118 protein-coding genes and 1 pseudogene (2 of these 119 cut by a window edge) are annotated in these 113,471 nt (G+C 48.9%); 68 read left to right on the top strand and 51 right to left on the bottom strand.

The window, feature by feature from the left end; genetic code table 11:
• Positions 1 to 35, bottom strand: partial view of a LysR family transcriptional regulator gene (locus tag XMG59_RS01655; RefSeq protein ID WP_173481522.1) — the start only. Its footprint begins 898 nt before the window's first position; the window shows 35 of its 933 coding nt (coding positions 1-35); the start codon lies at positions 33 to 35; its stop codon lies off the left edge, out of view.
• A 264-nt stretch (positions 36 to 299) separates the two neighbouring features.
• On the opposite strand from XMG59_RS01655, the gene XMG59_RS01650 reads away from it, so the two are divergent.
• The 11 genes from XMG59_RS01650 (at position 300) to fba (ending at position 12,401) form a co-directional block, all read left to right on the top strand.
• Positions 300 to 1,718, top strand: a complete 1,419-nt coding sequence (locus XMG59_RS01650) for a form I ribulose bisphosphate carboxylase large subunit (protein WP_173481521.1) — start codon at positions 300 to 302, stop codon at positions 1,716 to 1,718.
• Between the two features lie 69 nt (positions 1,719 to 1,787).
• Positions 1,788 to 2,144, top strand: coding sequence for a ribulose bisphosphate carboxylase small subunit (locus XMG59_RS01645; RefSeq protein ID WP_173481520.1), 357 nt, complete (start codon positions 1,788 to 1,790; stop codon positions 2,142 to 2,144).
• Positions 2,145 to 2,184: 40 nt separating this feature from the next.
• A complete protein-coding gene (locus XMG59_RS01640; protein WP_254442905.1) occupies positions 2,185 to 3,018 on the top strand; it encodes a CbbQ/NirQ/NorQ/GpvN family protein in 834 nt (277 codons plus the stop codon).
• 14 nt (positions 3,019 to 3,032) lie between these two features.
• Entirely contained in the window at positions 3,033 to 5,375 is a 2,343-nt protein-coding gene (locus XMG59_RS01635) for a nitric oxide reductase activation protein NorD (protein ID WP_173484260.1), read from the top strand.
• An 8-nt stretch (positions 5,376 to 5,383) separates the two neighbouring features.
• Complete coding sequence (locus XMG59_RS01630) at positions 5,384 to 5,692, top strand: hypothetical protein (RefSeq protein WP_173481517.1); 309 nt, start codon at positions 5,384 to 5,386, stop codon at positions 5,690 to 5,692.
• 169 nt (positions 5,693 to 5,861) lie between these two features.
• Positions 5,862 to 6,569, top strand: coding sequence for an HAD-IA family hydrolase (locus tag XMG59_RS01625; RefSeq protein ID WP_173484259.1), 708 nt, complete (start codon positions 5,862 to 5,864; stop codon positions 6,567 to 6,569).
• Between the two features lie 37 nt (positions 6,570 to 6,606).
• Complete coding sequence (locus tag XMG59_RS01620) at positions 6,607 to 7,698, top strand: class 1 fructose-bisphosphatase (RefSeq protein ID WP_173484258.1); 1,092 nt, start codon at positions 6,607 to 6,609, stop codon at positions 7,696 to 7,698.
• 23 nt (positions 7,699 to 7,721) lie between these two features.
• Positions 7,722 to 8,606 (top strand): phosphoribulokinase, encoded by an 885-nt coding sequence (locus XMG59_RS01615; protein ID WP_173481514.1) that lies wholly within the window; start codon positions 7,722 to 7,724, stop codon positions 8,604 to 8,606.
• Between the two features lie 25 nt (positions 8,607 to 8,631).
• Positions 8,632 to 10,650 (top strand): transketolase, encoded by a 2,019-nt coding sequence (tkt, locus tag XMG59_RS01610; RefSeq protein WP_173484257.1) that lies wholly within the window; start codon positions 8,632 to 8,634, stop codon positions 10,648 to 10,650.
• A gap of 11 nt (positions 10,651 to 10,661) precedes the next feature.
• Positions 10,662 to 11,324, top strand: a complete 663-nt coding sequence (gph, locus tag XMG59_RS01605; protein WP_173481512.1) for a phosphoglycolate phosphatase — start codon at positions 10,662 to 10,664, stop codon at positions 11,322 to 11,324.
• A gap of 42 nt (positions 11,325 to 11,366) precedes the next feature.
• A complete protein-coding gene (gene fba / locus XMG59_RS01600; protein ID WP_173481511.1) occupies positions 11,367 to 12,401 on the top strand; it encodes a class II fructose-bisphosphate aldolase in 1,035 nt (344 codons plus the stop codon).
• Between the two features lie 277 nt (positions 12,402 to 12,678).
• Here fba and XMG59_RS01595 read toward each other — a convergent pair whose 3' ends face one another.
• On the bottom strand, positions 12,679 to 13,134 hold the full coding sequence (locus tag XMG59_RS01595; RefSeq protein WP_173498100.1) for a PaaI family thioesterase: 456 nt from the start codon (positions 13,132 to 13,134) through the stop codon (positions 12,679 to 12,681).
• Positions 13,135 to 13,248: 114 nt separating this feature from the next.
• Here XMG59_RS01595 and grxB point away from each other — a divergent pair, with 114 nt between their 5' ends.
• The 10 genes from grxB to htpG all read left to right on the top strand — a co-directional run bounded on the left by grxB (position 13,249) and on the right by htpG (position 23,677).
• Positions 13,249 to 13,899, top strand: coding sequence for a glutaredoxin 2 (gene grxB / locus XMG59_RS01590; protein WP_173498099.1), 651 nt, complete (start codon positions 13,249 to 13,251; stop codon positions 13,897 to 13,899).
• 128 nt (positions 13,900 to 14,027) lie between these two features.
• Positions 14,028 to 15,413, top strand: a complete 1,386-nt coding sequence (locus tag XMG59_RS01585; protein ID WP_173498098.1) for an MFS transporter — start codon at positions 14,028 to 14,030, stop codon at positions 15,411 to 15,413.
• A gap of 379 nt (positions 15,414 to 15,792) precedes the next feature.
• Positions 15,793 to 17,136 carry a DEAD/DEAH box helicase gene (locus XMG59_RS01580; RefSeq protein ID WP_173498097.1) on the top strand — a complete coding sequence of 448 codons (1,344 nt, stop codon included), beginning with the start codon at positions 15,793 to 15,795 and terminating at the stop codon, positions 17,134 to 17,136.
• 61 nt (positions 17,137 to 17,197) lie between these two features.
• Positions 17,198 to 17,533 (top strand): thiol-disulfide oxidoreductase DCC family protein, encoded by a 336-nt coding sequence (locus XMG59_RS01575; protein WP_173481506.1) that lies wholly within the window; start codon positions 17,198 to 17,200, stop codon positions 17,531 to 17,533.
• A gap of 49 nt (positions 17,534 to 17,582) precedes the next feature.
• The gene (locus tag XMG59_RS01570) at positions 17,583 to 17,906 is read left to right on the top strand and encodes a DUF3301 domain-containing protein (protein ID WP_173481505.1); all 324 of its coding nucleotides are present in this window, start codon (positions 17,583 to 17,585) and stop codon (positions 17,904 to 17,906) included.
• A 2-nt stretch (positions 17,907 to 17,908) separates the two neighbouring features.
• On the top strand, positions 17,909 to 19,351 hold the full coding sequence (locus tag XMG59_RS01565) for a YdiU family protein (RefSeq protein ID WP_173498096.1): 1,443 nt from the start codon (positions 17,909 to 17,911) through the stop codon (positions 19,349 to 19,351).
• A gap of 44 nt (positions 19,352 to 19,395) precedes the next feature.
• On the top strand, positions 19,396 to 20,484 hold the full coding sequence (locus XMG59_RS01560; RefSeq protein WP_173481503.1) for a DUF2235 domain-containing protein: 1,089 nt from the start codon (positions 19,396 to 19,398) through the stop codon (positions 20,482 to 20,484).
• Positions 20,485 to 20,500: 16 nt separating this feature from the next.
• Complete coding sequence (locus tag XMG59_RS01555; protein WP_173481653.1) at positions 20,501 to 20,974, top strand: YaiI/YqxD family protein; 474 nt, start codon at positions 20,501 to 20,503, stop codon at positions 20,972 to 20,974.
• Positions 20,971 to 21,696, top strand: a complete 726-nt coding sequence (locus tag XMG59_RS01550) for a DUF599 domain-containing protein (protein ID WP_173481502.1) — start codon at positions 20,971 to 20,973, stop codon at positions 21,694 to 21,696. Before XMG59_RS01555 ends, XMG59_RS01550 begins: the two co-directional genes overlap by 4 nt.
• A 67-nt stretch (positions 21,697 to 21,763) precedes the next feature.
• On the top strand, positions 21,764 to 23,677 hold the full coding sequence (gene htpG, locus XMG59_RS01545) for a molecular chaperone HtpG (protein ID WP_173481501.1): 1,914 nt from the start codon (positions 21,764 to 21,766) through the stop codon (positions 23,675 to 23,677).
• Positions 23,678 to 23,987: 310 nt separating this feature from the next.
• Here the strand turns inward: htpG and rarD are convergent, their stop codons facing one another.
• The 3 genes from rarD to XMG59_RS01530 form a co-directional block, all read right to left on the bottom strand.
• Positions 23,988 to 24,890, bottom strand: a complete 903-nt coding sequence (rarD, locus tag XMG59_RS01540) for an EamA family transporter RarD (protein ID WP_173481500.1) — start codon at positions 24,888 to 24,890, stop codon at positions 23,988 to 23,990.
• Positions 24,887 to 25,963: a histidinol-phosphate transaminase gene (gene hisC / locus XMG59_RS01535; RefSeq protein WP_173495426.1), complete on the bottom strand. Its 1,077-nt coding sequence runs from the start codon at positions 25,961 to 25,963 to the stop codon at positions 24,887 to 24,889. Before hisC ends, rarD begins: the two co-directional genes overlap by 4 nt.
• Before the next feature lie 219 nt (positions 25,964 to 26,182).
• A complete protein-coding gene (locus XMG59_RS01530) occupies positions 26,183 to 26,371 on the bottom strand; it encodes a PA3496 family putative envelope integrity protein (protein ID WP_173482303.1) in 189 nt (62 codons plus the stop codon).
• Between the two features lie 212 nt (positions 26,372 to 26,583).
• Here XMG59_RS01530 and XMG59_RS01525 point away from each other — a divergent pair, with 212 nt between their 5' ends.
• Positions 26,584 to 27,258, top strand: a complete 675-nt coding sequence (locus XMG59_RS01525) for an AzlC family ABC transporter permease (RefSeq protein WP_173484244.1) — start codon at positions 26,584 to 26,586, stop codon at positions 27,256 to 27,258.
• Positions 27,237 to 27,548: a branched-chain amino acid transporter permease gene (locus XMG59_RS01520; protein WP_173482305.1), complete on the top strand. Its 312-nt coding sequence runs from the start codon at positions 27,237 to 27,239 to the stop codon at positions 27,546 to 27,548. Before XMG59_RS01525 ends, XMG59_RS01520 begins: the two co-directional genes overlap by 22 nt.
• Here XMG59_RS01520 and XMG59_RS01515 read toward each other — a convergent pair.
• Positions 27,545 to 27,868 carry a metalloregulator ArsR/SmtB family transcription factor gene (locus tag XMG59_RS01515; protein WP_254442871.1) on the bottom strand — a complete coding sequence of 108 codons (324 nt, stop codon included), beginning with the start codon at positions 27,866 to 27,868 and terminating at the stop codon, positions 27,545 to 27,547. The two genes, XMG59_RS01520 and XMG59_RS01515, sit on opposite strands and share 4 nt — an antisense overlap.
• 204 nt (positions 27,869 to 28,072) lie before the next feature.
• Here XMG59_RS01515 and XMG59_RS01510 point away from each other — a divergent pair, with 204 nt between their 5' ends.
• The gene (locus XMG59_RS01510; RefSeq protein WP_173498095.1) at positions 28,073 to 28,975 is read left to right on the top strand and encodes a universal stress protein; all 903 of its coding nucleotides are present in this window, start codon (positions 28,073 to 28,075) and stop codon (positions 28,973 to 28,975) included.
• Between the two features lie 5 nt (positions 28,976 to 28,980).
• Here XMG59_RS01510 and xthA read toward each other — a convergent pair whose 3' ends face one another.
• On the bottom strand, positions 28,981 to 29,796 hold the full coding sequence (gene xthA, locus XMG59_RS01505; protein ID WP_173498094.1) for an exodeoxyribonuclease III: 816 nt from the start codon (positions 29,794 to 29,796) through the stop codon (positions 28,981 to 28,983).
• A gap of 310 nt (positions 29,797 to 30,106) precedes the next feature.
• Between xthA and gorA the strand changes: the two genes are divergently transcribed.
• On the top strand, positions 30,107 to 31,465 hold the full coding sequence (gorA, locus tag XMG59_RS01500) for a glutathione-disulfide reductase (RefSeq protein ID WP_173484240.1): 1,359 nt from the start codon (positions 30,107 to 30,109) through the stop codon (positions 31,463 to 31,465).
• A gap of 54 nt (positions 31,466 to 31,519) precedes the next feature.
• On the opposite strand, the gene XMG59_RS01495 is transcribed toward gorA, so the two are convergent.
• Positions 31,520 to 32,686, bottom strand: a complete 1,167-nt coding sequence (locus tag XMG59_RS01495) for a cation diffusion facilitator family transporter (RefSeq protein WP_173498093.1) — start codon at positions 32,684 to 32,686, stop codon at positions 31,520 to 31,522.
• Between the two features lie 119 nt (positions 32,687 to 32,805).
• On the opposite strand from XMG59_RS01495, the gene XMG59_RS01490 reads away from it, so the two are divergent.
• Positions 32,806 to 34,341, top strand: coding sequence for a chloride channel protein (locus XMG59_RS01490; protein WP_173498092.1), 1,536 nt, complete (start codon positions 32,806 to 32,808; stop codon positions 34,339 to 34,341).
• 294 nt (positions 34,342 to 34,635) lie between these two features.
• Here XMG59_RS01490 and queE read toward each other — a convergent pair whose 3' ends face one another.
• The 17 genes from queE to ccoN all read right to left on the bottom strand — a co-directional run bounded on the left by queE (position 34,636) and on the right by ccoN (position 49,177).
• Positions 34,636 to 35,286 carry a 7-carboxy-7-deazaguanine synthase gene (queE, locus tag XMG59_RS01485; RefSeq protein WP_173494524.1) on the bottom strand — a complete coding sequence of 217 codons (651 nt, stop codon included), beginning with the start codon at positions 35,284 to 35,286 and terminating at the stop codon, positions 34,636 to 34,638.
• A complete protein-coding gene (locus XMG59_RS01480; RefSeq protein ID WP_173482390.1) occupies positions 35,286 to 36,203 on the bottom strand; it encodes a recombination-associated protein RdgC in 918 nt (305 codons plus the stop codon). Before XMG59_RS01480 ends, queE begins: the two co-directional genes overlap by 1 nt.
• Positions 36,204 to 36,302: 99 nt before the next feature.
• Positions 36,303 to 36,707: a thioredoxin fold domain-containing protein gene (locus XMG59_RS01475; protein ID WP_173482391.1), complete on the bottom strand. Its 405-nt coding sequence runs from the start codon at positions 36,705 to 36,707 to the stop codon at positions 36,303 to 36,305.
• A gap of 25 nt (positions 36,708 to 36,732) precedes the next feature.
• Complete coding sequence (locus XMG59_RS01470) at positions 36,733 to 37,611, bottom strand: alpha/beta hydrolase (RefSeq protein ID WP_173498091.1); 879 nt, start codon at positions 37,609 to 37,611, stop codon at positions 36,733 to 36,735.
• A gap of 76 nt (positions 37,612 to 37,687) precedes the next feature.
• Complete coding sequence (locus XMG59_RS01465) at positions 37,688 to 38,230, bottom strand: adenine phosphoribosyltransferase (RefSeq protein ID WP_173480777.1); 543 nt, start codon at positions 38,228 to 38,230, stop codon at positions 37,688 to 37,690.
• A 13-nt stretch (positions 38,231 to 38,243) separates the two neighbouring features.
• Positions 38,244 to 38,843: a fumarate/nitrate reduction transcriptional regulator Fnr gene (gene fnr, locus XMG59_RS01460; RefSeq protein WP_371743718.1), complete on the bottom strand. Its 600-nt coding sequence runs from the start codon at positions 38,841 to 38,843 to the stop codon at positions 38,244 to 38,246.
• 31 nt (positions 38,844 to 38,874) lie between these two features.
• Positions 38,875 to 39,003, bottom strand: a complete 129-nt coding sequence (locus tag XMG59_RS12255) for a hypothetical protein (protein WP_371743709.1) — start codon at positions 39,001 to 39,003, stop codon at positions 38,875 to 38,877.
• A gap of 121 nt (positions 39,004 to 39,124) precedes the next feature.
• Entirely contained in the window at positions 39,125 to 40,510 is a 1,386-nt protein-coding gene (gene hemN / locus XMG59_RS01455) for an oxygen-independent coproporphyrinogen III oxidase (RefSeq protein ID WP_173480779.1), read from the bottom strand.
• Positions 40,511 to 40,585: 75 nt separating this feature from the next.
• Positions 40,586 to 41,239 (bottom strand): sulfite exporter TauE/SafE family protein, encoded by a 654-nt coding sequence (locus XMG59_RS01450; RefSeq protein WP_173480780.1) that lies wholly within the window; start codon positions 41,237 to 41,239, stop codon positions 40,586 to 40,588.
• Positions 41,240 to 41,241: 2 nt separating this feature from the next.
• Positions 41,242 to 41,454, bottom strand: a complete 213-nt coding sequence (gene ccoS, locus XMG59_RS01445) for a cbb3-type cytochrome oxidase assembly protein CcoS (RefSeq protein ID WP_173480781.1) — start codon at positions 41,452 to 41,454, stop codon at positions 41,242 to 41,244.
• Between the two features lie 6 nt (positions 41,455 to 41,460).
• Positions 41,461 to 43,866: a heavy metal translocating P-type ATPase gene (locus tag XMG59_RS01440; protein ID WP_173498090.1), complete on the bottom strand. Its 2,406-nt coding sequence runs from the start codon at positions 43,864 to 43,866 to the stop codon at positions 41,461 to 41,463.
• 9 nt (positions 43,867 to 43,875) lie between these two features.
• Positions 43,876 to 44,385: a FixH family protein gene (locus tag XMG59_RS01435; RefSeq protein WP_173482395.1), complete on the bottom strand. Its 510-nt coding sequence runs from the start codon at positions 44,383 to 44,385 to the stop codon at positions 43,876 to 43,878.
• Between the two features lie 90 nt (positions 44,386 to 44,475).
• Positions 44,476 to 45,897 carry a cytochrome c oxidase accessory protein CcoG gene (gene ccoG, locus XMG59_RS01430; protein ID WP_173484472.1) on the bottom strand — a complete coding sequence of 474 codons (1,422 nt, stop codon included), beginning with the start codon at positions 45,895 to 45,897 and terminating at the stop codon, positions 44,476 to 44,478.
• 108 nt (positions 45,898 to 46,005) lie between these two features.
• Complete coding sequence (gene ccoP, locus XMG59_RS01425) at positions 46,006 to 46,899, bottom strand: cytochrome-c oxidase, cbb3-type subunit III (RefSeq protein ID WP_173480785.1); 894 nt, start codon at positions 46,897 to 46,899, stop codon at positions 46,006 to 46,008.
• Between the two features lie 11 nt (positions 46,900 to 46,910).
• Positions 46,911 to 47,090: a cbb3-type cytochrome c oxidase subunit 3 gene (locus tag XMG59_RS01420; protein WP_173480786.1), complete on the bottom strand. Its 180-nt coding sequence runs from the start codon at positions 47,088 to 47,090 to the stop codon at positions 46,911 to 46,913.
• 6 nt (positions 47,091 to 47,096) lie between these two features.
• Positions 47,097 to 47,717 carry a cytochrome-c oxidase, cbb3-type subunit II gene (gene ccoO / locus XMG59_RS01415; protein ID WP_173480787.1) on the bottom strand — a complete coding sequence of 207 codons (621 nt, stop codon included), beginning with the start codon at positions 47,715 to 47,717 and terminating at the stop codon, positions 47,097 to 47,099.
• Between the two features lie 20 nt (positions 47,718 to 47,737).
• Entirely contained in the window at positions 47,738 to 49,177 is a 1,440-nt protein-coding gene (gene ccoN / locus XMG59_RS01410) for a cytochrome-c oxidase, cbb3-type subunit I (RefSeq protein ID WP_173480788.1), read from the bottom strand.
• A gap of 392 nt (positions 49,178 to 49,569) precedes the next feature.
• On the opposite strand from ccoN, the gene rlmM reads away from it, so the two are divergent.
• A complete protein-coding gene (gene rlmM, locus XMG59_RS01405; RefSeq protein ID WP_173480789.1) occupies positions 49,570 to 50,634 on the top strand; it encodes a 23S rRNA (cytidine(2498)-2'-O)-methyltransferase RlmM in 1,065 nt (354 codons plus the stop codon).
• Here the strand turns inward: rlmM and XMG59_RS01400 are convergent, their stop codons facing one another.
• A complete protein-coding gene (locus tag XMG59_RS01400; protein WP_173480790.1) occupies positions 50,635 to 50,916 on the bottom strand; it encodes an antibiotic biosynthesis monooxygenase in 282 nt (93 codons plus the stop codon).
• 139 nt (positions 50,917 to 51,055) lie between these two features.
• Between XMG59_RS01400 and tusA the strand changes: the two genes are divergently transcribed.
• From tusA to trxC, 3 genes are all read left to right on the top strand, one after another.
• On the top strand, positions 51,056 to 51,295 hold the full coding sequence (tusA, locus tag XMG59_RS01395) for a sulfurtransferase TusA (RefSeq protein WP_173488938.1): 240 nt from the start codon (positions 51,056 to 51,058) through the stop codon (positions 51,293 to 51,295).
• Positions 51,292 to 51,852, top strand: a complete 561-nt coding sequence (locus XMG59_RS01390) for a ProQ/FINO family protein (RefSeq protein WP_173482398.1) — start codon at positions 51,292 to 51,294, stop codon at positions 51,850 to 51,852. The genes tusA and XMG59_RS01390 overlap by 4 nt, the downstream gene beginning before the upstream one ends.
• A gap of 100 nt (positions 51,853 to 51,952) precedes the next feature.
• Positions 51,953 to 52,378: a thioredoxin TrxC gene (trxC, locus tag XMG59_RS01385; protein WP_173482399.1), complete on the top strand. Its 426-nt coding sequence runs from the start codon at positions 51,953 to 51,955 to the stop codon at positions 52,376 to 52,378.
• A gap of 1 nt (position 52,379) precedes the next feature.
• Here the strand turns inward: trxC and XMG59_RS01380 are convergent, their stop codons facing one another.
• The 4 genes from XMG59_RS01380 to XMG59_RS01365 all read right to left on the bottom strand — a co-directional run bounded on the left by XMG59_RS01380 (position 52,380) and on the right by XMG59_RS01365 (position 56,990).
• The gene (locus XMG59_RS01380; protein ID WP_173498089.1) at positions 52,380 to 53,435 is read right to left on the bottom strand and encodes a DUF3080 family protein; all 1,056 of its coding nucleotides are present in this window, start codon (positions 53,433 to 53,435) and stop codon (positions 52,380 to 52,382) included.
• Complete coding sequence (locus XMG59_RS01375; protein ID WP_173498088.1) at positions 53,401 to 54,768, bottom strand: MATE family efflux transporter; 1,368 nt, start codon at positions 54,766 to 54,768, stop codon at positions 53,401 to 53,403. Before XMG59_RS01375 ends, XMG59_RS01380 begins: the two co-directional genes overlap by 35 nt.
• A 23-nt stretch (positions 54,769 to 54,791) precedes the next feature.
• Positions 54,792 to 55,169, bottom strand: coding sequence for a carboxymuconolactone decarboxylase family protein (locus XMG59_RS01370; RefSeq protein ID WP_173480796.1), 378 nt, complete (start codon positions 55,167 to 55,169; stop codon positions 54,792 to 54,794).
• A gap of 78 nt (positions 55,170 to 55,247) precedes the next feature.
• The gene (locus tag XMG59_RS01365; protein ID WP_173498087.1) at positions 55,248 to 56,990 is read right to left on the bottom strand and encodes an alpha/beta hydrolase; all 1,743 of its coding nucleotides are present in this window, start codon (positions 56,988 to 56,990) and stop codon (positions 55,248 to 55,250) included.
• 142 nt (positions 56,991 to 57,132) lie between these two features.
• On the opposite strand from XMG59_RS01365, the gene XMG59_RS01360 reads away from it, so the two are divergent.
• Positions 57,133 to 57,384 (top strand): glutaredoxin family protein, encoded by a 252-nt coding sequence (locus XMG59_RS01360; protein ID WP_371743708.1) that lies wholly within the window; start codon positions 57,133 to 57,135, stop codon positions 57,382 to 57,384.
• On the opposite strand, the gene XMG59_RS12250 is transcribed toward XMG59_RS01360, so the two are convergent.
• Positions 57,367 to 59,226: a transglycosylase SLT domain-containing protein gene (locus XMG59_RS12250; protein ID WP_173498086.1), complete on the bottom strand. Its 1,860-nt coding sequence runs from the start codon at positions 59,224 to 59,226 to the stop codon at positions 57,367 to 57,369. The two genes, XMG59_RS01360 and XMG59_RS12250, sit on opposite strands and share 18 nt — an antisense overlap.
• Before the next feature lie 201 nt (positions 59,227 to 59,427).
• Between XMG59_RS12250 and XMG59_RS01350 the strand changes: the two genes are divergently transcribed.
• Complete coding sequence (locus tag XMG59_RS01350) at positions 59,428 to 61,317, top strand: ATP-binding cassette domain-containing protein (RefSeq protein WP_173498085.1); 1,890 nt, start codon at positions 59,428 to 59,430, stop codon at positions 61,315 to 61,317.
• Here the strand turns inward: XMG59_RS01350 and XMG59_RS01345 are convergent.
• Positions 61,314 to 61,748 (bottom strand): universal stress protein, encoded by a 435-nt coding sequence (locus XMG59_RS01345; protein ID WP_173480801.1) that lies wholly within the window; start codon positions 61,746 to 61,748, stop codon positions 61,314 to 61,316. The genes XMG59_RS01350 and XMG59_RS01345 overlap by 4 nt on opposite strands.
• A gap of 60 nt (positions 61,749 to 61,808) precedes the next feature.
• Between XMG59_RS01345 and XMG59_RS01340 the strand changes: the two genes are divergently transcribed.
• The 4 genes from XMG59_RS01340 (at position 61,809) to XMG59_RS01325 (ending at position 65,836) form a co-directional block, all read left to right on the top strand.
• On the top strand, positions 61,809 to 62,315 hold the full coding sequence (locus tag XMG59_RS01340) for a hypothetical protein (protein WP_173480802.1): 507 nt from the start codon (positions 61,809 to 61,811) through the stop codon (positions 62,313 to 62,315).
• Entirely contained in the window at positions 62,315 to 62,530 is a 216-nt protein-coding gene (locus XMG59_RS01335; protein ID WP_173480803.1) for a DUF1653 domain-containing protein, read from the top strand. The genes XMG59_RS01340 and XMG59_RS01335 overlap by 1 nt, the downstream gene beginning before the upstream one ends.
• A gap of 157 nt (positions 62,531 to 62,687) precedes the next feature.
• Positions 62,688 to 65,327 (top strand): type I DNA topoisomerase, encoded by a 2,640-nt coding sequence (gene topA / locus XMG59_RS01330; protein ID WP_173498084.1) that lies wholly within the window; start codon positions 62,688 to 62,690, stop codon positions 65,325 to 65,327.
• Positions 65,327 to 65,836: a DUF6586 family protein gene (locus tag XMG59_RS01325; protein ID WP_173494401.1), complete on the top strand. Its 510-nt coding sequence runs from the start codon at positions 65,327 to 65,329 to the stop codon at positions 65,834 to 65,836. Before topA ends, XMG59_RS01325 begins: the two co-directional genes overlap by 1 nt.
• Before the next feature lie 2 nt (positions 65,837 to 65,838).
• Here the strand turns inward: XMG59_RS01325 and XMG59_RS01320 are convergent, their stop codons facing one another.
• The 3 genes from XMG59_RS01320 to lexA form a co-directional block, all read right to left on the bottom strand.
• On the bottom strand, positions 65,839 to 66,306 hold the full coding sequence (locus XMG59_RS01320) for a thioesterase family protein (RefSeq protein ID WP_173495447.1): 468 nt from the start codon (positions 66,304 to 66,306) through the stop codon (positions 65,839 to 65,841).
• A 129-nt stretch (positions 66,307 to 66,435) separates the two neighbouring features.
• Positions 66,436 to 66,840: a SulA-like leucine-rich domain-containing protein gene (locus tag XMG59_RS01315; RefSeq protein ID WP_173498083.1), complete on the bottom strand. Its 405-nt coding sequence runs from the start codon at positions 66,838 to 66,840 to the stop codon at positions 66,436 to 66,438.
• An 11-nt stretch (positions 66,841 to 66,851) separates the two neighbouring features.
• Complete coding sequence (gene lexA / locus XMG59_RS01310) at positions 66,852 to 67,463, bottom strand: transcriptional repressor LexA (RefSeq protein ID WP_173480808.1); 612 nt, start codon at positions 67,461 to 67,463, stop codon at positions 66,852 to 66,854.
• 151 nt (positions 67,464 to 67,614) lie between these two features.
• On the opposite strand from lexA, the gene dinG reads away from it, so the two are divergent.
• The 7 genes and pseudogenes from dinG (at position 67,615) to XMG59_RS01275 (ending at position 74,775) form a co-directional block, all read left to right on the top strand.
• On the top strand, positions 67,615 to 69,732 hold the full coding sequence (gene dinG, locus XMG59_RS01305; RefSeq protein ID WP_173482410.1) for an ATP-dependent DNA helicase DinG: 2,118 nt from the start codon (positions 67,615 to 67,617) through the stop codon (positions 69,730 to 69,732).
• A 24-nt stretch (positions 69,733 to 69,756) separates the two neighbouring features.
• Positions 69,757 to 71,070: pseudogene (locus XMG59_RS01300) on the top strand (DEAD/DEAH box helicase); the annotation flags it as partial.
• 269 nt (positions 71,071 to 71,339) lie between these two features.
• Positions 71,340 to 71,549 (top strand): hypothetical protein, encoded by a 210-nt coding sequence (locus tag XMG59_RS01295; RefSeq protein WP_173480811.1) that lies wholly within the window; start codon positions 71,340 to 71,342, stop codon positions 71,547 to 71,549.
• 19 nt (positions 71,550 to 71,568) lie between these two features.
• A complete protein-coding gene (locus XMG59_RS01290) occupies positions 71,569 to 72,591 on the top strand; it encodes an NAD(P)H-dependent glycerol-3-phosphate dehydrogenase (protein ID WP_173480812.1) in 1,023 nt (340 codons plus the stop codon).
• Between the two features lie 2 nt (positions 72,592 to 72,593).
• On the top strand, positions 72,594 to 73,049 hold the full coding sequence (locus XMG59_RS01285) for a histidine phosphatase family protein (RefSeq protein WP_173480813.1): 456 nt from the start codon (positions 72,594 to 72,596) through the stop codon (positions 73,047 to 73,049).
• Between the two features lie 30 nt (positions 73,050 to 73,079).
• The gene (locus XMG59_RS01280) at positions 73,080 to 73,928 is read left to right on the top strand and encodes an alpha/beta fold hydrolase (RefSeq protein WP_173480814.1); all 849 of its coding nucleotides are present in this window, start codon (positions 73,080 to 73,082) and stop codon (positions 73,926 to 73,928) included.
• Positions 73,929 to 73,953: 25 nt separating this feature from the next.
• Positions 73,954 to 74,775: a DUF4892 domain-containing protein gene (locus XMG59_RS01275; protein ID WP_173498082.1), complete on the top strand. Its 822-nt coding sequence runs from the start codon at positions 73,954 to 73,956 to the stop codon at positions 74,773 to 74,775.
• A gap of 52 nt (positions 74,776 to 74,827) precedes the next feature.
• On the opposite strand, the gene folE is transcribed toward XMG59_RS01275, so the two are convergent.
• Complete coding sequence (folE, locus tag XMG59_RS01270) at positions 74,828 to 75,367, bottom strand: GTP cyclohydrolase I FolE (protein WP_173480816.1); 540 nt, start codon at positions 75,365 to 75,367, stop codon at positions 74,828 to 74,830.
• A gap of 84 nt (positions 75,368 to 75,451) precedes the next feature.
• The gene (locus XMG59_RS01265; RefSeq protein WP_173498081.1) at positions 75,452 to 76,027 is read right to left on the bottom strand and encodes a Smr/MutS family protein; all 576 of its coding nucleotides are present in this window, start codon (positions 76,025 to 76,027) and stop codon (positions 75,452 to 75,454) included.
• 54 nt (positions 76,028 to 76,081) lie between these two features.
• Here XMG59_RS01265 and prmB point away from each other — a divergent pair, with 54 nt between their 5' ends.
• The 8 genes from prmB (at position 76,082) to phaR (ending at position 83,159) form a co-directional block, all read left to right on the top strand.
• On the top strand, positions 76,082 to 76,996 hold the full coding sequence (prmB, locus tag XMG59_RS01260; protein WP_173482416.1) for a 50S ribosomal protein L3 N(5)-glutamine methyltransferase: 915 nt from the start codon (positions 76,082 to 76,084) through the stop codon (positions 76,994 to 76,996).
• A 36-nt stretch (positions 76,997 to 77,032) separates the two neighbouring features.
• Positions 77,033 to 78,130 carry a chorismate synthase gene (aroC, locus tag XMG59_RS01255; protein ID WP_173484480.1) on the top strand — a complete coding sequence of 366 codons (1,098 nt, stop codon included), beginning with the start codon at positions 77,033 to 77,035 and terminating at the stop codon, positions 78,128 to 78,130.
• Position 78,131: 1 nt separating this feature from the next.
• Positions 78,132 to 79,229: a carboxynorspermidine decarboxylase gene (locus XMG59_RS01250; RefSeq protein ID WP_173498080.1), complete on the top strand. Its 1,098-nt coding sequence runs from the start codon at positions 78,132 to 78,134 to the stop codon at positions 79,227 to 79,229.
• Between the two features lie 34 nt (positions 79,230 to 79,263).
• On the top strand, positions 79,264 to 80,505 hold the full coding sequence (locus tag XMG59_RS01245) for a saccharopine dehydrogenase family protein (RefSeq protein ID WP_173482419.1): 1,242 nt from the start codon (positions 79,264 to 79,266) through the stop codon (positions 80,503 to 80,505).
• A 66-nt stretch (positions 80,506 to 80,571) separates the two neighbouring features.
• Positions 80,572 to 81,201, top strand: coding sequence for a LysE family translocator (locus tag XMG59_RS01240; RefSeq protein WP_173482420.1), 630 nt, complete (start codon positions 80,572 to 80,574; stop codon positions 81,199 to 81,201).
• 2 nt (positions 81,202 to 81,203) lie between these two features.
• Positions 81,204 to 82,358, top strand: coding sequence for an MFS transporter (locus XMG59_RS01235; protein WP_173498079.1), 1,155 nt, complete (start codon positions 81,204 to 81,206; stop codon positions 82,356 to 82,358).
• Between the two features lie 80 nt (positions 82,359 to 82,438).
• Complete coding sequence (locus XMG59_RS01230) at positions 82,439 to 82,690, top strand: DUF6489 family protein (RefSeq protein ID WP_173480824.1); 252 nt, start codon at positions 82,439 to 82,441, stop codon at positions 82,688 to 82,690.
• A gap of 16 nt (positions 82,691 to 82,706) precedes the next feature.
• Positions 82,707 to 83,159 carry a polyhydroxyalkanoate synthesis repressor PhaR gene (phaR, locus tag XMG59_RS01225; protein ID WP_173480825.1) on the top strand — a complete coding sequence of 151 codons (453 nt, stop codon included), beginning with the start codon at positions 82,707 to 82,709 and terminating at the stop codon, positions 83,157 to 83,159.
• Between the two features lie 69 nt (positions 83,160 to 83,228).
• Here phaR and XMG59_RS01220 read toward each other — a convergent pair whose 3' ends face one another.
• The 4 genes from XMG59_RS01220 to XMG59_RS01205 form a co-directional block, all read right to left on the bottom strand.
• Positions 83,229 to 84,272: an alpha/beta fold hydrolase gene (locus XMG59_RS01220; protein ID WP_173484483.1), complete on the bottom strand. Its 1,044-nt coding sequence runs from the start codon at positions 84,270 to 84,272 to the stop codon at positions 83,229 to 83,231.
• Positions 84,265 to 85,098: a hypothetical protein gene (locus XMG59_RS01215; protein ID WP_173498078.1), complete on the bottom strand. Its 834-nt coding sequence runs from the start codon at positions 85,096 to 85,098 to the stop codon at positions 84,265 to 84,267. The genes XMG59_RS01220 and XMG59_RS01215 overlap by 8 nt, the downstream gene beginning before the upstream one ends.
• Before the next feature lie 49 nt (positions 85,099 to 85,147).
• Positions 85,148 to 86,029 carry a LysR family transcriptional regulator gene (locus XMG59_RS01210; RefSeq protein WP_173498077.1) on the bottom strand — a complete coding sequence of 294 codons (882 nt, stop codon included), beginning with the start codon at positions 86,027 to 86,029 and terminating at the stop codon, positions 85,148 to 85,150.
• An 80-nt stretch (positions 86,030 to 86,109) separates the two neighbouring features.
• A complete protein-coding gene (locus XMG59_RS01205; protein WP_173480830.1) occupies positions 86,110 to 86,271 on the bottom strand; it encodes a carbon storage regulator in 162 nt (53 codons plus the stop codon).
• Between the two features lie 229 nt (positions 86,272 to 86,500).
• Here XMG59_RS01205 and leuC point away from each other — a divergent pair, with 229 nt between their 5' ends.
• The 17 genes from leuC (at position 86,501) to XMG59_RS01120 (ending at position 105,473) form a co-directional block, all read left to right on the top strand.
• Positions 86,501 to 87,925, top strand: a complete 1,425-nt coding sequence (gene leuC / locus XMG59_RS01200; RefSeq protein WP_173482427.1) for a 3-isopropylmalate dehydratase large subunit — start codon at positions 86,501 to 86,503, stop codon at positions 87,923 to 87,925.
• Between the two features lie 20 nt (positions 87,926 to 87,945).
• Positions 87,946 to 88,593 (top strand): 3-isopropylmalate dehydratase small subunit, encoded by a 648-nt coding sequence (gene leuD / locus XMG59_RS01195; protein ID WP_173482428.1) that lies wholly within the window; start codon positions 87,946 to 87,948, stop codon positions 88,591 to 88,593.
• Positions 88,594 to 88,728: 135 nt separating this feature from the next.
• Positions 88,729 to 89,814: a 3-isopropylmalate dehydrogenase gene (gene leuB / locus XMG59_RS01190; protein ID WP_173480833.1), complete on the top strand. Its 1,086-nt coding sequence runs from the start codon at positions 88,729 to 88,731 to the stop codon at positions 89,812 to 89,814.
• Positions 89,815 to 89,898: 84 nt separating this feature from the next.
• Positions 89,899 to 91,011, top strand: coding sequence for an aspartate-semialdehyde dehydrogenase (asd, locus tag XMG59_RS01185; protein WP_173482429.1), 1,113 nt, complete (start codon positions 89,899 to 89,901; stop codon positions 91,009 to 91,011).
• A 57-nt stretch (positions 91,012 to 91,068) separates the two neighbouring features.
• Positions 91,069 to 92,034, top strand: a complete 966-nt coding sequence (locus tag XMG59_RS01180; protein WP_173494410.1) for an Asd/ArgC dimerization domain-containing protein — start codon at positions 91,069 to 91,071, stop codon at positions 92,032 to 92,034.
• 108 nt (positions 92,035 to 92,142) lie between these two features.
• Positions 92,143 to 94,791 carry a FimV/HubP family polar landmark protein gene (locus XMG59_RS01175; protein ID WP_173498076.1) on the top strand — a complete coding sequence of 883 codons (2,649 nt, stop codon included), beginning with the start codon at positions 92,143 to 92,145 and terminating at the stop codon, positions 94,789 to 94,791.
• Between the two features lie 3 nt (positions 94,792 to 94,794).
• Positions 94,795 to 95,631: a tRNA pseudouridine(38-40) synthase TruA gene (gene truA, locus XMG59_RS01170; protein WP_173480837.1), complete on the top strand. Its 837-nt coding sequence runs from the start codon at positions 94,795 to 94,797 to the stop codon at positions 95,629 to 95,631.
• Between the two features lie 94 nt (positions 95,632 to 95,725).
• Positions 95,726 to 96,352, top strand: a complete 627-nt coding sequence (locus tag XMG59_RS01165) for a phosphoribosylanthranilate isomerase (protein WP_371731704.1) — start codon at positions 95,726 to 95,728, stop codon at positions 96,350 to 96,352.
• On the top strand, positions 96,336 to 97,550 hold the full coding sequence (gene trpB / locus XMG59_RS01160; RefSeq protein ID WP_173494411.1) for a tryptophan synthase subunit beta: 1,215 nt from the start codon (positions 96,336 to 96,338) through the stop codon (positions 97,548 to 97,550). The genes XMG59_RS01165 and trpB overlap by 17 nt, the downstream gene beginning before the upstream one ends.
• A gap of 12 nt (positions 97,551 to 97,562) precedes the next feature.
• A complete protein-coding gene (gene trpA, locus XMG59_RS01155; protein ID WP_173484486.1) occupies positions 97,563 to 98,366 on the top strand; it encodes a tryptophan synthase subunit alpha in 804 nt (267 codons plus the stop codon).
• Between the two features lie 21 nt (positions 98,367 to 98,387).
• On the top strand, positions 98,388 to 99,263 hold the full coding sequence (gene accD, locus XMG59_RS01150; RefSeq protein ID WP_173498075.1) for an acetyl-CoA carboxylase, carboxyltransferase subunit beta: 876 nt from the start codon (positions 98,388 to 98,390) through the stop codon (positions 99,261 to 99,263).
• 22 nt (positions 99,264 to 99,285) lie between these two features.
• A complete protein-coding gene (gene folC, locus XMG59_RS01145) occupies positions 99,286 to 100,557 on the top strand; it encodes a bifunctional tetrahydrofolate synthase/dihydrofolate synthase (protein ID WP_173480841.1) in 1,272 nt (423 codons plus the stop codon).
• Positions 100,539 to 101,129 carry an SPOR domain-containing protein gene (locus XMG59_RS01140; protein WP_217362025.1) on the top strand — a complete coding sequence of 197 codons (591 nt, stop codon included), beginning with the start codon at positions 100,539 to 100,541 and terminating at the stop codon, positions 101,127 to 101,129. The genes folC and XMG59_RS01140 overlap by 19 nt, the downstream gene beginning before the upstream one ends.
• Positions 101,130 to 101,213: 84 nt before the next feature.
• Positions 101,214 to 101,735, top strand: coding sequence for a CvpA family protein (locus XMG59_RS01135; RefSeq protein ID WP_173480842.1), 522 nt, complete (start codon positions 101,214 to 101,216; stop codon positions 101,733 to 101,735).
• Positions 101,736 to 101,754: 19 nt separating this feature from the next.
• Positions 101,755 to 103,275, top strand: a complete 1,521-nt coding sequence (gene purF / locus XMG59_RS01130) for an amidophosphoribosyltransferase (RefSeq protein WP_173480843.1) — start codon at positions 101,755 to 101,757, stop codon at positions 103,273 to 103,275.
• 9 nt (positions 103,276 to 103,284) lie between these two features.
• On the top strand, positions 103,285 to 104,514 hold the full coding sequence (locus XMG59_RS01125) for an O-succinylhomoserine sulfhydrylase (RefSeq protein ID WP_173498074.1): 1,230 nt from the start codon (positions 103,285 to 103,287) through the stop codon (positions 104,512 to 104,514).
• Positions 104,515 to 104,525: 11 nt separating this feature from the next.
• Positions 104,526 to 105,473: a tRNA-dihydrouridine synthase gene (locus XMG59_RS01120; RefSeq protein WP_173482435.1), complete on the top strand. Its 948-nt coding sequence runs from the start codon at positions 104,526 to 104,528 to the stop codon at positions 105,471 to 105,473.
• A gap of 205 nt (positions 105,474 to 105,678) precedes the next feature.
• Here XMG59_RS01120 and XMG59_RS01115 read toward each other — a convergent pair whose 3' ends face one another.
• From XMG59_RS01115 to cysN, 10 genes are all read right to left on the bottom strand, one after another.
• Complete coding sequence (locus XMG59_RS01115; RefSeq protein ID WP_173480846.1) at positions 105,679 to 106,092, bottom strand: Hsp20 family protein; 414 nt, start codon at positions 106,090 to 106,092, stop codon at positions 105,679 to 105,681.
• A 196-nt stretch (positions 106,093 to 106,288) separates the two neighbouring features.
• Positions 106,289 to 106,699: a DUF2185 domain-containing protein gene (locus tag XMG59_RS01110; protein ID WP_173480847.1), complete on the bottom strand. Its 411-nt coding sequence runs from the start codon at positions 106,697 to 106,699 to the stop codon at positions 106,289 to 106,291.
• A gap of 8 nt (positions 106,700 to 106,707) precedes the next feature.
• Positions 106,708 to 107,343 carry an endonuclease III gene (gene nth, locus XMG59_RS01105; protein ID WP_173480848.1) on the bottom strand — a complete coding sequence of 212 codons (636 nt, stop codon included), beginning with the start codon at positions 107,341 to 107,343 and terminating at the stop codon, positions 106,708 to 106,710.
• Positions 107,344 to 107,346: 3 nt separating this feature from the next.
• On the bottom strand, positions 107,347 to 108,057 hold the full coding sequence (locus XMG59_RS01100) for an electron transport complex subunit E (RefSeq protein WP_173480849.1): 711 nt from the start codon (positions 108,055 to 108,057) through the stop codon (positions 107,347 to 107,349).
• The gene (gene rsxG, locus XMG59_RS01095; protein ID WP_173480850.1) at positions 108,047 to 108,703 is read right to left on the bottom strand and encodes an electron transport complex subunit RsxG; all 657 of its coding nucleotides are present in this window, start codon (positions 108,701 to 108,703) and stop codon (positions 108,047 to 108,049) included. Before rsxG ends, XMG59_RS01100 begins: the two co-directional genes overlap by 11 nt.
• Positions 108,704 to 108,705: 2 nt before the next feature.
• Positions 108,706 to 109,758: an RnfABCDGE type electron transport complex subunit D gene (locus XMG59_RS01090; RefSeq protein WP_173482436.1), complete on the bottom strand. Its 1,053-nt coding sequence runs from the start codon at positions 109,756 to 109,758 to the stop codon at positions 108,706 to 108,708.
• A 9-nt stretch (positions 109,759 to 109,767) separates the two neighbouring features.
• On the bottom strand, positions 109,768 to 111,840 hold the full coding sequence (rsxC, locus tag XMG59_RS01085) for an electron transport complex subunit RsxC (protein ID WP_371743707.1): 2,073 nt from the start codon (positions 111,838 to 111,840) through the stop codon (positions 109,768 to 109,770).
• Complete coding sequence (rsxB, locus tag XMG59_RS01080) at positions 111,837 to 112,430, bottom strand: electron transport complex subunit RsxB (RefSeq protein ID WP_173498073.1); 594 nt, start codon at positions 112,428 to 112,430, stop codon at positions 111,837 to 111,839. Before rsxB ends, rsxC begins: the two co-directional genes overlap by 4 nt.
• A gap of 9 nt (positions 112,431 to 112,439) precedes the next feature.
• Positions 112,440 to 113,021 (bottom strand): electron transport complex subunit RsxA, encoded by a 582-nt coding sequence (gene rsxA / locus XMG59_RS01075; RefSeq protein ID WP_173480853.1) that lies wholly within the window; start codon positions 113,019 to 113,021, stop codon positions 112,440 to 112,442.
• A 116-nt stretch (positions 113,022 to 113,137) separates the two neighbouring features.
• Positions 113,138 to 113,471, bottom strand: the 3' end of a protein-coding gene (cysN, locus tag XMG59_RS01070) for a sulfate adenylyltransferase subunit CysN (protein WP_173480854.1). Its footprint extends 1,322 nt past the window's final position; only the last 334 of its 1,656 coding nucleotides appear in the window; its start codon lies off the right edge, out of view; the stop codon is at positions 113,138 to 113,140.

Raw genomic sequence — 113,471 nt, 5'->3', positions numbered from 1 at the left:
AAGACTCTGAGCTGACGAAAGGTTGTATTACGCACTGGCTCCTCCGATTAATGCTTTGAGTTATTTATTGTGGTTTATTCAAAATAGTTAAGTTTAACCTTAATGTAAACAGTATCTATTTAATTCCTGATTGAATATTAATGTTAAGTAATCACTTATCATTTTGATAAGAAAGTTTGTGTTGTTCTTAACATTACTTTCCCATAACGTCTCTCCTATGCGATTGCTAAGTTGATTTCAGCCTGGCACTCAAACAGCACAACAATAATCAAGGTTTAATCCAACAGGAGAAATTGACCATGGCAAAAAGCTATCAAGCAGGTGTAAAGGAGTACCGTGAGACGTATTGGATGCCCGATTACACACCAAAAGATACGGACTTTCTGGCGTGTTTTAAGGTAATTGCACAAGATGGAGTGCCACGTGAAGAGGCGGCAGCAGCGGTTGCGGCAGAGTCTTCTACCGGTACTTGGACGACCGTGTGGACAGATCTGCTCACTGATCTTGAGTACTATAAAGGCCGCGCCTACGCTATCGAGGATGTTCCTGGTAATGACGAGGCGTTCTACGCATTCATTGCCTACCCAATTGACCTGTTCGAAGAGGGCTCTGTTGTCAATGTATTGACCTCTCTTGTTGGTAACGTATTTGGCTTTAAGGCAGTGCGTTCTTTGCGATTGGAAGATGTTCGTATTCCAGTCGCCTATGTAATGACCTGTGGTGGACCACCGCACGGCATTCAGGTAGAGCGCGACATTATGAACAAATACGGTCGTCCAATGTTGGGGTGCACCATCAAGCCTAAGCTGGGTTTGTCAGCCAAAAACTACGGACGAGCAGTTTATGAGTGTCTTCGCGGTGGTCTCGATTTTACCAAGGATGATGAGAACGTTAACTCTCAACCGTTCATGCGCTGGAGACAACGATTTGATTTTGTCATGGAAGCCATTGAAAAAGCCGAAGCTGAAACGGGTGAGCGTAAAGGTCACTACCTGAACGTGACAGCTCCAACTCCGGAAGAGATGTATAAGCGTGCCGAATACGCAAAAGAGATCGGCGCCCCGATCATTATGCACGATTATCTGACCGGTGGTTTTACCGCTAACACAGGTCTAGCAAATTGGTGTCGTGAAAATGGCATGTTGTTGCACATTCACCGTGCCATGCACGCTGTTCTAGACCGCAACCCTAATCACGGTATCCATTTCCGAGTGCTGACTAAGATGCTTCGTCTTTCCGGTGGTGACCATCTTCACTCTGGCACGGTGGTTGGTAAGTTGGAAGGTGACCGTGAGGCGACCTTGGGCTGGATCGATCTAATGCGTGACTCTTTTACAAAAGAGGATCGCAGTCGCGGCATTATGTTTGATCAAGACTGGGGATCTATGCCGGGTGTTATTCCGGTTGCCTCGGGCGGTATCCATGTTTGGCACATGCCTGCATTGGTTAACATTTTTGGTGATGACTCAGTTCTACAGTTTGGTGGTGGTACTTTGGGTCACCCGTGGGGTAATGCCGCAGGTGCAGCTGCGAACCGTGTGGCTCTTGAAGCCTGTGTTGAAGCGCGTAATCACGGTGCTGAACTTGAGAAAGATGGTAAACAAATCCTTCTCTCTGCAGCCGAGCACAGCCCTGAGCTAAAAGTTGCCATGGAAACCTGGAAAGAGATCAAGTTTGAATTCGATACGGTCGATAAGTTAGACGTCTCTCATAAATAAAGTAATGGGAGGGTTCCTTAGAGACCCTCCTTAATAAATTGAGCTCTTATTAGAGTTGAGGAATAGATGATGAGTGAAATGCAAGATTACGCATCAAGCCTGAGTGATGTGAATAGCCGTAAATTCGAGACATTCTCTTACCTGCCTGAGATGAATGCTGAACAAATTCGAAAGCAAGTTGAGTACATCGTGTCTAAAGGATGGAACCCGGCGATAGAGCATACAGAGCCAGAGAATGCGTTCGATCACTACTGGTACATGTGGAAGTTGCCACTGTTCGGTGAGACCGACGTTGATCGAGTTCTGAATGAGGCTGAAGCTTGCCACCAAGCCCACCCTAATAACCACGTTAGGTTGGTCGGTTATGACAACTATGCTCAGTCAAAAGGTGCTGAGATGGTGGTTTACCGAGGCAACCCAGTATAACGCTATAGATACCCCCTCTAATGAGGGGGTTTTGCTCTCAATGGATACAAAAGGTAAGAGTATGAGTGCAGTGAATACGGATCAATACATTATCAAGGACGAACCCTTTTATAAGGCGGTAGGCAATGAGGTCGATATGTATCAAGCCGCCTATGCAAGACGTATGCCGGTGATGCTCAAAGGGCCAACGGGATGCGGCAAATCAAGATTTGTGGAGTATATGGCCTGGAAACTGAAGCGTCCTCTGATTACGGTTGCCTGTAACGAAGATATGACGGCCTCAGATCTGGTTGGACGTTTTTTGCTCGATAAGGACGGTACCCATTGGCAGGATGGTCCATTAGCGACAGCTGCCAGAATAGGGGCAATTTGTTACTTGGATGAGGTCGTTGAAGCAAGACAAGATACCACCGTTGTGATTCACCCCTTAACTGACCATCGCAGAACACTGCCTTTGGATAAAAAAGGGGAACTGATCGAGGCGCACCCTGATTTTCAATTGGTTATCTCTTATAACCCCGGTTATCAAAGCCTGATGAAAGATCTTAAACAATCCACTAAACAGCGATTTGGTGCGATGAACTTTGACTATCCGAAAGATTATGATGAAGCTGAAATTGTAGATAAAGAGACAGGTGTGGGTCTTGATATCGCCAATAAATTGGTTCAAATAGCCCACCGTGCGAGGAATTTGAAAGGGCACGGCCTTGATGAAGGAATATCAACTCGTTTGCTTGTCTATGCTGGGCAGATGATCGCTGAAGGTGTAGATCCGTTGTCTGCGTGCAAAATGACGTTAGTAACACCGTTGACCGATGATCCAGATATGCGAGAAACCCTAGATGCTGCAGTCAACACATTTTTTGTGAGCTAACAGGGGCAGCACCGATGAGTATCGACATGGACCAGTATCGCCAATCTCTTGAGAGCATCGCTCCAGAAATGAACGATGTTTTAGAGAGTCACTTTCATGAAGCCGCACGAGTGATGTCATCGCCTGCCTTACAAGACTATCTTGAGGGTGCACAGAGTTTGGCGAATCTAGGTCGTGGTAAAGAGCTCGTGATCGCGTTTATTGAATGCATGCCACAGGTCGTGAAAGAGTGTGGTGAGGATGTCATGAGTGACTGTATTCATGCAGCCATGAAACTCGCTTCGATGACCTCTGGTGAAGTCATTACTCTGTTATTGCAATCCCTGCCGATTGCTGCAAATCGTCTTGGTGATCCTGAATTGCTGAGAGGGTACCTTACTCTCATACATCAATTGTCTGCTAAGGCAGCTCGCGGCCTTAGGCCGATGCTGAATCATATGGATGAGCTGCTATCAAAGCTGACGCTTTCAGGACTTCGACGTTGGGCTAACTTTGGGGCGGATGCTTATCGAAGAGATTTTGTTAATCTAGTCAGTTATTTCGAGCTCAAGACCGCTGATAGTCAAAAAATGCTGCAACAAGAGCGCAAGGGTACGCTGTTTATTGATGCGCAACGCAAATTAAATTTTTACTTAAGGGCTTTATGGGGAAGAGATTTTTTTCTTCGTCCCACCTCGGCAGATTACGAAGACTTTAAACCTTACATTGAACATCATGTTATGCATTTGCCAGATGCGGTTGATGATCTCAACCAGGTGGATGGCGTCTCGTTATATCGTGCTCAAGTGGCACACGCTGCTGCTCATATGAGTTATACGACTGACCGAATGGATGCTAGCGGCCTTAGTCAGGCGCAGATGTTCTTTATCGCATTGATCGAAGATGCCAGGGTTGAGTATTGTGCGATGCAAGACTTTCCTGGACTGCGTTCCACTTGGCAAGCGTTACTGTCAATTGAGCCGGAGGGCCGTGAGGAACACCCAACCTTACAGCGGTTGGGTCAGTTTGCATTGATGCTGATGGATGAAACAGTAAGATCAGACGACCCAGAGTTGAATGAATTATCGGCTAAGTTTCATCATGAAATTTCTGCTAAAAAAGACTCTTCTGAAATCAGCTTTCAGTTAGGACTGGCGCTTTTTGCTCTGTTTGATGACCGTAAAGAGGTGCCCAGTCTACGTATTCTGCAGTCCATGCGCACACCTTATCGTGATGATAATCGTTTTGTTTGGGAGTTTGAGCCTTTCAATCTAGCTGAGCATGGTCTGGAGTATATTCCCGCTTCGCAACGACAGGTAAGAAAGTATGTCAGTGCCGTCGAAATGGCGAATGAGGTGGACTGTGAGCTAGCGGGCGATGATGCCCAAGAAGTTTGGGTATGCGCGACAGAGTTCATGCCTTATGAGGATGCAGGTGAAGCGACCGAGTCTTTTAATGACCGCTGGGGTAAAGAGCCTATTTCAGATCCATACCACTATCAGGAGTGGGATTATCAGGTGCAGTTATACCGACCCGATTGGGCAACGGTGTACGAAAAAAGAGCTCAAAAAGGGGATCCAGAAACGATTGATCGGATCTTTCAAGAACATAAGCCGATAGTGCAGAAAATTAAACAGGTTGTTGATCTTCTCTCACCGGATGGCGTTCAAAGAGAGCGAAATATGGAAGATGGTGATGAGATTGATCTGAATGCGGCCATCGATGCGATGATTGCCATCAGAATGGGTGAACAACCCAACCCCAGAATCACAATGCGTAATGTTGTCAAAAATCGCGATCTTGCAGTGACTGTATTGTTGGACCTATCTGAGTCGACGAATGAGACCATGGAGGGATCTGATAAAAGTGTGCTTGAGTTGACGCGTGAAGCAGCGACGCTGGTTTCAAGCGCGATCAATGGCATCGGTGATCCTTTTTCGATACATGGATTCGCTTCTGATGGTCGACACGATGTTCAATACTTTAAATTTAAAGATTTTAATCAGAGCTTTAATGACGAAGCAAAAAGTCGTCTTGCAGGAATGACGGGAGGGCTGTCAACTCGTATGGGAGCAGCCATGCGACATGCTGGAAGTCTTTTGATGAAACAACCTGAACGCCGCAAGCTGCTCCTGTTGGTCACAGATGGGGAACCAGCTGATATCGATGAGCGTGATCCCCAACACCTTAGGCACGATACCAAGAAAGCTGTCGAAGAGCTGTACAGCCAAGGTGTTTTAACCTATTGCTTAACCTTAGACCCCAATGCTGATAGTTATGTTAAACGAATTTTTGGGGCCAATAACTATACGGTGGTCGATAACGTTGATCGTCTGCCAGAAAAGCTACCCAGCTTATTTGCCAGCCTGACCTGTTAGGAGTCGTTATGCAAAAATCAAAAACATACGTCGGCATTCACAATGACCTTTACGGAGGGATGACCGATACCGGAAAAATCATCAGGGATGCTTGGGCTTTTGGTTTGATTCCGGAAACGGAAAGTTGTGAGGGTTGGTTAGTGCAGGGGCTGGAGACACTCTGGCGTCAGGTCAATGATGAGTGGGAGAATTATGGATTTTCTGTCAGTCAGTTGCCAGATGAGATCCGAGTGCGTTACCTACATATTCAAGAACAAGCCATTGTTCATGCAAAATCAAAGGGGTGGGACGCGGATAGAGATTTGATGGCAGATTAACTTTTATTTAGTAAGCCTCGATGTAAAAGCATCGGGGCTTTTTTACGTCGGTTGTTAGTTAAGTGATTTCTTAATCCTAATATAACCTCATTTTAATTGCGCTTACTTAGCACACTGAATACTCTTAGTTAATAGAAAATAAACATAAGAATATAACTGAAGGTATTAAATGGCACTTAAAGCGTTAATTTTTGATGTCGACGGTACATTGGCAGACACCGAAATGGCGCATATGGCTGCTTTCAACTATGCCTTTGAAACAGCGGGCCTCACTTGGTTATGGGATTTAGAGACCTATACAGAGCTGCTTGAAGTCTCGGGCGGCAAAGAGCGAATTCGTCACTACTGGAACCAACGGCCTGATCGAGGTGTTCAAGTCAGCGAAGAACGCATCGACTCAATCATTCCAGAGCTGCATGCCACTAAAACTGCTCGTTATGAAGAGATGGTTGCTTGCGGAGAGGTTGCGATGCGCCCTGGTGTTTTAGAGCTAATTAAAGCCGCGAAGTCTGCTGGTTTAAAGCTAGCCATCGCCACAACGACCACTCCTGCCAATATCGAAGCACTGCTCTCTCACGCCATGGGCGATGACTGGCAGGAGACGTTCACCGTTGTCGAAAACGCAGAAACTGCTCCGAATAAAAAACCGGACCCCAGTGTCTACCTTCAAGCATTGGAGCGTCTTGGTGTCTCATCGGCAGAGGCAATAGCCATTGAAGATACCAACAATGGGTTAAGAGCCGCTAAAGGCGCCGAATTGGCTACTGTAATAACCCCTAATGAGTTTTCCAAGCACCATGATTTCACAGGGGCTGACTTAATTGTTCCCTCATTAAGCGATGTGAATTTAGAGCAGTTGTCTCGACTGATCGCTTAACAATACCGATTTTCAAAAATAATAAGAGGCAACTGATATGCCATTTAGAACCAATAGAACGACCTTAACTCAATACCTAATTGAAGAGCGTCGTCGTTACCCAAGTGCCAGCGGTGATTTTAACGCCTTGATTTTGGATGTGGCGATGGCCTGTAAGCAGATCGCTAAAGCCGTAGCCTATGGTGAATTAGCGGGCCTACACGGTGAGCATAATGAAGATGCAGGCGGCAGTATCAATGTCCAGGGTGAGGCTCAGAAAAAACTGGATGTGCTCAGTAATGACATTTTCATCAAGACGACAGAGTGGGGCGGGCATCTTCTAGGTATGGCCTCAGAAGAGATGGATGAGGCACTGGATATCCCAGAGGGTCACCCGAAAGGTCGCTACCTGATTGTTTTTGATCCACTCGACGGTTCATCGAATATTGATGTGAATGTCTCGGTGGGCAGTATTTTTTCGATTCTTCGTGCACCGGATGATGCAACCACTCCTATTCAGGAGGAGGTGTTTTTACAGCCCGGATCACAGCAGGTGGCGGCTGGATACGCGCTTTATGGTCCATCAACCATGCTGATTCTTACGGTGGGTAACGGAGTAGTTGGTTTCACTCTTGATCCTGCCTTGGGCGAGTTTATGTTGACGCACCCCAGCATCACCATTCCTGAAGATACTCAAGAGTTTGCGATTAACACCTCTAATAGCCGTTTCTGGGAAGCGCCCGTTAAACGTTATGTAGATGAGTGTCTAGCGGGATCGACCGGTCCGCGCGGTAAAGACTTCAACATGCGTTGGATCGCTTCGATGGTAGCGGAGGCGCATCGTATCCTAATGCGTGGCGGTGTATTCATGTACCCACGTGACACTAAAGATCCTAGCAAAGCCGGTAAGTTAAGACTGCTTTATGAGGCGAACCCTGTCGGAATGATTATCGAGCAAGCCGGTGGCCGTGCCAGTACAGGCAGCTACCCAATGCTGGATGTGAAACCGACCGAGCTTCACCAACGCATAGGGTTGGTGTTTGGTTCTAAAAACGAGGTCGAGCGCATCGAGCGTTACCACAACGAACCGATTGAAGAGAAAGGCGAAGATATGCCGCTCTTTGCTGAACGCAGTCTATTCCGCGATTAAGTTACTGGACCTGGAGAAACATTATGTCAGAACGTCACCCAATTATTGCGATTACCGGCTCATCAGGTGCAGGTACTTCAACCGTTACTCGGACATTCTCTAATATCTTTCGCCGTGAAAATGTTAAAGCCGCGATTGTCGAAGGCGATAGTTTCCACCGTTACGATCGTACTGAGATGAAGAAGCAGTTGGCGCAAGCCGATGCAGCGGGCAATAAACATCTCAGCCACTTTGGTCCAGAGAACAACCTATTTGATGAGCTCGAAGGTCTGTTTAAAAGCTACTCTGAAACGGGTACCGGTAAAAAACGCCTCTACCTGCACAACCAAGATGAGGCTGAGCCTTACGGACAAGAGCCAGGCACCTTTACCCCTTGGGAAGAGATCGATAAAGATACCGATATACTTTTCTATGAAGGCCTGCACGGCGCGGTGAAAACTGAACAGAACGATATAGCCCAGTACCCAGATCTACGTATCGGTGTGGTTCCCGTCATCAACCTTGAGTGGACTCAGAAGCTTTGGCGCGATAAGAATCAGCGTGGTTACAGTGCTGAAGCGGTAACGGATACGATTCTGCGTCGCATGCCTGATTACATTAACTACATCTGCCCTCAATTTGAACATACGCATGTGAACTTCCAACGCGTACCGATGGTAGACACTTCTAACCCTTTCATCGCTAGGGACATCCCTTCTGCCGATGAGAGCATGGTGATCATCCGCTTTGCTAATCCTAAGGGGATCGACTTTCAGTATCTCTTGAACATGATTGGCAATAGCTTCATGTCACGTGCCAATACCATTGTTGTCCCTGGTGGCAAGATGGAGCTTGCAATGCAGTTGATCTTCACACCGTTTGTATGGCGCATGATGGAACGTCGTAATCGTGCCTTGGGTCGTGGTTAAGGCCGTCGCTAACTAGGAGCAACAGATGAACAGAACAGCACCGAATGCCGCTATGGCAAATGAGATGGCCAATGCGATTCGCTTTCTAGCGATCGATGCCGTAGAAGCCGCAAAATCGGGTCACCCTGGTGCACCGATGGGAATGGCAGAAATTGCAGAGGTTCTTTGGAACCGTCACTTGAAACACAGTCCTGCCAATCCACATTGGCCAGACCGTGACCGTTTTGTACTCTCCAATGGTCACGGTTCAATGTTGATCTATGCTCTGCTGCATTTAACGGGCTACGATCTTCCTATCGATGAACTTAAACAGTTCCGTAAACTGCACTCTAAGACACCAGGACACCCTGAGGTGGGCATTACAGCGGGTGTGGAGACTACGACGGGTCCATTAGGTCAGGGTATCTCGAATGCTGTCGGTTTGGCACTTGCCGAGAAGATGTTGGCGGCAGAGTTTAATGAATCAGGGCACGCCATAGTGGACCATTTCACCTACTGTTTCTTGGGTGATGGTTGCATGATGGAGGGGATCAGTCACGAGGTCTGCTCTCTGGCTGGGACTCTGAGAACGTCTAAGCTCATCGCGATCTACGACGATAACGGTATCTCGATTGATGGCCACGTAGAAGGCTGGTTTGCTGATGATACGCCGGCACGTTTTGAAGCTTATGGTTGGAATGTGATCCGTGATGTAAACGGTCACGATGCGTCAGCTGTCGATGCAGCGATTCGTGCAGCCAAAGCTCAAGCGGTATTAGCTGATGGCAAACCGACATTGATCTGTACTAAAACCGAAATCGGTAAAGGGTCGCCCAATAAGGTCGGTACACACGACGTTCATGGTGCCGCACTGGGGGCCGACGAGGTCGCTGCGACACGCGCTGCACTGAATTGGAATCATGCGCCATTTGAGATTCCTAGTGACGTGAAGAGCGCTTGGGACTGCACTGATTCAGGCAGAGCCGCTGAAGCGGAATGGGATCACCGATTCGCTGAGTATGCTAAGGCATTCCCTGAAAAAGCGGCGGAATTCAAACGTCGTATGACCGGTGAGTTGAGCGACGAGTATCAATCTAATATTGCCGATGTCATGGCTCAGATTGCTGCAGCAGAAGGGGACGTAGCGACCCGTAAAGCGAGTCAAAATGCGCTAGATGCTATCGCACCTCTTGTTCCAGAGTTTTTTGGCGGCAGTGCTGATTTGACCGGTTCGAACCTGACAAACTTCAAAACAGCCACCTATGCGGGTCGGGATACCTGGGGTAACCACCTCTCATACGGTGTTCGTGAGTTTGGTATGGCTGCGATTATGAACGGTATGGCACTGCATGGTGGCTACCTACCCTATGGGGGCACCTTCCTGACCTTTAGTGATTACTCTCGTAATGCGATTCGAATGGCTGCACTGATGAAACAGCGTGTGGTTCATGTCTTTACTCATGACTCGATTGGCCTTGGCGAAGATGGCCCAACACACCAGAGTATCGAGCACGTTCCAAGCTTGCGCATCATTCCAGGCCTTGATGTCTGGCGTCCTTGTGATGCCCTTGAAACAGCCACGGCATGGGCGCACTCGGTTGAGCGACAGGATGGTCCCTCTGCTCTAGCGCTGTCACGACAGGGGATGCCTAAATTACTGAAGGCGGCCTCTGATGCAGACAAAGTTCGTAAAGGTGGCTACATCCTCTCTGATATGGCCAGTCCACAAGCGGTGATCATGGCAACCGGTTCTGAAGTGCAATTGGCGTTGCAAGCTCAAGAGACTTTAGCGGCTGAGGGTATCTCAACCCGCGTTGTCTCAATGCCTTGTACCAATCTGTTTGATCGCCAATCTGAAGATTACCAAGAGCAGACGATTCCATCGGACCTTCCTGCGGTTGCAGTGGAAGCAGCGCATACCGATTTCTGGCGCAAATATGTGGGCAGAAAAGGTGGTGTTGTAGGCATCGACAGCTTTGGTGATTCAGCACCGGCTCCTGTTCTCTATGAGTACTTCGGCATTACTGCTAACGCAGTTGCTGATGCTGTTCGCCAGCGAGTTTAGGGGTAACAGAAATGTATAAAGCGATGTTATTTGATCTTGACGGTACCTTAGTCGAGACGGCGCCGGAGATCTATGATGCCACCAATGCCACTTTAGAAGAGTGTGGTTATGCAAGGGTGACTCAAGAACAGGTCAACTCGTGGATAGGGCACGGCACACGTGCGCTGTTGATTAAAGCCCTGGCTTACATCCACAACCAATCCATTGAAGAGATTGAGTCTGGACCTATTTTGGCAGGCGCACTACCTGTCTTTGATAAGCACTATCAACGCTGCTGCGGTACCACCAGTTACCTCTATCCACATGTTTTAGAGGTGGTTAAAAAGCTTGGGTCTGAAGGGGTCAAGTTGGCAGTGGTTACCAATAAAGAGAGCCGATACACCGATCGTGTGTTAGCGGCTCACGGTTTAACGGAACTCTTCGATATTGTAGTCAGCGGCGACAGTTTTCCAGTGAAGAAGCCTGACCCAACGTCAATTTTAGACTGCCTTGAGCAGTGGCAAATCTCAGCAGAGGATGCACTGTTTGTGGGTGACTCCTCGATCGATGCGGCCACGGCGCGTAATGCAGGCATTGATGTTTGGTTACTTCCTTACGGTTACAACATGGGTGAACCGATTGAGTCGGCTAACCCCGATCGCGTCATTCAAGACTTTTCAGAGTTGGTGGATTAACCCATCAATTCAATAACTTAATCGACTCTTCGGAGGTAAATAATGGCACTTGTATCCCTACGTCAGGTACTTGATCACGCCGCAGAGAATAGCTACGGTGTTCCTGCGTTTAACGTTAACAACCTTGAGCAGGTGCAAGCGATCATGCAAGCAGCGCAGGCAACAGACAGTCCTGTGATTCTGCAGACATCTGCTGGCGCTCGCACCTACGCCGGTGAGGCTTATCTTCGCCATCTCATTTTGGCGGCTATCGAGACACACCCGGATCTTCCGGTTGTCCTGCATCAGGATCACGGTGCATCACCTGCAGTCTGTATGCAGTCGATCCGCTCTGGTTTCTCCAGTGTCATGATGGATGGTTCGTTGATGAGCGATGGTAAAACGCCATCCACCTACGAATACAACGTCGATGTCACTCGACAAGTCTGTGAAATGGCGCATGTAGTCGGTGTATCGGTTGAAGGTGAACTGGGCTGTCTTGGTTCGCTAGAGACAGGCGAAGCCGGTGAAGAGGATGGTCAGGGTGCTGAGGGTATTTTGAGCCATGATCAAATGCTGACCGACCCTGATGAAGCTAAAGACTTTGTTGAGAAAACTGGCGTCGATGCCCTAGCAATTGCGATTGGTACCAGCCACGGTGCGTACAAATTTACACGCCCACCGACGGGCGATATTCTCGCAATTGATCGTGTCGCGGCGATTCATAAAGCAATCCCGAACACCCATCTGGTGATGCACGGTAGTTCCAGCGTGCCACAGGAGTGGTTAGCGATCATTCGTGAGTTTGGTGGCGAGTTGAAACCGACCTACGGTGTCCCTGTAGAGGAGATCGTTAAAGGGATTCAAAACGGTGTTCGTAAGGTCAACATTGATACCGACATTCGCTTGGCAATGACCGGTGCTATGCGCCGTATGATGGCCGAGAAGAAGAGCGAGTTTGACCCACGTAAATTCCTAGCCGCAGCCCGCGATGCAGCCTCAGGTATCGTCAAAGATCGTTTCGAAGCCTTCGGCTGTGCCGGACAGGGCAGTAAGATCAAACCGATCTCTATGGATGATATGGCGGGTCGGTACTAATCGACCTAAGATCCATTCAAAACGTTGGAGCGGTCTTGAAAAGGCCGCGATCTCTCTTAAGATCAAGAGCATTTCTATCCGACTGGCGTCGGCTAGCCTTCTTCTGTCTTCAGCAATGGTGCCGGTGACAGGCTCTCAGCCTGTCATCCGCCGTGAGAATTTAATGCCTATCTGGAAAACACCGAAAAAGCAGATGACAGGCTGAAGCCAGTCACTGTTGCTTTCAGATAAACTCTAATGAATACCAATCGCGGCCTTTACAAGACCGCTCCAACAATCACTCAACGCCAAACGCAACCATCTCAGCCTCTGCACAGAGCGTTTCATTGGCGGATAAGGTCAACTTAACTCGCACTTTACGCCCCTCGATGGATAGCAGCTCGCCATGCAGCTGCAACTCTACGCCCATTGGAGTGGGGGTAAGGTATTTGATGTTCAACTGCCCCGTAACGTGGCGTTGAATCTTTGCATCTTTTTCGAGTGTTTCATGCTTCTGCAGGTAGCTTAAAGCGGCCGCTGATGCAGTGCCATGACAGTCGAGTAGGGAGGCGACCGCGCCGCCGTAGAGGTGTCCAGGAACGCCGCCACTGTATTTGTTCTCTGGCGTGAAGCGAGCTAGGGTTGTGTCACCTGTTACATAACTTTTCAGGTGCCATCCATCCGCGTTTGATCGACCACAGCCGAAACAGTGGCTATGGCTCTCTGGATAGAGATCTTGAATGGCTTGGTTCATTGAGACTCCTTCTCACATCTTTGAATAGAGAATAGCAATTATCTTATCTAGGTTGATACATACTGATGGATAAGTTGTGCTCTAATAAGCCATCCCCGATGTAAGAGAGTTATTATGAAGCTTTTCCAATATGATCATTGTCCATTCTGCGTCCGTGCTGACATGGTCGCTAAATACAAACAGGTTAATTTTGAGTCGGTCTATTTGCTGAATGACGATGCCGACAGTTGTATTGAGCGTGTTGGCAAAAAAATGGTGCCGATTTTACAGATTGATGGCCAATCTATGGGCGAAAGTCTGGATATCGCTCATAAGTTGGATGAGTTAGGCAAGGCTGATCAGGTAATAGTCGAAGGTGGTGATTCTGATCGTTTCACACAACCACTGATGTCAGTAAATCGCGCGATCTTCTCTCTGCTTTTTCCTCGCAATGTACAGATCGGTTTGCCTGAGTTTGAAACTCAATCGGCAATTGATTTTTATCGTGTGAACAAGGAAGCGATGATTGAGTGTAGTTTTGAGCAAGCTCTGGACAATACAGCTGAACACCAAGCCCTTGTAGAGCAGGTCTTAAATGATTTGCCTAAGCTGATTAAGCCTTCGGATAGAGGTGGGCAGCTTAGCTGGGATGACGTTATGATTTTTCCAATGTTACGCAACTTAACCGTGATCAAAGATCTTCAGATGCCCACGCAGGTTGTAGATTACATCAATGAAGTAGCACAACTGACCAATGTTGAGCTCTACACAGACAGGGCCATCTAAGGGAAGAAAAAAGAAAGAGAGGGGAAAGGGCTTCACCCTCTCAAAGGGGTGTTTACAACAGCTGGGTTCATAATAGTGTGCAAAGCTGACATTTAGCTGATGGCTAAAATTTTTCACAAGGACGTTAGATGACACAGTTTGCGCGTTACTATCAGCGTTATTCACAAGCTCGACTAAAAGCACTGATTATCCTCAGTCTAGCGATTCTGCAGTTTCCTTTAGCCGTGTCGGCATCTCTGGTCGCACTACCTGCCATTGCTCAAGACCTTCAAGTCAATGCGGTATTGATCAGTTGGATACCGGCCATCTTCCTTCTGGTGAGTTTGATCTCCCAACTGCCAGGCGGTCGTCTATCGGATCTCATTGGTCTTAAAAAGGCTTTTCTCATCAGTTGTGGTCTTTTTGCGTTGGGTGGCGCCATGGCGGCTTTTGCGCCCAATATTGAAATACTGTTAGCAGGGCGTGTGGTACAGGGGGCTGCCGGGGCTATCCTAGCCAGCGCGGGTATGGCCATGATCTCCCGTATCTACGCAGCAGGTGGACGAGGGGCCGCTTTGGGTTGGATGACATCAGCCGTCTATCTCGGCATGACTGCAGGCCCGCTAATAGGTGGCTGGTTGGTCGATCTGTTTGGCTGGCGATCTGTGTTTATGTTGCCGGTACCGATATTGCTAGGGGTCATTTTATCGATTCGACTGTTTATTCCGGGTGAATGGAAAAGCAGTGAAAAGCATAAGATCGACTGGGTCGGTACAGCCATTTTCTCAGCCGCCATTGCAGCTCTCTATTTTGGCAGTACTCGCCTGATTGAACTCAACGGTTGGTTGCTTGCACTCTTAGGAGTAGGTCTGGGTTATCTCTTCATCAAATGGTCTGGCAAACAGGCATTTCCACTGGTGAGAATCGACTTGATGATGAAGAATAAAACCTTCATCAACTCTGCAACCGCGGCCATGTTTATGTATGCCAGCCAGTACGGCATCGTACTGATTTTGTCACTCTACCTGCAATACAACCGACAGCTGTCGCCCACGGATACTGGGCAGCTGATGATGCTTCAAGCGTTGATGATGACGATCATCGCGCCGCTGGCGGGACGCGTCTCTGATCGAATAGGACACCGTCTACTGGCGACGGGAGGAAGTATTTCCATAGCCCTTGGGTTACTGGCATTAACTTTGATGAATCACGAGACACCACTTTGGGTGATCGGGCTCTGTATTATGGTGATCGGCACCGGCCATGGGATGTTCTCTACCCCAAACAACTCCGCGGCACTGGCAACACTCCCTGCAGAGAGAATGGGAATAGGTTCAGCAATCCTCAGCCTATCAAGACAGAGTGGCCAGTTGATTGGAATGGCGGTGATTACCCTGTTACTGGGACTCTACTTTGCTGGCGCCGCAATAGGGGAGTCTGATCCACAGCTTCTCGAAAGTGTCACAACCAATGCCCTGACAGTATCGCTGTTAACCGCACTGCTAGCGGCTTGGTTCTCGTGGAGAAAGGTTTAAATTGAAGCAGGTGACAGGCTAAAGCCAGTCACTGGAGCGCTGATCTTCCTACGAACTATGGTGACTGGCTTTCAGCCTGTCACCCGCTGTTGAAATCGATCGGGGTTTCAGCAGAGCTGAATTCCCTCCTACAATAGGACTTCGCGATAAGCCCGCAACGGAGTCCTACTGGAGCTAGCCCTAAGGTCGAAGCGAAATGTCAAAAACATCGCTTCGCGTATTCAGGTTGACTCGTTCTCAGTCGGACGGGGAACGGGGTGCCAGATTCAAATCTCGTGCCAGTAGTCCCCGTCCGACTGAGAACGAGCACAATGGTTTTTCACGTGTGCCTAGCCACGCTTTATGTTACTGTGCGCGCCTTAACATTTTGAGTGTCCTCATGTCTTTCGAATCTCTTGGCCTTTCGGCTCCTCTTACTCGTGCAATAGCTGAAAAAGGCTATTCAGAAGCGACTCCTATTCAACGTGAAGGCATTCCTGCCGTGATGTCCGGTAAGGACGTTATGGCGGCTGCGCAAACGGGAACGGGTAAAACTGCTAGCTTTATTCTGCCTCTGCTCGAGAGATTGCAATCTGGCCCTAGGGTGAAAAGCAATAATGTTCGTTCATTAGTGCTGACACCAACACGCGAACTGGCGGCTCAGATCCAAGACAATGCTGAGTTCTATGGCAAATACACCGACCTCAAAAGCAATGTGGTTTTTGGTGGGGTTAAGATCAACCCACAGATGCAAAAGCTTCGCTCGGGTACGGATATATTGATAGCGACACCGGGTCGCCTTTTGGACCTCTACTCGCAGAATGCAGTTCGTTTTGATCAGCTTGAAGTGCTGGTATTAGATGAAGCGGATCGCATGCTCGATATGGGCTTTATTCGTGACATTCACAAGATCCTTAACCTGCTGCCTAAACAGCGTCAAAACCTAATGTTCTCTGCGACCTTCTCCCCAGAGATCAAAGAGCTTGCCCACGACATCGTCAACAACCCTGTAGAGGTCTCGGTTTCACCTGAAAATGCGACCGCTCACACCGTTGAGCAGTGGGTCATTGGGGTTGATAAGAAGAGCAAGACAGCGGCTCTCATCGATTTGATCAAGACCAATAACTGGTTTCAGGTGTTGGTCTTCAGCCGAACTAAACATGGTGCAAATCGTCTGGTCGTTCAGCTGGATAAGGCGGGTATTACGGCAGCGGCTATCCATGGCAATAAGAGCCAGGGCGCTCGCACGCGTGCCTTACAAGCTTTTAAACAGGGCGATATTCAGATCCTTGTGGCTACCGACATAGCAGCACGTGGTATCGATATTAAAGAGCTGCCTCATGTGATTAACTTTGATCTTCCCAACGTGGCAGAAGATTATGTACACCGTATCGGCCGCACCGGTCGTGCCGGCAGTGTGGGTCAGGCGGTATCCTTGGTCTCTATTGATGAGTTCGATCAGCTTCGAGCGGTTGAACGTTTGACGCAAAAGCTTCTCGAACGTCGCGACTTGAAGGGGTTTGCTCCAAACAATCCACTGCCAGAGTCTAAGCTACAACCGCCGTTGAAACCGAAAAAACCGAAAAAACCTAAGAAACCAAAGCAGAAAGCGGAGGGTGCATCTGCACAACCAGCACCGCGTCAAAATCAACCAAGACGCAATAGACCGGCTGATGGAACACCCAAACGTAAACCTCGCCGTTTTGGTGGTAATCGCAAAAAGCCAGTTAACCGCGATCTGTAATCTGTTTTAATCGACAGATTATCCGGTCATCCGCTTTGAGAAGTGTTTCGTATCTTCTTACATGAAAGAGACACTCTACTACGATGGAAAATGTTCGCTCTGTGTTGCCGAGATGGATAAGTTGGCAGTCATTAAGGGAGAACAGTTAGAACTCCAAGATATCCATGAGGTATCGGATCAACTGACAGAAGAAGAACGCATTAACATGCTCAAGGTTCTTCATCTGCAGCGTGGTGAACAGTGGGTAACTGGAATCGACGCGAACATAGCCGCTTGGCAACATACCCGCTGGGGCTGGATTTGGCGCATCCTTGGTTGGCCAATCATCAAGCCCATAGCCAATCTGGCTTATAAGCGCTGGGCACGTTGGCGATACGATCGACTCTATACTAAATAAAGATGCTTGATTAGACTGTCGACATTCTCACACTTTATAGGCCATCAGCGTGTTTATTGAACTTACCGATCTCTTTCTCCTGACTCTAGTCGCAGGTGTTATCTATGTTTGGTACAAAGGCCTAGCCGTTAGAGAGCGCGCACTGAATGCAGTTGAGAGTTACTGCAACAAGTTGGATCTGCAGTTGTTGGACCAAAACGTCTCACTGCGTGCACTTTGGCTAAAACGAGATGATAGAGGCCGCTTGGCACCTTGGCGTCGATATCAGTTTGAGTTCACCACGACCGGCGATCAACGCTACCGTGGCCAAGTTGTTTTGCTTGGCAATCGTCTAGAGAGCATTACCTCAGAGGCTCATAAGTTTGAGGATTAGCCATGTCTAAGCTCAATTTCGATAACAGCTATGCCCGTTTACCTTCTCACTGGTATCAGTCGGTCTCTGTCACTCCGTTAAAGAACACTCATCTAATCAGCTTCAATGCACCTCTGGCTCAAACATTAGGGCTAAATCCCTGTGAATGGGCGCCCAGTCAGTTGGTGGATACCTTCACCACTGAGCAGGGCCCTGAGGGTGCTGAACCCTTGGCCATGAAATACACAGGTCACCAGTTCGGTGTCTATAACCCAGATCTCGGTGATGGGCGTGGTATCTTGCTCGGCGAGCATCTAGACCCTGCTGGCAATCGATGGGATTTCCACCTTAAAGGGGCAGGTAAAACCGCCTATTCGCGCTTTGCTGATGGTAAAGCGGTACTTCGCTCCAGCATTCGTGAGTACCTTGTTAGTGAAGCGATGTTTGGTCTGGGTATTCCCACCACACGTGCGTTGGCTATTTTTGGCAGTGAGGAGTTTACCCTACGAAATGGGGCAGAGCCCTGTGCTCAAGTGCTTAGGGTGACACCTTGTCACATACGTTTTGGTCACTTTGAGTACTTCTACTATTCAGGCCAGCATGAGGACCTGAAACAGCTTGCCGATTACGTGATCGATCGTTACTACCCTGACGCGAAACAGGCTGAAAATCCCTATCTGTTCATGTATCAACAGGTGGTTGAGCGAAGTGCCTACCTGGTTGCACAGTGGCAGAGTTACGGGTTTGTTCATGCCGTGATGAACACCGACAATATGTCGATCATAGGAGAGACCTTTGACTATGGTCCGTTTACCTTTATGGATCGATATGAGCCGGACCACATCGCAAATAAGAACGATGACAGAGGTCGATACGCGTTCAGTAATCAACCGAGCATCATGCAGTGGAATCTTGCGGCCTTAGCTCAGGCGTTAATCCCTCTGATTGATAAATCCGACTTGGAGGCTCAACTCGAGAGATTCTCAACGCTCTATTTTGACGCCTACTACACTAAGTTCTCTCAGCGATTGGCACTACCGAATCCAGGGGTTACTCATAAAGCGCTGATAGATGAGATGCTCGCGTTGTTAGAAAAACAGCAGGGTGATCTCAATCGTTTTATTCTAGCTTTAACGGATCTAGAGAAGGGCGACGCTTTGGGGGCTGAAGTAGAGAGCCCCGAATCCTATTCAGAGTGGTTAAGCCGTTTTTATGCGGAACGTCATACAGAAGAGGAGACAATAAAATCACGTCTGGATTACGCAAAAACCTTAAACCCTGTCTATATTTTACGTAACTACATGTGTGAAGAGGCGATTCGCGACGCTCACGAAGGTGACTATCAACGCGTGAATCATCTGCTTGCCATGGTTCGTGAACCCACTAAGTACTATGTGCCACTGGCAGACTATGCAGATGCTCCACCGAAGTGGGCAGAGGGAATCTTCTTAACCTGCTCGTCATAGCAACCTAAAGCGCACAGTACTTTTAAAAACGATAGGAGAGTCTGGTGCGCAATTTACTGCTGGCCTTTGATGGTACTTGGCAAAAAACCGATTCGGATTTGAGTGATGGCGATCAAAACAGCCATGTTGTGCGCTTAGTTGAGGCTCTTCACAATTCAGACACAGATATTCCACAACAGGTTCATTATCTCCCTGGAGTAGGCACTTCAGCCTGGCAACAGATTAGAGGAGGCATCTTTGGTTGGGGGCTCTCTGACAAGATAGCCGAAGCCTATCTATGGTTGATGGAGCACTACCAAACGGGCGATCGGGTCTACCTGGTCGGCTACAGTCGAGGGGCATTTGCGGCGAGAAGCCTGTCGGGTCTTATTGATCGATTGGGTCTGCTTAAATTTGAGCATCTAGAGCAATTCGATTCCTGCTACCAGCTCTACAGACGCGGCACCCGTCGTGAACAAAATCGATTCAAAGCCCAGTTTGCCACCCCGATACAGATTGAGGCGATTGCCGTTTGGGATACCGTCGGGTCGTTGGGCATTCCATTGGGTAGCTTTAAACAGTTAAACCACTATTTGTGGGGCTTTCATGACACACGCTTAGCTTCCAATGTGAAGCGGGGCTTTCAAGCACTAGCCATTGATGAGCATCGTGCAGATTTCATACCGACACTCTGGTCACCCAAGCTTGAAGAGAATCAGATCGTTGAGCAAAGATGGTTTGCCGGATCGCATGGGGATGTTGGCGGAGGGACAGACTCAACGCTCTCAACCCACTCTTGCCAATGGATATGCGAGTCACTGATTCACTCGGGTCTGAAGCTGGATGCTGAGTCTGTGAAGACTCAAACCTCTAACTTTGAACTGCCTCACGACTCCTATGATCTGTTTTTGGGTGGGCTGTATGACTGGTTTAGCGATCGCCATTGGCGTCCAATAGGTACTTGTCAGAATCGCTTTGAGACGATCGATTCGAGTGTGTTTGAGTTAATGAACAACACCAGTTACCGTCCCAAAAATCGAGTAGGGCCCCATCTGACTTCCCCTATCTCTCACCAATTGTGTGAAATTGATCATCTATATCAGTTTCAGGCTTGTTTTCTCGACGGGGAAGAGGGGATACTGAACGCTTCTTAGATTTCAAGGAATGAGTGTGAAAGTTTGGGTTGATGCGGATGCGTGTCCTGTGGTGATTAGAGATATTCTCATCAAGGCAGCACTCAATCGAAAAGTAGAGATGGAGTTCGTTGCAAACCACTTCTATCAGTTACCTAATTCCCCCTATTTAAACTGGCGTCGAGTCCCTCAGGGTGCCGATCAGGCTGATCAAGAGATCGTTGATCGAGTGACCGCTGGTGATCTTGTCATCGCTACAGATCTGCCGTTGGCTAATGATCTGATCGATAAAGGGGCTCGCGTACTTACCCATCGTGGCGAGGCCTTAACGAAAGAGAACATCAAAGCGCGCCTCAATCTGCGTGACTTCTACGAAACCATGCGCGCTAGCGGTATTCAGTCTGGTGGCCAATCGGGTATGAGTCAGGCAGATCGTCGTGAGTTTGCCAACGCGTTGGATCGCGCCTTAACGGCAGCACAGCGTCAAGTGAAGCAAGGAGGCAATGCATGAACTCATTGTTAGAGATGCTGATCTCACTCAATCTGGACCTGGTCGCATTGATCTGGTTTTTGTTCTGTTTTAACGGCTATTTCATCTACGCTAAGCGAGCCAGTTATCGTGTTACCTGTCTGGCTAGCCTAATGCACCTCTATCGTAAGGAGTGGATGCGCGCGGCGCTGGATCGTGAGGTGAGGGTGGCTGATACCACAACGATCACCAATCTTGAGCGCGGTGTCACCTTCTTTGCCAGCACCACCATGCTGATTTTGGCCGGCCTTCTGACCCTGCTCTCTCGCTCTGATATGGCGATCGACCTTCTGTCTGAACTGCCGTTCACAGAGCCGATGACTCGACTGCAATGGGACCTGCGCATCATCGTGCTGATGGTGATGTTTGTATACGCCTTCTTTAAGTTCACCTGGTCTATTCGCCAGTATGGATTTGTCTCGGTCATGATTGGTGGCGGCCCCAACCCCAAAGAGAATGCCGATCCACGGACTCTCGATATGCACGCAGAACGCTCGGCTCGCATGGCCAGTATGGCGGCAAATAACTTTAATGCCGGCCTACGAACCTACTACTTTGCCATCGCAGTGCTAGGGTGGATGGTCAATACCTGGCTCTTTATGTTCTTGTGTGCAGTGGTTGTCTGGATTCTCTATCGTCGTGAATTCAGCTCTTCGACGCTAAGAACCTTAATGATGAGTACTGATATCAACGCCAAGGGTTGAAATTAGATCGGCATCCCCCATATCTGATGGAGTGTTAATCAGTAACTTGGGAATTCAGGTCTAAGCTATGACAACCGAAACGAAACAAGAAACTCTTGGCTTTCAAACCGAAGTGAAACAGCTGCTGCAGCTGATGATTCACTCTCTATACTCTAATAAAGAGATCTTCCTACGTGAATTGATCTCCAACGCTTCAGATGCGGCTGAAAAGCTACGCTTTGAAGCCTTGTCTAACGCCGACCTCTACGAAAACGATGGTGAACTGCGTATTCGCGTCTCTGCTGATGAAGAGAACAATACCATTACCATCGAAGATAACGGCATCGGTATGTCGCGCGATGAGGTCATTGAGCACCTAGGTACCATCGCTAAATCAGGTACCGCTAGCTTCCTGCAAAATCTGACCGGCGATGCTGCAAAAGATTCACAACTGATCGGTCAGTTTGGTGTCGGTTTCTACTCGGCCTTTATTGTGGCTGATCAGGTTGATCTATACACCCGTCGTGCTGGTCTAGACGCGGCAGAGGGTGTTCACTGGTCCTCTAAGGGTGAAGGCGAGTTCGATATCGCAACCATCGACAAGCCCGAGCGTGGCACGCGTATCGTCATGACTCTGAAAGAGGATGCGAAAGAGTTTGCCAGCGATTGGCGCCTTCGCTCTCTAGTCACCAAATACTCAGATCACATCGCGATGCCTGTGCAGATGGAGAAACAGCCCATGCCGGCAGAGGGTGATGAGGAGTCATCAAAGGATGCGCCTGAGATCGAAACGGTTAACAGCGCAACGGCATTGTGGACTAAGAACAAGTCAGAGGTGACCGAGGAGGAGTACAAAAACTTCTACCAGCACGTCTCTCATGATTTCCAGGAGCCAATTAGCTGGGCCCACAACCGCGTTGAGGGTAACTTAGAGTACACCAGTCTTCTCTACCTACCGTCCAAAGCACCGTATGATCTTTGGAACCGTGAAGCACCTAAAGGGCTTAAGCTCTACATTCAGCGTGTCTTTATCATGGATCAAGCGGATCAGTTCTTGCCGCTCTACCTGCGCTTCATTAAAGGTGTCGTTGATTCGAAAAACCTATCACTAAACGTCTCTCGTGAGATTCTTCAGAAAGATCCAAACGTTGATAAGCTGAAGTCCGCTCTGACTAAGCGAAGCCTCGATATGATCGAGAAGTTCGCTAAGAAGGATGCCGAGAAGTACCTAGAGTTCTGGAAAGAGTTTGGTCAGGTCTTGAAAGAGGGCCCTGCGGAAGATCATGCGAATCGTGAGCGCATTCTTAAGCTAATGCGTTTTGCATCGACCGAGAACAGCAACGGCGATCAGAACGTCAGCCTAGACAGCTACATAGAGCGTATGGGCGAAGATCAAGAGAAGATCTACTACCTAGTCGCCGATAACTACAACGCGGCTAAAGCGAGCCCACATCTAGAGATCTTCCGTAAGAAGGGCATTGAAGTGCTGCTTCTGACTGATCGCATTGATGAGTGGATGATGAGCCACTTGATGGACTACTCAGGCAAGTCGTTCCAAGACGTCACCAAAGGCGAGTTGAAACTGGATGGTGAAGAGTCTGAAGAGAGCAAAAAAGCTCAAGAGGAGCAGAACGAGCAGTACGCATCACTGATTGAACGTCTTGGCGGTGTATTTACCGACCGTGTCGACTCTGTCCGTGTCTCACAGCGTCTAACCGACTCTCCAGCCTGTCTGGTGCTTGGGGATTACGATATGGGTCTACAGATGCGTCGTATCATGGAAGCGGCTGGCCAAGCAGTTCCAGAGACTAAACCCGTCTTTGAGTTCAACGCAGAGCACCCACTGATCGGTAAGCTTGATCAAGAGTCCGATGAAGATCGTTTTGCTGATCTGGCAATGATTCTATTGGATCAAGCTCAACTAGCGACCGGCGGTCAGCTAGAGGATCCAGCAGCTTACACAGCTCGTCTGAACAAACTGCTGTTAGAGTTGAGTGCTTAAACACTCCACTTGAAGCAAAAAGGCCTGACACTGTCAGGCCTTTTTTGTTCGCGGCCTTTCCAAGACCGCTCCAACAAAATTAGGCACAGTTGGAGCGGTCTTGAAAAGGCCGCGATTACTATTTCAGGTGACTGGCCTTCAGCCTGTCATCCGCTGTCAACTTTACTGTTTATCTGGAAAACGCTTAAAGAGTGGATGTCAGGCTAAAGCCAGACACCGGTGCTGAGAGTTGGGTCAGACCAAAGGTCAGACCCGCAGCTGCGTAGCCAGTTTAACACTCTGGTGTCTGACCTAAGGTCTGACACCGCTGTTAACCGTTAGCCTTAGCCTTACGAAATAGATCGACACTGAACACAATCAGCCCCACCCAAATAAAAGCAAAGCTGATAAAACGATCGATGCCGAAGGCTTCGTTCAAAATGAACACAGCGCTAAGAAACTGCATGATCGGGGCGATGTAGTTTAGGAAGCCTACGGTACCTAACGGAAGCTTTCTGGCGGCAGAGGCAAACAGCATCAGTGGAACAGCGGTCATGACGCCGGCACCGATTAACTCCCAAGTGAATGCTCCGAAATGATCAACACCCTGGGTGGCTAGCAAGCTTAGGTAGATCAGAGCGATCGGCAACATGATTAGGGTCTCAATCAACAATCCGCTGACTGAATCGACCGCTATCTGCTTACGCACGACGCCGTAAAAGCCGAACAGCAGCGAGAGGCTAACAGCGATCCATGGGAACTCGCCAATGGCGACTATCTGCCATAAGACCCCGACAGAGGCGAAGAAGACCGATGTTTTTTGTAACCTGTTGAGTTGCTCTTTAAAAAAGATAAGACCCAACAACACCGCAACCAAAGGCGACAGAAAATAACCCAGACTGGCCGCGATCACTTGGCCACTGCCTACCGCCCAGATATAGATCCACCAGTTACCACTAATGAGCAGTGATGAAATGCTTAACCAGAACAGCGTCTTCTTGGACGTTAACATCGTCCAGGTGGAACGGATTTTTTTCTGTAGAAGAATTAGCAAGCCAACAAAGAGCACACACCAGACAATACGGTGTGCTAACACCTCGTCGGCGGGTACCTCGGCGAGTAGGGTAAAGTAGAGTCCAAAGCAGCCCCAGATTAGATAAGCTAGGGTGCCTTGGAAGAGTCCTTGTCGATACTCTTTGTGTGAGTCCTGTTGTGACGCTATTGATTGGTTCAAGCGTCTAGCTCGACCATATCAGGGTGCGATTTGAGTGCGTCGATCAATGCATCCATCTCAGCATCGGTACCAATGGTGATGCGAAGGAAGTTCGCGATCTCAGGGCGACTGAAGTGGCGAACTAACACCCCTTTAGTACGTAAATAGCCCATCAACTCACCCCCCTCAATAAACCGGTGCTCGGCAAAGAGGAAGTTGGTTGCTGATGGAAGTATGTTGAAACCTAGCTTTTCAAGGCGATCACGAGTGGTCTCGCGCGTTGCGATGATTTTGTCACACATCTCCTTGAAGTAGGCGCTGTCTTTCAATGAGGCAACGCCAGCTGCGATCGCGAGCATATCCATAGGGTAGCTGTTGAATGAGTTTTTAACTCGATTCAAGCCGTCGATCAGATGGGGTTGTGCGACTGCATAACCGATGCGCAAACCAGCAAGTGAGCGCGACTTAGAGAAGGTCTGTGTCACCACAAGGTTAGGGTATTGATTCACTAGCTCAATGGCCGATTCGCCACCGAAATCGACGTACGCTTCATCCACCAATACCACCGTTTCAGTGTTGCGATCGAGTAGGTTTTTGATCTGCTTTAACGGCAGAGCTAACCCAGTAGGAGCATTCGGGTTGGCAAAAATGATACCGCCATTATCCAGTGGGTAATCCTCTAAAGAGATTGAGAAATCATCATTAAGTTTTTGATTCTTAATCTCAATTCCATATAGATCAGCATAAACATCGTAGAAGCTGTAAGTGATGTCTGGTTTAACCAGTGGCTTCTCTTGACGGAAGAAAGCCATAAACGCATGAGCCAACACTTCGTCTGAGCCATTACCGACAAATAGATTTTCGTTAGGCACACCCAGAGTGGTTGAAAGCTCATTGATGAGCGCAGAAGACTCAGGGTCTGGATAGAGGCGTAAACGATCGGTCTCAAACGCGGTTAACACTTCCTGAACCCCATGAGCAGGGGGGTAAGGATTCTCATTGGTGTTGAGTTTAACTAAGTTGGCAACCTTAGGTTGTTCACCGGGTGTATAAGGAACGAGATCATGGATCTGCGGGCTCCAAAACTTACTCATAACGAAACCTTACAAATGGATAAATTTGAGCTGAGATAGTATCAGAAGCGAAGTAGGGAAAGAAGAAGAGGTCGACCGGTGTCAGCTATTGATACTGCCACCGGTCGGGTGTGCCGAACTTGCCCTCAATAATTAAGGTCAACTTCAGTCAACTCCATATAAACAAAGTTAAACTTTGACCACAACCTTTTTTATTAAGACTTAGGTGGTACGGGGAGCCTAGTAAAGTTCGTCGTAAGCGTCACGTAACTGACTGGCGAGAACGCGATCCTCCATAATATCTTCGATCTGACGTCTGCGCTTAGCATTGTATCTGGATCGGTTACGTTGGCTCTCTTGCTCTTCGAATTGATCATTCCAATCGTCGAGGTCTTCGATCTTTTCATCGACACGGACTTTGCTGCCCATCTCTTAATCTCACTCTATAAAATTGATCGCTCAGTTCTGACGCTAGTCACGGTCGAGGGTTACCGTTAATGCGGAATATAGTTCATGCTTAGAATTTTGAGAAAATTAATTTTTTCAATCTGATTTCAATAAAAATCGATATTTTAACTATCTATAAAGTTGACCTGATCAAGAGCCTGAGCGAGGATCGCTTTTTTACGAGAAGTGAATGCATGCATCTTTTTAGACTCTCATTGCCGGTTCTATTTGGCTACCTTCCACTTGGGATGGCCTTCGGCGTGCTGTTTGTCACCGAGTTGGGATTGGATTGGTATTGGGCCGTTGCATTCAGCGTCATTGTGTTTGCCGGCTCTGCCCAGTTTTTATCGGTGGGTTTGATTGCCAATCATGCAGGGCTGTTAGAAGTGTTTGTGGCTGTTTTCCTCCTGAACAGTCGGCACATCTTCTATGGCCTGACACTGCTATCTTCGCTAAAGCTTACTGGGTGGCGTAAGGCCTACATGGTCTTTGCATTGACCGATGAGACCTTCTCACTGATAACCGGGCTGCCAAAAGAGAGCGGCCTGCAGCAGCAAGATTATTGGCGCTTGGCAGGCATCAATCAGAGCTACTGGGTTTTCGGTACATTGATTGGTGCTCTATTGGGCGCTCAGTTGACACTGCCCGATTTAGGTTTGGAGATAGTGCTGCCGGCACTGTTCGTGGTACTGGCCGTTGAGCAGTATCGAACGCATAGAGCGGCGGGTTTGATGTTGATAGCCTGTTTGATTGGGCTGATTGCCATTTGGCTTTGGCAAGATCAGATGCTGTTGCTATCGATCACTACCGCACTGGTTCTAATGTTAATTAACTACTTGAGGCAGCGATGGACCAGTCACTCTATCTGATCAGCTTTATAGCGTTAGCAGCGTTGGCAACAGTGGCTACACGTGCGCTACCGTTTCTCTTTTTATCGCGTCACAGTCAGCACCCACTACTGGAGTATCTGGGTCGATATCTGCCGCCCGTTTTAATGGTTCTGTTGGTGGTGTATGCGGTCTCTGATCTGCCGATGGCCAATCAACAGTGGGCAGTAAGTCTGGGAAGTTTAATGCTGGTAGCCGTGACTCAGTGGTTGAGCAAAAATGCGCTGCTCAGCATTGCGCTGGGCAGCCTGTTGTACATGCTATTGATTTAAATGCCGCAGTACATGCCGTGCAGAGTGCTGATAATTCGTTGTGCACGATCGCCTTCAAGTGAGTAGTAGATCGTTTGCGAATCGCGACGAGTTTTAACTAGGCCATCACGACGCAGCACTGCTAGGTGTTGTGACAGGGCGGACTGGCTTAGATCCAGATGCTCGTTTAGCTCGGTGACAGAGAGCTCTTTACCTTCCAAGTAGCAAAGAATCATTAATCGACTACCGTTTGCGAGTGCCTTCATCAAACGCGCGGCCTCTTTTGAGTTTTCACGCATTAGCTCTAATGTGTCTGCGGGTAGGCGTTGTGTATCTGTCATAGTTGAACTCGGTAATGATCGGTCCCCAAAGGGATGTGAATTTGCTTAATTAGCAGTTTTGAATATAACGACTTGATGGGGGTTTGTAAATTTTTATTATCCTATCGAATCTATTAATCGCCCTTAATTGCGCTGAGTCAGGCTCATTTCGACAGTTAACGCTATACTGCAATTAATCGCATAGTAGAGTGCAGGAGAGTATTTATGTTCCAACGAGTACTGGTCACTAGTGAAGAGTCACACTACTCTCCGCAGCCGCTGTTAAAAGCGTCGGCACTCTGTGCAGAGTCGTCCCATATCGAGTGGTTTCAGTCGGTCTATAACGCTGCGTTTGAAACGGCGACGGCGGAAGATCAACCATCACAAGAGGATGCGTTGGCACTCTATGTGACGCACAGGCTCAACCAAGCTGAGCGGCACATCGAAGAGTTAGACCTACCACAGGATGTAGCGGCTGATATTCGTTGGCACCCTAGCTTTCTTAAAGCGGCACTAGAAGAGTCAGATCGTTACCAGCCTGACTTGATGGTGGTACCCCGTGTCAGAAAACATGATCTGTTGGATTGGCTAATCGGTGGCGATGAGCAAGAGTTGGTGCGTCGTCTCCATGAACCGGTTCTGCTAGCCAATGATCAACCCTGGCAGGCCCACCCAAGGATTGCCGTAGCCATTGATCCGTTCCATCTGGATAGTCGCAATCACAGGTTGGAGAAGCAACTGCTTGAGGTGGCTGATCACTTTGCACAACGGCTGTCAGCTGAGCTTCATGTCGTTCACTGTTTTCAAACACTTCCACAGAGCGTCATCTACGATGAGCATTTAGCAGAAGATTTTGAATCGCTTCAGAAACAGGTAGGTGAGGAGCATCGTCAAAGAATTGAATCGTTGATTGAGCCTCTAAACCGTCCATTGGGCTCGCCACTGCTTAAATTGATTGTCGGGGATGCGGATGAAAAATTGCCTGAGTTCTGTCAGCAAGAGAAGATCGATCTGTTGATTCTGGGCGCACCCGAAAAAGGGTGGGTGGAGCGCTTCTTAATGGGCAGCACCACCGCACGTCTTTTAAATAGAATAGAGTCCGATATTTTGGTTATTCACGATCAATAAAGTATTTAAAGATCGAACTTAGCCCAGACTGGTGCGTGGTCAGAGGGTTTTTCCATACCACGAATATCCAGATCGATGCCGGTCTCCAAACACTTTTGCATTAGAGGTTCGGTCGGCATGATTGCATCGATACGCAGACCACGTTTAGGCGTATCTTCAAACCCGCGACTGCGGTAATCGAACCAGCTAAACAGATCGTTGGTCTCTGGATGCTGTTCACGGAATGAGTCAACCAGTCCCCAGTCATACAGGCGCTGTAACCACTCACGCTCCTCGGGTTGGAAGCTGGTTTTACCGGTTTTCAGCCAGCGCACACGGTTGGGTTCACCGATACCGATATCCTTGTCGGTCGCAGAGATGTTCAAATCCCCCATCACCAGTAGATTGCTGTTGGGGTCATTATCATTTTGTAGGTAGTCACTTAGATCCGCGTAGAATTTGCGTTTGGCAGGGTATTTTGTCTCGTGAGCTATGTTCTCGCCCTGCGGGAAATAGCCATTAATGATACGCAGTGTCTCTCCCTTGGCTGTTTTGAAATCCCCGATGATCATGCGACGTTGAGCATCCTCTTCATCGGTGACAAACCCTTTTTGAATCGACAAAGCCGGCTCTTTGGAGAGAAGGCAAACCCCGTAGTGGGTCTTTTGACCATGGAAATAGGCGTGGTAACCCAGCTTCTCCATCTCTTCAATCGGGAACTGATCATCATGCACCTTGGTCTCTTGAATACCGATGACATCGGGCGAGTGGCTATCCACCAAAGCCTGCAACTGATGAAAACGCGCACGAATGCCATTGGTATTAAACGAGACAACAAACATAACAACCTCCAAAGTCTAGTGGCTTGGATGCTACCGAAAATGGGGGAGGGTTAAAAGAATAACCCTGTTATTGTTGGAGCCTTATCAAAGATGAGGCGATCTTTTCGGTGACTGGCTTCAGCCTGTCATCCGCAAGTATGCTTTACTACTTACCTGGAAAACGCTGAGATAGTGGATGTCAGGCTGAAGGCCAGACACCGGTGCCAATAGCCCTACTCAATCACATCATTTGCGCTTCTTAATTGGATGCAGCCTCTCACACAGGGTAAGCTTAAGTGATTGAATATTAATGATCTCAGATAGGTAGAGCATGAGCGGTTACGATTACGATCTTTTTGTTATTGGTGCAGGGTCTGGTGGTGTGCGTGCGGCGCGTATGGCGGCGGCGAAAGGGGTTAAAGTGGCCGTGGCAGAGGATCTCCATTTGGGCGGTACCTGTGTCAACGTCGGTTGTGTGCCTAAAAAACTCTACGTCTATGCATCGGAGTACATGCAAGAGATCGAAGAGAGTCGCGGCTTTGGTGTCAATGCAGACTCCGTCAGCTTTGATTGGGCGACACTGCGTGACAACAAAAAGCACGAGATCGCTCGCCTCAATGGTATCTACGGTAAATTGTTGGATAACTCGGGTTGTACCCGCATCAATGGACGCGCAACGGTGACAGGTCCTAATTCAGTCAGCGTGAATGGTGAGACAATAACGGCTGAGCGTATTTTAGTGGCAGTCGGTGGTTGGCCATTTGTGCCCGATATTCCCGGTAAAGAGCACGCCATCACATCAAACGAAGTCTTTGATCTAGACAGCTTCCCACAGCGCGTCATGGTGGTCGGTGGTGGTTACATTGCCATTGAGTTCGCCGGTATTTTTGCCGGTCTGCAAGCACAAACGGAACTGGTCTACCGAGGCGATCTATTCTTGCGTGGCTTTGACCAAGAGGTGCGCGAGTTCACGGCAACTGAAGTGGCTCGCAAAGGGATTAAATTAAGCTTTAATACCGATGTCGCTAGCATCGAGAAGCGTTCTGACGGTGCACTCGATGTAACCCTGTCTAACGGTGAAGTCCGTGTTGTTGATCAGATTCTGTATGCCACAGGTCGTGTGCCTAAAACGGCCAACCTTGGGCTCGAATCAGCAGGCGTTGCGATGAATAGCAAAGGTGCCATTGAGGTTAATGATCATTTCCAAAGTTCAGTACCATCAATTTACGCCTTAGGTGATGTGATCGATCGTGTTCAGTTAACGCCTGTCGCGCTCGCTGAGGCGATGTCGTTGGTTGATCACCTCTATGGCAGCGGTGAGGGCGAACTGCCTAACTATGAGTTAATCCCAACGGCGGTCTTCTGCCAGCCCAATATTGGTACTTTGGGACTAACGGAAGAGCAGGCGCGTGAACGTTTTGACAGCGTGGATGTTTACGTCTCAGATTTCAGAGCGATGCGCCACACCATCTCGGGTAGTGAAGAGCGCACACTGATGAAACTGATCGTGGAGTCTGCCACTGATAAAATCGTGGGCATTCATATGGTCGGTGCGGATGCTGGTGAAATCTTGCAAGGTCTTGCAGTTGCAGTCATCGCGGGCGCGACTAAACGTGATTTCGATCGAACGATCGGCATTCACCCAACGGCTGCTGAAGAGTTTGTCACAATGAGGCAGAAAACCCGTTAAGTTCTAAGCCACTGGTATCGGTATGTTTAATGGCCGATACCAGTGTGTTACTTCTTATTGTGCAACAACCAGCACCTCTAGATGGTGAAGCCAACTGTGTTTGCTTAACGTCTCTTTAAGCGCCTGCTTCAACTGGCTGGGAGTCAGTGATTTCTCATCCAACAACGGCTGCATAGCCGGTAGTAGACGAATCTCTAAATCAACCTTCTTCGGCGAATAGTAGAGCTGCAGTTGATAACCACTGCTGCTGCCAACGGCATCGTTCAATGCAGCATCAACCGCTTCTCGAATGGTGCCACGAGTCGGCATGATCGGGCAGCTCAACTCATCTAAATGCTCATCATTGTAGGTATCGATGTGGAAGATCACTTGGCTGATCTCCGGAAACGCCTCGGTCAACGCGCAGACCGCTTGGTCCCCTAAATAGTGGCCTTCGCTGGCGCTCAAATGTGGTGCAACCTGAAGGTGCATCTCTAGAATGATCTGGCTTCCCATGGGACGTGATTTGAAGTCGTGAACGTTAATGATGCCTTCAACCTCATTTACAACAGCACGAAACTCGGCGGCTTGCTCCTCGGGTAGGGCGGTATCAACCAACTCCGTAAGACTGCGTTTAACCAGTCCCCAACCGATCTTAGTGACTAGGCCTGCTACCAATACTGCCGCCACTGCATCAAGCCAAACCCAACCGAGCATGGCCCCAATGAGTGCAACGAACACCACAATCGATGACAGCGCATCAGTTCGTGAGTGCCAGGCGTTCGCAATCAATAGATCCGATTTAAGGTGCTTGCCCACCGCAAGGCTATAACGGAAGATCCACTCCTTAGAGATGATTGAGATAGCAGCAACAACCAGAGCCGGCCAGGTAGGCACCTCGGCAGGGACACCTGAGAATAGATTGCTGATTAACTCGTAGGCCATACCAAGACCCACCAGAATCAAGACAACACCCAGCGCCGTGGTACCCACCGTCTCAAAACGACCATGCCCCCAAGGGTGATCTTCGTCGGGTTCTTGATGAGAAATGCGTAGAACCGCAATCACCATAAAATCGGTGGCAAGATCTGAGAGCGAATGAACACCGTCAGCAATCAGGGCAGCCGAGTTGGCAAAAAAACCAACCACAATTTTAGTCACCCCTAAAAAGAGGTCGACGGCTGAACCAATGAGTGTGACTTTTTCGGCCTCTTTACGGCGGGTATCCAATTCGTTTTGCATGAAAGCTCCCAGAGTTAACTCTGATAAGGATAAGTGACTAAGGCATTCAGGGCCAGAGTCTCTGTAAAATGAATGTGATAAAATTTTGTCTATTCATTCATGACTATTGGCCTAGCGACATGTCTTCAAAGCCGTCAGATACGACACCTAACTCAAGTAGAGCGTCGTTTAATAAGTTACCCCAGCTTGTGCTATTAGGTATCGCCGTCGGCGTCGTCACCGCATTGGTGATGGGGCTGTTCCGTTGGCTCATTACGCTACCGACTGAACTGGTTAGCGGGCTTGGGTTGTCGACATCTGATCCTTGGGTTCTTTTTGCTCTGCCTGTAACGGGTTCTGTGCTCTTATGGCTCTTTTGGAGTGGTCAATCTAAAGACAGCCGCCGAGTGGGCATACCGCATCTTTTTGAGCACCTCTCTTACCAACATGGCGCCTTACCCTTTAAAAACTTATTGAATCAGATCGTGGGTGCGACCTTGGCCATAGGCACCGGACAACCCGTAGGTCGTGAAGGGCCTGGGGTTCACATTGGTGCGGCGTTCAGTAGTTGGTTGGGCACCAAAGTGGGCGTCTCTAACAGTTATCAAAGGCTGCTGATAGGCTGCGGCTCTGCGGCCGCCATCGCTGCGCTCTTTAATACCCCGTTAGCCGGTGTTCTGTTTGCGATGGAGGTCATTCTTCTTGAATACAGCCTGGTCGGCTTTACCGCCATTATTGTCGCTTCCATCAGTGCCGATGCCATCTCCAGAGCCCTATTTGGTTCTCCAGAACTGTTGGGTCACAGCCTGAAAAGCAGTGACCTGTTTGCTCACCTGCCAGTTCTGGTGCTGTTGGCAGTACTCATCGGTGTCGCGGCGTTTCTGTTTCACGAGATCGTCACGCGATTAGCAAAACAGCGTGGGCAATATTGGCCAGCGAAATTGATCTTCTCAGGCCTGTTAGTTGGTGCGCTGGTTGCTTATGAGCCGATCCTGTTCACCCCTGTACACGAAGTGATGCTGGGTACCCTTGATCAAGCCTATGCGGAACAAGCCCTCTATCTATTACTTCTCTTCTACCTATTTATACCGCCTCTGGTAATCGGCCTAGGCATACCTGGAGGAATGATAGGGCCCTCGCTTACCTTAGGCGCGTTGATCGGTTCTATCCTTGGTTATCAATTAATCGGCACCGATTTTGAGATTGATCAGGCCAGCCTATCGCTGATCGCGATGGCTGCGATGTTATCAGCGGTCATACATGCACCACTGGCAGCTCTACTGGCCGTATTTGAACTCAGCGGCAATGTCCACACCCTAACGCTAGCCCTCACGGTAATCGTACTCTCAGACCTGATCATGCGATCGCTGTTTAACCGCCCCTCGATCTTTGAGCGACTGCTGTTGCTTCAAGGGGTGAGTCGAAACACGAAAATCTACAGACGCGTCATGACCAGCCACAGCGTTAAAGAGTTAATGATTCAGCTGAGTGAGAGTGATGCGGATTTTGCTACAGATAATCAGGTAGTGATTGAGTCCAAAGCGACCCTGTTACAAGCGATGGAGTTGATGCAATCGAGTGGCCAAGATGAGTTGCTTGTCACTAGAAAGGGCCGACACATAGGCAGGGTGCTAAGAGATGATATTGAGCGCTTTTTTAAAGAGGCGAGTGAGTAATTCTGCATCAGTGTCGCTAAAGTGCTAACTTAAGTTCTATTTTCGACATTAAGATCAGGTTAGGCCCAAAATAGACAATTCAAGATTACATTACCTATTTAAGTTATTGTTTATTTAAGCTTTAATAGTATTGGTTAATTTTTAACCAATTTGCTGTATTTACCTTTGTATGACGCTTTAGTTCACCTTTGATGACTCTATGCACAAGGTTATCCACAGATAGTGTGAGCATAGTTCGCTAGCCCTCATGGTTACTGGGGTGTTCGATTTTAGAGGATTAAAGGTTAAAAACGATCAGTCGATGTCAAGGATTTTGTGGGTCTGAATGCTCAATTTCCATTGAGGATTTTGCATACAATATTCGATACAACGTGCACGATTTTCAAGCGCGTTTTGGTCATCCAGGGGTTGGATGTAGAAGTGTTCGAAGCTTAGATTTTGGAACTGTTCTGGCTGTGCTCTGAGCTCTTTTTGCGGGTAGACCAGTTTGAGTTCGTGGCCCTCTAAAAGAACAATCTCGGAGCTCCCTTTGGGGCTGACACAGACCCAATCGATTCCGTTTGGAAGCGGTAGGGTGCCGTTGGTCTCAATGGCGATCTCAAACCCTTGGTTATGTAGAGCATCGATCAGATCGCTGTCCATCTGCAGGGCAGGCTCGCCCCCGGTGATGACGACAAAGGGTTGTCCTTGCTTAGGATCTGGCCAGAAGCTAGCGATCCTTTGTGCCAGGGCTTCGGCGGAGGTGAACTTGCCGCCGTTTTGACCATCCGTACCCACGAAATCGGTATCACAGAATTGGCAGACTGCAGCCACTCGATCGGCTTCACGACCACTCCAAAGATTACAACCGGTAAAGCGACAGAACACCGCAGGGCGTCCTGCGTGAAAGCCTTCGCCTTGTAGGGTGTAGAAGATCTCTTTTACGGAGTAGGTCTTTGCCAAAATTAAGCCTCTTCTGCCTCACCGCCCAGGGCTTCCAAAAGCTCAGGGAGTAGGCGGGTAAATTCAATGCCCAACAGGGCTAGATCAGCATCCAGTGCCAGTGCTTCGTCCTCTTGCTCGCGGTCGCTCTGTTGCTCTTGGTACTGATCCGTCATTTTAATCGAGTGCAGGGTTAGATCCGAGTGCATGACAAACTGCAGCTGATCGCGCCACACCAGTTCTAGGCGCTCTGCTAACATGCCGCCGCTAAGGTGCGCTTGGATCTCTTTGTCAGTCAGGTTTTGGCCTTTAATCTTGATCTGGCTGCTGGTCTCTAAAGGATCGGTAAACTCGGTGACAGCGCCCAGCTCAAGTGCACGGGGTAGATCACGGTTCTCTAGTAGCCAGTCGCTGAACACTTTGTTGGCCGGAAGCGCGGTCGAGGTCAGTTTTACCGATAGTGACCCTAGATCTTCACGCAGTGTGCTTAGCAGCTCTTCTGCGCGCTTAAAGCTGCTGCCCTCCACAATCAGTAGTTTATGGTGAGGCGCGATAAGAGCACGTGTGGTTTTACGGCGTGTAAATGCACGTGGCAATAACGTCAGGGTAATCTCGTCTTTAAGCTGCACCTTCTCTTTACGGTAGACCTTACGATCTTCAGTCGCCTCTATCTGCTCTACCTTCTCGTTGAGCTGATCTTTAATCACACTCGAAGGGAGGATCTTCTCCTCTTCACGCAGTGAGATTAGGTGAAAACCGTGACTGGTCAGTACCGGTAGATCTATGACACCAGGCGCCACTTCACCCCAACCCACTGAACGTGGTTCAGCGCCTTTACAGGGTACGAAGGGTCTGGCTTCTAGCGCCTCCATCAGTGCGGCTTCATTAAATGAATCACTGGGAGAAAAACGGTACCAAATGGCGTTACGAAACCAGAGCATAAAACCTCTAAATGCGGATTAGGTGAAGGGGCGCTATTATGTTGCTCTGATAGAAGGGATGCAAGCAGAGAGCCCTCTGCTTGCGGTTAGTTTCTGTGGTTAAAAGCTGTTACGAGCCGATTTAATCGCTTCATCGATGTAGTAACCGTAGAACTCTGGCGTGTTCACACCGACGATCTTTTTAGCGCGAGTCTCGCCCTTTGCATCGACAAATAGAATGGTCGGGGTGAAGCGTCCACCCAAGCTCTTAGCGACCTGTTCTGCCGAGCCCGTTGAGCCATCAAAGTTGATGACGGGAGTAGGGTTGCTCAGATCCAGTACCTGAATAGGGGGTGCATCGTTCGTTTGTAAAAGAGGTTTTAGGAAGTCCTCTTTGACGGTAACACAGAAGGCACAACCATCCTGAGAGACCAACAGAACAATCACTTCATTTGGGTTCGCTTTACCAAGCGACTGAAGATCTGTGGCTGTCTTAAGTGTTACCTCGGCTTGGGCGCTTATCATAAGGCCCAAGCTGAGAAGAAGTGCACTACAGGTTTTCGATAAAATCGACCGCATATTCCACCGCCTCGTCGGCAAACAGATCTAAGAAGAAGTGATCTGCATCCTCAACGACTACTAGTTCAATGTTCTCTTTGTCGATACTTTCCATCTTTTCAGGAAGATCTGCAACCACGGTATCCAAGCTGCCTGCGATGACCAGAGTAGGGATGTTAGTCTCTTTTAACACGGTGGGTGTGTCGTACTCAGGGTAGTTACCGTAGTAGCTTAGGACCGCTTCAGCTGACGCACCGCTGTTCTCACAGTAGATGATGCTGATGCCATCGATCATCGCCTTAGGATCCATTCCCTTAGCTTTTTCTAGAATCGGCTCGATAGGCGTTTCATAGCGTTTGCCATAACCCTCTATGGTCTTAGTGTAGTCCCAAGTTGCAGGTGCTAATAGAACTTGGCCTTTGATCTTATCTTGGTTAGCTGCAGCAAACTGAGCCGTCTGGTTGCCGCCACGCGAGTGACCCATTACCCAACGATCGCCTGCGCCTTGTCCATCTAGCCAGGTTTGCCATGCATCCATTTCAGCCAGTGCTTGCTGCATGGTGTGTTGAGCCGGAAGGGTACAGTCGTACATCGCTGATTCGCGGTTATCTAGGCCGTAACTCAGGTTGATGGCTAGAGTAGAGATGCCGTAATCGACCATCTGTTCCTGCACGTAGCTGATGATCTCCATCTCGTTGTGAGCCAGGGTGCCGTGCGTCAGCATTAGGACACCGTCTGCTAAGGATTTATCAGCAGCCAGTTCAAGATTGCCGTTGAGTGTTAAACCCTCAAAAGGAATCTGAACCTGTTCAGCCTGTGCAGTTGCTGCCATAAGTGATGCAGCGAGTAGGGTGGTCGATAGTCGAAGCATTTAAAACTCCATTAAACTTAAAATTTTTATCGTTTCTAGGTATAAAAAAACCGAGGTGGCTAAACCTCGGTTTCTATTAGAGACCGTCGTAGGCCAGTAAGCAGTATACGGGGACGCCGGTGTCTTGGATTTTTTGTGATCCGTTAAGGTCTGGCAGGTCAATCAGCGCTGCTACCTCAACAACGCTAGCCCCTAGACCGTTGATCAGTGTGCAGGCCGCCAGTGCTGTGCCCCCAGTGGCAATAAGGTCATCGATCAATACCACTTTGTCGCCAGCGGTAACGGCATCCTTCTGAATCTCCACGGAGGCTGTGCCGTACTCTAGCGTATAGTCTTGGTGAATCGTTTCACCGGGCAACTTGCCTTTTTTACGAACCAAAATCAGAGGCTTGTTCAGCTGGTGCGCAATAATCGCACCAAATAGAAAACCTCGAGCATCGATACAGGCTATGTGGGTAATATCCATCTGCATGTAACGATCAATAAAGGCGTTTGCGACCATGCGAGAGGCACGTGGATCTTGAAAAATCGGCGTAATATCACGGAACAGAATGCCAGGCTCTGGCCAATCTGGAATAGAGCGGACAACCGATTTTACATAGTGCTCGTCGTAAGACATTAAAGATCCTTATTTAACCGTGGTGTTGATTGCACTCTGGGCTGGGTGCTTCACCAGCCGCATCCAGCAGCGCTGCTTGATCAAGAATTTCCAGCTCTTTACCTTCAACACGAATCAGCTCTTGTGAAGAGAAGCGTGTAAAGATTCGACTGACCGTCTCGACCGCTAGGCCAAGGTAGTTGCCTATTTCGTTACGTGACATCGAAAGTCGGAAGGATTGTGCAGAGTAGCCACGCAGGGCATAACGTTGCGACAGCTTGAAAATAAAGGTTGCGATACGTTGTTCAGCCGTCTTTTTAGAGAGCAGCATCATCATCTGTTGGTCATCGCTGATCTCGTGGCTCATAGAGCGCATCACAGAACGACGCAGCTCTGGCATTTGACCTGCCAGATCGTCCAAGCGTGAGAAAGGGATCTCACAGACAGTGGTCGTCTCAAGCATCTTAGCCGACATTGGGTAGCTGCCTGAATCGAATCCGGCTAGGCCAACCAGTTCACCTGGGAAGTAGAAACCGTTGATCTGCTCTTCTCCCTCAGGGTTTACAGAGTAAGTTTTTAACGACCCCGCACGAATGGCGAACAGTGACGTGAACTCTTCACCCTGTCTAAACAGGAAGTCGCCCTTGTGAAGTGGTTTGCTCTTATCAACGATATCGTCGAGGCGAAGCCTCTTCGTCGTTTAGAGAGACAGGCAAGCAGAGTGTACTCAAGCTGCAGGTGTTACAGCTTACCTGGCCGATGCTGGCGAGTTTGATGTTTTTGGTGTCAGACATAAGGGCTCCTTAGTTGCCTGACAGTATATCCAAAAGCGCTTTATTGACCCAAGTCAATTTAGATAAAAAAGTGGACTTTTTAACGGTCCACTTTTAGTGAAATTTACTGTGCAAAATCGGATTAGATGATTTTAGAAAATCGCTGTTCTGAGTGATCGATATAGGCATCAAAGGTCATGCAGATTCGACGAATCAACAAACGCCCAGCGGCGGTGACATCCATTCCATCCTCTCTTAAATGAATCAGGCCATCCTGTGCCATCGGCTCAAGCAGTTTTAATTCGTTAGCAAAATACTCTTTAAAGTCGATATTGAGCGCTTTGGATTGATCGGCAAAATCGAGTTGGAAGTCACAGATCAGGCGGGTAATCACCGCTCTGCGAATTTTGTCATCCTCATTGAGGCAGTACTCTTTGGTTAATGCTGAGCCCTGAGATTCAATATCTTGCGTGTAGCGCTCAATGTTAGGGCTGTTCTGTAGGTAGTAATCGCCAATCTGACTAATCGATGAGACGCCCAAACCAATCAAGTCACACTGTGAGTGAGTGGTATAGCCCTGGAAGTTACGGTGCAGCGTTCCATCATCTTGGTGTTGTGTCAGTGTGTCGTCTGGCAGAGCAAAGTGATCCATACCAATGTTGCGGTAGCCCGCTGCCGTCAGCTTCTCAATACTTTGATGGTGAATCGCAAGTTTAGTGAGCGCGTCGGGTAACTCATCGGCATTGATACGACGCTGTGGTTTAAAGCGCTCGGGTAGGTGAGCATAGTTAAATACCGAGAGACGATCGGGTCGTAGCTCTAGAATTCGGTCCAAGGTCTCGGCAAAGCTCTCTTCAGTTTGCAGCGGCAAGCCATAGATTAGATCAACGTTGATTGAGCGAAAGCCCAGTTCACGCGCCTCTTTAAGCAGGTCCGTTGTCATCTCTAGGGATTGCACGCGGTTTACCTTGATTTGAACCGCTTCGTTAACATCCTGAACCCCTATGCTGATGCGGTTGAAACCCAATTCACGCAGCAGCTTTAAGCGGTCTTTAGTCATTTCACGAGGATCGATCTCAATGGCGTAGTCACCTTGATCGTCATCACGCAGTTTAAAGGCCTCTTTTAGCGCCTGCATTAAACGAGCGGTCTGCTCATCATCAATGAAGGTGGGTGTGCCGCCGCCCCAGTGAAGCTGATCCACTTGAACGTCACTGCCCAGTTCAGTGCTACGCAGTTTAATCTCTTTTAACAGCGTCTGAAGGTAGGGTTCTGCACGGGAGCGATCTTTTGTGACCACCTTGTTGCATCCGCAGTAGTAGCAGACGTGCGCACAGAAGGGGATGTGAATATAGAGTGATAAAGGCTTACGACTGTCGCGCTCACTGATCGCTTTAGAGAGCGTTTTGACACTGTCTGGGGTGTCAGTAAATTGCAGTGCGGTTGGGTAAGAGGTGTAGCGAGGACCTGCTAAATCATAACGGCGAATCAGGTCGGTATCCCACTGGATGTTGGTCTGTTGCAGCACAGTAATATTCCTTAATCTTCAGATGTCAGAATATTAAGCAATAATAGGGAGTTATGTGTTGATACGGGTCAACCGCTACGCGCTTAGCAGTGTCCAAATGCCCATCAGTATCAACAGTAGCCCCGAGAGTTTGCGCACCAATGTGTGGGCGACCAGCTCGCGTAGTTGTTTAGCCAGTAGCCCAGTGGCGAGCATGGCTGGCAAAGTGCCCAAGCCAAAGCCCAGCATGAGTAGAGTGCTCTCTGCAACGCTACCGGCGGCCGATGACCAGATTAAGGTGCTGTAGACCAGACCGCAAGGTAGCCAGCCCCAGCCAATGCCCAGTACTAAGGCTTTAAACGGGGTGTCGGCAGGCATAAAGGGTTTAAGAAGAGGCGCTATCTGTTTCCACAATAGCGAGCCAGCCTGTTCCAGTTTCGTTAGGCCAAACCACCACTGTGCGATGTAGAGGCCCATGCTGATCAGTAGAAGGCCTGCAATCCAGCGTAGCGCAAAGGCTATCTCTGTCTGTTGTAGGGTTGCACCTAACAGACCAAGAATGGCACCCGCTGCACAGTAGCTAGCGATACGTCCAAGATTGTAGCTAAACAGACCTAATAGGGAGTTGGCTCGACCTGTTCCACCTATACTGAGACTCGAGGCAAGTCCACCACACATGGCTAGGCAGTGTGTTGTGCCAAGAAGGCCAATGATGAATGCCGAGGTGAAGCTAAGAGAGGCGGGCAGCATGCTCAATCTTTTGGTGTTTCAGAGGATGGAGCTTCAGGCTCTTTTTTGACGCGCGCGTCTTCAGGAATCATATCTTCATCATCGTCGTATAGAATGCGATGAGCAGGGGACTCTAGGTCATCAAATTGACCAGAATTAACGCTGTAGAAGAAAGCCCAGGTCGCAAAGGCTACCAAGATGATCGCGACAGGGATAAGTAAATAGACGATTTCCATAAAAACCTACAGCTGTTTGGTTAGACGAAGGGCATTGCCGACAACAATCAGCGAGCTAAGGGACATGCCAATAGCCGCCATCCAGGGGGCAATAAAACCACTTGCTGCTAAGGGTAGCGCGATTAGGTTGTATAACAAAGCCCAGCCAATATTTTGACGAATGATGTTTCGTGTTTTACGAGCCATGTTAAGGGAGCCAGGGATGCGTCTTAGATCAGAGCTGACCAACACAGCATCAGAGGATGTTTTGGCAAGGTCTGTCGCGCCGTTCATCGCAATAGAGGTCTGCGCACCGGACAGAACGGGAATGTCGTTGATACCATCGCCAATCATCAGGATGCGTTCACCGTTGTTTTGCATCGCCTTTACACGAGCTAGCTTATCTTCTGGCGACAAGTGCGCTTCAACATGATCGATCCCTAACTCAGAGGCGATGCGTTGTGCATTCGCTTCGCGATCACCGGTTAGCATGCCAACAGGTAATCCCAATGCTTGGATCTGCTTAACCGCTTCAATAGCCTCAGGTCGAAGTTGATCGTCAATCGAAAACCAGGCGAGAGGGCCGGAGCTATTACCCATCAGAAGAAAAATCCCTGTCCCTTCTGGGTGAGTGGGAGGTTGGTTTCCAAAGAGTTCGGATACAAACCCGGGTTTACCAATACGATAGGTGTTTCCGTTAATCGTTCCCTCTACGCCTCTACCCACATGGTTAGTGGCCTCTTCAACAGAGTATTCAAAGTAGGGAGCAAAAGCGGACGCGATGGGGTGCTCTGAGCGGCTCTCAATTGCTGCCGCTAGTTGATTGAGCTCATCAACGGACTGCTCACAGAGAGGGGTGGTCTCACGCAACGTCAGTTTGCCGGTGGTCAGTGTGCCGGTTTTATCAAAGTAGACGGCCGTGCACTGTGCCAAACTCTCTAATACATGCCCGCGAGTAACCAGCAGTCCCATTTTACGCAGAGAACCTATGGCTGCTGTTAAAGCCGTCGGTGTAGCCAAGGAGAGTGCGCAAGGGCAGGTGACTACTAGGACGGAGAGTGTCACCCAGAAAGCGTCTGAAGGGGATATCTGCCACCAGATAAGACTGACAACGACAGCCGTTAGAAGAACGCCAGCGACAAAATAGCTCGCAACCTTGTCGGCAATCTGAGCCGCCTTGGGTTTATCAGCCTGAGCACGATCCAATAGATTCAAAATGGAGGACATGCGAGACTGTTCAGCACTGCTGGTGATCTCCATCTCAATCGCTTGCTCCATATTGATGGTACCGCCTACTAAAGGGTCGCCAAGCGCTTTGCTGACGGGCAGAGGCTCACCGGTGAGGGCCGACTCATCAATGCTGGTGTGTTGCGTAAAGAGTATGCCATCAGCTGGTATGGAGTGACCGGGCTTAACCAGTACGCGATCGCCTGGGTTGAGTTCCGATACCGGGACAAGCTGTTCGCCTGTCTCGGTCAATCGCGTAGCGCTGGCTGGAAGAATATTGGCCAACTCATTGCCGGCCATACCGGTTCTGTGGCGCGCTTTCATCTCGAAGAAGCGGCCAATCAACAGGAAGAAGGTGAACATCGAGACCGAGTCGTAGTAGACCTCGCCGCTCTGTGTGATCGTAGCCCATACGCTGGCTATATAAGCGCCACCAATAGCGATAGATACCGGCACATCCATACTGAGGTGTCGGGTCCGAAGATCCCGTCGGGCCGCGTTGAAGAAGGGGCGCGCGGCATAAAATACAACAGGGGTGGCAACAATGAAGCTGGTCCAGCGAATAAAGTTCTGGATGTGCTCCTCCATGAAGAAGGCGTCACCTAGGTAGAGTGCCGATGACATCATCATCACCTGCATCATGCCGACACCGGCCACACCGAGTCGGCGCATCGCCTTTTTTTGCTCCTGTTCGTAGAGCTTCTCTTCTTGGTTGGGCGTAAACGGGTGAGGTGTGTAACCGATCGAAATGATGGCGGCCATCAGTTCACTTAAGGGTTTCTCTGACGGGTTCCAAACGAGTCGAGCGCGGTGGTTGGTTAGGTTAACGGTAAAGCTAGTGACACCAACCTGTTCGGTCAGATGCTTCTCTAAAAGCCAAACACAGGCAGCACAGTGGATCCCTTCAATGACAAAGAGGGCCTCTTTGCGATCGGAGTCTATGGTTCTGACGAAGGGTGCTTGAATGGATTCATTATCATAGAGTGCGAGTTGATCTTCGGACTCTATTTCAGTGGGGCGTTCTTGCTGTTGATTGCCGCGGTGCTGGTAGTACTTCTCTAGACCTGATCCCAGTATTGTTTGGGTGACCGCGCGGCAGGCGGGGCAACAAAATGACTCTTGCTTTCCATCAATTGAAAGCTCAACCTTCACCCCCTTAGGAATAGGGGTGGCACAGTGAAAACAAGAGTCTTTTGGATTACTCATTTTGGTCTGTTAGAACTTACCCACCTTGAAGGTATTTTGATCGTAAGGGGGCAATATTTCGCGACGTAGACGCCAGTTACCCTCAGTGTTGGTAATGATCAGGTAGCGTTTGCCGGTAAGTGTGCTCTGTAAGTTGCCAACGTAGACACCTGTACCACCCACTGAACGAACCGTAAGGCTTTGATCATACTTCTGGTGGGTAGGGTGAACCAGATCAACAGAGAGTTGATCACCCAAAAAACTGTTCGATTTAAGATCCAAGCGAATGTCACCGGTCAGTGTGTCCAGCAATACTTCACCGTGAATGCCTAAGCGATCCGCTTCATCTGAACGGCTGGTGTCGACATTAGTACCACGTGCCTCTTTGTAGTAATCGTCTTTAACCACGCCATCCATAGTCGTAATAGCAAGATAGAGGAAGGTTGTTCCATAGATAACCACAGCGATCAACGGCGCCAATACAAACCATAGCCATTTCTGCTTGTACCAAGGGCCAATGTCGTGAGTCTGTTCAGTCATGTAAACCTCAAAATAGTGACTAAAATAAAGCGCGGATACCCCTAAGAATATCCGCGCGCGAGTATATCACAGATTCTCTGTGACACTGTCTTAACGCTTCGGCGCAGGACCTATAAAACGACTTTCTGATTCAGCTTCAACGCCTGAGCCATCAGTCGCTGTTACGATAAAATCGATCTCATAGTTTGCTCGCTCCATAGCGCGAGGATCCAGAATGATCGACAGGTTGTGATCGAGTAGTTCACCAACGGCTACGTTTACTACGGTATCACCTTTGATGATGGCATCCTCTAACCCTTCAACACGGATCTCGTACTGGTAATCACGTTGTGATTTGTTTGCCAGTTTTAGTGTGTAGGTGTTACGAATTAAACCCTCATTGGTGGTGCTGTAGAGCTGACCGCGTTCACGAATAACGTCCACCTCAAGCGGCACTCGTGTAAAGAGTACATAACTGAAGGCGATGAACATGGCACAGATCGCGACGAAGTAACCGATCAAGCGAGGGCGGAAGATATGGGTTTTTTTACCGTTAAGCTCATGCTCGGTGGTGTAGCGAACCAGACCTTTCTCATAGCCCATCTTCTCCATGATGTTGTCACAGGCATCGACACAGGCACCACAAGCGACACACTCATATTGAAGACCATCACGGATATCGATACCGACAGGGCAGACGTGCACACAGTGACCACAGTCGATACAGTCACCTAAGCCTTCAGCCTTGTGATCGATATGGCGCTTACGAGCACCACGGTTCTCCCCGCGTTTCTCATCGTAAGAGATGATCAAGGTATCTTGGTCAAACATAACGCTCTGGAAACGAGCGTATGGGCACATGTAGATACAGACCTGTTCGCGCAACCAGCCAGCCGCACCGTAGGTGCCTACCGTAAAGAAGGCCAACCACCAAAGCTCCCAGGGTCCAAGATTGAAACTTAGGATGTTTGGAACCAATTCGCGTACCGGCGAGAAGTAGCCAACAAACGCAACGGCTGATACGGCACCTATAGCAAGCCAGATAAGGTGCTTAGCCAGTTTGCGCAGAAGCTTATTTGCACTCCAAGGCGCTTTATCCAGCTTCATGCGAGCGTTGCGATCACCCTCGGTCAGCTGTTCGATGCGTATGAACAACCAAGTCCAGACAAACTGTGGGCAGGCATAGCCACACCAGAGGCGACCGGCAAACACTGTTACAAAGAAGAGGGTAAAGGCGAGAATGATCAGCAGCCACGAAAGCAGCATGAAATCTTGTGGCCAAAACGTGAAGTTAAAGACATGGAACTGGCGGTTTGGTAGATCAAATAGTACGGCCTGTTTGCCATCGTATTGGATCCAAGAGAAACCGTAGAACATCAGCAACATGATCGCACTTGAGATGTTTCGTAGATTCTTGAATAGGCCGGTCGTGTACTTGACGTAGATCTCTTCACGTTTAGCGTATAGATCGTAGGTTTCAGCAGCGCCAGAGCCTTTTTTTGGGGTGACATCTTTAACTGGGATATTAGACATGCAACTCGCCTGTGCTTATATGACTTGATTTGATTGTCTATTATAAATGGAATAAAAAAAAGGCGACTTGATATATATCAGGTCGCCTTTTCTTCTGCAGGGGGTCTATTAGTTGTTAGACAAGCTGTAGACGTATGCAGAGATCAGTTTGATCTTATCTTCTGAAAGAAGATCTTTGTGCGCTGGCATTACGCCTGCACGGCCAGCACGGATAGTGTGAGCGATCTGCTCAAACTTGCCGCCGTATAGCCAAGTGTCATCAGTTAGGTTTGGTGCACCCAGTGCCGCCATACCTTTACCTGTTGGCATGTGACATGCCGCACACAGAGTGTTGTATTGTGCTTGACCACGTTCAGCTGCTGCTGCGTCGTGTTCGTTGCCGCTGATGCTAAGCACGTAGTTAGTCACGTCTTGAACACCATCTTCACCCAGTACCGCACCCCAAGCAGGCATCGCACCACGACGACCATTGACGATAGACATCATAATGGTTTGTGGCTCGCCACCGTACAACCAATCTTTGTCGGTTAGGTTAGGGAAGCCGTAAGCACCCTGACCGCCAGTACCGTGACAAACAGAACAGTTGTTGGCAAACATACGCTGACCCATTTTAAGGCCTGCTTCGTTACCTGGTTGGTTTAGCTCTTCAATTGATAGCGAAGCGTATTTAGCGAAAACAGGTTTGTAGACCTCTTCTGCGTGTGCCACTTCCTCTTCCCACTGGTTAGCCGACGTCCAACCAAGAAGGCCTTTGAAGTTACCAAGACCTGGGTAAAGCGCTAGGTAACCAAGAGAGAAGATAACCGTACCAATGAATAGTTGGAACCACCAGCGTGGTAGTGGGTTATCAAGCTCTTCGATGCCATCGAATTCGTGGCCCGTAGTCGCTTCAGTTGTTTCTTTGTGTGTTTCACTTTTGCGCGTTGCTAGAAGCAGCCAAGTACAGCCGATAATAACGGCTAGAGTGATGACTGTGATCCATGCGCTCCAAAAAGCACTCATCTTTCTACTCCTTACTCGACGTCTTTGTCAGTTTTTCTGGTGCGTTCATCAATCTCCTCATCCTGGAAGGGGAGGTTGGCTGCATCGTCAAACCGTTTGCGGTTTTTCGGATTCAGTACCCAGATGAACAGGGCCAGAAACGTTACCAGCATTACTACTGGGATGTATGGACCGTAGACGTCGTAGCTCACTATTAATTACCGCTTGTTGTTGTACACAGTATGCATCTTGCCTAGCGCTTGTAGGTAAGCAACTAGAGCATCGATCTCATATTTGCCTTCTACGTTTTCACGCGCTGAAGCGATTGTTGCATCGTCAAATGGAACGCCTAACTTACGAAGAGCTTCCATCTTCGCAGCTGTGTCTTTACCCGTTAGCTTCTGTTCGAACAACCAAGGGTAAGATGGCATTTTTGATTCAGGTACAACGTCACGTGGGTTGTATAGGTGAGCACGCTGCCAGTCATCTGAGTAACGACCGCCGACACGAGCTAGGTCTGGACCTGTACGCTTAGAACCCCAAAGGAATGGGTGCTCGTAAACGTGCTCGTTAGCAGTAGAGAAGTGACCGTAACGCTCAGTCTCCGCACGGAAAGGACGGATCATCTGAGTGTGACATACGTGACAGCCTTCACGGATGTAGATATCGCGACCTTCAAGCTCTAGAGCTGAGTAGGTGCGAAGACCTTCGATTGGCTTAGTCGTAGAGCTCTGGAAGAACAGAGGTACGATCTCAGCCAAACCACCACCACTGATCACGATGATGATCAGTAGGGCAAGGAGGCCGACGTTCTTTTCAATAGTATCGTGTTTAATCATCTTAATGTCTCCGGTACTAATTACGCAGTAGCTGCTGATGGATCTGGGTTTTCAGCTTTAGCTACTGTGCTGCCTGCACGTACGGTCTGCCATACGTTGTAAGCCATTAGAAGCATACCGGTTACGAAGAAGACACCGCCTAGGAAACGTACAAAGTAACCTGGGTGGCTCGCTTCTAGGGCTTCTACGAAGCTGTAAGTAAGCGTGCCGTCTTCGTTAACTGCGCGCCACATTAGACCCTGTAGGATACCGTTAACCCACATTGCACAGATGTAAAGAACTGTACCGATTGTTGCCAACCAGAAGTGAGTGTTGATTAGGCCGACGCTGTACATCTGAGCCTTACCAAACAGCTTAGGAATCATGTGGTAAACCGCGCCGATAGAGATCATTGCAACCCAACCTAGAGCACCAGCGTGTACGTGGCCGATAGTCCAGTCAGTGTTGTGTGACAGTGCGTTGACTGTCTTGATTGCCATCATTGGGCCTTCGAATGTTGACATACCGTAGAAGGATAGAGAGACAACAAGGAAGCGAAGAACTGGGTCTGTGCGAAGCTTATGCCAAGCGCCAGATAGCGTCATCATACCGTTGATCATACCGCCCCAAGAAGGTGCAAGAAGGATCAAAGACATGACCATGCCGACTGACTGAGTCCAGTCTGGAAGCGCAGAGTAGTGTAGGTGGTGACCACCAGCCCACATGTACGTCGCGATCAGTGCCCAGAAGTGAACGATCGATAGACGGTATGAGTAGATTGGACGCTCTGCTTGCTTAGGTACGAAGTAGTACATCATGCCTAGGAAGCCTGCCGTTAGGAAGAAGCCTACAGCGTTGTGTCCGTACCACCACTGAACCATCGCGTCGACAACGCCAGGGTAGACTGAGTAAGACTTCCAAAGTGTAACAGGCATAGAGATGCTGTTAACGATGTGAAGCACTGCAACAGTGATAATAAATGCCATGTAGAACCAGTTGCCCACGTAGATGTGCGACGTTTTACGGTTCTTAACGGTACCTAGGAACACGATTGCGTATGAGATCCATACAACCGCGATCAAGATATCGATAGGCCATTCAAGTTCAGCGTACTCTTTAGTGGTTGTCAGACCCATCGGCAGCGTGATTGCTGCTGCGACGATGACTGCTTGCCAACCCCAGAAAGTGAACGATGCTAAACCGTCAGAGATTAGACGCGTCTGACAGGTGCGCTGTACAACGTAGTAAGACGTTGCAAATAGTGCACATCCGCCAAAGGCGAAGATAACTGCGTTGGTATGCAACGGACGAAGACGTCCGAAAGAGAACCATGCAGTGTCGAAGTTAAGTGCCGGCCAGACTAGTTGTGCGGCGATGAGTACACCCATCGTCATACCAACTATGCCCCAGACTACAGTCATGATGGCGAACTGGCGTACAACTTTGTAGTTGTAGGTCGTGTTTGCTGTTGCAGTGCTCATTTCATGCTCTCATCAAAGCTAAGTGAATTGATAGTTTTTGAAACCGTTGCGAATTATCAGTTATGGGGCAAGATTTTTCAATGCAAAACGCCCCTAAATAGGGCGTTGTAGCTATCCATTAGTATTATCTAATAAGTCGGTTGTCGTGAATTTTAAAAAGGCGGATACGATTTGTTAATGGTGTAAGTTACTGATATTAAATGACTTAATCATTTATTACGATTGGTTCAAACTATATATCTGTTTATTATTTGTTCGATTTTAGTCAATTTTTTGATTCATCAAAAATAACGCTTTTTTGATATGTATCAATTTTCATAAAAGTGACTGATTTTTGCTATTACGACGGCTAACTCGTTAAACTGTCGCCTCTGTTTTAGGGAGAGGTTCCTTTGAATCACATTATTATCTATTGTCGCAGTGGCTTTGAGAGTGAGGCCGCCAGTGAAATATCAGTAAAAGCGGCGGAGGCTGGAGTTTACGGTTATCCGAAGTTTGATGATTTGGCGGGTTATATAGAGTTTGTGATCAACCCTCCTCACAACGCGCTGCAGTTGATGAGTAAGCTGCGCTTTCGCGATCTCATCTTTGCGCGCCAATGGATCGCCTGTGAGCCAATGCTGCAGGGCGTTTCGTCAAAAGATCGCCTAACACCCATAAGTGAAGCGGTTGCTAAGCTGCCCAAAGCCTCTGAGTTGTTGGTTGAGAGTGCGGATACTACTGATGGCCGCAACCTTAATGGTTTGGCTAAAAAACTCGGTAGTGCTGCAGCAGGCTTTTTACGACAGCAGGATCTTTTACTTCCAAGAAAATCAAAGGCTGAATATCGGCTACATATCTTCCTGCTCGAAAATAATCAGATTTGGGTCGGTGTCAGTCCGATCAATAACAGTTCCAAATGGGAGCAGGGGATTAAGCGACTTAAATTCCCAGCCGATGCACCGAGCCGCTCTACATTAAAACTTGAAGAGGCGTGGCACTACTTTATCCCACAAAAAGCCTGGGATGAGCGGTTGCAGCGCGGTATGAAAGCAGTCGATTTGGGGGCGGCCCCCGGTGGCTGGACCTATCAGCTGGTTAAACGCGGCATGTTTGTCACAGCGGTTGATAATGGGCCCATGAAGGGTGATCTAATGGAGACCGGTCAGGTTGATCACCAACGCGAGGATGCCTTTACCTTTGCGCCTGCCAAGCCAGTGGATCTGATGGTGTGTGATGTCGTTGATAAACCGACACGTGTCATTGAGTTGATGGCAAAGTGGGCCATTAATGGCTGGGCTGATCGTTTGATCTTCAACTTAAAGTTGCCAATGAAAAAGCGCTACATTGAAGTATCAGATCGAATAGAGCAGTTGGAGATGATTCTTCAGGAGCATGAAAAACCCTACCGTCTCGTCAGCAAGCATCTCTACCACGACCGTGAAGAGATCACTTGCTACCTGGAGTTAGACGTCTAATCAGTGCTCGTAGATTTTGATCAGCTCGTCACGCTCTAGCATGGGACGCAGTTTGTTCATCAGCTCAAGACGTTCCTGAGATTGATACCAACGCTCCCAGTCAGCCAGTGTGCTGTAGGTGGCAATGACTAAACGGTGCTCTGGATCATTGATGTCATGCATGACCTCGCCTTTGATAAAACCTGGTGAACGCATAGACGCTTGCAGAGTCTCTTTGGCAATGGCCGTGTATTGTGGCTCTAGTTCGGCAGGAACCTTGCGGTTTATAAAAACCTTGATCATCGATTTGTCCTCTAACTACTTGTTATATCTTGAGAATAACGTTCGGCTTAATATAGGTAAAGGTTAAATGGCCTTAAACTCGTTGGTGTTTTTAAAAACTATTTGCGACAATGCGCGACTTGATTGAAAGGATAGTGCCATGAGCATTGAAGAACCCATAGAACAGCTGGATGCGCGCGGTCTCTACTGCCCAGAGCCAGTGATGATGTTGCATGGTAAAATTGCTCAACTTCAAGTGGGTGATCTCTTTGAGGTGATTGCCACGGACCCCTCTACAGAGCGTGATATCCCTAAGTTTTGTAACTTCTTAGGGCACGAGTTGGTCAGTCATGAAGTGAACGATGATCTTTTCATCTATCGAATACGGAAAGGTGGATGAGTAAAATCATTCAACAGATAGCCTCTGATACAGAGCGTCTTCTGCAAGAGGCAGAAGAAATTTTAATCAGAGTTGAACAACAAGTTGATCGAACTGAACCTCGTCAACTTCAAGAGAATAAAACAGTGACAGAACAGAACACAGCTAAGCCTCGCAATAAAAACCGTGAAGCTAACCAAGCCGCAGTCGAACTGCTGATTGCCGCTTACCCCAATACATTCAACCTTGAAGAACCCAAGCCTCTGAAAATTGGTATTCAAGAGGACTTAGTGGCGGATGAAAAGGTCAGTCGCGGTAAGATTAAGCGTGCGCTAGCGACTTATGTTCGTAACCCACGTTACCTTCAGTCAATGGTTGTTGGCGCTCAGCGTGTTGATTTGACCGGTGCTGAAGTGGCTGAAGTGACTGCTGAAGATGAAAAGCACGCTAAAGCTAAGCTAGACGAGTACAAGCAGCGCCGTAAAGAGCGCCACCAAGAGGCTCGTAAACAACAACGCGTTGCTCAAAAAGAGGAGCGTCTTACCTCTAAACTAGAAGCCCTAGTTAAGAAGTTCTAATCGCTTAGGCAGGGCAACGGTTCTCGCTGCTCTGTCTTGTTCTCCCCTTGAACTCTGAATTTCTGCCTATATATTAGTAGTTAATGATATAGGAGATGTTATGAGTCAATCAGTTAATCTCAGCTGCCCCCACTGTTTAGCAACCAATCGAGTGCCCAAAGATAAGCTCGATAAAGGGCCTGCCTGCGGTAAATGCCGAAAAGCGATCTTTACTCAGCAACCGATCGCCCTGAGCGAAGAGAATTTCGCTAAGTTTATTCGCAATACGGATATTCCGGTTATTGTTGATTTCTGGGCAGGTTGGTGTGGACCCTGTCGAATGATGGCACCCGCCTTTGCCGAAGTGGCAAAACGCACTGAGCCTGAGATGCGCTTCGTTAAAGTTGATACCGAAGCCAATCAACAGCTGGCCGCTCGCTATAACATCAGAAGCCTTCCAACCGTTGTCCGTTTTGAGGGCGGTAAAGAGGTTAAGCGTCAGTCGGGCGCAATGAACATCAGCCAGCTGCAGCAGTGGGTGGGTTAATTCAGTTCTGATTACCCGGACGAAGTCCACACTGATCCAAAATATTCTGCCAAGATTGGGTGTGGTTCTCTCGAGCTTTTAGATACCTAGACCAGACCTCTCCTTCGGGATGGGTATAGGTGTCTAGCCATCGGCTTTGAGGGAGGTTGAGTGACGCGATGATGGCTTGATGAAGGTTACTCCATTGGCGGCCTGTACGTTCAACCTGAGCGATGTAGGGTTGCAAACTGTTGACGTAAAACTTCATAAAGACGTTCCAGAGTATCTCTGACTTCTGGTTTTGCCTCTGATTAAAGCAGATCGGTCTGTCATTGAGTCTTTGGTTAATCGCTTCTGAGGTCTGCTCTAAAACCTGAGTTAACAGTGCCATGCTGGCGAGCCACTCTGATCCGAAATTGGATCGATAGAGCGTTTCGTAGTCACGCTCTAGCTCATTGGCAAAAGAGGGTGTTTGCCAGTCTGTATTGTTTTGGGTTTCAGCGATCTCAGCAAAGCGCTGCATTGTCAGCATTAACTCTGAGGTTGAGTAGTCTGCATCGGGTAACAGTGGTGCAGCCCCCAGTGAGAAGTGTTGTTCCATCTCTGGGCTGCTGTATAGGCTGTTCCATATCTGCTTTGGCCAGTTATCGCTCTTGATCTGATTGATCTCTTGAACACGCGCTAACACATCAGTTTGACTACTGTCACCTGTGAGCAGCTTCTGACAGCTGCGTAATTTTGGGATGAACCCCAGTTCGTAAATCAGTCGTTGTGAGCCACCGGCCAATTTGCCAAGGCTGGTGTTTCTCTGTGCGATTAGATCGATCAGCCCGCACTGCTTAAGATCGAGAACATCGATCAGGCCTTCGGTAATGGGTCTCAGGGTTTCAGTTCGCTCTCTTCGATCGGGAAGAATGGGGTAGAGCTTAGAGGTTTTGTTCAGTTGAAGATCAAAATCGATATCTATGGCTCGACTGGTACGCTCGGCATAGGTCTCAATCAGTGACTGGGCTGGATCGGTATCGATACAGCCCGCGATAAAACTAGTTGAAAGTAGGAGGGTTAACCAGTGCTTCATTGGATAGCTTATAGAGTCGTTTTATCAGTAATACGGCGGCAAAGCTTAAGCCGATGAGTATGCCTAACCAGTAACCGATAGCCCCCATCTCTAAATGTTCGGCAATGACATACCCACTGGGTAGCCCAACCACCCAGTAAGCGATAAACGCGATCAGCAGTGGGATTCGAGTATCCTTGTATCCGCGCAGTGCGCCATTCGCGGTCAGCTGTAGCGCATCGGAGAACTGGTAGAGTGCGGCGTAGCCAATCAGGGTTGAGGCGATGGCGATTAACTCAACATCTTTAGAGAAGAGTGCAGCGATTCCGTCGGACAGTATAAACAAAATCGTTGAGCTGAAGCAGGCGATCAAAAGGGCGATGCGCAGTCCTAGGAAACCTACTTGCTGGGCGTCAGCAAAGCGTTTAGCGCCATTCAGTTGGCCCACCCTGATGGTGACGGCTAAACAGAGCGAGAGCGGCATCATAAAGATCAGGCTCGATATCGAGAGTGTAATCTGGTGAGCAGAGATTACCGTTGCACCGTAATCGGCCAAAAAGAGCGCAATCAGGCAGAACATGGTGGTCTCAACGCCAAGGCTCGCGGCAATCGGTATGCCAATAGAGAGCTGATGTTTGATCTTCTCTCTGTTCGGTTTGAGCGTCTGTTTGAAGAGGTTCAACGGTTTGAAATAGCGGCTGTAGATCAGATAAGCAGCACCGGCTATGAACATGTACCAGAATACAATTGTTGTCGCCCATCCACAGCCTACACCGCCCATTTCAGGCATTCCCAGTTTGCCGAAGATGAAAATATAGTTAAGAGGTAGATTGAGCAGTACAGCGCTGATGCCTATTTTCATGACAATTTTTGTCTGCCCATGTCCCTCAGCGAACGCCCTGATCGATTGATAGAGCAGCATGCCTGGTATGCCCCAGCTGATCGCAAACAGATAGTCATTGGCTGTGGATTTCAGAGCCGGTTCTACAGACAGTAGGGTAAGAATCCAGTCAGAGGCGCCATTGATGAAAAGCCAGCTGAGCACGCCGATCGCAAGTGTGATCAGAAGATTGTTAAACAATTCTGAGGCGGTCTCCTGTTCACGTTTTCCACCAACATGATGTGCCACGATCGGAGTCAATGCCATCATAGCGCCTGCTAAGGATAGCGAGAGTGGCGTCCATATACTGGAGCCCAGAGCGATAGCTGCCAGCTCTTCAGCGCCCGCCCAAGAGGCCATCAGAGTATCGGATAGACTCATCGCTGTTTGCGAGGACTGAGCCAGCAGCATGGGCCAGGCAAGGTGTAGTAGCTGCTTGATCTCTACTCTGGAGTTGGGCGGAAAAAATGACATGCTATTTCTTGTATCAGGGGCGCTTAAAGCTCTCCTGCCTCCTCAAGCACTGTCCGTGCAATACGAAAGCACTCAACGGCTGCAGGCACACCGGCATAGATGCCGACGGCATGAATAGCTGCTCGAATCTCGTCAACACTGCAACCATTATTCAATGCGCCCTTGCAGTGGGTTGCCCATTCGTGACTTTTGCCCATGGCGCCAAGCATCGCCAGATTCATTAACGAACGTGTTTTGGGATCAATGGCATCATCGCCCCAACCAAATCCCCAGCACCAAGCGGTCATCGCCTCCTGAAAGGGGCGGTTAAAGTCATCAGCAGCGGCTAGGTTTTTATCAACGTATTCAGCACCCAGTGTGCTGCGACGCATCTCTAAACCCTTATCAAAAAAGTTATCCATGTTGATCTCCTGATCGTTTCAGTCACACATAAAAAAACCGGGCACACAGTGTCCGGTTTTTTACATCGATTTGGAAGATTAATCGATACGAACTTTTACATAGCTACCAGGTGCGGCTTCAAGCGGTTTGTTCTCTTTGCTACCCAGAGTTTTCGGTGCATCCACTTTTTTACCAGCACGACGACGAACCCACTCAGCCCAGTTTGGCCACCAAGAACCTTCAACTTTTTCAGAGGTTTCAAACCAGTGGTCAGCGCCTTGGCCCTGCTCACCTTTAACCCAGTAGTTGCGACGGTTTTTAGAAGCTGGGTTGATTACGCCGGCAACGTGACCGCTTGCGCCAAGGACGAACTCGATCTCTGAACCAAAGGTCTCTGTCGCTTTGAAGGTCGCTTTCCAAGGTGCAATGTGGTCTTCAATGGTCGATAGGAAGTAACAAGGGATCTTGATCTCGCCAAGATCGATCTTTTCACCACAGATCTCCAGTGCATTCGGCTCAACCAGTTTGTTCTCTAGGTACATCTTATTGATGTAGTAGGTGTACATGGCCGCTGGCAGATTGGTGCTGTCCGAGTTCCAGTAGAGGATATCAAACGGCGGTGGTGTCTGGCCTTTTAGGTAGTTGTTAACAACGTAAGACCAGATGAGATCGTTCGAGCGCAGCATGTTGAACGACGTCGCCAGTTCGCGTCCGTTTAGGAAGCCTGCTTGGCTCACTTTCTGCTCCAGCTGTTTGACTTGGTAGTCATCAATGAAGACGCAGAGATCACCTGGATCAGAGAAGTCAGTCAGCGTAGTTAAGAAGGTCGCGCTTGCGATACTGGTGTCTTTACGCTTCGCCATTACTGCTAGTGCAGTTGCTGTTAATGTGCCACCGACACACCAGCTCACCGTGTTGATCTTATCGCTGCCAGAGACCTCTTTGGTCACACGAACGGCTTCGAAGATACCCTCTGATACAAGATCATCCCAGCTGAGGTTTGACTGTTCGGAGGTTGGGTTGCGCCAAGAGACTAGGAACGTATTTTGGCCCTGTTCAACACAGTACTTAACGAATGAGTTGTGTGGCTGAAGATCAAGGATGTAGAACTTGTTGATGCTCGGTGGAATGATCAAAGTCGGGCGAGTGTAAACCTGTTCACCCTCTGGTTTGTAGTGAATAACCTGAATGACTTCGTTCTGGAAGATGACAGAGCCTTCGGTTGTCGCAAGGTTCTCGCCCAGCGTAAACGCGCTCTCGTCAGTCATTGAGATGCGACCTTTCTCAAAGTCGGCTAGCAGGTTTTTCATACCATCGAGCAGTGACTGACCCTTAGTATCAAGTGCCTGTTGCAGGACTTCAGGGTTGGTTGCTGCAAAGTTAGTTGGCGACATCGCATCGATGAACTGGCGAGTGTAGAACTCCAATTTGTTCTGATCTTGATCCGATAGGTTCGCGCTCTCAGCCATCTGAGTCAGCATCTTAGAGCTCAGTAGGTAAGACTGCTTGATGTAGTCGTAAATAGGATTAGTTGACCACTCTTCAGCCTGGAAACGACGATCGCCACGCTCTGGCTCAGCAACCGGTGCTTCAGTAGTATTACCGGTTAACAAGTTGCGCCATAGGTTAAACTGCGCAGTCTGGTAGTCGGCGATTGCTCGCATCCACAGTGTTGGATCTTGCAGTGAACGCGTCGCAAGTTCAGTCCATGACTTGGTGAATTGAGAGAACATATCCTCAGCACCGTTGCCAGAGAAGTTTTCAAGCATCTTGCTTGTCTCTTGACTTACGTAGTTGATGAACTCTTGAGGATCAGTAGGTCCGTTACCTTTAGTCGCCATGGTAAAACTCCAGTGTGAATGACGTTTAATGCAGTCAATGTTGCACCGCAAAATATTATCGTAGAATAACCCCAAGATTCGTAGGGAACAAGTTAGAGGTTAGTCTTACTCTATGGCTTTAATGTTAAGGGATTTTTAAATCGTGAAATTGTTGGAATTAATGACGACAGAGGGTTGCCATCTGTGTGATCAAGCACTCCCTCTGTTTGTCTCTGGTATTGATCCGTCAAAGTATGAAGTGGATCTGGTCGATATAGCCTTTGATGACGAGTTGATGAATCAATATGCCACCCGGATACCGGTCTTGGTCGATCCTCAATCTAAGCAGTCACTGGATTGGCCGTTTGATGCTGAGCAGTTGGCACAGTTTATCAGATCAGTTGAGGGCCAGTAGGGCCTGTTCGGTCGGTGTTAGCATCTGTCGTGTTTGGCCCTTACGCTGTGCGTAGATGACAGAAAAGCTGAGAACATTCTGCACATAGGTACGGGTCTCATCAAAGGGGATGAGCTCTATGAATATCTCCAACGGCAAATTCTCACGGCCCTTCAGCCAACGGCTGACACGGTGAGGCCCCGCATTATAGGCCGCCGTTGCATAGATTCGATTTTTATCAAATTGACGATACATCTGCGCTAGGTAAGCTGTACCTAGCTGTACATTGAAATCAGGATCGTAGAGGCGGTTACTACTTTTATACTTCACCTTGATAGATTTGGCAGTTCGCTTAGCTGTTCTGGGCATCAGCTGCATGAGCCCTCTAGCACCAACACTGGATCGAGCCCAGGGGAATAGGGCGCTCTCCTGTCTAGCAAGAGCCTGTGCCCAGATAGGGTCTATATTTCGCTTATTGGCATGTTTGATAAAGAGACTCTCAAACCCCTCTGGGAAGCGAAGGTCCATATCATTCCAAAACTCATGGTAAGCGGCGGCTAGAATTCCCTGTTGGTACCAACCTAGCTCATTCATCAAGTGCGCGGCGTGTTGGATCTCATTCGAAGACATCGTCTCTATCCAACGATTAAACTCAGATCGTGAAACTGTATAGCGATCAAGCGCTGTCAGCTCTTTAATGCGCAGATAGTGTTTGGAGTCTCTTAATTTAGCTAGCAGGGTTGGATCAAGCGTGATCGGTTCATGATTCAAATCAGCGGGTTGCCCAAGATGATCAGCTGCTAGAAATCCGTAAAAACTGCGTTTGGTACGAAGTGTATCTAATATCTCTGTTCGCATTGGATTATTGGGGAGTGCGGCTAGCCAATATTGCCAACGAGGGGAGTCTTGCAGCTCTTTAGGGAGCTTGGCAATCAGGGTGGCGACCTCCTGCCAGTCCTGTTCAAGCAGGGCTAAGCGTATGCGCCATTCAGTGAGTTCAGCACTGGCAAAGGTTGGATCAAGCTTGGCGAGTTTGATTCGATCATGTGCATCAAGCTCCTTAGCGACCCTTACACCAACACGCGTGAGCTCTTGTAAATTATCCGCCAGACTCAGATCAAATCCTTTGCCCAGTTTTAGCAACAGATTTAACGCTTCATATGGGTCGTGACGATACGCACGTTCAATCGCAATGCGTTGAATTTTGGCGAGCTGCTTAGCTGAGTAACCGCTGCCCATTCGAAGGACTTTAAAGGGTGATCGATAGACCGATCGAGCCGCATCAGCAATGCGACGATCAGACTCTGACTTAACAAAGCGCAGCGCATAACCCGACAGTCCCCATTTGTTGGCATCCAACGCATTGAGAACCCGTTTGAGTGCGACATCGCTGGTCAGATCACCATTGGCTCTAAACAGTCTGAATAGATCATCACAACTGTCTGGCTGAGAGCGGCCCACACTCCAGAGTGATGCCGCAAGTTTTGAGGCTTCAGTTGTGCGCTTTTGTCGATAGAGAGCTTCGGCATAGCGGCACTGCATCTCAGTATTAGGGGAGTCGATCTCAGTGTAGTGGCTGAGGAATGCCCCCCAATCTCTCTTTTCCCCTAGATGCTCTGTGTAGTTGAAACGCAATAGCCCCTCTAAGTGTGAATCAGGGTACCGGTTGGCAAACTTTTGAATATCCTCTGGCTTGAGTCGATTCAGTTCGGCACTGTACTGATTGAAGACTAGGTAGGGGTAGAGAGGGTAAGACTCGAGCTGTTTAGCGGCGGGGTCATCAAGATCTAAGCGACCCAGTTTGGCGAGTCTCTCGGCTTTTAGAAATGCGAGTTGCTCTGCACTCTCTTTACCTTTGGCCACGGATTCTATGCTGATGGCAAAAGTGCTAAAGAGAATGGGGGCTAAGTATTTGTTCAATTTATTCGTTGTTAACAAAGCTCGCACTCAAATAAGTCTCTGCACTAACTATGGTTTAAATCTGCAAAAATTTCACCCCTTGTCAGGTTAATTTTTAGCAACTGAGTTAAACTACGCGACCAGTTTTACAATTAAGCGACTCACATGGCATTTATTCGATTTGATCAGGTCTCTCTGGCCTTTGGTACCCGAGCAATTTTAGACAACGCAAACCTGCAAATTGAGGCGGGTGAGCGAGTAGCGCTGGTCGGTATTAACGGTACGGGTAAATCAACCCTACTAAAAATCGTTTCGGGTGAAATGGACGTTGATAGCGGTGTCATTTGGCGCAGCCCAACCGCTCGAATTGCTCAGTTACCACAGAGCCTACCCGCGGCCGATGAACGATCGGTTCGCAGTGTTGTAGAAGCAGGTTTGGCTGATCTGGTTGAGTTGCGAGATCGCTACGAGACATTACTGGCTAACAGTAATGCTTCGCTCGATGAGTTGGAGCGTCTTCAGCATGATCTGGAAGCCCGTGATGCTTGGTCACTTGAGACGCGTGTGGATCGCATTCTTAGTCAACTTCAGCTACCTGGCGAAAAGCTGATGTCTGAACTCTCAGGTGGCTGGCGCCGTCGAGCTGCCTTAGGGGCTGCACTGGTTCAAAGCCCTGATCTGTTGCTGCTGGATGAGCCAACCAACCACTTGGATATTGAGACCATCGAGTGGTTAGAAGAGGTATTAGCCGCTTACAAAGGCGGGCTTCTATTTATCTCGCACGACCGTGCTCTAGTCGAGCGTTTAGCAACCCGTATTATTGAGTTAGACCGAGGTCAGTTGGTCGACTTTCCAGGCAGTTATGCAACCTACCTTACGCAAAAAGAGAAATTGCTCGAGGAGGAGGCCAAGCAGGCTGCTCTGTTTGATAAAAAATTGGCGCAGGAAGAGGCGTGGATACGTCAAGGTATCAAAGCTCGTCGTACCCGTAACGAGGGACGTGTTCGTGCTCTGAAGCAGCTGCGTGTTGAGCGATCCGAACGCCGTGAACGTCAGGGTAAAGCCAAGTTCGATGTGGAAGAGGCGGTTCGCTCGGGTAAGTTGGTGGCCGAGCTGCAGAATGTCTCGCTGAGTTATGCGGGACAGCCAGTCGTTAAGGATCTGTCAGTGCGTATTCAGCGAGGCGATCGCATCGGTCTGATTGGTCCGAACGGTATTGGTAAGAGTTCGCTGCTTAAGTTGATTTTAGGGGAGCAGGCTCCGGATCAGGGGGATGTGCGCCTTGGTAGCCAACTGGTGGTGGGTTATTTCGATCAGCTGCGTGGCCAAGTGGACCCCGAGAAGAGCATCATCGATAACGTCTCAGGCGGTCGTGAAAGTATCGATATTAACGGTCGATCACGTCATATCATCAGTTATCTTCAAGATTTCCTGTTCACACCAGAGCGTGCGCGCACACCGGTTAAAGCCCTGTCCGGCGGCGAGACTAACCGCGTGATGTTAGCTAAGTTGTTCAGTCAGCCCTCGAACCTGTTGGTGCTCGATGAGCCGACCAATGACTTGGATGTCGAGACACTGGAGCTGCTCGAAGAGATTCTGCTCGACTATCAAGGGACGCTTTTGTTGGTGAGCCATGATCGTCAATTCCTCGATAACATCGTCACCAGCACGCTTGCGTTTGAGGGTGAGGGTGTCATTCGTGAATATGTGGGCGGTTACCACGATTGGTTACGTCAGCGACCTAAAAATGTAGTGACTCAGAGTGTTGTACCAAAATCTGAGCCAGCTAAACCGGGTAAAAAGGAGGCTGCAGAGGCTAAAAAGCCCGTTAAACTCTCCTATAAACTGCAGCGAGAGTTGGACATGCTTCCAGAACAGATGGAGCAGACTGAAGCGGCCGTTGAAGCGCAGCAGGCCGTTTGTGGTTCAGCAGACTTTTATCAGCGACCTCATGAAGAGGTCACCGCTGAACTTGAAAAGTTAAGCACTCTAGAAGCCCAGCTGGAGACGCAGATGGAGCGCTGGATGGAGTTAGAGGCGATGGCTGAGGGTTAATGCCCCAATCGTACGGCCAGAATATCGCACTCTGCGCCGTGCAGAACGCCATTGGAGGTGGACCCAAGTAACAGCGATAGACCATGGCGACCGTGAGAGCCAATCACGATGAGATCAGTTTTAAGATCTTTCGCGACGGCATGAATCTCTGAACCAGTGTTGCCCGTTGCGACAATCGCTTTATTAACAGGGTAGCCAAGGCTGGTGGCAAGGGCGCTCAGTTTAGACTCGGCGTGGTTCTCAATTTGAGTTTGGATGTCGGCAATGTCGACAGGGATCTCACCGCCATAGGCGTAGCTGACAATCTCGACCACATGAATCAGATTGAGCTCAGCTTGATTCTGTTCGGCTAGCAGTTTGGCTCTTTCAAGCACAACACCAGACTCTTCAGAAAGGTCGATGGCAACAAGAATACGATTGTAGTGACTCATGGTGATTCTCCCTGTTTAGTCCCTACTACTATTAATAGCAGACAAGAAGGTTTTTAACATATGAAGTGGGCAATTATTGTTCTGATCATGCTCTCTTTGATCGGTTCTATGATGTGGGTCATGCCAAGTCCTCGTCAGCGCTTCCAATCTAAGCTCAGACTAGAGGCACGCAAGCTCGGTTTTCAGGTGCAGCTATCGCGTCTAGAGATACCCAGAGCCAAGGGCGAGATGGAGTCAGAAATTATCAACATGGCGGCTTACCGTATGCTGCGTGGCAAATTGGATCGATCAGCAAAAGAGCAGTGGGTTGAGTGGATGGTGGCTCGAGTCGACGCCATGGCCGCTGATGGCCTTCCTGAGGGCTGGTCCTGGGCAAAGGGTGAAAGATCGTTGAGTCCTACTAAGCTGAAAGCGCTCAGTGATTGGCTTGATCAGTTGCCTGAAGAGGTCGTTGCGGTTGAATCAACCGCCATTCACCTGACGCTCTATTGGCGCGAACCCGAGCGGGCTGGCGCACTGGATGAGCTAGGTGAAAAGGCCAATCAACTGTTAACGGAGATGATTTAATGAGCGGCGAGTTAACCCCAGGGATTTACAGACACTATAAAGGCAATGACTACGAAGTGATTGGAACCGCCAGACACTCAGAGACAGAAGAGTTGATGGTGGTCTATCGAACACTCTATGGCAACTTCGATCTCTGGGTGCGTCCCTATGAGATGTTTGTTGAAAAAGTGCGTTTAGAGTCTGGGGAAGAGGTTGATCGATTTTCACTGATCTAAACAGCTCTCTTAGCACTTATTATTAAGGCGTTTATTTGCATTTATTTTTTAGCGCTGTATTGTTGCGCCGATAAATTTTTTGCAATGCTCACTTGACGCTGAAGTCAGTTTCCACGTATTTGTAAAAAAAGACACAGTTTTGAATAGGTAGATAAAAATGGGTAAAACCCTGGTAATTGTGGAGTCACCAGCCAAGGCCAAGACGATCAATAAGTATCTTGGTAACCAGTACGTGGTTAAGTCCAGTGTTGGTCACATCCGTGATCTGCCGACCAGTGGTAGTGCCCAGAAGTCTGATCCTAAAGAGCGCGCTAAACAGGCTGCTTTGACACGCAAACTCTCGCCAGAGCAGAAGGTTGAGCATAAAAAGCGCAAACAGAAAGAGCAGCTTATTGCCCGTATGGGGATTGATCCCAACAAGGATTGGGCAGCTCATTATGAGATCCTTCCCGGTAAAGAGAAGGTCGTTGATGAACTGCGCAAACTGGCTAAGAGCGCTGATCAGATCTATCTCGCAACCGATTTGGACCGTGAAGGGGAGGCCATTGCTTGGCACCTTCGCGAAGCGATTGGCGGTGATGATTCACGCTACCGTCGTGTTGTCTTTAACGAGATTACCAAGAAAGCGATCAATGAAGCGTTCGAAAAACCGAGCGATCTAGACCTAAATCGTGTTAATGCGCAGCAAGCGCGCCGTTTTCTTGATCGCGTTGTTGGTTATATGGTCTCTCCACTTCTTTGGGAGAAGGTCGCTCGTGGTCTGTCGGCGGGTCGTGTTCAATCCGTTGCGGTACGCCTGGTCGTTGAACGTGAACGTGAAATTCGTGCCTTTATTCCTGATGAGTATTGGGAATTGCATGCGGATGCGCAGACTCAAGGTGATAAAGCGGTTCGTCTAGAGGTCGTTAAACAGGCCGGTGCGGCATTTAAACCGACCAATGAAGATCAGGCGATGGCTGCTGTCAAAGCGCTGCAAAGTGCCTCTTATGAGGTCGTTAATCGTGAAGATCGTCCAACTAGCAGCAAGCCCTCTGCACCCTTTATTACCTCTACCTTGCAGCAGGCCGCCAGCACCCGTTTAGGTTTCGGTGTTAAGAAGACCATGATGCTCGCTCAGCGTCTCTATGAAGCGGGTTACATTACCTACATGCGTACCGACTCGACTAACTTAAGTAACGAGGCGGTTGAAGCGGCACGAGAGTTTATTGGTTCTCAGTTTGGTGGTGAATACCTGCCACCTCAGCCGATTCGTTATAGCTCTAAAGAGGGCGCACAAGAGGCGCACGAGGCGATCCGTCCATCTGATGTCAATGTTACCTCTGACTCATTGAACGGTGTCGATGCCGACGCAGTTCGACTCTACGACCTGATTCGTAACCAATTCCTAGCCTGTCAAATGACACCCGCTCGTTACCTAAGTACCCGTGTCACAGTGAAAGCGGGTGCCTATGAGCTGACCACTAAGGGTCGTGTCTTGCAGTTCGACGGTTACACCCGTGTGATGAACTTCCGCGGTAAATCGGATGAAGATCAGATCCTACCTGACATGCAGGTGGGTGAATCACTAACACTTAAAGCCTTGGACCCTAGCCAGCACTTTACGAAACCGGCACCGCGCTACACAGAAGCGAGTTTGGTTAAAGAGCTTGAGAAGCGCGGTATTGGTCGTCCGTCCACCTACGCAGCGATTATCTCGACAATTCAAGATCGTGGTTACGTCGAAGTTCAAAACCGTCGCTTCTATGCACAAAAAATGGGCGATATCGTTACGGATCGTCTGGCTGAAAGTTTCCCAGACCTTATGGACTTCAGCTTTACCGCGCGTATGGAAGAGAAGCTGGATGATGTGGCAGATGGTGACATCAACTGGAAGGATCTTCTTAACAACTTCTACACACAGTTCGAAGGCGAACTGGAAGCGGCTCAATCAGCGGATGGTGGCATGCGTGCCAATGATCCAACCGAGACCGATATCAGCTGTCCAGCATGTCAGCGCCCAATGATGATTCGTACGGCAACGACGGGCGTCTTCTTGGGTTGCTCTGGTTATGCTTTGCCACCTAAAGAGCGTTGTAAAACGACCATCAACCTGATTCCTGGTGATGAGGTTGTCGCAGTGGATGCAGACGATGAGGCAGAGTCACGTCTGCTTCTAGAGAAGCACCGTTGTGGTAAATGTGGCTCCTCTATGGACTCCTACTTGATCGATGAGAAGCGTAAGTTACACATCTGTGGTAACAACCCAGATTGTGACGGCTTTGAGGTCGAAGAGGGTAACTACCGTATCAAGGGCTATGAAGGCCCTGTAGTCGAGTGTGATAAGTGTAGCGCTGAGATGCACCTTAAAACGGGCCGTTTCGGTAAGTTCTTTGGCTGTACCAACTCAGAGTGTAAAAACACACGTAAGCTGCTCAAGAATGGTGAAGTGGCTCCGCCTAAGATGGATCCAGTTCCGATGCCGGAGCTTAAGTGTCAGAAGGTTGACGATACCTACATCCTGCGTGATGGAGCCAGTGGTCTATTCCTGGCAGCAAGCCAATTCCCACGTAATCGTGAGACCCGTGCACCTCTGGTCAAAGAGTTGATTCCACATAAAAATGCGATTGACCCTAAATATCACTTCTTAATGGAAGGGCCTCAGCAAGATGAGCAGGGTAACCCCGCTCAAATACGTTACAGCCGCAAAACCAAAGAGCAGTACCTTATGACGGAAGTTGACGGTAAGGCAACTGGTTGGAGAGCTTACTTCACCAATGGTATGTGGCAAGTTGAAGCAGCCAAAGCTAAGAAGCGTTAATGGCTGACCTATACTCCCAGCGTGTGAATCAGACACTCGCGTTTGCACAATACGCGCTGGTGGGTATCAACACTGAGTTGACCGGTGAATCGACCAATCGTATGAAGCTTCGTGGCCTGCAAGAGGCTGCGCTGTTTCATTTAGACAGCGCCTTTAAAGCCTATCTTAATGAGTTGGCTGAACGTGAGCGTGTCCTGCTGACCCAGGCAACACCCTTTGAATTAAGCAAAGCTTTTCAGCAACAGGGAGTCCATTCCAGTGAGTTGGATGAGATGGAGCTGCTCTGTCAGGATTCCGGAAGTTGGTTGTCTAAGTTGATCAGTGCCATCAAAGCTATTCATAAACCCCTACCTCCCTTGCAAGAGAGCGCTAGCCAATCTGACATAGCAATTATAGATTTGGCCAAAGAACAAAGCCTTGAGGAGCAACTGGAGACTCAGTTGCAGGGATGGTTTGAGCAGTTGCGAGCGATGATCCTAAGACATCGCTCTAACGCGCAAGAGTGGTAAACTCAGTTCATTCCTTTTGTTTCAACACCCTTCACAAAGAGATGATCATTCAGATAGTGTCTTGTCGCATCCCCAAGTGGGGCTGATTTGCGACTGCTCACATCCATCTGAACAATGGTCGTCTCTGCCGTCGCGACACAGACGTCATCTTGGAACAGCACCTGGTAGAGCCCAAATGAGCTGGTACCCACGCGAGTTACACCGGTGCCAATATCCAGACGTCCTGGCCAGGTGATCTCACCTAGAAAGTTCAAATGCAGACTGGCAATGACAAATTCGCAATTGTCATTGGCAAGTGGGTCTTTTGGATCGTAGAGAAATTCGACACGGCCTGTCTCTAGGTAGGTACTGAATGCGGCATTGTTCACGTGGCCCTGACGATCGGTATCGGCATAACGGATCTTATCAAATGTTTGGATAGGGAAGTCGGTTAACTGATACGGCTGCTGATTTGGCTTGTGCGATCCCACACTGTTCTCCTTGTAAGTGGTACTCCTCTATTGAGCCTATGATGGTTCAGGGTCTGATTCAAGCTAAATAAAAAAGCCGCTCAAAGAGCGGCTATGGGGGTCTTTGCTACAACGCAGCAAAGGGGGAGGCTAAATTTTTTTACGTACCAATAGACACTCTGTTTCGCTAGAGATCTGAGTGCGTTTCAGTTGGCTGACTAACGCGTCATCGGCAGGGTCATTGTGCCAGCAGATCAGTGTGTGACAGGTTCCCGCTTGCAGTGCGCGCTGAGCCAGTTTGTCTAAACCATGGCGCTTATCACGACGAAGTATCCATACTTTTTTAAGGTCGACGCCTGCATCCGCGAGCACCTGCTTAGTTAATGATTTTGGCGGCTCTAACATAACTAGCCAGCTCTCTTTTTGACTTAATGCGGCAAGCATCGGCATAAGCATTGTGTTCAGATTTACCTGTGAGGTGTGCTGAATCAGCTCAGTCAAAACCAGTGGTTTAAGACCCGCATCATTCTGTGCAAATTGATTGTAAGCAATCATGGTGATTACCTTTAAAAGTCATTCTGTTGACGAATTACGCCAACACCCAAGCCTTCGATGGTTAACTGCTCTTCACGAAGATCAACTTTAATCGGGTCGAACTCTTCGTTCTCTGCTATCAAGTAGACCATGTGACCATCGCGGTGGAATCGTTTTACCGTGACATCTTCACCGACACGAGCAACGACTATCTGACCCTCACGTGCTTCACGTGTTTGGTGAACTGCCAAGAGATCACCATCCATAATGCCGATGTCTTTCATACTCATGCCGCGGACACGGAGTAGGTAGTCTGCTCTTGGGCGAAAGAAGTCTGAACTGATGGTGCAGTAATCATCGATGTGTTGTTCAGCGAGGATGGGTTCACCTGCGGCAACCTGACCGATGATCGCTAGGCCCTCCTGCTCCTCCTCTTCACCGACGATACGGATACCGCGAGAGGTGCCAGGGATCATCTCAATGGCCCCTTTACGTGCTAAGGCCTTTAGGTGCTCCTCTGCTGCATTGGCAGATTTAAACCCTAGATCGCGAGCAATATCGACGCGTGTAGGTGGAAATCCTGTTTCATCAATATGGCGACGGATGCAATCAAGCACCTCTTCTTGACGATTTGTAAGCTTCATAAACGCCCCCTATGACAGTACTGATTGGAATTTAAATGACTGTCTGTTTATTCAGTATTTGTATTTTTATACAGTATTTTAAATGTCGTCAAGTTTTTTCTGTTTGTATATCCAGTATTTTTGTATGATGGCCAACTAATTCGGAGGCGATGTGCTTAACAAAGAGACCCAAACCACCATACAGACAGCTTATCGCGCATTTCTAAATGCTCGCGATTTAAAGGCTCGTTATGCACAAAAGCATATGATTGCAGCGGTCGCACGGCAGTTGGGTGGTATCTTGTCGGACGATGCGGGTCAGCGTCTGGGTGAAAATCATCTGGTCGCCGTAGAGGCTGGAACGGGCACCGGTAAAACCATTGCTTACCTGCTGGCCGCACTTCCAATAGCGCAGGCTAAAGGTAAAACGCTGATCATTTCGACCGCTACCGTTGCGCTTCAGGAGCAGCTTTTATTAAAAGATCTTCCTGAGTTGGCTGAGCACGCCGGTATTGAATTTAAGTACGAAATTGCTAAAGGGCGTCGGCGCTACCTCTGTGTTAGCCGATTAGAGTCTCTTCTTAGTAATCAGCAGGATCTTTCACAGTCAGCCCTGTTTGAAGATGAGTTGGCCCAAGTTTTGGGGCCTGAACAGATCAAAGAGTACAGCGGCCTGTTGGATGAGTTTGCCAGTGGTCGTTGGAAGGGTGATCGTGATGAGCTAGAGCGCAACCTGGATGATGAGACCTGGATGCCGCTTACCTCAGACCATATGCAGTGTACTAATCGTCGCTGTGCGCATTTCAACGCCTGTCCGTTTTATCGTGCTAGGGCCGATATTGAGACAACCGATCTCTTGGTGGTCAACCACGATCTTGTACTGGCTGACTTGGCGTTAGGCGGTGGTGCGATTCTTCCTGAACCGGCCGATTCAATCTACATATTTGATGAGGCGCATCATCTGGGTGATAAGGCGACTAACCACTTCGCGCTCTCTATGCGAGTTAAAGCGAGTGAAAAGGCCTTCAAAACCCTGGAGCGTCAGTTAAAAGGGCTGTTGGATGAAGCGGATTCTGCATTGGTTTTGCAAGATCCAATCAGTCGTATTCAATCCAGTCTCAATGTGGTTCAGGGGCATTTGCAGCGTCTGGACGATCTAGTCTCTGAACAGTTTTTGCCACTCCCGGTGGATGAGCGCAGGTTGCGCTACCCGCAAGGCAGGGTACCCGACAGTTTGGCTAGCCTGACACGTGAATTGGCTCAGTTTTTATCACAGGTTGATCCTCAGTTAGAGAAGATTATTAATGCCCTTAAAGGGGCGATGGAAGATGAAGAGTCTGCACTCGATAAGGGTGTAGGGGAGCGCTGGTTGCCACCGCTAAGTACCCAGTTTAGCCGTGTCCAGAAGATGATGTGGCTGTGTAGAAGTTTTTCGCAAGATATTGAAAATGAAGAGGATAAAGTTGCAAGGTGGTTGGTTCGTCATGAGTCTGAAGCGGGTCGCGATATTGAACTTCACAGCGCCCCTGTCTCCGCTCAAAACCATCTTCAAGATCTGCTCTGGGATCAGTGTTACGGTGCGGTTTTAACCTCAGCAACGCTAACGGCCCTTGGGCGGTTTGATTCCCTCTTTACTCAATTGGGTCTCCCTTTGGATACGCCAGCACTGCGAATGCCTAGTCCTTTTGACTACGCCAATAAGGCCGTTTTGCATGTCCCGAAAATGAAGTTCGATCCTTCAAAAGCGGATCTTCATACCGAAGAGGTTGCTGATTGGCTTAACCGAGAGTTACCCAATTTAACCTCTGTATTGGTTCTGTTTACCTCTTGGCGCCAAATGCGTCGAGTCGAAGAGTTAATGGATACCAAACTGCTGTCGCGTTTAACGGTTCAAGGTGAACTCAGTAAGCAAGCGATGCTGATAGAGCACAAAGCGAGAATCGACCGTGACGAACCCAGTGTTATTTTTGGTTTGGCGTCGTTTGCAGAGGGTGTAGATCTACCCGGTCACTACCTAAAAGATGTTATCATTACCAAGTTGCCTTTTAGTGTTCCAGATGATCCTGTGGATGCGACCTTGGCTGAGTGGATAGAAGCCCGCGGTGGTAACCCTTTCATGGAGATAAGTGTACCCGCAGCCTCTATCAAACTAACTCAAGCGGCAGGCAGATTACTGCGTACGGAGAATGATTCCGGTCGTGTTGTTTTACTTGATAGGCGTGTCGTGACACGTCGTTATGGACAGCAGTTGATCGATGCGCTTCCTCCTTTTGCGCGCCATTTTGAATGATCTATTGATTGAGAGATCCCGATTTTGACTACAGATACCAACCCTGAACAGCAACAAGGTAATCAAGATTCAAATGAAAAGCGGCGTCGCACCCAGCGTCGTCGTCCCCGCAAAAGCCGTGACTACAAACCTCGTCGCTCGCAAGAGTGGAGCCTTGATCAGTTTGTTGTAGAGCCTCAAGAGGGTAAGGATCGTTTCCACGATTTCTATCTGCCAGACTCATTGATGCGTGGTATTCATGAACTTGGCTTTGAGTACGCAACACCGATTCAAGCGGCAACGATTAAGCCGGCACTTCAAGGCCGTGACATCATTGGTAAGGCTCAGACCGGTACCGGTAAAACTGCAGCTTTTCTAATCGGGATCATTACCGATCTTCTCGACTTCAAGTTGGATGTTGAACCGCGCAAGGGTGAACCCCGTGCATTGATCATTGCACCGACACGAGAGTTGGCTCTGCAGATTGCAGCCGATGCAGAAGGCCTATGTAAATACACTGGTTTAAGTATCGTCTCGCTGGTAGGTGGCATGGATTATGACGTGCAGCGTGCAGCACTCGCCAAAGCGCCTGTCGATATTTTGGTCGCGACACCGGGTCGCTTGATCGACTTCGTCAGAAATCAGGATATCGATCTCTACAACGTAGAGGTGTTGGTGCTGGATGAGGCTGATCGTATGTTGAGCATGGGCTTCATTCCCGATGTGCGTACCATCATTCGTTCAACACCGCGTAAGGGCGCTGAGCGTCAAACACTGCTCTACAGTGCAACCTTCACCGATGAGATTATGCGTTTAGCGGCGCAGTGGACGCGTGATCCGGTCACGATTGAGATCGAATCAGAGCATCAAACTACGGATAACGTTTCTCAAACGGTATTTCTTGTCTCAAGTGATGAGAAGTACAACTTGCTGCGTAACTACTTACGTATCAATGGCGTCGAGAAAGCGATCGTATTCTGTAACCGTCGTCATGAGACGCGTAAGTTGGCAGAGCGTCTAGAGAAAGACGGTGTCAAAGCGGCCATGATGTCGGGTGAGATCCCACAGAACAAACGCATCAAAACCCTAGAGGGTTTCCGCAGTGGCAAGATCGAAGTCCTAGTGGCTACCGACGTTGCTGGTCGCGGTATACACATTGATGGTGTGAGCCATGTTGTGAACTATCAGCTTCCTGAAGATGCGGATGACTATGTTCACCGTATTGGTCGAACCGGCCGTGCAGGCGCTACCGGTGAATCAATCTGTTTTGCCTGTGAAGACGATTCGTTCCTTATCCCAGACATTGAGTCGATGACCGGTGTTAAATTGAACTGTATCCACCCTGATGCTGAATTGCTGGTTGATCCAAACAGTGTTGTAGTGGAAGAGGCTGTTGAAACAGAGTCGACCGAATTGGAAGCGACAGAGACTGAAACTGAAACCGTTGTTGACGCGCCAGTGGCGGAAGAGCCTCTAGCAAATGAGTCAGTCGACCTAACGGAAGTCTCATCAGAAGAGACGGCTGGCGAGATTGATGTGCTACCCCTTGAAAGAGCTGCTGAGACAAGCGAAGAGCAGTTAGATTTAGAGATCACTGAAGAGAACGACGATAAGGAGTCTCGCAGTTAATGAGTGGTGATCGTCACGGCCTAGCGGGTATTCAAAAAATAGTGGCCATGATTGTCAGTGCGTTTTTCGCAGTGATTGGATTGCTAGGCTTTAGCAATAGTGGAGATCCGGTTCAACTGATCCTCTTTCTCGTTGCAGCGATCATCTCTTGGTATGTGATTGCGATGTTGTTCAAGTTGGTTGAACGAATTTTAGATTCCTTAGGTTAGGTTGAGTTAGGTAAAGGTAATGCAGACAGTGACTAAGGTTGCCGTGTTAGGCGGTGGGAGTTTCGGTACCGTCATCGCCAATATGACGGCTGAAAAAGGTATCCCGACCTCCTTGTGGGTACGTCGAGCTGAACTGGCTAATGATATTAACCAGCAGCGTTGTAACGATCGCTATGTGCCCAACTACCCATTAGCCGACTCCTTGGTTGCGACTGATGATATCGAGTCCGCATTAAAAGACGCTCAGGTTGTCTTTATTGCGATTCCAAGCAGTGGCTTTCGAGCGGTTCTGAATCAAGCTAAACCCTACCTCAACGATGAACAATTGATCGTTAGCACGACCAAAGGCATCGAAGCTGTTAGCTTCAGTCTGATGAGTCAAATCATGGAGCAGGAGTGCCCAGCGCATCGATCGGGTGTGATCAGTGGCCCTAACCTGGCTAAAGAGATCGCCAAGCGTGAACTGACCGCTACGGTCATTGCCAGTACCGATGAGAATCTTCGAGAGACGGTTCAAGAGCTTCTTCAGTCTAGCTATTTCCGTGTCTATGCCAGCGCTGATACCTTCGGTGTGGAGCTCGGTGGCACCTTGAAGAACATCTACGCCATTGCGTCCGGCATGAGTGCTGCGTTGGGTATGGGTGAAAACACTAAAAGCATGCTGATCACGCGCTCTCTAGCAGAGATGAGTCGTCTTGCGGTGAGCATGGGCGCTAATCCATTGACCTTCCTTGGATTAGCGGGTGTGGGAGATCTGGTCGTGACCTGTCTATCACCTCTGTCACGTAACTACCGAGTTGGTTATGCGTTGGGGCAGGGTAAGTCGTTGGATCAAGCAGTGGCTGAGCTGGGAGAGGTCGCTGAGGGTGTCAATACACTGAAGTTGGTGAGCGAGCACGCAGAGCAGCAAGATGTCTACATGCCTCTTGTGCGTGGCCTCTACGAGGTAGTCTTTAATCAGGCGCCCGTCAAAGTGGTCATCGGTAAGATGATGGAAGGTGCCCACAGTGCCGATGTTGAGTTTACACTCTCGGGTTCCTGAACATGCGAATCCTATTGATGCGTCATGCGGAGGCTGCCCCTGGCTTCCCAGACGAATCACGTCGCTTAACCCCTTATGGGGAGGCGTCACTGCAAAATCGCCCTGAAGGTCTACAGCCTTTCTTAGATGAATTGACCCACATCTTTGTCAGCCCCTATCAGCGTACTCAGCAGACATTAGCTAACCTTCTGCCCAATCGGGAGGCTCTGCTTCTTGATCTGATTACCCCTGAGGGTGAGCCTGAAGCCGTGTTTAACTATCTGCAATCTCTGCCCGATGAGAGCAGGGTTCTATTAGTGACACACATGCCCTTGGTGGGTCGTCTATTCAGCTCGCTCGTTGAGGGTGAAAGTCGCTTTGGCGTTGGGTTTATGCCCGCTCAAATCGAGGTGGTCGATTGTGATCTGCCTGCAGCGGGGCTGGGTCGCTCCATTGCTCAGTTTACTCATTACCCCTGAACCTACCGCTTACATTTGATAGAAAACAGCATGATTCATCCAAGAGAGATTAGGTTTACCGTTCACAGTCGAACCATTACTGCACTGCAGTGGGGTGAGGATGACCAACCGTTGATTTTGGCACTACACGGTTGGCTAGATAATGCCGAGAGTTACTACAAATTAGCGCCTCACTTGGCGGGTTTTCGTGTTGTCGCTATCGATATGGCAGGGCATGGTCAGTCAGATTGGCGCAGTGCGGATTCGGGCTATCCTGTTTGGGGTTATGTAGAAGATCTTCATGCGGTTAAGCGCCAACTTCAACCCGATGGGGCAATTCGAATACTGGCTCACTCGTTAGGTGCTGGTGTGGCGTCTCTCTACGCCGGGACATTTCCGGATCAGGTGTTAACACTTGGCTTGATAGAGAACCTAGCTCCGTTTACAAACGCCCCCGATCAATTTGCTGAGAATTTAAGCCAGTCGATAACGGATAACTTGTCGATTCAAAAACAGGCTTCTGCTAAATCCAAAGCATTGCTGACCAAGTTAAGAGCAACGGGTCGCTTCCCTGTGCCAGTGGATGCGGCTGAGCGCTTAGTGGTGCGCAGTAGTGAACAACTGCCCAATGGAGAGCTCAGAATACGAGTGGATCCCAGACTCAAATTGCGCTCTTCAGTACGTTTAACAGAAGAGCAGGTTCGCAGCACTCTTGCTCAGATAGAGTCACCTGTTTTGGTGATTGCGGGTCAGTCAGGTTTGAGCCAGGAGCTGACCCAAGCACGCTTACCCTTCGTAAAAAATATCGAATTTAGATGGATGCCGGGTGGGCATCATCTACACTTAGAGGATGAGGTCGTGCCACAGATGGCTGCGGCATTTAATGAGTTTTTTGGTTGAGTGAGTGTGTTGAATGATTAGGCTAGTGTTACATCGACTGTTACCTCTGTTTCTATTCTCCTCCATGACGTATGCGAATGGGGCTGCTCCTCTGCCCAATGGCATCAGTATTGACCCATCCGCTGAGCTCGATAAACAGACCACTCAAACCGTTCGAGATTATCGCTTTCCCTTAGGCGCTGTCGTTAAGATCAATCGAGATGTTCGCATCGATAAAGAGCAGCAACTGTCGGGCCAACTCACGCGTACAACCTGGGAGATGCCAAAATCATTTGATCCCCATGAACTGCTGCAGGTGCTTCGTGATCAAGTAATCACCCAAAAAGGTGAGATCCTGTTTGAGTGTGATGGTAGAGATTGCGGAACCAGTAATATCTGGGCGAATGACCTATTTAATAATGCCGATCTCTATGGTCGTGATGACTACCAACGCTATTTTGCTGCCAAGCTGGGCGACCAATACCTTGCGGCTTACGCGGTAAGGCGGGGTAACCGACGTGTCTATCTTCACCTCGATCAGATCACTGAAGCGGAACAGGCGGTGCCTTGGTTGGTGCTACTAGAAGATCGTGGCTGGGTTAAACTACCCAACATCGAAGAGCCAACCCTTAAGCTGTTAGCTGATCATCTAAAGCAAAACAGTTTGCCCATTCGATTGGTCGGTCATCAGCAGGGCAGTGATCAAGGAATTGCTGAACAGGAATCAATGCGCTTAGTTGAACAGGTGAGGGCTTATCTGGATAGGGCAGGCGTAGCCACTGGCCAACTCGAAGTACACGGATTAGGGGCATTAGCACCCAGTGTGCTGGGTGCCGACCAATCTGCTGTGGTCGTGATCGCTAAATAGAAGATCCGATTGGGTGTCAGACTGGAAGTCAGACACCAAACAGCTGAGGTGATTAGTTTACCAGTGACAGGAATTCTGCACGTGTTGCGGGGTTAGATCGGAAGCTACCCAGCATCATCGATGTCTTCATCATCGCGTTTTGCTTCTCGACACCGCGCATCATCATGCACATGTGTTGCGCTTCAATCACCACGCCTACACCCAGAGCACCGGTAACCTCTTGAAGTGCTTCGGCAATCTCTTTGGTCATGTTCTCTTGGATCTGAAGACGGCGTGCGTACATGTCGACGATACGCGCTATTTTCGACAGACCAATCACTTTACCCTGTGGAATGTATGCAACGTGGGCTTTGCCAATGAAAGGGAGTAGGTGGTGTTCACACATTGAGTAGATCTCAATATTTTTCACGAGCACCATCTCAGAGTTGTCTGATGGGAAAAGCGCACCGTTTACCACCTCTTCAAGCGACTGGTCGTAGCCTTTGGTCAGAAACTTCATCGCTTTTGCAGCGCGTTTAGGCGTATCTAACAAACCTTCGCGGTTAAGATCTTCGCCAATCGCTTCAATGATGTTTTCGTAGGCTTTTTCCATGACTCTATTCCTTTCTCGGGCCCTTTTATGCCCGTTAACAACTAAGCGGGCAAACATACGCCAATGTCTCCCTTGGGTAAAGGTTTACCGGTTGGATTTATGACGCTCATCCGATTTAAGAAGCACGTAGAGTGCTCCGGTTCCGCCATCTTTTGGCTGAGCAGAGCAGAACGCTAGCACGCCCTCTGTCTGTTGCAGCCACTCGCTGACGTAAGTCTTCAAAAGGGCAGGTTTGTTAGGGTCAGTATAGGATTTGCCATGTACGATCAGTACCGATTTGAGGCCCTGCTTGTGACAATCCCTAATAAACAGATGCAACTCATTACGCGCTTCATCAACAGTAAATCCGTGCAGATCAAGACCAGCATCCCAACCTAAGTGACCCGATTGCATCCGTTTGATTAACTTCAGTTGAACACCGGGTACTGCAAAAAGAATGCTCTCTTCGGCACTGAGTAATTCGTGATGAGTAGAGTTTAGCCCATCGACGATAAGCTCCTCTTTTTCGGCGGCCGCCAGTCGACGATATTCAATCGATCCCTCATCGGGTTTGTTGACGGGGCGTTGAATATCAGCGCGATTCTGCTCAATCGGCGTCACATCCTTAAAAAGCTCCTTTAGAGAAGCGAAATCACTGATCTTATCACTCTTATCAGACATGTTGATTACAGGTAAACTATGGCAACTTTTGATTCGGATATTATCAGGTTAGCCATGAGCTCAGATCAAGCAGTGATCGAACAACTTCTCACTCTTCGCGATTACGTTCGCTGGACACTCAGTGAGATGAACCGTCACCAAGTCTATTTTGGTCATGGCCATGTAGACGCTTGGGATGAGGCGCTGCAGTTAGTGTTTAATGCGGTGGATCTTCCGTGGGATAGTTCAGCTGAACTGTTAGACGCAAAACTTCTGCCTTCAGAAAGAGAGCGTGTCATCGATTTTGTGCAGCAGCGCTGCCAGCAACGTAAACCACTACCGTACATCACCGGTGAGGCTTGGTTTATGGGACTGCCATTCACTGTTGATGAGCGTGTCTTGGTTCCGCGGTCGCCGATCGCACAGCTGATCGAACAGCAGTTCCAGCCCTGGCTTGGCGATGTGGATGTAGAGCGCGTTCTGGATCTTTGCACCGGAAGTGGTTGTATCGGTATCGCTTGTGCTTATGCATTTGATCAAGCTGAGGTAGATCTTGCCGATCTATCAGACGATGCACTTGCGGTGGCTAATATCAATGTGGCACGTCATGAGATGGAAGAGCGTGTGCGCGTTGTCCACAGTGATCTGTTTAACAATTTAGAAGGTGAGGTTTACGACCTAATCGTCACCAATCCCCCGTACGTTGATGCTCCGGATGTAGCCTCAATGCCTGCTGAATATCAGCATGAACCTGAAATGGCGTTAGGTTCAGGTGATGATGGTTTGGATATTACTCGCCGGATCTTGAGAGAGGCGGGTCGTCATCTGAGTGAACAGGGGCTCCTGGTGGTGGAAGTGGGCAATTCAGAGGTGCATCTAATGCAGGCTTACCCTGAGCTTCCACTAATATGGGTTGAGCTCGATCAGGGCGGTAATGGTGTCTTTGTTATTGATGCTCCCAGTCTTCGTGCACACCAAGAATTTATTTAATGACTGAGCTGAGGCTCAAACAGAAGGATTAGGACCATGTCCGGTAATACATACGGAAAGCTTTTCACAATCACCACCTTTGGCGAGAGCCATGGCCCAGCACTGGGTGCCATTGTCGATGGCTGTCCTCCTGGGATTGAGTTGTGTGAAGAGGATCTTCAGCTGGATCTTGATCGTCGTAAACCAGGAACCTCACGTCACACGACGCAGCGTCGCGAACCGGACCAAGTGAAGATTCTGTCTGGGGTTTTTGAAGGTAAGACCACCGGTACATCCATTGGTTTGCTGATCGAGAATACCGATCAACGTTCAAAAGATTACGGCAACATCAAAGATCAATTCCGTCCTGCTCACGCCGACTACACCTATCATCACAAGTACGGTATCCGTGACTACCGTGGTGGTGGTCGATCTTCGGCTCGTGAGACTGCGATGCGTGTAGCAGCCGGTGCTATTGCGAAGAAAGTACTAGCGAAGCAGGGCATTGAAATTCGTGGCTACCTGTCACAGCTCGGTCCTATCGCTATTGATCACACTCAGTTTGATTGGAATGAAGTGGGTAATAACCCCTTCTTCTCACCTGATGCTGATGCTGCAGCCAAAATGGAAGTCTACATGGACGAGCTACGCAAAGAGGGTAACTCAGTGGGCGCTAAGATCTCTGTTGTTGCTTCGGGTATTCCTGTCGGGCTGGGTGAGCCTATTTTCGATCGGTTGGATGCCGATCTGGCCCACTCACTGATGAGTATTAATGCCGTGAAAGGGGTTGAGATTGGTGATGGGTTTGCATCGGTTGCGCAAAAAGGGACTGAGCATCGCGATGAGATGACGAAAGAGGGTTTTCTCTCGAATCACGCGGGTGGGATCTTAGGCGGTATCTCCAGTGGCCAAGATATCATTGCGCACATCGCGCTTAAGCCAACGTCAAGCATGCGTCTGCCTGGTCGCAGTATTGATAAGTTTGGTAATGAAGTGGAGGTGGTAACCAAAGGCCGTCATGATCCCTGTGTCGGTATTCGTGCCACACCCATTGCAGAAGCGATGATGGCACTGACTTTGGTTGATCATCTGCTGCGTCATCGCGGCCAAAATGCGGATGTATCGGTTGATACGCCGGTGCTGGGTCAGCTTTAAGATGTTAAAGACCCCTTACTACCTTATCGATCGATCGAAACTCCAAAAGAACCTGGAGAAGATCGCCTACGTACGTGAGCATTCGGGTGCTAAATCTCTGCTAGCACTGAAATGCTTCGCGACCTGGTCCGTGTTTGATCAAATGTCGCAATATATGGACGGTACAACCTCATCCTCACTCTATGAAGTTAAGCTAGGTCATGACAAGTTTCCCGGTGAAACACACGCTTACTCGGTCGCCTATGACGATCATGAGATAGAGGAGGTGCTCGCTAACTGTGACAAGATCATCTTCAACACCATCAATCAGTTTGAGCGCTTTGAAGAGCAGAGCCGTGAGAAAACGCGTGGCTTGCGCGTGAATCCGGGTATTTCAACCTCTGAGTTCATCATTGCCGATCCAGCACGTCCGTATAGCCGCCTGGGTGAGTGGGACCCTGAGCGTATCGAAACGGTAGTCGATAAAATTTCCGGTTTCATGTTCCACAACAACTGTGAAAATGGCGATTTTGAGCGTTTCAGTGCCATGCTCAGTGATATCGAAGCGCGCTTTGGCCACCTGATTGCCAAAATGAAATGGATCAGTCTAGGGGGTGGTATCCACTTTACCGGAGATGACTATCCGCTTGATCAATTCTGTCAGCGTTTGAAGTCCTTCTCTGAAACCTATGGTGTTCAGGTCTATTTAGAGCCTGGTGAAGCGGCCATTACCAAGAGTACAACGCTCGAAGTATCGGTATTGGATACACTCTACAACGGTAAGCACCTAGCGATTGTTGATAGCTCGATTGAAGCGCATATGCTCGATCTTTTGATCTATCGAGAGGACGCTCGTATGCCACCTTGTGATGGTGAGTACAGCTATCAGCTGTGCGGTAAGTCTTGCTTGGCAGGCGATATTTTTGGTGAGTTTAATTTTAATCATGAGCTTAAAGCCGGTGATCGACTCTCAATAGAGGATGCGGGTGGCTACACCATGGTTAAGAAAAACTGGTTCAATGGTGTGAAAATGCCCTCTATAGCCATTAAAGAGTTTGATGGTTCGATCAAACTTGTTCGTGAATTTGGTTATCAAGACTTTGTCGATAACCTCTCTTAATAGTGTTAAGTAACGCATCGGAGTGCGCGATCTTATGAAAAAGAATGTACTAATTATTGGCGGCGGTGGTGTTGCCCAGGTGGTGGCGCATAAATGCGCCCAACACAACGATATCCTCGGTGATATAGCGATCGCTTCAAGAACCAAATCGAAGTGTGACGCGATCATCGACAGCATCCATGAGAAGGGTGCAATGAAGGTGGATGGCAAGTTAACGGCTCATGCACTGGATGCAATGGATACAGCCGCGACGGTTGCATTGATCAAAGCGACGGGCTCTGAGATCGTGCTTAATGTCGGTTCAGCTTTCGTCAATATGTCGGTACTTGAAGCCTGTATCGAAACGGGTGTCGCTTATCTAGACACCGCTATTCACGAAGACCCACTTAAGATTTGTGAAAACCCACCTTGGTACGGTAACTACGAGTGGAAACGTCGCGAGCGCTGTAAAGAGACAGGCACCACGGCTATTTTGGGCTGTGGCTTTGATCCAGGTGTCGTAAACGCTTACGCTGCATTGGCTAAAAATGAGTACTTCGATACGCTCGAGTCAGTTGACATTATCGACATCAATGCGGGCGATCACGGTCACTGGTTCGCCACCAACTTCGACCCTGAGATCAACTTCCGTGAGTTTACCGGACGTGTCTACTCTTGGCAGAACAATCAGTGGCAAACCAACCAGATGTTTGAGATCAGTCGTACTGACGATCTGCCTGTAGTCGGTGAGCGCACAAGCTACATGACGGGTCACGATGAGATCCACTCTCTATCAGCCAACCTAGGTTGTCCTAATGTACGTTTCTGGATGGGCTTTGGGGAACGTTACATCACCGTATTCACGGTTCTGAAGAATCTGGGTCTTCTCTCTGAACAGCCAATCGAAACGGCTGAAGGGCAGAGTGTTGTCCCTCTTAAAGTGGTTAAAGCTTGTCTTCCAGATCCTGCGTCACTTGCACCCAACTACTCCGGTAAGACCTGTATTGGTGATCAGGTGAAAGGGACCAAAGATGGTCAAGAGCGTGAAGTGTTCATCTACAACGTTGCTGACCATAAAGATGCCTACAATGAGGTCGGTAGCCAGGGTATCTCCTACACCGCTGGTGTTCCACCGGTTGCAGCCGCGTTATTGATTGCGACAGGTGAATGGGATTGTAAAACGATGGTTAACGTAGAGGAGTTGGATCCACGTCCATTCCTGAATCATCTTAACCACATGGGTCTACCCACATGGATCCGTGATGAAAATGGAGAGCGTCCGCTCGATTTCTCATAATATCGACTAGCTCCCATCAAGCCCAGATGTTATAACGAAAACTTGTTATCCCACTGGGCTTTTTTAATGCTTGAACTCTTCCCTTGGGCCGCGTTTCTTGTGGCCATTACCCTATTAACACTAACCCCCGGTGTCGATACGATGATGGTATTGCGACGCTCTGTAGGCAGTCGAAGCCAGGGCTTTTTGGCCAGTCTTGGTATCTGCCTGGGACTGTTTGTGCACGGAACATTGAGTGCATTAGGCGTGGCTGCCATTCTGGCCAGTTCAGAAACACTGTTCTTTTACATGCAGATGTTAGGAGCAGGCTATTTGATCTTTCTTGCACTGAAAGCGCTTAAAGATCTATTCATAGGACGCGCATTTATTTTGGAATCTGTTGCTGAGCAAAGAGCTTTACGCTCGGCCTTCTATCAAGGTTTTCTCAACAATCTGTTAAACCCGAAAACCTTACTCTTCTATATGGCTCTGTTACCGCAATTTCTGGTATCGGGCTATTCACCACTCCTGCAGTCTCTGATGATGGCGTTAATCCATTTTTGTATCGCCATGGTCTGGCAGGGTGGTTTGGTATTGGGTGTCGATCGAGTACGTCATCTTCTGTTCAATAGAGGTGTGATCAGAGCTTTAGATGGCTTAAGTGGAAGCGTTTATCTGCTGTTCGGACTACGCCTGTTGCTTGGTGAGCGTAGTTAACGATGCGCCTTGAGCTAAGACTTTCACTCTTCTACTACACCTTCTTTTCACTGTTAGGCGTGGTGATGCCATTTTGGGCTCCCTATCTTAGCCATGAAGGTTTCAATGCTGAGGAGATTGGACTTCTATTAGGCGCGTTTCACCTCTCTAGGCTTTATGCTCCAAGTATTTGGGGCTATGTGGCCGATCGTCATATGGAGCGCATGCGGGTTGTTAAACTGGGTGCACTGCTGGCCGTATTAGCCTTTGTTCCGGTGCTGTTCATTGAGGGGTTTTGGCCGCTGCTGCTTGCGATGCTCTGCTTCTCATTTTTTTGGAATGCGATTTTGCCGCAATTTGAAGTAGTTACCTTAAGTCATCTAGGTGAGAAGCGAGATCGCTACGGGAAAATTCGTTTGTGGGGGTCCGTTGGGTTCATTGCGGCTACCTTGATCGGTGGTGAGTTGTTCATAGACGATCAGATCGAGTGGGTGCCTATTGGGTTGTTGGTGGTATTAATTGCTATCTACTTTGCAACCTGGACGGTTCCCAAGCCGGCTGCCGCACCGATCAATTCCGCCAAATCTGTCTCTGTTGCAAAGGTGATGAGACGTCCTGAAGTGTTACAGTTCTTTGCACTGATCTTTTTTGCACAATTGGCTCACGGCCCCTACAACGGTTTTTACACCCTCTTGCTGCAGCAAGAGGGGTATAGCGGCTTATCCATAGGTTTATTGTGGTCTTTAGGCGTTCTGGCTGAGATAGCGATGTTCGCTGTGTTGCACAAATTGTGGCAACGCTTTTCGCTCGTAAGTGTCTTTATGGCGAGTTTAATGCTGGCAGTGCTGCGCTGGTTAATGATGGCAACCCTGTCTGACTCACTGCTAATTATCATACTCTCTCAACTGCTACATGCTGCCAGTTTTGCGGTGCTGCATGCCAGTGGCATTCGTATTGTGCAGCAGCTCTTTCCCGCTGGAAGCGAGGGCAGGGCGCAGGCTCTGCACTCTAGCCTCGGCTTTGGTTTAGGTGGTCTGTTTGGTTCCATCATTGCTGGCTACCTTTGGCACCACTTCGGTTCTGGCGTTAGTTTCATCTTTGCGGCGGCAGCCAGCCTCGTAGCTCTGTTGTTGATATCCTTCGGTAAGTTGCCGGCAAAAGTGCAGCAAAATAGCTAAAAAGGTTTTTTTGCAGTGCGAAAATAAACGCGTTATGCTCAAGCCTACAGGCTTCTTAAAAGTGCTGGATGGAGATCGTTATGAAAATCAGTGTAGATGTTGATTTAACCCCAGAAGAGTTTCGCCGCACCCTAGGTCTACCCGATGTGTCCGAAATTCAAAAAGAGTTAGTTGAACAGTTTAGACAGCAGATGCTTAATGGCGCAGATGGTTATGACGCTCTCTCTTTAATGCAGCCCTATCTAAATTCAGGCCTAAATTCGATGGAGGCCATGCAAAAGGCTTTCTTCGGAATGATGACCAGCAATACCAGTGATAAAAACGATAAATAATTGTTGAGGTACTTTTGTGCGCATTCTTCGTAAATATACAAACCGCCGTCTCTACGACACCTCTCGCAGCTGCTACGTGACCCTTGAAGATGTGAAGCAGCTGGTAATGAACGGTGAGACCTTTCAGGTTCAGGATTCTAAAACAGGCCAAGATTTAACGCGCAACATTCTCCTGCAAATTATCTCTGAGCAAGAGGCTGATGGGGGCGGTACCTTGCTAACCAATCAGGTGCTTCAGCAACTCATCCGCTTCTACGGTGATAGTATGCAGGGCATGATGAGCCAGTACCTAGAACAGAGCATCAGCGCCTTTCTAGAGCACCAAGATCGTATTCGAGACCAGATGGAGACGATGATGGGCGCTGCCAATCCATTAACGATGATGAACAAATTGACGGATCAGAACATGGCGTTTTGGAATATGTTCAATCCAGCGGCTAAGCAAGAGGGTGAGAAAGAGGAGAAATAGCGCTTTCTTTCGTTCTGCATACTTTAGAAAAGAGAGCCTGCGCTCTCTTTTTTTGTGTTCAAACTAAGCCTATTTTTGGTTCAAATGCGACTCGATGGCTTCAATCACTTGGCCACGACAGCGATCACTGATGAAGGCGCCGATGTGGCCGGCAGGGAGAGCCAACTCTTGGTAGGGAGTGTTAGGATCCATTGCCGCGTGTAATGCTTGGCTTGAGGTAGGTGGTACCAAGTGGTCTTTAGTGCCAAAGATATTCAAGATGGGAGACCGAATGGACCTTAGCTTAACGGCTTTGGAGTCGACATAGAATGAGCCTTGAATCAGTCCATTCCCTTTAAAAAATGTCTCTGCAAACTCTACAGCGGCCCGGCCTGCTAGATCAGGACTGTCATTGATCCACTGCTCCATGCGCAAGAATAGCTCGGCGCTTGTCGGGTCTTGAATCGAGCGGCTCAGCCCCATCTCTTTTACGACACCCAGTTGCAGTGGTTTGAGCGCAGCGTAGATCTGATTGAGAAACTGACCAGGAAGGTTTCCATAGGCTTTAACAAGCTGTTCAATGTTCGTTTCTCGGACCATTTCGCTAAGCGTAAACCCTTCGACACCAGTATCCACGGGTGTAACCAAAGTGACCAGTTTACGAACACGCTCTGGTTTTAAACTCGCATAAGCGAGAGAGAAAACGCCACCCTGGCATATGCCCATTAGGTCAATCTGTTCAAAACCGGAACGCTCTATAACGCACTGCACGGCGCTATCTAGATAGTCGCCAATGTAGTCATCAAGCCCAATATGTCGATCACACAGATCGGGATAACCCCAATCGATTAGATAGATATCACGCCCTTTGGCTCGTAAATCTTGAACCAGTGAACGGTCGGGGGCTAAATCGAGAATAGTGGGTCGATTAACCAGCGCGTAACAGATAATCAGCGGCGGCTGTCTGCGTCGTCCAGACTGTTTAAAGTGCAGCAGTCTCATCTTATCGAGGGTTAACACCACCTCGGCTTTCAGTGAGCTATCCTCCAAAGGGGGGAGTTCACTGAGTACCGCCATAGCCTTAGCCAGCTCTTTTTGTGAATCGAGCAGGGCTTGGTTATACCGATTAGCCATTGTGATCACCTGATTCGAGGGCAGAGAGCCGCTTCTCTAACTGTCGAATGCGTCTGCGTTGTTGATCGAGCTGTTCAATCAGTCTATCGAGTTGCTCAGGTGAGGGGAGTCCCGCTTGTTCTGTCAGTTGCGTCAGAAGTTGTTTCCAAGCCAGTTTTAGATCGGCCCATCCATTCAGCCACCCGCTTTGAGCTAGCTGCATCGAGGGCTCTTGGAATTGAACCTGGTAGGTGCTGTCGTAGATCTTACCCCAGAGCTCAATCTGATCCTTGGCAGAGAGTGAGTCATCGAATTGCTCTTGCCAGGTCTGGGTTGCCAACTCAGTAATCTGATTCATCTCTTCGGTCAGTGTTTGGCCTGCTTGCTGCCACTGCATAAAGGATTCAATCAGTTGGTTAAGTTTTTCAAACTGAGGAGTGTTCAATGAGGATTTTAACTGCTCAAATTTAGCGAGTTGCTCCTCATTAAACAGGGTCGATAAGTGGGTGTGAGTGAACAAGAGCGGTGCCATCTGCTGTGGCAAACTCGCCTGTTGCAGAAGAAGTTGGACGTTGAATTGGTGCAACTCTTCTCTTAGCTTTTTCAGTTGCTCGCTGGAGTCGGTCGCTTGATCCTGCAGTGCTTCAACCACACTCATCATCGCTTTGGAGTTTTGAGCAAGCGTTTTGATCCACTGGGCATGATTACTGGAGAGTTGTTCAGGGTGCGTTTGGAACTGATCCATTAGATGGTTCCACTCATTTAAACGAGTGGTATCGATAACAGATCCCGTCTGCTCGAACTGCTGCAGCCATTGATTGAACTGATCTAGAAGCGGATGGTTCACGCTAAGCCCTTATTTACTCTTTGAATCATAGTAATTCACCCTGATTCAGTTATGAACCCTTCTGCGCATCCTCTTTTAGTAGATTGAGCAGTTTGCCCGCCGCATTAGAGAGTGTTCTGTCACGGTGGTAGATAAACCCAAGTGGGCGTTCAATGGCGTCACTGTCGATCACCACCTTATGCAGGCTGTTATCAATCATCGACTCTGGAAGTAGGCTCCAGCCTAAACCAACACTGACCATCATACGAATGGTATCAAGGTAGTTGGTGCTGATACCTAAATTGGGTGTTAGACCTCGCTGGGCTAACTGTTCGTGCACAATCAGAGAGGTGAAGGTGTTCGGGGCAGGCAAAATACCCGGGTACTGGTTCAACGTTTCAAAATCGGTTGTGCCATGCTGAGCGATAGGGTGGTCGTTGGAGACACAGTAAAAGAGTCGATCTAACCACAATACTTCTGAGTGGAGACGTGGGTCTGACTCTGGCGAGAGTGTGATCAGTGCCAGTTCAATGTCACCATGCAATACCGCCTCATAAGCCACTTCTGACTCATAAAAGCGCAGATCTAGCTCTACGTCAGGGAATTGGGTGGTGAAGGTGCGCAGTGTGTTGGGAAGTCGGTGAAGGCTAATATGGTGGCTTGCTGCGACCGACAGGCGACCTGAGATATCACCCTTTATATTTTTAACGACGCGCTTGGCGTCTTCTAACTCCGCCAGAATGCGACGTGCCTGGGGGAGCAGTGCTTTACCGGCATCGGTCAATGCTATGGTTCGACCAATTCGATCAAACAGCCGAGCTCCAACCTGCTCTTCTAGCTGAGCCACGCGTTTGCTGACTGCTGACTGAGTTATAAACAGTCGCTGTGATGCTTGGGAGAAACTGCCTAGCTGAGCGGTTTCAACAAAGGCTTGTAGGGTAGAGGTATCCATAAGCCTAAGCTTACAAGAGAGCGGTTGAAATAGGCATAAAAAAAGCACCACAGAGGGTGCTTTTTGATCAAAGACTTATCTCAGGATTCGTCTTCTTCTAGTAGCTCTTCGCGAACAATGTGCACATCTTTTGGTGCTTCAATGCCGAGACGAACACTGCCGCCACCTGCTTCAACCACCATTACTTCAATGTTGCCATCAATAATCAATTTTTCGCCGACGTTACGTGTAAGTACAAGCATGGATAAGAGTCCCTTCTTAGGAAAAGTTAATCTGTTTTTTGTGTTACCAATGAAATGTAGACCATATTTTGAACTTTATAAAAAAAAGATTAATTTTTTTCAAAAAATTTAACTATTCTCATTTGGAATGGAAATTATAAATAATAAGAGTTTGTCTATTGAAAGAGGTGTGGATAAAATTTAGCCACTTTTAAATCCTTACGGATAGGTCACCAACCAGGAGAGAGAGATGGCTGGTAAAACACTCTATGACAAATTATGGGATGCCCATTTGGTGCGTCAGAACGAAGATGGCAGTTCATTAATCTACATCGATCGTCAAATTCTTCATGAGGTCACTTCACCTCAGGCTTTTGAAGGCCTGCGTATGGCGGGTCGTAAACCTTGGCGTATCGACGCTAACCTAGCAACACCTGATCACAACGTACCCACCACTGAACGTGCTGGTGGCGTCGATCAGATTGTCGATCCTGTTTCTCGTATTCAGGTAAAAACACTGGATGAGAACTGTGACGAGTACGGCATTGTCGAGTTCAAGATGCTTGATGAGCGTCAGGGTATCGTTCACGTTGTGGGCCCAGAGCAGGGTATGACTCTGCCAGGTTCTACCGTTGTCTGTGGTGACTCGCATACCTCTACCCACGGTGCTTTTGGTGCGCTAGCGCATGGTATTGGTACTTCTGAGGTTGAGCACGTTCTTGCGACTCAGTGTCTGATCGCTAAGAAGATGAAGAACCTTCTGATTAAAGTAGACGGTGATCTTGGTGTTGGTGTCACCGCTAAAGACGTTGTACTTCACGTGATTGGTGTTATCGGTACGGCCGGTGGTACAGGTTTTGCGATGGAGTTCGGGGGTTCGGCGATCCGCTCGCTCTCTGTTGAGGGTCGTATGACTATCTGTAACATGGCGATCGAAGCGGGTGCTCGTGTAGGTCTTGTAGCGGTCGATGATAAGACGATTGAGTACTTTAAAGGTCGTCCATTCTCACCAACTGCGGATCAGTGGGAAGCGGCTGTAGCAAACTGGAAAAATCTAGTCTCTGATGATGATGCTCAGTTCGATAAGGTCGTTGAGATCAACGCCGCTGATATCAAACCTCAGGTGACTTGGGGTACCTCGCCAGAGATGGTGGTTGCTGTCGATGGCACTGTGCCAAATCCAGCGAACGCTAAAGATGCAGATGAAGCGAACTCTATTACTCGTGCGCTTGAGTACATGGGCTTGAACGCGGACCAGGCGATTACCGATATCAAACTTGATCGTGTCTTTATCGGTTCTTGTACTAACAGCCGTATCGAAGATATGCGCGCTGCCGCTGCAGTTGTTAAAGGCCGTAAGGTTGCAAGCACAGTGAAGCAGGCGCTTGTTGTTCCTGGTTCTGGTCTTGTAAAAGCGCAGGCAGAAGCGGAAGGTTTGGATAAGATCTTTGTTGAAGCGGGTCTTGAGTGGCGTGAACCGGGCTGTTCAATGTGTCTTGCGATGAACCCAGATAAGTTGGGTAATGGTGAGCACTGTGCATCAACCTCTAACCGTAACTTCGAAGGCCGTCAGGGCTTCGGTGGTCGTACCCATCTAGTGAGCCCAGCAATGGCGGCGGCTGCTGCGATTACAGGCCACTTCGTTGATGTGCGCGATTTTGAGTTGAACTCTTAAGTTAGGGCGGAGATAGAGATATGAAAAAGTTTACGACTCACACCGGTGTTGTTGCTCCGCTTGATCGCGTCAACGTTGATACCGATATGATCATTCCAAAGCAGTTCCTTAAATCGATTAAGCGCTCTGGCTTTGGTCCTAATCTATTTGATGAACTTCGTTACCTTGATGAAGGTCAGCCAGATCAAGACTGTTCTGGACGTCCTATCAACCCAGACTTTGTTCTAAACAAACCAGAGTACGCTGGTTCTAGCATTCTGTTAGCACGCAACAACTTTGGTTGTGGTTCTAGCCGCGAGCACGCTCCTTGGGCATTAGATGACTACGGTTTCCGTGCAGTGATTGCACCAAGCTATGCCGATATCTTCTTCAATAACTGTTTCAAGAATGGTCTATTACCGATCATTCTTACAGAGGATGAAGTGGAAGAGCTTTTCCAAGCCGTTGCTGCAGCACCCGGTATGAGCCTAACGGTTGATCTTGAAAATCAGAAAGTGGTTAGCCCAGACGGCAAAGAGTATAGCTTCGAAGTTGATGACTTCCGCAAGCACTGTCTGCTAAACGGTTTGGATGATATCGGCTTAACGCTTGAGCATGCTGATGATATCCGTGCGTACGAAGCGAAACGCCGTGCCGAAGCGCCTTGGTTGTTCGACGCGATTAAATAATTGATTTGTTCGCGGCTATTGATGGTGACTGGCTTTAGCCTGTCATCCGCTATTAATTTACGCTCGGTAGTCTGGAAGACGCTGAGAGAGTCGTGTCAGGCTGAAAGCCAGACACGGTAAATAAGGAATAGAAAAATGAACGAAAACAAAGTTTTGATTTTGCCAGGTGATGGCATTGGTCCTGAGATTGTTGCTCAGGCGCGTCGTGTGCTTGAACTGGTTAACGATCAAGATAACCTTGGTCTTGAATTTGATGAAGCACACGTTGGTGGTGCTGCGATCGATGCGACAGGTGTACCTCTTCCAGAAGAGACCCTAGCTAAGGCGCATGACTCCAAAGGCATCCTTTTGGGTGCTGTGGGTGGTCCTAAGTGGGATACAAACCCTGATTTTCAGATTCGCCCAGAGAAGGGGCTTCTAGGTCTTCGTACTCAGCTTGGATTGTTCGGTAACCTGCGCCCAGCGATTCTTTACCCACAGTTAGCTCACGCGTCTACTTTGAAGCCAGAAGTGGTTTCAGATCTAGATATTCTTATCGTTCGTGAACTAACGGGTGGTATCTACTTCGGTCAGCCACGCGGCATTCGCACCACTGAAGATGGCCTACGTGAAGGTTACAACACTTACGTATACAACGAAGATGAGATCAAGCGTATCGGTCGTGTCGCTTTTGAAGCGGCAATGGCACGTGGTAAGAAACTCTGCTCTGTCGACAAAGCAAACGTACTAGAAGTGACGGTGCTTTGGCGTGAAGTGATGGAAGAGTTGAGCGCTGAGTACCCTGAAGTTGAACTAAGCCACATGTACGTAGATAACGCTGCAATGCAGCTAGTACGTGCACCTAAGCAGTTCGATGTGGTGGTAACAGGTAACATGTTTGGCGACATCCTTTCAGATGCTGCTGCAATGCTGACGGGTTCCATCGGTATGCTGCCTTCATCGTCTATGAACGTGAAGGGTCAGGGTATGTTTGAACCTTGTCACGGTTCTGCTCCGGATATTGCGGGTCAAAACATTGCAAATCCATTGGCAACCATCCTGTCTGCCGCTATGATGTTGCGCTACTCGCTTGATAAGGGCGAAACTGCGGATCGAATCGAAGCCGCGGTAAGTAAGGTTTTGGATCAAAACCTGCGTACTGCCGATATCTTCTCTGAAGGCATGACGAAGGTTTCGACAACTGAAATGGGTGACGCGGTGATTGCTGCGCTAAGCGCATAATCAAACGTTAACCGAGAAGGCCGGTTAGATCCGGCCTTTTTTGATAGAGCTATTGAATAGCGAAAAAGTTTTTTGAGGGTAAATATGAATCGTGTAGGTTTTGTTGGCTGGCGCGGTATGGTGGGTTCCGTTCTTATGCAGCGTATGCAGGAAGAGCGTGACTTCGATCAGATCGTTGAACCGGTATTTTTCACCACTTCTCAGGTAGGTGCTGCTGGTCCAGACATTGGTAAAGAGATTGCTCCACTTAAAGATGCATCTGATATTGATGCGCTAAAAGAGATGGACGCGATTATTACCTGCCAAGGTGGCGACTACACGAAAGAGGTTTACCCTAAGCTTCGTGCTGCTGGCTGGAATGGCTACTGGATTGACGCTGCTTCTGCTCTGCGAATGGATGATGAAGCGATCATTGTTCTGGATCCAGTCAATAGCGATGTAATTGAGAAGGGTCTAGCGAAAGGGATCAAAACTTACGTTGGCGGTAACTGTACTGTCTCTCTCATGTTGATGGGTCTAGGTGGTCTATTTAAAGCGGGTCACGTTGAGTGGGTCTCTTCAATGACTTATCAGGCTGCATCAGGTGCTGGCGCACGCAATATGCGTGAGTTGATCACTCAAATGGGGCAGATTCGCGATGGTTCAGAAGCGCTTCTGAATGACCCTGCATCGGCAATTCTTGATATTGATCGTCAGGTTGTTAGCACCATGCGTAACGATCTAGCCGTTGATAACTTTGGTGTGCCGCTTGCGGGCTCGTTGATCCCTTGGATCGATGTACCTGTTGCCGATGGTCAGTCTAAGGAAGAGTGGAAGGGCTATGTTGAAACAAACAAGATTCTTGGCCGTAACTCTAACCCGATTGCTATCGATGGTACCTGTGTTCGTATCGGTGCAATGCGCTGTCACAGCCAGGCATTTACAATCAAACTGAATAAAGATCTTCCAATGGATGAGATCGAGCAGATGGTTGCTGAGGCGAACGACTGGGTGAAAGTGGTGCCTAATGATCGTCAGATCACTATGGAAGAGCTATCACCAACCAAAGTGACCGGTACATTGAGTATCCCTGTGGGTCGTCTTCGTAAAATGAAGATGGGCAAACAGTACCTAAACGCATTCAGTGTGGGTGATCAGTTGCTTTGGGGTGCTGCAGAGCCTCTTCGCCGAATGCTTCGTATACTTCTGGCTCAATAAGCGTAACGAATCAATTAACGGCCCGCTCATTTGCGGGCCGATCTTTTTGGAAAAGCTATGAAACTATTTTTTGTTGGTGTCTCATCTCTAGTAGCCGACCAGTTTTTTGAACTCTTCGAAGATCACCCTCTAGCGAGCGAAATTGAGCTCTCTTTATGGGATGACGAGAGCGAAGCGGGTCGTTCATTGATGATTAACGGGCACTCCACACTGGTGCGTCCCGTTGATCAAGCTCCGTTTGCTGAAGCGTCTGTGGTTATTCTGGCTCAACCTGAGGCGAGTGCAGATCTTTTGGAGCGCGCTTCCTTGGGTGCTACATTGATCGATCTCTACTCTAACCTGTCTGCTGAATCGTCTCAGTTGGCCGTCGCGGGTCGTGACCGTCTGGAGTCTGGCGAGTGGTATCAGCTCGCTGAGCCTGTGCTAGTAGCAGTCTACAAGTTCTGCCAGGCGATTAGCGCTAAAGTTGAGCCTCTTCGTATGCACATTGCCGCGACTTTGCCTGCCAGTGTTCATGATCGCAAAGGCGCTGAGGCTTTAGCACGTGAAACAGCCGCACTGCTTAATGGTCGTGAAGCGACAGAGCAGTTTTTAGATGCAACCCTAGCCTTTAATGCATTGGCTCAGCCGTTTGTATTGGACGAACAAGGTGAATCAGGGTTAGAGCGTCGTATTGCTGAGGGTGCTGATGCACTGTTTGACGATGCCGAAGTAACGGTATCAACCGTTCAAGTGCCGATGTTCCACGGTACCTCTGCAATGCTGATGGTTGAGACACAAGCGGACCAATCGGTCTCTGATCTAGTAGCGCTCATTGATCGAGATAATGCGTTGCGTTTCAGTCACAGCCCCAACGCCTCTACTCAATCGATGATTGGGCAGACTGAGTGTTTGGTATCGCGCCTGCGTGTCGATGCACGTGTGGACCAGACGATTCAAGCTACCCTGATGTTTGATGAGAACCGTTTCGGCCGTGCCTCAGCACTTTTAGAGCTGCTTGCTACATTGGTAACTAAGCACTAATTTAAAAAATCTGCCCGGTAAACTTGACCCATTACCGGGTAGCAACAATACTTCATTCAATAGAGAGAGATTAATCCTTTCGGATTAATAGAGTGGAGTGAAGTTATTGTGCGTCGTTTAGCACTCAGTATTGCCGTTTCATCCGCATTGTTAGCCAGTCAGGCTAATGCCCTAGGCCTAGGTGAACTCAATGTAAAATCTGCATTGAACGAGCCGCTTCAGGCTGAAATTCAACTGCTACAAGTTCGTGATTTAAAAGCATCCGATATTCGTCCTAAATTGGCTGATGATGACGCCTTCAGTCTGGCTGGCTTAAGCCGATCTGGCGTGTTGAGTTCGGTTGATTTTGACGTTGAGCTCAATGCCCAGGGTGGTGCTAAAGTCGTCATTAGTTCGGACACCCCTGTTCGTGAGCCCTTTATCAGCTTCTTGATGGAAGTGAATTGGCCCAATGGTCGTCTTGTTCGAGAGTACACCCTGTTGTTGGATCCTCCTCTGTTTGTAGAGGCTGCAGCTCAACCGACACCCATATCCGTGCCGTCCACTCCAGTAACTGACTCACTTCAGAAAGAGGGTCTTAAGGCTGAACCGGAAAAGGTTTTAAAAGCGAACCCGGCGCAAACTGTCCAAACCACACTGAGAACTGAGACCTCATCAGCGAATCAGGTTTATGTCGATGTAAATGATACCCTGTTTGCATTGGCTCAAAGTAATCTTCCTGATGAATCCGTCTCGGTCAACCAGATGATGCTGGCGATTCAGCGTCTAAACCCTAGTAGCTTTCCGACCAACAATATCAATGTTCTTAAAGCCGGTACGGTCGTCACGCTGCCCAATAGTGCGCAAGCGAATGAGCTATCAGTTAGGCAAGCGGCTATCGAAGTTCGCAAGCAGTATGAAGATTGGAAAAATGGCAGACGTTCCTCCGCTTCTGCAGCTATTGAGAAAGCGGACGTTACTCCAGTTGCTAAACCAGAGAGTGAAGCTCCCTCGGCTCAAACCTCTGAAGTGGTTAATCCATCAGAGGCTAAATTGAAGTTGGTCTCTGTTGACGAGACACAAGATCAACCTCTATCAACCAGCAGTTCAGAAGCTGAGGCTAGTCAGACGGTATCAGATTCAGTAGAGGTCCGAGCTGATAGCGAACCCTCTAACTCTGTGGTTGAAACTGAAGAGGAGGGAGCTTCTCTCTCTTTAGATCAAGATTCTGTTGCTACGCCCGTTGAATCAACGCCTCGCGAACAGGAGCTTCAAGCACTCAATCGAGACTTGGAAAATCAGCTGCTTGTAACTCAGGAGAGTGTCGAGAAAGTTGAACGTGACAATGCTGATCTCTCTGCAAAATTGGACTCTATAGCTGAGCAGCTACAGACCATGCAGCGTCTAATTGAGCTAAAAGATCAACAGGTTGCGCAACTGCAACAGCAGTTGGAACAGCAGATGCAGCTAGCTCAACAGCGTAATGAGGACCCAGTCGCTGCTGTGATCGACTATGTTCGAATGAATCCTGAAATCGTTGGTGGCAGTGCTGTAGCCTTTCTATTGTTGCTGCTGTTGTTAATACGATCTTCAAGAAAGCCTGCGCCTTATCGTGAACCCGCGAGCAGTGCGGCAAAAGAGGATGAGGTTATCTCTGAAGCGCCTCTAGTACCTTCAGCATCGTCGACCCCAACTATGGCTGTCGTTGAGCCATCAGCTGTTGAACCCGCTTTGGAAACGTCGATTGAGCCAGTCATCGATCCAAAGCCTGATTCTGATTCAGAGAGTATCGCTAAGGCTGAAGCTGAGATTCAGTCGATGATCGATGAGGTGCTTCGAGCTCGTGCCAGTGAGCAGGCGGCCCAAGCTGAGATGGAAGCGATCAGCGATGAGGTTGCTGAAGAGTCACCGCCAAATGAATCCGTTGATGAATCATCAAATACAGGTGATCTCGCTTCAGTTGAACCTCAGCCTGAGGTCATTGATGATAATGAACTGGAAACAGAAACAGAAACAAGTTCTGACGCTGATGATTTCCTCTCCAGAGCTAATGCAGCTATGTCATCACCTGAAGAGCAAGAGGCGATGGTTAACGAAGCCGATGAGTCGCAGCCGGAAGATGATGATTTAGAGGAGTTTCTTGACTCTGAGCTAGAAGCCTCACTGGCAGATGCCGATTCGGTTGAATCGATTGTGGAGCCTGTAGAAGAGGAGAGTGCAGAGCTGCAAGACCTCGATTTTGTTATCGAGCCGTTTGATTCAGAATCTGACGAAGAACCACAAGAGAGCCAAATTCCGGGCGTTGATATGCCGCAAGCAGACTCAACGGATGAACCAGCGCACACTGACTCCATTGATGAGGACCTGGTCGCTCTAGAGGCAATGATGGGCGATGCCAGCGTTCCCGATGAGGCATTTGATATCGAGGTGGATCAAGATGTTGAAGCTGACGGACAGTCTGACGATCATTGGGAATTTGTCGTAGAAGAGAGTGATTCTGGGGCGCTGGACGGGGAGATCGAAAAGATTTTCGATGAAGTTGATGGCGATCTAGAGGTGGTAGAAGAGATTAATGACACCGCAGAGTCAGAAGATTTTGATACCCACTTCTACAGTGGTGCAGATGAAAACGAAACCCGATTAGATCTAGCAAGAGCTTACATTGAAATGGATGATTATGAGGCTGCTCGTGATATCCTTGTCAGTATGAAAGACAAAGGCTCTTCTGCTCAGCAGCAGGAGTTCGCAAACCTCTTGGATCAATTGGATAAAGCTTAGTTAATGAGCGATATTGAAAACATCAAAGGGGCGACGGAAGTCGCCCTTTTTCGTTACGCCCTTGGGATTGAGTACGCTGGTGCAAACTATCATGGCTGGCAGATTCAGGCAGATGAAGGGGTTGTCACGGTTCAGGAACGTCTGCAGCAGGCGTTAGCAAAGATTGCGAATCACGATGTGCATCTGGTCTGTGCTGGCCGCACCGATACCGGGGTGAATGGCTGTTATCAAGTTGTTCACTTTGATACACCCAATCAGCGAATCGATCGTGCCTGGGTGATGGGTACGAATCGACACCTCCCTGATGACATTGCGGTGCTTTGGGCAAAACCGGTGTCGGATCAATTTCACGCCCGTTTTTCTGCTCAAGCAAGACGCTACCGCTATCTGATCTACTCGGCACCTGTTAAACCGGCGATTCTCTCTAGAGGGGTTACTTGGACTCACAAGAGTCTTGATGTTGGGCGAATGCAATCGGCAAGTCGTTGTCTGATCGGTGAGCATGATTTCAGCTCTTATCGAGCGGTTGCCTGTCAGGCGAACAGTCCCGTTCGTACGGTGCATGATCTGCAGGTTTATAAAAGCGGTGAGATCATTGTGATCGATATTCAAGCCAATGCTTTTTTACACCATATGGTTCGAAATATTGCCGGTGTGTTAATGAAAATTGGTTCTGGAGAGGCTGAGGTAGAGTGGGCGGCTGAGGTGCTAGAGGCCAAAGATCGTCGCAAAGGTGGGGTGACCGCTCCGCCTTGGGGACTCTATTTTTGTGATGTTGAATACCCTGAAGAGTTTGCACTGCCGAAGGGTGGTACAGGGCCATATTTCTTGGGCCATTAGACTGACTAACTCTCTCTGTTTTGGTAGACTTTCCAACCGATAAATTGAGTGATCAACTCAGTTGTCTTTAACGACCTAATTTAGAGCCTCTATTGTGCGAACTCGTGTAAAAATTTGTGGTATCACCAATATAGATGACGCGCTATCGGCCGTTGATGCTGGGTGTGATGCGCTTGGCTTTGTTTTTTACGCTAAAAGTCCGCGAGCTGTTACTCCAGAACAGGCTGCTGAAATTATTTCCAAGCTGCCTGCGTTCGTTACCAGTGTGGCTCTGTTTGTGAATGAATCTGCTGAGGTCGTTAATCAGGTTATCGCCACAGCAGGTGTTGATCTATTGCAGTTTCACGGTGATGAGAGTGCTGAGTTTTGTTCCAGATTCTCTCGACCTTACATCAAAGCGCTTCGCATGAAGCCGGAGTTAGATCTAACGGCTCAGTTTGAGACGTACGCATCCTCACAAGGGATTCTTTTGGATGCTTATACCCCTGGGATACCTGGGGGTACTGGTGAAATGTTCGACTGGTCCAGAATACCAACTGAACTGGCAACCAAGATTATTTTGGCGGGTGGCTTGTCGGCAGAGAATGTTGCTGAAGCCATCGCTCAGGTGTCTCCCTACGCTGTTGATGTGAGTGGGGGTGTTGAGGCATCTAAAGGGATTAAAGATTCAAATAAAATGACAGATTTTATGAACGAGGTTTACCGTGCCAACAACAGATAATACACAGGTGCAGCTACCCGATGAGAATGGACACTTTGGCCAATTCGGTGGTCGATTTGTCTCTGAAACGTTAATGGGTGCTCTGGAAGAGCTTGAAGAAGTTTACAAAAAACTCTCTAACGACCCAAACTTCCAAGAGGAGTTTGATAAAGACCTCGCTCACTACGTGGGTCGTCCCTCGCCACTCTATTTTGCTGAGCGCCTCACAGAAAAAGTGGGCGGTGCTAAAATCTACTTGAAACGTGAAGATCTTAACCATACCGGTGCACACAAGGTGAACAACACCATTGGTCAGGCACTTCTGGCTAAGTTTATGGGTAAGCCGCGTGTTATCGCTGAGACAGGTGCTGGTCAGCACGGTGTTGCCTCGGCAACGGTTGCTGCTCGTCTGGGTCTTGAGTGTAAGGTCTACATGGGTGAAGAGGATGTTCGCCGACAAGCGCTAAACGTCTACCGTATGAAGCTGCTGGGTGCTGAAGTGATTCCAGTTACTTCGGGCACTAAAACGCTTAAAGATGCGATGAACGAAGCGATGCGTGATTGGGTAACCAATGTCGATAATACCTTCTACATCATTGGAACTGCTGCAGGTCCGCACCCCTATCCAATGCTTGTGCGTGATTTTCAGTGCGTCATCGGGCGTGAAACAAAACAGCAGTGTATGAATCAGATTGGTCGTCTACCGGATGCTGTTGTGGCTTGTGTAGGCGGTGGCTCGAACGCCATCGGTATGTTCCACCCATTCATTGAAGATGAGTCGGTTCGTATGATCGGTGTTGAAGCGGGTGGTCACGGTCTTGAAACGGGTGAACACGCAGCACCGCTAAGTGATGGTCGTCCAGGCGTACTGCATGGAATGCGTACCTACCTGATGGAAGATGATAACGGCCAGATTATCGGTACACACTCTGTCTCGGCCGGTCTTGATTACCCAGGTGTAGGTCCTGAGCACAGCTACTTGAAAGATATTAACCGTGCAGAGTACGTTGCGATCAATGATGACGAGGCACTCGATGCATTCCGTACGTTGACGCAGGTTGAAGGTATCATGCCAGCACTTGAATCCTCTCACGCGGTTGCTTACGCCATGAAGATGGCAAAAGAGATGAGTCCAGATCAAGTGATTGTTGTAAACCTATCGGGTCGTGGTGATAAAGATATACATACCGTCGCAGGCATCGACGGCATTGAGATGTAATTGGAGAGTTAAATGAGTCGTATTGAAGCCTGCTTTGCTGCCATGAAGGCAGAGGGACGTAAAGCGATTGTCCCTTATGTAACCGGTGGTGATTCAAACCCAAGCGTTACCGTGCCTCTAATGCATGCACTAGTTGAAGCGGGAGCGGATGTCATTGAGTTGGGTGTGCCTTTCTCGGATCCAATGGCCGATGGCCCCGTGATTCAGTTAGCCTGTGAGCGTGCCCTTGAGCACGGCACCAGTTTGACCGATGTATTGGCAATGGTTGCTCAGTTCCGTGAACAGGATCAGACAACACCGGTGGTTCTAATGGGCTACCTTAACCCTATCGAAGTGATGGGCTACGAAACCTTTTCTAAAAACGCTAAAGCGGCAGGTGTCGATGGTGTGCTAGTGGTCGATATGCCACCGGTTGAGTCTGCTGGCCTAATGGCGGCAATGAAGGCTGAGTCACTTGATATCATCTTCCTCATTGCACCGACAACCTCTCCAAAACGTCGTAAGGCGATCTGTGAGCAGGGCAGTGGTTATCTCTACTATGTATCCGTTAAAGGTGTGACTGGATCAAAAGCATTGAATGTAGATGAAGTAGGGGCCTACATCAGCGATATGCGCCAGGATACAGATCTGCCGATCTGTGTAGGCTTCGGTATCCGTGATGGTCAGTCTGCTGCAGCCGTCTCTAAAGTATCCGATGGTGCCATTGTCGGTTCCGTGCTGGTTAATCAAATTGCAGAACTGGCAAACACGCCAGGGAAGATTCCTGCTGCAGTTGCAGGTATAGTTAAAGAAATGCGTCAAGCGATCGACGCTTAAGTCGATCATTTAGGGAGTACCATGAGTAACTGGTTGGAAAAGATCGTACCGTCACTGGCACGTAATGATGAGAAAAAACGCAACAGCATTCCAGAAGGGCTTTGGGAGAAGTGTCCAAAGTGTGAAAGTGTGCAGTACAAGCCAGAGTTAGATAAGACCTTACATGTCTGCCCTAAATGTGATCATCACCTACGTATTGGCGCCCGTCAGCGTTTGAACTACTTCCTTGATGAAGGGTCAACGAAAGAGATTGCAGCTGATATTGAGCCAATCGATCGTCTTAAGTTCAAAGACTCTAAGAAATACAAAGATCGTCTAACGGCTGCTCAGCGCGATACCGGCGAGAAAGACGCATTGGTTGCGATGAAGGGTACCTTAGAGGGCAACCCAGTTGCTGCGGTCGCTTTCGAGTTCCGTTTCATGGGTGGTTCAATGGGTACAGTTGTAGGTGAGCGCTTTGTACGTGCTGCTGAAGTCTCATTGGCTGAGGGTATTCCTCTGGTCTGCTTCTCTGCTTCAGGCGGTGCTCGTATGCAAGAAGCGCTATTCTCCCTTTTTCAAATGGCTCGTACATCGGCTGTACTTGAAGAGATGCGTACCAAAGGTATCCCTTTCATCTCTGTGTTAACTGACCCTGTCTACGGCGGTGTCTCTGCCAGCCTTGCTATGCTGGGTGATTTGAACGTTGCTGAGCCTCGTGCACTGGTTGGCTTTGCAGGTCCACGTGTTATCGAGCAGACCGTTCGTGAAAAACTTCCTGAAGGGTTCCAGCGCAGTGAGTTCCTTCTAGAGCATGGGCAAGTTGATATGATTATTGAGCGCGGTGAGATGCGTAGCCGTCTTGCTAAAATGCTTCGTCAAATGCAGGGCCAGCCTGCTCAACAACTCGCCGACTAAGCGCTCAGAAGACGATTGGGTTATGAGCAAATTGAGCTCAACTAACAGTTTGGAAGAGTGGCTCGAAGTCATTGAGGCCGCTCATCCGTCTGAGATTGATTTGGGTTTAGATCGTGTTGCTGAAGTGGCCGGTCGCCTGAATCTGGATTTTTCTCGCAGTAAAGTCATCACTGTAGCGGGTACCAACGGTAAGGGTTCAACCTGCGCGATGTTGGATTCTATTCTTCGCGCATCAGATTTTACCACCGGTGTCTACAGCTCCCCTCATTTTTTAAACTACAATGAACGGATAAAGATCAACGGATTAGATTCATCTGATGAAGTCATTGTTGATGCATTTTGTCGGATAGATCAAGCTCGAGAAGAGATCTCTTTAACCTACTTTGAGTACGGCACACTGGCTGCGCTGATCATCTTTTCAGACCTGGCTCTTGATTATGTGATTTTAGAAGTTGGGCTCGGCGGGCGATTGGATGCCGTTAACATTGTCGATGCTGACATCGCTGTGATTACCTCCATTGCGTTGGACCATATTGATTGGTTGGGCGACGACATCGAGTCCATCGCGCGCGAAAAAGCGGGTATTTTTCGACCTAATAAACCAGCGGTCTGTGCGATGTCACCGGCAGCTCGATCGATTGTTCAACACTCGGCTGAACTGAATGCTCCGCTCTACCAATTTAACCAAGATTATCGATTAGATGACGCTCAGAAGGTCTGGAACTGGTCGGGTGTCGATCTGAAGGGTGAGCATATCGCTTACTTTGATCTGCAAGTGCCTCCTTTGCCACTGATTAATGCTGCGACTGTCCTGCAAGTATTGACGCTGATTGCTCCTGAGGTTTCCATTGAGTCGATCGCTAGTGGATTAGAGAGTGTACATCTCACCGGTCGCATGCAGAGTGAAACAATCGGTGTAACCGAGTGTCTGCTCGATGTGGCACACAATCCGCAAGCGGCTGAGTACTTAGCGGATCGATTGCAGCAACAGCCAAAGCCGTCGAAGCGAACCCTAGTGCTGGGTATGCTTAATGATAAAGATCGACAGGGTGTGATTGAGGCACTGAGGCCGATCACCGATGAGTGGTACTTGGTTTCACTACAAGGACCGCGCGCCAGTCAAGCTGAAGAGCTTGTGAATCTGGTTGGGGCAAACAACCCTCATCAATGTTTCGCGTCTGTATCCGAGGCGCTTGATCAATTATCAAACTCTACTTCAGAGAGTGAGCAGGTTCTGATCTGCGGCTCTTTTCTAACCGTTACGGAGGCCCTGAGTTGGCTCAAGACGCATTAATTCAGGCAAGTATTCGCCGTCGATTGTTAGGGTTGGGAGCGCTCTTGGTAATCTCACTCTCTATCGCTCCGCTGATCTTCGATGCCGCAGGCTATAAAGAGCGTAAAATTGTGGATCGTATTCCTCCTGCACCGACCTTGCCGCCCGTTATGGAAGCGGCTCCAGCGGTTGTTTTGGATGATACAATCAACGAACCCGAGGTGATTAACGAGCCAGCGCCAGTGGCTCAGCCCGTTGTGATAAAAGCACCCCCTGTAGAGGTGGTCGAAAAGATGAAGCAACGTGCTCCTGAAGAGGTCTCGCCGGCAGAAGATATGCCAGCTTTGGATGAGAACGGAATTCCGGCGGCCTGGTCTTTACAGTTAGCAAGTTTCAAAGATGAGCGAAATGCTAAGTCTCTTCGCGCTGATCTGACAAAAGCGGGATACAAGGTCTATATCCGTCGTGCCAACGACCTAGTTCGTGTCTACATCGGCCCAGAAATGCAACGTACCCGTTTAGAGTCGCTAAAAGAGTCGATCAAAGAGCAGTACTCATTGGATGGTATGATTGTGCGCTTTACAACTCAGTAAGCGATGATAAATAGATCAAGAGTTCATTGGGTAAACCGATCCACTCTGATAAAATGCAGCTGTTTTTAACTTTGGATAGAGAAGATGATCTGGACTGATTGGCTAATTATCGGCATCGTTGCCGTGTCCAGTCTATTAAGCCTCAAGCGTGGATTCGTGCGAGAAGCTCTATCACTTGTCACTTGGGTCAGTGCTTTTATAGTGGCGCGTCTGTTTTCAACCAGTCTGAGTACCTATTTGGTTGATTACATCGAGACCCCATCCCTCCGTATGTTGGCAGCCTTTGCCGCTCTATTTGTATTAACACTGATCGTGGGTGCCCTTGTCGGTAAATTGATTACCGCATTGATCAGTGCAACCGGTTTGTCTGCAACCGATCGTATCCTTGGAATGGGCTTTGGTGCCGTTCGTGGCGGTCTGGTTGTTGTTGTCATTGTTGCTCTGTTGGGGCTAACCCCAGCCGTTGAGGATCAATGGTGGAAAGATTCTCAGCTCATTCCTCACTTCGTTTTGATGGAGGAGTGGACCAAAGAGACTGCAAAAGAGATAGGTGGTGTAATCTGGACACTCAGCAGTGATCCAGCCAGCGCCAGTGCCGTGAATTAGTTCGATATAGGTAGATCGGATGTGTGGAATAGTTGGCATCGTAGCCAAAACCTATGTTAACCAGACAATTTTTGATGCGTTAACAGTCCTACAACACCGTGGCCAAGATGCTGCGGGTATGGTTACTTGTGAAGGTAACCGCTTTTATCTGCGTAAGGATAATGGCTTAGTCAACGAAGTCTTCCGTACACGACACATGAAAAAACTGAATGGCGAGATGGGTATTGGCCACGTGCGCTACCCAACAGCCGGTAGCTCAAGCTCAGCAGAAGCTCAGCCATTCTATGTCAACTCACCTTACGGTATTGCGTTGGCACACAACGGTAACCTAACCAACTCTGAGCAGTTGGCTGATGAGGTGTTCCGTTCTGATCTTCGCCACATCAATACCACCTCTGATTCAGAAGTGTTACTGAACGTTTTTGCCCATGAGCTGCAGTTGTTGGGCAAGTTACACCCAACCTCTGAAGATATCTTCAACGTCGTGGAAACGGTCCATAAGCGTTGTCAGGGTGGTTATGCCGTTGTTGCGATCATCACCGGTCTGGGTCTGGCCGCTTTTCGTGATCCTTTTGGCATACGCCCACTGGTTTACGGTAAGCGTGAAACCGAAGCAGGCGTTGAATACATGGTGGCCTCAGAGAGTGTTGCGTTGGATACTGCCGGCTTCGAGATGGTGCGTGATGTGGCGCCTGGTGAAGCGATCTTCATTACTCAAGAGGGTGAGATCTTTACCAAGCAGTGTGTTGAAACACCCGTGCTTGCTCCTTGTCTGTTTGAGTACGTCTACCTAGCTCGTCCAGACTCGATCATTGATGAGACACCGGTTCACAACGCGCGCATGGCGATGGGTGTGAAATTGGCGGATAAGGTGCGCCGTGAGTTCCCAGAGCACGATATCGACGTCATCATTCCAATCCCTGATACCAGCCGTACAGCGGCACTTGAGATGGCGAAAAGCCTGAAAGTGACCTACCGCGAAGGCTTTATCAAAAACCGTTACATCGGCCGTACCTTCATCATGCCTGGGCAGACTCAGCGTAAGAAGTCGGTTCGTCAAAAACTGAACCCGATTCAATCTGAGTTTAAAGACAAAGTGGTTATGCTGGTTGATGACTCTATTGTACGTGGTACTACGTCCGCTCAGATTGTTGAAATGGCACGTGATGCAGGTGCGCGTAAAGTCTACTTTGCCTCAGCAGCCCCTGAAGTTCGTTACCCCAACGTATTCGGTATCGACATGCCCAGTGCCAGTGAGTTGATTGCACATGGTCGTACTGCGGAAGAGGTGGGTAAAGAGATCGGTTGTGATTGGATGCTCTACCAAGATCTTGATGATCTAAAAGCCTGTGTCACAGATCTTAACCCTGCGATTACTCAGTTCGATACCTGTGTCTTCAATGGCGAGTATGTCACTGGAACAGTGACCAGCAGTTACCTTGATAACATCGATGCTAAGCGCAACGACGGTGCTAAGGCGAGTGCTGATGATGAACAGACCGAAGGAAACGAGTCTACCAACCTACATAAAGCTTTTTAAGGATGAAGCATGGGAAGTAAGCAGTTCGAACGACCTGAAAGGATTCAGTTCAGTGATGATCACTACGCGGTAGAGACGCTCGCAGTTAGAGCGGGTCAGTGGCGTAGTGAAGAGGGTGAACACTCCGACGCAATCTTCCCAACCTCTAGTTTTGTCTACAGCTCAGCAAAAGAGGCTGCTGATACCTTTGCCGGCAACATCGAAGGCAATGTCTACTCACGTTTTACCAATCCAACGGTTCAAGCCTTTGAGCGTCGTATTGCGGCGCTAGAGGGTGGGGAGCGCGCCATCGCGACCAGTTCAGGGATGGCGGGCATTATGAGTCTCTGTTTGTCATTAATGAAACAGGGCGATCATGTGGTCTGTTCTCGCTCTGTGTTTGGTTCAACCGTATCACTATTTGAAAAGTACGTGAGTCGAGCGGGGATCGAAACGACCTTTGTTGACCCTAAAGATTTAACCGCATGGCAAGCGGCCGTGCGCCCTACAACCCGTATGTTCTTCTTAGAGACGCCTAGTAATCCTTTAGCCGAGGTGACGGACATACAGGCCGTTGCTGACGTGGCACATGCAGCGGGCGCTAAGTTGGTGGTGGATAACTGTTTTCTAACACCCGCTTTGCAAAAGCCACTGTCGCTCGGCGCGGATATTGTCATGCACTCGGCTACTAAACACCTTGATGGACAGGGGCGTGTTGTCGGTGGCGTTGTGGTTGGTTCAGACGCTGATATGGAAGAGGTGTTCGGGTTTATCCGAACAGCGGGCTCTTGTCTGAGTCCATTCAACGCATGGGTTTTCCAAAAAGGCTTAGAGACACTTCCACTGCGAATGAGAGCGCACAGCGAGGCTGCACTAGAGATTGCACAGTGGCTAGAGGCCCAGCCTAAAGTAGCGAGAGTCTACTATTCAGGTCTCGCTTCGCATCCACAACATGAACTGGCTGCTCGTCAGCAATCAGGATTTGGTGCGGTACTTGGATTTGAAGTTGCGAGCGATACCCTGAGCCAGCAAGAGGCGGCTTGGTCGTTTATCGACGCAACCGAAGTCATCTCGATTACCGGTAATCTAGGCGATGTTAAGAGCACAATCACTCACCCTGCAACGACGACTCACGGACGTATGTCAGCTGAAGCTCGTGCAGAAGCGGGTATTCAAGATAGCTTGATTCGTCTCTCTGTAGGCCTAGAGAACGTTGACGATCTCAAGCGCGATCTACAGCGTGGCTTAGACGCCATTTAAAATCGACTTTTATGCGTCTGATTGTTGCGCCGATGGAGGGCGTTGTTGATTACAGCATGCGTCGCCTCATCGCTCGAGTGGGCGGCGCCGATCAGATGGTCTCCGAGTTTGTGCGCGTTAACGACACGCTGCTTCCCCCTAAAGTCTTTCATAAACTGATCCCAGAGCTGAAACAGGATTATTGCGGTTACGGCGATACCCCTCTGGTTGTTCAGTTATTGGGTTCTGATCCTGAATCCCTGGCTAAAAATGCTTTAACTGCACTTGAGTTGGGCGCGCCTGCGATTGATATGAACTTCGGCTGCCCCGCCAAAACCGTTAATAAGAGTAGGGGTGGATCGATTCTCCTTAAGGAGCCCGAGGTCGTTCATGATGCCGTTAAAGCGGTGCGTGATGCGGTTCCTAGCCATATCGAAGTCAGCGCTAAAATGCGCCTAGGGTATGAAGACAAATCATTGGCAATCGATAATGCGCAGGCGATCGAAGCGGCTGGTGCGAGCTATCTTACTGTGCATGCCCGCACAAAGGTAGAAGGGTACAAACCGCCGGCACACTGGGAGTGGATCGCCAAGATTCGAAATGCGGTCTCGATCCCGGTGATTGCCAATGGCGAAGTCTGGAACGTCGAAGACTATGACCGATGCCGAGAGGTCAGTGGGTGTGAGGATGTCATGATTGGGCGAGGCTGGGTCGCTAACCCACTGCTACCGCTTCAGATTAAAGATAGAAGCTACCCGACCGATTTGGATGAGTGTTGGCAGCTGCTAAAGCCGAATATCCTTGAGTTTTATGATGATGTCTTCTCGTTAATTGAAGAGCGTCATGTGCATGGTCGTATTAAACAGTGGTGCAATATGCTGGGCTGGCACTATCCGCAAGCCAAAGAGCTATTCCAAGAGCTAAGAACCGAGCGGGATGCTGTGAAGATTGGGGATGTTCTTAAAAGCCGACTCCAGTAATCAGTTTTGGCTTTCATAACAGATCGCGGTTTATCGCTTCGCGCTAATTCGCTCCTACATCTCGTGACGGTGACTGGCTTTCAGCCTGTCATCCGCTGGTAGATTTTGCTCTATCTTCTGGAAGAAGCGGCAAGGGTCGATGACAGGCTGAAGGCCAGTCACGGTTAAAAAACGCGGCAAATGCCGCGTTTTTTTAAGTCTATTCTTAGCTAATCTCAATCCGACGAGCTTTCATCGCTTCTGGAATTTCACGGATCAATTCAACGTGAAGCAGTCCATTTTCCATCGACGCATTTTCAACGCGGACGTGATCGGCTAGTTGGAATCTGCGCTCAAAGTTACGGGCTGCGATGCCTTGGTAGAGGTAGGTACGCTCTACTTGATCTTCCGCTTTGTTACCACGAATCACTAGGTTGCCGCTCTCGCTGGTAATCTCAATCTCTTCGCGAGTAAAGCCGGCTACAGCCATAGTAATGCGGTAAGAGTTCTCTCCGGTCGCTTCGATATTGTACGGAGGGTAAGCTGATTGTTCGCTTCGGTTAGCGGTATCAATCATGTTGGCTAGGCGATCGAAGCCAATTGCTGAACGGTATAGGGGTGTTAGGTCAAAATTACGCATGGTCATATCCTCAAATTAAGCAATATGTAGTTCAAAGTTAAACCACCCAAGCGGCGTGGTTAGGAAGTGCAGTACCTCATGGTCACTGCCTACATAGATTATTTGGGGATAGTAACTAGAAAATTCAAGAGCGGAATTTAACTGAATCGCGACCCAAGGGAGTAGGGTAAAAAGGGTCGCGATTAATAGAGATTAATCAGTGGGTTGTTTCGTTACCGAACTGATCCACATCATTGGTGATCTCGACATCGACGTTAGCACTTGGAATCTTATAGTCGTAGACACGCTCCCAGCCTTCGGATTCAGGTGCACGCTCCCAGACAGTGCCAGCGTTGTACTCAAGCAGGGGCTCTAAGGAGGGGTCTATTTTCACGACTTTCTCTGTGGGCATGGGAATCATATTCACCTGTTCGTTGGCTAGAAACTCATCATCTTCATACCCAGTGAATAGTCGCCATCCGGTATCATTTAGATGCTCAGGGACGGTTTTATACATAAAACGAACCGGCAACTTTTCATCAATTACTAAACGAGACATCAGTGTTAAAAAGCCATTTTTGGTCTGGTTGGTTTCACCTTGGTAGGGCTTGTTGTCATCGTTGCTCATAATGGATCCTAGTAGTCTGTTTTCTTTTTGAATTCACACAAATCTTCAATGTTACAGGCGCCACATCGAGGCTTTCTAGCGACGCAGACATAGCGGCCATGCAGTATCAACCAATGGTGGGCATCGATTAAATACTCCTTTGGCACAAGGCGCAGCAGTCGCTTCTCGACCTCTAATACATTTTTACCTGGGGCGATCCCGGTCCGGTTGGAGACACGGAATATATGGGTATCAACTGCCATGGTGGGTTGGCCAAAGGCGGTATTTAGAATGACATTGGCGGTCTTGCGTCCAACGCCTGGGAGCGCTTCAAGATCTTCTCGGTTGTCTGGAACCACTGAGTTATGAAGATCGACCAGCATATGGCAGGTCTTCATCAGATTCTCAGCCTTGGTATTGAATAGGCCGATGGTCTTAATTTTCTCTTTAAGCCCTTCAATGCCCAAATCAATGATCGCCTGCGGTGTGTTGGCGATAGGGAATAGCTTGCGAGTCGCTTTGTTCACTCCAACGTCAGTAGCCTGAGCCGATAGAAGCACGGCTGCCAGCAGCTCAAACGGCGAACTGTACTCTAGTTCGGTTGTTGGATGTGGATTGTCCGCTTTTAGTCGCTCGAAGATCTCGATGCGTTTTAGTTTGTTCATCGCTTAGCCTGTTACGCGGACCCGTTTCGAACCCGTACTTACGGGAGCTTCGGTTGGCTCAGGGATTGGTTGTCGCTCTTTGATTCGCTGATCAATCAGGTTTTTCAGTGCGATCAAAAGGCCTAAACCGAGGAATGCGCCCGGCGGTAGAATGGCAAATAGGAAGTTAGGGTAGTCATCTGCCAGTGTAATATGCCAGTTCGTTGCCATCTCTCCGAATAGAAGATCCATGTTGGCAAACAGAGCACCGGTGCCCAGTAGCTCACGCATCGCGCCGAGAATGACCAAGACCAGCATAAAGCCAATCGACATAAAGAAGCCGTCAATAAACGACTCTTTGATCGCATTTCGAGAGGCAAAGGCATCGGCGCGACCCATAATCACGCAGTTGGTGACGATGAGCGGAATGAAAATACCCAAAATGGTATAGAGTTCATAAGTGAAGGCCTGCATCAGTAATTCGATGGCGGTGACAAAGGCGGCAATAATCATCACGAAAATGGGTAGACGAACCGTTTCAGGTGTTAGCTTGCGGAACAGTGATACCGTCAAGTTGCTGCCGGTCAGAACGACCAGTGTCGCCAATCCAAGTCCTAGCGCGTTAACCACCGAGTTGGTGACGGCGAGTAGTGGACAGAGTCCAAGTAGTTGAACCAGGGCTGGGTTGTTAGTCCATAACCCATTCTTAATCAGTGTCTGTGTTTCACTCTGCATAGCTCTTCTCACGATTCGCGGGTGACAATAACAGATTCTTGTGGGTCTCAAAGTAGTCTAACGCAACGCTGGTTGCTTTGACGACAGCCCTAGGTGTGATCGTTGCACCGGTAAATTGATCAAATTGACCGCCATCTTTTTTCACGGCCCAGTTTGAATCATCTTGACCCTGTCGACGAGTCCCTCTGAAGCTTTCTATCCAATCTGATTTAGCTCTATCGATTTTATCGCCAAGCCCTGGGGTCTCTTTGTGGGAGATGACTCGCACACCAGCAATGGAGCTGTCCGCATTGATTCCGACAATCAGATCAATGTCGCCAGAGTAACCCTGAGAGGAGGTGACCGGTAAAATAACCCCCACTACCTGATCGTTTTGTATCGCTTGGTAACCAGTGGTCCCAGTCTCGACGTTCAGCTGTCCTGCATCCAGTTCAATGCGATGGTCATACAGCTGTTCATCAATGCTCGCAGGGAAGATCTCATAGAGTGCCTTCGATTCAGCTTCACGAACGTTGGCATCAATACGATCGACCGTCGTCACTTGGGTAATGGCGATCACAGCAGCCGACAAAACGGCAAATAGACCAATACCAACCGCGCTCTTAGAGATGGATTGAGTGGTGGTAGGGTTCTCATTGATCTCCATACTCACTCTCCTTTGGGTCCAAGACGTGCACGTTTATGGCCGTAACTACGCGGTTGGGTGTAGTGGTCGATCATTGGCGCCGCTAGATTCATTAGAAGAACCGAGAAAGCAACCGCATCAGGATAGTTACCCCAGGTTCGAATAATGAAAATTAACAATCCGATACCCATACCAAAAACGATTCGACCGCGGTTACTGGTAGCGGATGAAACCGGATCCGTAGCGATAAAAAACGCCGCTAACATAGTGGCACCCAGTGTTAGGTGATTAAACGGGTCAACAAAATTACTGGGATCGACACCATAAGCGATGGCACTCACCAAGCCTAGGGTGACAAGAATGCTGACAGGGGTATGCCAAGTGAATACCTTTTTGTAGATCAGGTAGATGCCACCCATAAACCATGCGGCCGAAAGGGCGTGATAGGCTGCGGCACCCTCAATCAAGGTTTGATTGCTGCGCCACATCTCTTCTGTCGTAAAACCATCACGGTTGCGCAGAATATCCAAAGGGGTCGCCCCGGTGTAGGCATCCATCATCTGTGATGATCCGGCAAAGATCAGTGACAGTGACTCCGATATAGCTGGAATGGACCAACCCTCACTGCCACTTAATACGTAGGGAAGGTTCCAACTGGTCATCTGAACCGGGAATGAGACCAGCAGTAGGGCGTAGGCGACCATTGCTGGATTAAAGGGATTATTACCAATGCCGCCATAAACCTGTTTAGCAAATAGAATCGCAACAAACATCCCAACAATACCGATCCAGAGCGGTGCTGAGGGCGGTATAGAGACTGCTAATAGAAGTGCCGTTACCGTGGCGGAATAATCACCTAGGTAGCGTGAAATGGGCAGTCCGCGCATCTTCAGAGCAAGCGCTTCAAACGCGAGCCCTGAGGCTAGGCAGATCGCAACCTGAATCAAAGTACCCCAACCGAAGAAGAGGGTCAGCGCGAGTATGCCTGGAATCATCGCCAGAATGACTAGCTGCATGACACCAGAGCTGGTATTGCTGCGGGTAACGTGGGGTGAACTCATCCGTATCAGTGACATCTGTTAATCCTACTCGTACGGTTTAAGTTGTGATTCAAGTTGAGCGAAATGACTTTTGGCTGACTCAAGATCGGTTTTCAGAGCTTCTTGCTCTGTCTCGTCATCACTCTTGCTGATCGCACGTTCAATCTTGGTTATGGCAACCTTCGCCATGGCAACATCAATGCGCAGCTGTTTAAGATCAATTCCTGCGCTCTGGGCCAGTTCAATCAGAGCATTGTCAGCATCAGTATGGGCTTTGCTTGCCTCTTCTAGGCGAGACTTCAACGCTTCGATTTCGCTTTCGTCTTTCTCTTCGGCGGCTTCTGCCTTCTTCAACTTGGTGCGCATGATCGAAACTTGCTGCTTCAGCGCTTTTAGATCCGGTTTAGTCTCTTTCGGTTCGCTCTTAGTTGGCGTTGATTGGACTGCTTCCGTTGTAGAGCTGTTCTGAAGGGCCTGTTCAGCCTCAGTCGCTGCCTGTTTAAGTTTATCGACAGTCGCTTGCAGAGTTTCAACGCCATCCAGACCTTTATCTTGGGCATTTTTGAGGGCGATTTCGGCTTTCTTCAATTTGGTTCTGGCAACGGCCGCAGCTGTTTTCAGTGCCGCTGTGTCATCTTGCGCAGTTTCACTGCTGGACTGTTTCTTACGTTCTGCTTGAGCTTTAGCCGCTTCAGCCGCGCGTGCTTTACGTCGTTCCGCTTTCTCGATTGCCTCGCGTTCTAGGCGAGCGTGTCTCGCTTCGAATCGCTCACGAGCATGGTCAGCTTTGCGTTGTTCAAGTTCCTCTGCACGGATCTCAGATTTGGCAAAACGGTAGAATTGCACCAGAGGAATGCTGCTAGGGCAGACGTAGGCGCAAGCTCCGCACTCTATACAGTCAAACAGGTTATGGTTTTTCGCCTTCTCAAACTCTTTGCCTTTTGCAAACCAGTAGAGCTGCTGCGGAAGCAGTTGTGCAGGGCAGGCCTGTTCACACATTCCACATCGGATACAGGGCTGTGCCGCAGGCGCTTCGGGCATCTCGCTATCGGTCGCCGCGATCAGACAGTTGGTTGTTTTGATGACCGGAATTGAATCGGTTTCTGCGGCAACCCCCATCATTGGACCGCCCATCACCAGACGATGCATGGCGCCCGGTTTTAGATCAGCCGCCGAAAGCAGTTCTGAAAAAGGTGTTCCGATCAGTGTCCAGAAGTTCCCAGGGTGCTCAACTGCCTCACCGGTTACCGTCACAATACGTTGTATTAATGGCTCCCCGTGATTGATCGCGCGATGCAGCGCCTGAGCCGTCCCAACGTTTTGCACCACAATGCCAATGTCAGCCGGTATTTTGCCACTCGGTACTTCTACACCGGTTAAAAGCTGAATCAATTGGCGTTCACCACCGGAAGGGTATTTGGTCGGAACCACGACGAGATCCACATCGATATCAGTTTCAGCGAGCGCCTCATTGAGGGCGCGAATCGCGTTGGGCTTGTTATCCTCTATACCAATTAGGGTATGAGTTGGCTCCAACAGATGCTGAATGATTTTAATACCTTCTAATATTTCAGAGGCGTGCTCACGCATCAGCATATCGTCAGCAGTAATGTAGGGCTCACACTCAGCCGCATTGATAATCAAGGTGGTGACAATGTGATCTGAACCCAAGTTCAATTTCACATCGGTTGGGAAGCCTGCACCACCCATACCTGCAATACCCATTTGGCGAATCTGGTTAACCAGTGCAGAACGCTCTATGCCCTTATAATCAATTGCCTGATGTTCAATCCACTGATCTAGGCCATCTGATTCAATCACAATACATTCAGCGGTTAGACCCGACGCGTGCGGCACGGGTTGTGCTTCGATCGCGGTAACGGTGCCGGAGGTTGGTGCATGCAACGACGCACTAATACGACCTACGGGTTCAGCGATGATTTGTCCTTTAAGTACTTTATCTCCAACAGAGACAACAGGGTCAGCGGCTAGGCCAAGGTGTTGCTGAGTTGGAATGACCAAGCTTTTAGGAATGGGCATGGTCCGCACTGAAGCGCGAGTAGACTGCTTCTTATTTTCTGGCGGGTGAATGCCGCCGTGAAAACTGAATACCTTCACGATGGATTCTCCTCAAAGCGAGGCTGTCTATCCGTCGCAATCAGATTATTGGTTTGAGGTGGTTCTGGCCACTTCCAGTTCAGTGTTGTCGTCGCCACTGGCAACATATCAATACAGTCGACAGGACAGGGCTCAACACAGAGATCACAACCGGTACACTCATCGACAATGACGGTGTGCATCTGTTTTGCTGCACCTAAAATGGCATCGACTGGGCAGGCTTGAATACACTTAGTGCAGCCAATACACTCATCTTCACGAATGTAAGCGACCTTGCGAACATCCTCGACCCCGTGCTCTGCGTCCAAAGGAATAGAGTCTACATTGAGCAACTCTGCTAGTTGGTCAACGGTGGCCTGCCCGCCTGGAGGACACTTATTGATCGCTTCACCTGCTGCGATACCCTCAGCGTAAGGGCGGCAGCCAGGGTGACCACATTGGCCACATTGAGTTTGTGGTAATAGGGCGTCAATTTGATCAACAATCGGGTCACCCTCCACTTTGAAGCGGACGGCTGCGAAGCCAAGAATGACACCAAAGATCAATGCCAGAATGGCGAGAACAAGAATGGCTAGTGCAACGCTACTCATGCGGCCACCTTAGAACTGAACCAGGCCAGCAAAGCCCATGAAGGCGAGTGACATAAGGCCAGCCGTAATCATACCGATGGCTGGACCTTTAAAGGCAACTGGCACCTCAGCAACGGCAATGCGCTCACGCAGCGCCGAGAAAAGAATCAGTGCCAACGAAAAGCCAACTGCAGCACCAAAACCATAACCAATGGATTCGATAAAGTCGTTCTGTTTGCGAATGTTCAACAGTGCTACACCCAATACCGCACAGTTGGTGGTAATCAGTGGCAGGAAGATACCCAGTAGCTTGTAGAGCAGTGGACTGGTTTTATGTACGACCATCTCCGTGAACTGCACAACCACAGCGATCACGAGAATGAAACTGACCGTCTGTAGATAGATCAGATCAAATGGCAGTAGCAGATAGGTGTAGACCAAGTAGCTGCAGACAGAAGAGAGCGTCAGTACGAAGGTGGTCGCGAGCGACATCCCCATGGCGGTCTCTAGCTTGTTGGATACCCCCATGAAGGGGCACAAGCCTAGAAATTGAACCAGTACAAAGTTATTCACCAGTACGGTACTGATTAAAATTAATAGAAACTCAGTCATCGTCTATCGCTATGGCGTTGAAAGCAAAAAGAAGCTTAATAAAAACGGTTTAGAGTGTACCCTAAACCGCCTCTATAACCCAGTATCAACGGTTGTTTCAGGTCAATTAGACGTCGCTAAAGTAACTTTAGTTCAGTCAGTGACTGCAGAATCAAATCTACCTGTTTTTCGGTCGGTAGGGTGATATCGAGATAAACCTCAGCGTTTGCATGCGGTCCAATGACAATATCACTTCCATCCTCGATAGTACTGAGAACAACGAGTCCTGCCTCTTTTAACAGTACTGCATCGTCTAGTCGGCTGCTCACCGCCGGTAGAAGGCCTCTATCGAAGAGACGTTTCTCCAGAGTGAACAGCACCGAATTTGTGACATTCGGTAGTCCAACAATCAGAGCGTTATGGCCTAGGCGACGAGCTCGAAGGCTAGCATCAACCACCGTTTCAGAGTGT

Source organism: Marinobacterium sp. xm-g-59 (assembly GCF_013283315.1).
GTDB lineage: Bacteria > Pseudomonadota > Gammaproteobacteria > Pseudomonadales > Balneatricaceae > Marinobacterium_E.
This window is presented reverse-complemented; position numbering and strand designations above follow the sequence as displayed.

Excerpts from the sequence above, each read along its gene's own strand:
- XMG59_RS01650 (WP_173481521.1), top strand. The coding sequence starts at position 300 with ATGGCAAAAAGCTATCAAGCAGGTGTAAAGGAGTACCGTGAGACGTAT.
- XMG59_RS01645 (WP_173481520.1), top strand. The coding sequence starts at position 1,788 with ATGAGTGAAATGCAAGATTACGCATCAAGCCTGAGTGATGTGAATAGC.
- XMG59_RS01640 (WP_254442905.1), top strand. The coding sequence starts at position 2,185 with ATGGATACAAAAGGTAAGAGTATGAGTGCAGTGAATACGGATCAATAC.
- XMG59_RS01635 (WP_173484260.1), top strand. The coding sequence starts at position 3,033 with ATGAGTATCGACATGGACCAGTATCGCCAATCTCTTGAGAGCATCGCT.
- XMG59_RS01630 (WP_173481517.1), top strand. The coding sequence starts at position 5,384 with ATGCAAAAATCAAAAACATACGTCGGCATTCACAATGACCTTTACGGA.
- XMG59_RS01625 (WP_173484259.1), top strand. The coding sequence starts at position 5,862 with ATGGCACTTAAAGCGTTAATTTTTGATGTCGACGGTACATTGGCAGAC.
- XMG59_RS01620 (WP_173484258.1), top strand. The coding sequence starts at position 6,607 with ATGCCATTTAGAACCAATAGAACGACCTTAACTCAATACCTAATTGAA.
- XMG59_RS01615 (WP_173481514.1), top strand. The coding sequence starts at position 7,722 with ATGTCAGAACGTCACCCAATTATTGCGATTACCGGCTCATCAGGTGCA.
- tkt (WP_173484257.1), top strand. The coding sequence starts at position 8,632 with ATGAACAGAACAGCACCGAATGCCGCTATGGCAAATGAGATGGCCAAT.
- gph (WP_173481512.1), top strand. The coding sequence starts at position 10,662 with ATGTATAAAGCGATGTTATTTGATCTTGACGGTACCTTAGTCGAGACG.
- fba (WP_173481511.1), top strand. The coding sequence starts at position 11,367 with ATGGCACTTGTATCCCTACGTCAGGTACTTGATCACGCCGCAGAGAAT.
- XMG59_RS01595 (WP_173498100.1), bottom strand. The coding sequence starts at position 13,134 with ATGAACCAAGCCATTCAAGATCTCTATCCAGAGAGCCATAGCCACTGT.
- grxB (WP_173498099.1), top strand. The coding sequence starts at position 13,249 with ATGAAGCTTTTCCAATATGATCATTGTCCATTCTGCGTCCGTGCTGAC.
- XMG59_RS01585 (WP_173498098.1), top strand. The coding sequence starts at position 14,028 with ATGACACAGTTTGCGCGTTACTATCAGCGTTATTCACAAGCTCGACTA.
- XMG59_RS01580 (WP_173498097.1), top strand. The coding sequence starts at position 15,793 with ATGTCTTTCGAATCTCTTGGCCTTTCGGCTCCTCTTACTCGTGCAATA.
- XMG59_RS01575 (WP_173481506.1), top strand. The coding sequence starts at position 17,198 with ATGAAAGAGACACTCTACTACGATGGAAAATGTTCGCTCTGTGTTGCC.
- XMG59_RS01565 (WP_173498096.1), top strand. The coding sequence starts at position 17,909 with ATGTCTAAGCTCAATTTCGATAACAGCTATGCCCGTTTACCTTCTCAC.
- XMG59_RS01550 (WP_173481502.1), top strand. The coding sequence starts at position 20,971 with ATGAACTCATTGTTAGAGATGCTGATCTCACTCAATCTGGACCTGGTC.
- htpG (WP_173481501.1), top strand. The coding sequence starts at position 21,764 with ATGACAACCGAAACGAAACAAGAAACTCTTGGCTTTCAAACCGAAGTG.
- hisC (WP_173495426.1), bottom strand. The coding sequence starts at position 25,963 with ATGAGTAAGTTTTGGAGCCCGCAGATCCATGATCTCGTTCCTTATACA.
- XMG59_RS01530 (WP_173482303.1), bottom strand. The coding sequence starts at position 26,371 with ATGGGCAGCAAAGTCCGTGTCGATGAAAAGATCGAAGACCTCGACGAT.
- XMG59_RS01525 (WP_173484244.1), top strand. The coding sequence starts at position 26,584 with ATGCATCTTTTTAGACTCTCATTGCCGGTTCTATTTGGCTACCTTCCA.
- XMG59_RS01520 (WP_173482305.1), top strand. The coding sequence starts at position 27,237 with ATGGACCAGTCACTCTATCTGATCAGCTTTATAGCGTTAGCAGCGTTG.
- XMG59_RS01515 (WP_254442871.1), bottom strand. The coding sequence starts at position 27,868 with ATGACAGATACACAACGCCTACCCGCAGACACATTAGAGCTAATGCGT.
- XMG59_RS01510 (WP_173498095.1), top strand. The coding sequence starts at position 28,073 with ATGTTCCAACGAGTACTGGTCACTAGTGAAGAGTCACACTACTCTCCG.
- xthA (WP_173498094.1), bottom strand. The coding sequence starts at position 29,796 with ATGTTTGTTGTCTCGTTTAATACCAATGGCATTCGTGCGCGTTTTCAT.
- gorA (WP_173484240.1), top strand. The coding sequence starts at position 30,107 with ATGAGCGGTTACGATTACGATCTTTTTGTTATTGGTGCAGGGTCTGGT.
- XMG59_RS01495 (WP_173498093.1), bottom strand. The coding sequence starts at position 32,686 with ATGCAAAACGAATTGGATACCCGCCGTAAAGAGGCCGAAAAAGTCACA.
- XMG59_RS01490 (WP_173498092.1), top strand. The coding sequence starts at position 32,806 with ATGTCTTCAAAGCCGTCAGATACGACACCTAACTCAAGTAGAGCGTCG.
- XMG59_RS01480 (WP_173482390.1), bottom strand. The coding sequence starts at position 36,203 with ATGCTCTGGTTTCGTAACGCCATTTGGTACCGTTTTTCTCCCAGTGAT.
- XMG59_RS01475 (WP_173482391.1), bottom strand. The coding sequence starts at position 36,707 with ATGATAAGCGCCCAAGCCGAGGTAACACTTAAGACAGCCACAGATCTT.
- XMG59_RS01470 (WP_173498091.1), bottom strand. The coding sequence starts at position 37,611 with ATGCTTCGACTATCGACCACCCTACTCGCTGCATCACTTATGGCAGCA.
- XMG59_RS01465 (WP_173480777.1), bottom strand. The coding sequence starts at position 38,230 with ATGTCTTACGACGAGCACTATGTAAAATCGGTTGTCCGCTCTATTCCA.
- XMG59_RS12255 (WP_371743709.1), bottom strand. The coding sequence starts at position 39,003 with ATGTCTGACACCAAAAACATCAAACTCGCCAGCATCGGCCAGGTAAGC.
- XMG59_RS01450 (WP_173480780.1), bottom strand. The coding sequence starts at position 41,239 with ATGCTGCCCGCCTCTCTTAGCTTCACCTCGGCATTCATCATTGGCCTT.
- ccoS (WP_173480781.1), bottom strand. The coding sequence starts at position 41,454 with ATGGAAATCGTCTATTTACTTATCCCTGTCGCGATCATCTTGGTAGCC.
- XMG59_RS01440 (WP_173498090.1), bottom strand. The coding sequence starts at position 43,866 with ATGAGTAATCCAAAAGACTCTTGTTTTCACTGTGCCACCCCTATTCCT.
- XMG59_RS01435 (WP_173482395.1), bottom strand. The coding sequence starts at position 44,385 with ATGACTGAACAGACTCACGACATTGGCCCTTGGTACAAGCAGAAATGG.
- ccoG (WP_173484472.1), bottom strand. The coding sequence starts at position 45,897 with ATGTCTAATATCCCAGTTAAAGATGTCACCCCAAAAAAAGGCTCTGGC.
- ccoP (WP_173480785.1), bottom strand. The coding sequence starts at position 46,899 with ATGAGTGCTTTTTGGAGCGCATGGATCACAGTCATCACTCTAGCCGTT.
- ccoO (WP_173480787.1), bottom strand. The coding sequence starts at position 47,717 with ATGATTAAACACGATACTATTGAAAAGAACGTCGGCCTCCTTGCCCTA.
- ccoN (WP_173480788.1), bottom strand. The coding sequence starts at position 49,177 with ATGAGCACTGCAACAGCAAACACGACCTACAACTACAAAGTTGTACGC.
- XMG59_RS01400 (WP_173480790.1), bottom strand. The coding sequence starts at position 50,916 with ATGATCAAGGTTTTTATAAACCGCAAGGTTCCTGCCGAACTAGAGCCA.
- tusA (WP_173488938.1), top strand. The coding sequence starts at position 51,056 with ATGAGCATTGAAGAACCCATAGAACAGCTGGATGCGCGCGGTCTCTAC.
- XMG59_RS01390 (WP_173482398.1), top strand. The coding sequence starts at position 51,292 with ATGAGTAAAATCATTCAACAGATAGCCTCTGATACAGAGCGTCTTCTG.
- trxC (WP_173482399.1), top strand. The coding sequence starts at position 51,953 with ATGAGTCAATCAGTTAATCTCAGCTGCCCCCACTGTTTAGCAACCAAT.
- XMG59_RS01380 (WP_173498089.1), bottom strand. The coding sequence starts at position 53,435 with ATGAAGCACTGGTTAACCCTCCTACTTTCAACTAGTTTTATCGCGGGC.
- XMG59_RS01375 (WP_173498088.1), bottom strand. The coding sequence starts at position 54,768 with ATGTCATTTTTTCCGCCCAACTCCAGAGTAGAGATCAAGCAGCTACTA.
- XMG59_RS01370 (WP_173480796.1), bottom strand. The coding sequence starts at position 55,169 with ATGGATAACTTTTTTGATAAGGGTTTAGAGATGCGTCGCAGCACACTG.
- XMG59_RS01365 (WP_173498087.1), bottom strand. The coding sequence starts at position 56,990 with ATGGCGACTAAAGGTAACGGACCTACTGATCCTCAAGAGTTCATCAAC.
- XMG59_RS01350 (WP_173498085.1), top strand. The coding sequence starts at position 59,428 with ATGGCATTTATTCGATTTGATCAGGTCTCTCTGGCCTTTGGTACCCGA.
- XMG59_RS01345 (WP_173480801.1), bottom strand. The coding sequence starts at position 61,748 with ATGAGTCACTACAATCGTATTCTTGTTGCCATCGACCTTTCTGAAGAG.
- XMG59_RS01340 (WP_173480802.1), top strand. The coding sequence starts at position 61,809 with ATGAAGTGGGCAATTATTGTTCTGATCATGCTCTCTTTGATCGGTTCT.
- XMG59_RS01335 (WP_173480803.1), top strand. The coding sequence starts at position 62,315 with ATGAGCGGCGAGTTAACCCCAGGGATTTACAGACACTATAAAGGCAAT.
- topA (WP_173498084.1), top strand. The coding sequence starts at position 62,688 with ATGGGTAAAACCCTGGTAATTGTGGAGTCACCAGCCAAGGCCAAGACG.
- XMG59_RS01325 (WP_173494401.1), top strand. The coding sequence starts at position 65,327 with ATGGCTGACCTATACTCCCAGCGTGTGAATCAGACACTCGCGTTTGCA.
- XMG59_RS01315 (WP_173498083.1), bottom strand. The coding sequence starts at position 66,840 with ATGATTGCTTACAATCAATTTGCACAGAATGATGCGGGTCTTAAACCA.
- lexA (WP_173480808.1), bottom strand. The coding sequence starts at position 67,463 with ATGAAGCTTACAAATCGTCAAGAAGAGGTGCTTGATTGCATCCGTCGC.
- XMG59_RS01295 (WP_173480811.1), top strand. The coding sequence starts at position 71,340 with ATGAGTGGTGATCGTCACGGCCTAGCGGGTATTCAAAAAATAGTGGCC.
- XMG59_RS01290 (WP_173480812.1), top strand. The coding sequence starts at position 71,569 with ATGCAGACAGTGACTAAGGTTGCCGTGTTAGGCGGTGGGAGTTTCGGT.
- XMG59_RS01285 (WP_173480813.1), top strand. The coding sequence starts at position 72,594 with ATGCGAATCCTATTGATGCGTCATGCGGAGGCTGCCCCTGGCTTCCCA.
- XMG59_RS01280 (WP_173480814.1), top strand. The coding sequence starts at position 73,080 with ATGATTCATCCAAGAGAGATTAGGTTTACCGTTCACAGTCGAACCATT.
- folE (WP_173480816.1), bottom strand. The coding sequence starts at position 75,367 with ATGGAAAAAGCCTACGAAAACATCATTGAAGCGATTGGCGAAGATCTT.
- XMG59_RS01265 (WP_173498081.1), bottom strand. The coding sequence starts at position 76,027 with ATGTCTGATAAGAGTGATAAGATCAGTGATTTCGCTTCTCTAAAGGAG.
- prmB (WP_173482416.1), top strand. The coding sequence starts at position 76,082 with ATGAGCTCAGATCAAGCAGTGATCGAACAACTTCTCACTCTTCGCGAT.
- aroC (WP_173484480.1), top strand. The coding sequence starts at position 77,033 with ATGTCCGGTAATACATACGGAAAGCTTTTCACAATCACCACCTTTGGC.
- XMG59_RS01250 (WP_173498080.1), top strand. The coding sequence starts at position 78,132 with ATGTTAAAGACCCCTTACTACCTTATCGATCGATCGAAACTCCAAAAG.
- XMG59_RS01245 (WP_173482419.1), top strand. The coding sequence starts at position 79,264 with ATGAAAAAGAATGTACTAATTATTGGCGGCGGTGGTGTTGCCCAGGTG.
- XMG59_RS01240 (WP_173482420.1), top strand. The coding sequence starts at position 80,572 with ATGCTTGAACTCTTCCCTTGGGCCGCGTTTCTTGTGGCCATTACCCTA.
- XMG59_RS01235 (WP_173498079.1), top strand. The coding sequence starts at position 81,204 with ATGCGCCTTGAGCTAAGACTTTCACTCTTCTACTACACCTTCTTTTCA.
- XMG59_RS01230 (WP_173480824.1), top strand. The coding sequence starts at position 82,439 with ATGAAAATCAGTGTAGATGTTGATTTAACCCCAGAAGAGTTTCGCCGC.
- XMG59_RS01220 (WP_173484483.1), bottom strand. The coding sequence starts at position 84,272 with ATGGCTAATCGGTATAACCAAGCCCTGCTCGATTCACAAAAAGAGCTG.
- XMG59_RS01210 (WP_173498077.1), bottom strand. The coding sequence starts at position 86,029 with ATGGATACCTCTACCCTACAAGCCTTTGTTGAAACCGCTCAGCTAGGC.
- XMG59_RS01205 (WP_173480830.1), bottom strand. The coding sequence starts at position 86,271 with ATGCTTGTACTTACACGTAACGTCGGCGAAAAATTGATTATTGATGGC.
- leuC (WP_173482427.1), top strand. The coding sequence starts at position 86,501 with ATGGCTGGTAAAACACTCTATGACAAATTATGGGATGCCCATTTGGTG.
- leuD (WP_173482428.1), top strand. The coding sequence starts at position 87,946 with ATGAAAAAGTTTACGACTCACACCGGTGTTGTTGCTCCGCTTGATCGC.
- leuB (WP_173480833.1), top strand. The coding sequence starts at position 88,729 with ATGAACGAAAACAAAGTTTTGATTTTGCCAGGTGATGGCATTGGTCCT.
- asd (WP_173482429.1), top strand. The coding sequence starts at position 89,899 with ATGAATCGTGTAGGTTTTGTTGGCTGGCGCGGTATGGTGGGTTCCGTT.
- XMG59_RS01180 (WP_173494410.1), top strand. The coding sequence starts at position 91,069 with ATGAAACTATTTTTTGTTGGTGTCTCATCTCTAGTAGCCGACCAGTTT.
- truA (WP_173480837.1), top strand. The coding sequence starts at position 94,795 with ATGAGCGATATTGAAAACATCAAAGGGGCGACGGAAGTCGCCCTTTTT.
- trpA (WP_173484486.1), top strand. The coding sequence starts at position 97,563 with ATGAGTCGTATTGAAGCCTGCTTTGCTGCCATGAAGGCAGAGGGACGT.
- accD (WP_173498075.1), top strand. The coding sequence starts at position 98,388 with ATGAGTAACTGGTTGGAAAAGATCGTACCGTCACTGGCACGTAATGAT.
- folC (WP_173480841.1), top strand. The coding sequence starts at position 99,286 with ATGAGCAAATTGAGCTCAACTAACAGTTTGGAAGAGTGGCTCGAAGTC.
- XMG59_RS01135 (WP_173480842.1), top strand. The coding sequence starts at position 101,214 with ATGATCTGGACTGATTGGCTAATTATCGGCATCGTTGCCGTGTCCAGT.
- purF (WP_173480843.1), top strand. The coding sequence starts at position 101,755 with ATGTGTGGAATAGTTGGCATCGTAGCCAAAACCTATGTTAACCAGACA.
- XMG59_RS01125 (WP_173498074.1), top strand. The coding sequence starts at position 103,285 with ATGGGAAGTAAGCAGTTCGAACGACCTGAAAGGATTCAGTTCAGTGAT.
- XMG59_RS01120 (WP_173482435.1), top strand. The coding sequence starts at position 104,526 with ATGCGTCTGATTGTTGCGCCGATGGAGGGCGTTGTTGATTACAGCATG.
- XMG59_RS01115 (WP_173480846.1), bottom strand. The coding sequence starts at position 106,092 with ATGCGTAATTTTGACCTAACACCCCTATACCGTTCAGCAATTGGCTTC.
- XMG59_RS01110 (WP_173480847.1), bottom strand. The coding sequence starts at position 106,699 with ATGAGCAACGATGACAACAAGCCCTACCAAGGTGAAACCAACCAGACC.
- nth (WP_173480848.1), bottom strand. The coding sequence starts at position 107,343 with ATGAACAAACTAAAACGCATCGAGATCTTCGAGCGACTAAAAGCGGAC.
- XMG59_RS01100 (WP_173480849.1), bottom strand. The coding sequence starts at position 108,057 with ATGCAGAGTGAAACACAGACACTGATTAAGAATGGGTTATGGACTAAC.
- rsxG (WP_173480850.1), bottom strand. The coding sequence starts at position 108,703 with ATGGAGATCAATGAGAACCCTACCACCACTCAATCCATCTCTAAGAGC.
- XMG59_RS01090 (WP_173482436.1), bottom strand. The coding sequence starts at position 109,758 with ATGTCACTGATACGGATGAGTTCACCCCACGTTACCCGCAGCAATACC.
- rsxB (WP_173498073.1), bottom strand. The coding sequence starts at position 112,430 with ATGAGTAGCGTTGCACTAGCCATTCTTGTTCTCGCCATTCTGGCATTG.
- rsxA (WP_173480853.1), bottom strand. The coding sequence starts at position 113,021 with ATGACTGAGTTTCTATTAATTTTAATCAGTACCGTACTGGTGAATAAC.